The sequence below is a fragment of the Nonlabens sp. MB-3u-79 genome (assembly GCF_002831625.1).
In the GTDB taxonomy this organism is placed as follows: Bacteria; Bacteroidota; Bacteroidia; order Flavobacteriales; family Flavobacteriaceae; genus Nonlabens.
On sequence record NZ_CP025116.1, the window covers coordinates 461,371 to 576,713 of the forward strand.

The following is a 115,343-nucleotide window of genomic DNA, read 5'->3' on the forward strand; positions in this document are numbered from 1 at the left end:
GGTAAAAGCCCATCTACTTCGCTCGCTATACTTGGACTTCCATTTATATCTAGTGTAGATTGTGGGTCTGTTGTTCCAATACCAACTTGTGCAAATAGATTTGCAGAGGCTAAAATCACAAAAATTAGGACACTTAATCTTTTTATTTTTTTATTTTTATTAAAAAACATCTGTAAGGCTGTTACAGATAGCTAGTAGCGTGCAAAATAGCGATTACTATTCGGCTGAACACGACCTAAATTTTTTAATTTTCTTATTGCTTTTTTATCAATAAACCAAATTTGAAAATTTGCCAGTCTTGTAAACACACCTTAAGCTCTGTAATACAAATGATTAGCTGTGGGCTCTATACGGTGAAGTTGTGACTTCGACAACATGGATAATCCGCTCTCTTTTACTACTCTTTTTTCGTTCCATTCTATGAGACCTTAAGATCTCGTTTTTAAGTTGTTGAGACGCCTGTAGCTAGTTCTTTTTTAAATCAATGTTTATGAATAAGTATAAAAAACTTTAGGAGTGAGCATCAATAAAAATGTCTTTGATGTTCCTGGTAGTGCAACAGGTCAACATCAGTACAAAAATGATGCGTTTGGTTTTCTCGCTTTCGCAAAAGCGATATCAAAAAAAATCTTTTTTCGCTTCTTTTGTAAATTGCCAGATGCCCATCTTTTTTGCTTTTGCGGCAATGAAAAATACATCATAGGAATTTATGAGTATAGTGCAGTTGTTGACTAAAATAAAACAAGAATGACAATAACAAAACTTCCTTTAAGGCCAAAAAATGACATTTACAGGAGATATTATTATATATAAAACGATAATAAATGAAATGCACCACCGTCAACGTGCAGAATGTTTTATTGTAAACGCAGTTTTAACAGAGATAATTATTGAACGAGTATTTTGATGACATACATTGAGGTCAATATATAAATACGTATTTTAGAATCAATAAACAGGGCGTATAAAGGAGGTGTTTAAAGGACATAATCTGCTAGAGTTTGCTGATCAGTTTAAAATAGATAAAAACAGTAAAGAGTCTCTAGCACAAATTATGAGGCAAGAGGATTATAGAACCGTAAATGTTCCAACAAGACTCATCAAATTCATAAATATTTTTCCAAAACTTATAACTCTAATTTTTTGACCCCTCTTAAATTTTATTTTTATGCAGATGTTTTGTATTGATAATCAGAGTCTTGATCCTTATTTTAACCAAGCGGTAGAGGAGTACTTCCTCAAAAATTTTGATGATAACATTTTCATGCTGTGGCGCAATGACAACGCTATTATTGTAGGTAAACATCAAAATACGATTGCCGAGATAAACGTAAACCATGTAAAACAGCGTGGGATAAAGGTCGTAAGACGCCTTACAGGTGGTGGAGCTGTTTTTCACGACTTGGGAAACATTAACTATACCTTTATAATGGGTTATGGCGAAGAAGGTGCAAAAGTTGATTTTAAAAAATACAATCAGCCTATTATTGATGTTTTAGCTGGATTGGGAGTAAAGGCTCATTTTTCTGGAAGAAATGATATCCTGATTGATGACCAGAAGTTTTCTGGTAATGCTGAACACATCTATCATAAAAAACAAAGAGTATTGCACCATGGTACGTTGCTTTATGCTTCTGAAATTCAGGACATATCGGATGCCTTGAATGTAAATCCTTTAAAGTTTGAAGGGAAAGCTCGAAAGTCGGTAAGTAGTAGAGTGACAAATATTTCTCGCCATCTAAAAGACGATATTGGCGTAGACCAGTTTCGCCAAAAGGTGATGCGCCACATTACTGAAATGTACCCTGATGCTATTCCTTACCAATTAACTGTAAAGGATAAAGCAGCTATTCAAAAACTAGCGGATGAAAAGTACAGCACCTGGGCATGGAACTATGGCTACTCTCCCAAGTATGGTTTAAAGAAAGGAATAAAAACCAATGGAGGGCATGTGGAGGTGCACCTTAATGTGTATAAAGGGGTGATTATTGAACTCGATATTTTTGGTGATTTCTTCGTGAACCGAGACATAGATGAAGTAAAACAGGCCTTGATAGGAGTGGAGCACCGAGAGGAGGCCGTATTAGAGAAATTAAAGGAAATTAAGAGCAGCGAGTACTTTGATAATATATCAGAAGAGGAGTTGGTCGTATTGTTTTTTTAACTGGGAGTGTTTCTTAAAAATGTAAGGTTGCTGAGCGACCTTTTTTGTATTTATAAAATGCATCACGAGTCAAGTCATATCCCTTGCAAATAGTGAAGATGCTAAAAGGTATTTCTTTTGGGTTATTGTCTATAGATTCCGTTAGTGCTAGATGTTTAGTTTTTTTTTAAGTTCTAAAACATCTTTATAGCCTAATTTATTAGCTGCTACTTTGAGATAACAAGCATCAATAAGCTTATCTAGGTCTTTCCTTATGAGAAGTTCCTTTAGCTGTTTGAACTCCTTTTGCAGGGCTTTATTCGGGTAAGTTCATCGTCTGTTTGCACGAGTACGCGGGTGTTCATTAAATCTTTGCGATTGTACTTTTTTATCCATTCGTTAATGGTACTGGGTTGGATGCCGTAGAGCAGTCCTACCTGTCTTTTAGAGTGGTTTGCATTGGAAAGCTCGTCAAGGACTTGGAGTTTAAAGCTTTCACTATAGCGTCTTACATATCCATCCTTTTTATACACATACATTTGGTTTAGTGTATACATATTTCAGGACGGGTCACAATGCACCACAACGGTTTGAATAAGCGCTTGTTTTAATAGCGTTTATTTTTGTTAGCGGTTTTCATTATTATTTTTAAACTATTATAAATAAGTTTCAATCTAACTTTAAAAAAGATTTTAATTAGAGACCAATCCTTTAATATTTGTTTTATAACAGAAAGTAAAATATCCTTTTTAATGTAAAAATCATCTGCACCTATTATTAACAACAAATAGTAACCTTTCGTTGACATCATATTTCGAATTTTCGAACTTTGATAATTATTTTCAACTGTCAAAATCGAAATATTATATTTTCCAAAGTTAATAGATTGCAATACCTCAAATTCTCCACCCTCAATATCTAAACTCAGGTAATCAATCTTTTTTATATTGAACTTTTGGAAAACCTCATCGAAGGAGTAAGTCCTAATTTCTATTTCTTCCATTTGTCCACCATATTGTGAAATTTCTGATAAGGTTCTTTCCTGATGTCTTGAATCCCTGAACTTACTAATTCCACTTAACATTTCTGAATAACCACTAACCTTTATGAAGGTTGTGTTTTCTGATGTTTCACTAATAGCTCCATTTATTAGATTGCAATTTCTGTTTTTTTTCAACTTTTCAAAAACATCTGGTATAGGTTCAACACAAATCCCATTCCAACCTCTTTCCTTTTCGAAGAAATATGAATTTGAGAATGTAATTCCGTCATGAGCACCTATATCAAAAAAGAAGCCCTTTTTCTTTCGTTTAAGTAATTTATCTATAATAAAGTCTTGACTTGTTTGAGAATAGTATGTCATTATTATTATTATTATTATTTATAAGATTACCGCCAACGGTTATGTATATGGCTCGTAGCGTGCAAAATAGCGATTACTTTTCGGGTAAGCACGAGCCAATTTTTTAATTTTATTATTATCTTTTTTCTCAATAAGCCAAATTAAAAAATTTGGCGAACTTGCAAATATACCTGGACTTCGATTCATCAATTAATTAGCTATGAGCTATATACGTTGTTGTGCCTAGTTATTTATTGGATAATTTACTTTTATTTCTTTACTCATAAGTTTTCCTTTCGAATTGAATGTCTTTTGAATCCAATACTTTTTTCTGTAAATATTTTTTAAGTATTTAGTTAGATTTCCATTTTGGTCATAGTATTCCCATTTGTACCACCTGTCTAATTTATCATAATGGTATTTGATATATGAACCGTCTCTTTGATATTCCGAATTCCAAATTGGTTTTCCGTTTTTAAATTCGCCTTCGAATCTAGTCTTTCCATTTTTGAAATAATCTAATTCGTAATTCTCACAGATGTTTTGGCAATTGTAATATTTTGGTTCAATTTCATTGTCGTACTCAAAGTTATCATTTAACTTTTCAGTTACGTATAGAATTCTCGGTATAGCGATAGTATCGTTTACTCTTAAAACGTTTTTGAATTCAATAATTTCTTCAAAACTTCTTTCAATGTTTTTATCATTAATGGTTACAAATAATTCATACTTACCAGGACTTGGTATTTTTACTTTTAGATTATCGGAAAAATAGGATTCATTTGTTTTTAAATTCTGTAATTCGAATGAAATGCTGTCTTTACTTGTGAGTGATCCACATTGATTTTCAAAATAGTATTCAACTTCTATTTCATTCTGTGAAATCAGAAAATTAGAACAAAGTAATATGATTAATAGGTGTTTCATTTAATTAGGCACAACTAGTTATATCAACTCAAATATAATCCATATACATTTAACATATGAGATAAAAGCATACTTCTAATCATGAAGGTATTGTGGATGTCCTCTTCTTTTTTGTTCTATAGTTCTGTCCATACGTCCGTACAACTCCATACTACTAGTATTCTCAAAGCAGGTGCGCATCATTGTACTTTACCTCTGTTGTTCGTTGGTATAGGGTACAAATCTATTTCAAAATATGGTAGGAATCTTACGGTTTACCGTAATCTGTGTAAAGATGGTTAAGTAGCGAAACCTACTGAAGAGGATCCAGAAAAAACCACGACTTTTAACCAACTGTTCCAATCTGGTAAAGTACTTAATGCCTATAATGCATTGCTTATGGCAGAGCATATTTCTAAAGGGAAGAGGAAATAAAAATACGTGCAATGTCTTTCCTTTCAGGAGATTGCTGCGTTGCACTGGCAATAGTTATACCAACAGTGGCTACTAAAGCCCTTTTTTATTGGCGTGTCGTTTTTATTTTTTCTCCAGTTTAGGTCTGTCCCATTCAGAAATATTAGTTGCAGCTTCGTAGGTTGTACGCAAAAAATCGTGTAATGTTTTTTCTGGATTTTCTGAATTTTGTACATCTTCATATTTTAAGAAAAACTCTCCCATTTCCGGACTATAGAAAGCCTCTTTTGGTAAGACTTTTTGCTCTCCAAAACTTGCGCCACTAGGGTATGCATAAGCATAAAAAACCGGCATGGGAGCATCTTTAGATCCAGGCCAAAAACCGGCACTGCTTACTTCTTGTGAATAGGCTTCCTGCATCACTTCCAATGACATATTGGGCATTCCTCCTTGATGAAGCGGGGCAGCATTTCCTGAGAATCGGGTAACAGCCAAATCAAATGCGCCCCAGAACAGATGGACCGGACTTGCTTTACCAATAAAATCACTTCTGAATTCATTAAAAACTCCATTGGCTTTTAACATAGCCTGCCATAGCGCATTCGCTGCAATTGGATCGTATGATTTGTTAACAGTGTTCTCAGAGAATGGAATTGCAGGATCTATTTCATTTGGCTTGGAGTGAATTTTTATCTCAATCCCAAGACCGGACAACTTTTCAAAAAGCTCCTTATAAAAGTTAGCTACAGTTTTTGGTTTTAAGTCTATCGTTATTGTTTCTGCATTGGAACATTGTATAAGCAGCTTGTGTTTTTTGAAGTCAAAATCTATTTGGAAGATTTGTCCTTGGTATGGAATTCCATGGGTTGAATAGCCGCTCGGTGTTACGTAGAGTGCGGTGTGCCAAGAATGATTTTGCCATGGCATTGTCCTTAGGCGTATTTTACCAACGATTTGAATCCACTGGTGAAGTGTTTCAATGGTGTCTTGCATTTCTGCAAAATTTAAAACCGGCCAATTTTGTTTGTTTTTCATTTCTTTTTTTTAATTAATGCACGCCAACGTGTTGGTATATGTCTCGTAACCTGTCAATTATAAATAGGCTTTCGGTTGAGAACGAGCCGAATCTTTACATCTTACTATTTCAATTTTTTTTATCAATAAACCAAATTTAAAAATTTTCTGGACTTGTAAACACACCTTAACCTCTGTAATACAAATAATTAGCTATGGGCTGTATACGGTGAAGTTGTGACTTGGACAACATTGATAATCCGCTCTCTTTTACTACTCTTTTTTCGTTCCACTCTGTGAGACCTTAAGATCTCGTTTTTAAGTTGTTGAAATGCCAATAGTTAGTTCTTTTTTAAATCAATATTTATGAATAAATATAAAGAAACTTTAGGAGTTGACATCAATAAAGATGTCTTTGACGTTCCTAGTAATGTAACAGGTCAGCATCAGTACAAAAATGATGCGTTTGGTGTTCTCGCTTTCGCGAAAGCGAGATCAATAAAAGGCTTTGCTTCTTACTTGTGATAACCGATGTTTTTCAAAATTTGAGAATATTTCCCTGTACAGCAGTTGTGTCGCTCATGTTCCAACTATAGGAGCGTCAGGCAGCAGCGCTAGAGGACGTTCCAGAATAAGCATTGATAGTTGTAACAAACAAGCTGCTGAAACAATGTGTTGCTTTCGCAAAAACAGGTAGGCCGTATGATAAAACGCCGGTTTCTGTATTGCCTAAATAATATGCTTCAAGTGAATTAAAAAAGGCTCACAGCATCAAATGAATGAATCAGTGAGCCTTGAATAATAAGACCTTAAATTAATAAAGAAAAGAGTTGTTTTTTCACCTCAGCTCTTTGTGAGGCATGGGCTTTTCTAACACCAATAGTATGGAACTCTCCTTTAATTAATTTATTAAAACTCTAAATCAGCAATTAAATCAAATTCGTCATAAATTGCTTTGTCTTTCAATCCATCAAAGAAACTTGTAGAGCCATATCTTACATCAAATTTTGTTCTATCTAATTTTAATGATACATTAGCTTTGTTTCCATAAACTGAAAGATTAAAAGAGACAGTTTCTGTTGTTCCTTTTATCGTGATATCTCCAGTGACTTTATATGAGTTTTTACCTGTTGATTTTACATTGGTAAAGCTTAGTGATGCTGAAGGGAATTTTGCGACTCCAAAAAAATCATCAGATTTTAGATGACCTTCTAATTTTCCTTTGCTCTCCCCTTCTAAATCGGTAACCGTAATAGTAGGCATATCTATTTCAAAACTTCCTCCAGTCAATTTATCTTTGTCAAAATTTAAGTGTCCAGATTTAATTGAGATGGTACCTTCATGAGAACCAGTTACTTTATAACCTTTCCATACAACTTTACTATTACCTTCATTAATTTCTTTTCTATTCTCTTGTGCTGTCGTAAAGGAGAATGTCATAATTGATAGGATTACTAGCGTAGCTAGTTTTTTCATTGAGTTTTTCATTTTATTATTTTTAAATTGTTAATATTATTAATTATGCGCCGTAGTAAAATTTCTCTTTTATTATTTTTCCGTCTTTCCAGTCTTGTACGGCAACCTGGGTGTAATTTTTAATCCCCCAATCTTTATGAGTATAATCAAAATGCCACTCTACCATAGTTGTATTTTCTCCGACGGTTACTTTTAAAGGCTGAGCACCTCTAAATTCTGTAATAGCAGCAAAGAAGTCTTCTTCTCTTTGTCTATTGGCAACTTTTCCTTCAACAATTGGATTGTCGTTTTCTTGCATTACAATATCATCATGGTAAAACTGATCAAAAGCCTCTAGAGCTTTTCCTTCTAGTATCATGTCATTAACTGTGCTGATTTTCTCTAATAATGTATTCATCTTTTTTGTTTTAAATAATATAATACAAATGTCTAAAACAATGAGCCGTTAGAAAATGATGTAGATTATGAAATGATGTTAATCTAGATTAACATCTATTGGTTTTGTATGATTTGGCTCTTTATTTTACTTAAAAACTCTTTAGTAACACCTAGATATGAAGCAATCATATATTGAGGAACACGTTGATCAATTTTAGGATTGGTCTTTTTAAAAATTTGGTAACGCTCTTTAACACTAAGACTGAAATTTCTAATAATGCGTTTTTGCGAAGCCACAAAAGCACGTTCTACGATCTTTCTAAAAAGACGTTCAAGTTTAGGGATCTCTTTATAGAGCTCCTCAAGATTCTTATAAGTAAATTGAATAAGCTCTGTATGCTCTATACATTGCACGTTAAAGTCAGCAGGAGTTTGTGTTATAAAACTTCCTAAGTCAGAGGTCCACCAATCTTCAATAGCAAACAACACAATATGTTCTTGCCCTTCTCCATCCATGTAAAATGTTTTTGTGCATCCAGAGATAATGAAATTTACAGTTTTACAGACATCTCCTTGTTGAGTTATGTATTGATCTTTGAGATAATTTCTATGAACTATTTTGGAAAGTAAAATGGTTTCCTCTTCAACAGTTAAGTTGACAATCTTATTTATGTATTCTAAAAATGGTTTATTATTCATAGGCTTTTTCAGTTTATGCACAACTGCTTGTACCGACTCAAATATAATCTATAGACCTTTCCTATTTTGGATAAAGGCAGTCTTTACTAAAGGCGTTAAAAGTGTGGAGGTATGTAACAGCCGCTCCAAAGGTGGAAGGAACTTAAAAATTGATTTTTTTCTCCGTTGGCTGTTGTGTCTTCCTTTTTTGTGATATAAGATTTAATTAACACAGAGCTTTTAAAAAGTTTTAAAGGACAAATACAGTTAAGTGTTTATTGTGTCGCAAACTGCAAGTTTACAAGATCGGTTTTTTAGCTAGCGAGCGAGCCTAAAAATCACCAAGTATAGCAACAAGTTTTGTTTTAAGCGTTACATCATTAAAAGGCATAACAAGAGATTGATAAAGGTCAACTTTTTCAGATGTAATTACATCATTTGTATTCGTTTGACCTAAAAGCATAAGAAAAGGAGTGTCTTTTAATTTGTTGTCTGCTCGAATTGATTGTAATAATTCAGCGCCTGACACTGGTTCTATGCTCCAGTTAGAAATAACCAAGCTATAAGGTTCATTGTAGCCTTCTCGGAGTTTAGACAATGCACCCGTGGCATCAGTTTCTACAGTAACATTAGTAAATCCCAATCGCTGCAAAAGGTCTCTTACAATTTTACGCGTTGAGCTGTATCTTTCAACTAATAGAATTTTCATTCTTAGATCTACTGCCATAATGCTCTGTTTTATTAAATTTAAAGATGTTTGATCACTTCAAAGTTAAGGCTTTATTTGTAGTGACAGCCGAGCAGGGTTTGTAATATTGTAGGAGTATACCATAGCTGCACATTCTGTTTTATTGTGAGAGATCATGGCAGTTTTGCAGGTGGTACACTCTTAGATATCCCGATCTTTATACCCACTTCCCTTAATCATTTGCAGTTTTATAATCAATAGGGAATGCTTTCAATATTTCCCTTGTCAGATCCCATTCATTGAACCCTTGCTTGCCATAATCAAGACCTCTTCTAACGATTACCAGATCATGTGAAGGAACTACAATAACATATTGTCCCCGATTTCCAGCGGTAGTATAGGCATCTTTGGGTACGTCATTACGATCATCTGGAACTAGCCACCATTGTCCTCCATAAAAATTGCCGCGTTCTGCGGTGGAAGGTGCAGGTGTTCTTACAAAGTCTATCCATTTTTGAGTGAGGAGCCTTTCTCCATTCCAAAGCCCATTTTGCTCATAAAGCAAACCAAATCGGGCGAGATCCCTAGCGTTAGTATATGCCTGACTGCTAAAAATAAAATCGCCAAACCTGTCGGTGCTAACGAAAGTATTTCTCATTCCAATTTTGTCAAACAAAGCTTTCCTAGGGAATTCAATATAGGTTTTATCATCACCGAGGGCATTCTTCATCGCCAACACAGCTAGAATTGTATCATAGTTCTCATAGTCCCAGTAAGTGCCTGGTTGTCTGATGAGCCCTCTATTTCTTGCTCCGTTAACGGAGCTTGCTCCTGCCCAATAGGAAAGCCCAGACCCAGTGGCATATTCCATACCGCGACTATCTACCGTATAGAGACCACTAGACATGTTTAATAGATTCCTTAATGTGATATTTGCACGTGGATCATTTTCAGAAGTTGCTTCCTTAGGGAGCCATTCAATTCCCAGTGGTGCATCTAGTTCCATTTTTCCTTGATCTACCAACATACCTATCAAGGTCGCCGCAATACTCTTGGCTGTCGACCATGTTCTTGTTTTGGTGTACAGGTCAATACCATCTGCATACCTTTCATGAATGATCTGACCTTTGTGAACAACAATCAAACTGAGCGTGACTTGCTCAGGAGATTCCCTTTCAAATGACCATTTTGAAGCTCCGGTCAATAAATCTGCATTGATATACTTTGGGAGCTTTTGCTTTTTCACGAAATCACCTTCAGGCCAAGGTATAGCAGTAGGATCGCCGGTAAGTGCAGGAAGGCTTTGTATAGGAAGATCGTCAATTATATCAAATGATTGGTCTGGTGCTAGAATGATACTGCCAATTCCTTCTCTGAATACTGCGCGCATCACCGGAGTATCTTCGGTAGAACCGATGGTGACCGTTTTTCTATCCCAATCTATCATATAGTCTCCACCCTGTGCCGTTCCAATAGGTTGTTTTAGATATTTAAGCTCCTGATCGTAGATTTGCTCAAGAGTTCTGTTAGAAGTGAAAAGCCCATTACAAGTGAGAATTGCTTGAACCCCGTATTGAATCATTTCCCTATTAGACTTTGAATAATCATAAGATTCTAACTGCTGCGTATACCCTAGATAGTTAGAACATATTAGGAAAGCGACGAGTAGATGGATTTTTTTCATTGTTTCTAAATTTTTTGGATGAACTATAGATAGCTAAGGGTTTATACAGTCTCAAATATAATCTATAGAACTTTCCTGTTCTAGATAAAAGCGTACTTCTAGTCATGCAGGTGGTGTGGTAATTGTCTTTTGCTACAGCAGCTGGGCGTTGTTGTAAGCCCACATTTTTACTATTCTTTTTGTTCTATAGTTCTGTACCTGTGGCCGCACAACTGAATGCTGCAGCTATTCTAAATTAGGTGCACGCAATTATACTATCCTTTTGTTGCTGGTTGGTATGGGGTATACATCTATTTCAAAATTTTCCTCTTATAGCTTTCCCTTATTCCTAAAATTCAAGCTCTCCTTTTTATCTGCTCTTACTACTGGTATACTATCGTTTCTCTTTTTTTCATTGATCCCCTAAAAACAGCTAAAAACCCTTTGATCCTGCAAGATTTATCTATGATTAATAACCACTAAACATTTTAAAAGTGCAATAATAAAAGATTTCATGTAAGGATGTTATTTATTGATTTTATTATAAACGCATTAAAAAAATTGAGCTTGTCAATCCTCATAGATGAGGCTATTTGTCCGTACTTTGTTTTTGGTATGCACATAAAAAAAGCCCATCTTTTATCAAGATGGGCATCAATATAATATTTAGTTTCTTATTTGGCAATGCGTCCTGCAGACTCCATAACAAGATAAGCAGTTTCTGCCTCAATTTTAAATACATTACCCCATTGACCTCTAACCATTGTGTTGTTAGTTGTGTCTAAAGAAGTCCAGTTACCATAAGCAATTGATATTGAATCTCCAAGATATGTATATCCTAGAATATTAGCGTCCAAAACCATTCCATCTGTTAAATCTAGAGAGGCTTTAATGTTGTCACGCCCTACCACAATACCTTGCTTATAACTTATATTTTGAATTGCATTTTCTGTAAAAAGCATGGATAAACCATCCGCGTCTTTTTTGTTAACGCCCATAATATAACCAGCTATAGAAGCTTGTATTTTGTCAAAATGAAGCTCTTTAGAAACAAAAGATTTATCTAGTGAAACCACTTCGTTGCTAAGTGTGTCTGTTACCTGAAAATCTCTATGTGCAGATTCTAGCAAAAATTTAACCTTACCATCTTTATACTGGTATACATTACCCCACTTACCACTTTCTAAAGTTACATTGTTTGCATCAGAAATTTTAAAAGTTCCAGCTCCTATCAATATATGATCAGATACCAAACGAGTTTCTAAAATAACCACACTAACTTGGCTGTTTTTAAGCTCACTATCTTCTGAAAAGGTTTTTGCAAATGAGTTTTTTATAGCCTCACCGCCCACTATTGGTCCTAAAGAATTAGAGATCACTCGTACGGCATCATTTGTAAACTCTCCAGAAAGAGCAGGTGCATCTCCCGAATTCCAAAGCTCTATAAATGAATCTGTAGACTGAGACATTAGCGCTTTAGCGTCTAAATTTTCAACAACCTTTTGCTCTTTGTTTTTACAACTAACTAGGATAAGTAGCCCTGATAAAAGGCCTATGCTTACTATTTTTTTCATTATAAATAATTTAATTAATACAAAGTAAATTTAATGAAAAAAGCACAATTGTTAATTAATTGATATTGATCTTATTAGACTCTTCCCCATTATAAATTGGTGTTGAAGAAGGTTGGAATTAGCTTTGTGCTTCAATAAAATTTATAAGGTGGCGGGAAATCGTTCTTCTTCTTCTTCAATTCGGGTACCGATTCCTCAAAAGCGGTAAAGAATAGGATGTGATTTTGATTGGAATGTAATGATCGTTTGCAACAACAATTAATTCTTAGCTTCCTTTTTATTTGCTCTAATTATCAAAAGCATGGATGCTATAACTAAGACGCTTGATACTATCGACATCCAAAATCCACGGTCAAAAGCTTCCGAAAACATAAAATCCCCAATTATTAAAATGGCACTTGCGATAATTAATAGTAGAGTTAAGTTTTTTTTCATAATCCAGTTTTTAAATCCACTTCAAGACTTCCTTTATTGTTTTTTTAGCCATACCCTAATTTCTTTTCGTAAAGAAACTTCAGGTTTTGGCAACGGAATTGTTTTTCCAAATTGTTTACTTCTCGTAAATTTTGAAAATGTAATTTTATGTTTTTTCCAGACGTCTGGATACAATTCTAAGAACCTATTAAAAAAACTTTGTTCCGTAATTTTTCCTTCTATTTTAGATAGTACTTCTTTAAATTTTTGCTCTTGCTCTAAAATCATTTGCTTCTTTTTCAGTAATAAATAAAACTGGTGGTAGTTTCTAATTTTATGGACCTCTTTTTAATTGTTGACAAAGGCCTTGTGTATAAAACCTAGCGTGCAAATTATAAATATATTTTCGATTAAGCACGAGGCGAGTTTTAAAATCATTCCACCCTAACAGTTGCGCACTGCCTTGGACAGTCAGCTGTTTGTTTCTATTTTTTAAATTGGTTATGAGTTTGAGTACATTTATTCATCCTAAATTTACTTTTCCAATTCAACTTTTATTTTTTGTTTTCGGCCAATTGTAAAATACATTATGGCTCCAATTAGGTTAAAAAACAGCACTACTACTATCCATACGAGTTTATCATTCTGATTAAATCTACTTTTTAAAATATCAATCAAAGCTATTAGAGTCGGTATAAAAGCTAACAGCATTGATATTAAAATTACTTTCATTAAAAAGGGATTCATCATTACGAAATATATCATGTTTTCTATTTTAATTTATTTGTGATAATCCTATGTCGGTTTTAAATCCAATTTTTTTATTTCAATCGATTGAACCTCATTATAAACGGCGTGATTAATGAGAAAAAAAACAGAAACCAGTATAAATCCACTAATAACATTTAAAATAGTTTTTTGTTCTAAAATCAGATTAATTGTCAATGGAGAACCTAAAATAATTAGTCCTTCTAAAAGTCTGTTAAATATTTTATGTTCAAATATTGTATCACATTGTTGACATTTTATATTCAAATATCCAAACCAAAGTGACTTTAATAGTACGAAGTATTTGAAATCCGTGTTACAATTATCAAATTTCATTTTTTTAATTTTTTATAAAGGTATTGTGTATGATTAGTGGCGTATATAAGTACCTAATTTAGCAAATACAAACCTAATAGAAAGTCCCCGAGGACTTTCATAAATAGGCGAGGGCTAGTCATTAATTATAAACGGTGTTGTAATTAGTGTTTTATCAGCTTAAAACTATTCATTATCCTCAATGATTCGATATGATTATTTTCATAAGTTTCGTAAAGAGTAACAAAAGTCAAAGTGTAAATTTGTTTATCTATTAAATAAGTGTGAATAATAGTTTTAAACTTATAACCGCTTGCTTCTCCTTCTGCGACAAATTGGTGACACTTTAATCCGTTTTTATTTTTAAGTTCACTAAGTGTGATTTTAGGCTCAGTCAGCATTCCGCTAATTTGTTTTTCCACTAAACCTTTGTACTTTTCAATATTTATAGTTAAATCATTCAGATTCTGCACGATTAAATTTATGTTCTCTGTAAAAACGTCTGAACTCTCAGAGTATGTTGGATAAAGAAAAATATTAGTTCCATTTTCGCCTGAGTCGTTTAAAATCCAATTTGAAGGATGTTCTATTGAATAATTATCCTTCTCATATTTAATGATTTCTTTTAGTTCCTGCGCAACGATTATTAAAGGAAATAATATTAAAGTAAGCAGGAAGTTTTTCATTTTTCAAATTAATTACCAGTAGTTATACCAACTCAAATATAACCTATAGCCATTTAACATATATGTTAAAAGCATACTTCTAGCCATGGATGCGGTGTGGTTGTTAAATGTATAGCATTAAAAAAGGCTGTCTAATTAAAGACAGCCTTTTCAATAATTCAGGAGTCTGCTTTTATTAGTTGCCTGCACTTAATGAATAGCTTCCATTTCCATTAAAGGATTCCAAGGTAATAGTAACCGTCCAATTACCAGGTGTACCAGTGTTAGTAACACCACCAATAGTATCTGGCGCAGTCGCTCCGTTAATGCTCCTGTCAAGCACTACAGCCCCATTGGCATCGGCAACTACTATTTGAAATGTCCCTGAAGACGTACTCGTTATATCAGCATTATAATCAGCTGTGGTTAAGCTGTTCATCCAATTAATAGTTCTTGAGCCACTACCTCCATCTCCAGTAAAATCTCCCCCTATATCGCCATCAGGCCCTTCATTGACCGTTATATTCACGGTTGGATCATTGTCATCAGAACAAGATGTAAATGCACCAATGAATAGTGTGATTGCTGTTACAATTGTAAGTAGTTTAAAATTTGAGATTTTCATTTGTTTTAAAATTTTAATTATTAAATCAATTATATAACAACTAAGTCCCTCAAATTCCCGGGCTATTATAAGATATTTTTATTGAATTAATTTTAAAGCTCAGAAAATCAGTTGATTATGTTTTTTTTATTTTAAAATACAACAGTGTTGTATTTGGCTCGTGTTGTTCTCACCACAGCTCTTTGTCCCCCTTAGTTTTTTGTTTGATTTTACTTGACGGTAGTTAAAGGTTTAGCTATTATATCAATTACAAGATTGAGAATAATTTATTAAAGTTGAAGTTTGCAATTGATCATTAAAAAGGTTCAGGGAGTTTTGATTGTCGTATAAAGTATAGTCTAACCACAGTTTTAAAAAATCAGTAGTTATTTGTTGTTGTTGCTCTCTAGCAATAGAAGGATTTGAACTACAAAAGGACTCCCCTAAATCGCAACTCAAATTTGAATTTGCAAAATTGCAATGATTTCCATCGATGATTTTTATTTGTGTTTTACATGGAGAAGCTAAGTTGTTATACATAACATCTTGATTTACATCAGCAGGAGCTACACAATCATTCTCCCCAGAGAAAATAAGGGATGGAATGGCAACATTAAAAGCCGAAGATATTGCAGATGGCATTGTTTCAGCTGCGGCAAAATTAACCATTGTATTAATTGTGGAATTATTTTCTGAAGCTAGAAAAGAAGCACCCCCACCCATTGAATGGCCCATTATAGCAGTTTTCGGCAATATGGAATTATGAAATATGGAATTCTCATCTTCACTTTGATCTTGCATTTGAACAGCTAAAGTTTTTAAATCTTTACCAAAATCTTCATGACTAGGAGAAAGGCTCATTTCAGTTGTAGGAAAACAGATGATATAACCTTCAGGGACTAATTCCTCCCAATAATTTTGATAAGATTCCCAGTCCATTAAAAAACCATGACCAAATATGATTACCGGATAGTTTCCTGGTGAAATATTTGTATCATCACCTGGAGTAGCAGAAGGGTAATATATTTGTGTTTCAATATTTCTATCTCTAACATCATCATAAAATACAATCGTTGTATGGCCAATAGTTAAATTCTCCTCTACCATATTTGTATTGGTGTCATCATTACTGCTGCAAGATTGAATTACTATAATTAAAATTATAATTTTGATAATATTAAATATTCTCATAAATAGGGATTTGAATTAATGCTAACTGGTTTTACCCGCTCAATATAACCGAATGCCCATCAACATACAAGATAAAAGCAGGTGGGTATCGCACTTCCAGCACTGTCGCCGGCTGTTGATGCTATTGATAAGGATTTCAAGTATCCGTGGCGCCTTTATATCGCTATAAAATGGAGATTATGGAAGCTCATAGGTTGAATCAAAAACAATTTGACACTCAGGCTGCATTTATAGGCTTCGATACCAATAGGAGCTTTACTAATTTGGATATTCTTAGGTGACCTACAAAATCTCACCATAAAAAGCAGCAAGGCTAATGAGTTCGACAACTCCCCTTCTCTGGAATCCACCAAAGACTTAATTATAAACCGTGTGGCTTATGTCGTTGTTGCTCTTTTCCCCTTTCTCATTCGTTTAGGTCCATACCAAAGCCAAAATCCTGTAATGGTAAACATCAATAAAGAAATACCCATTATAGAAGTATAGAGCAATTTAATCTGATCGCCTGTGGTTCCCAAGTAATAGTCGAGTATGGAACCGTCATGTACTTTTTCAATAAAGTCAGAACGCCTTTCTTCTATATGCAACAGTTTTCCTGTGGTGCCGTCGAGCTGAATGCCCCAAAAATCTTCTGCGAAGATAAACTTGATCATTCCCTTATTCTTTTTGATATCAATTCTATCGAGCTCCTGGGATAAGTCTGTTGACACCGAGTCTCTGAGGACATTACAAGCAATAGTATGTAAACTATCTACCGGAAGCCAATGTTTAAAATCTGTAGAAATACCCGCATATGATTTGGCCTGAATGATACCACCGGTATTTTTTTTCCATCCCAATAATATGCCTGTTACAGAAATAAAGAAGAAGAAAATAAATAAAACCGCTCCTAAAGTCCTGTGAATTTTCCGAATGAATCGTAAGAATTTAGCTTGCTTCTTTACTTTAGTATTCTTCTTCATATAATTTTTTATCGTGTTTTATTTAAATTTTCTTAGACCAAATGTATAAGGATCATTCTGCTTGAATCATCCATTTATCTGAGGTAGTGTGCTGCGACTGGCTTCTCAGTACACTTCTTTTTCCAACAGCATTTTTCATCAAACGCATCAGAAGAATGTAATGTACGAGCTACTAGTTGCGCATTAATTTCAAACTTGCGGTGAAATTAATCAGGTAAGACGGGAAACCCCATGACTTCTGAGTTTTTAGCCTTATCACACCTATGAAACACCTTATAATGATGAAGATCTTCCATAACTGTATGTATAACTAAACAGGTACAAAACTTTATTTTATCTGACAAATCGCACATCACTAATTCCTATTAAAAGAGACCTGTCTTTGACAAGTTTCTGTAAGTTGATCTAATTTAATTTAAGAGCTCCAATACCATGATCCCAAAGTAATTTATTATAGGCAGGAATACTGGTGTTTATCAACTCTTCTGATCTGCTCTTCAGTAATTCCCATTGCTTGTCAAGCTCGTTGAGTCTGTCTTTTGAAGCTTGGCTCACTTTGGGTAAGTCGCTACTGTTTTGATCGATTAGAAAGATGTATTCAGCAGTGAATTTATTTGGGAAATTCTCTACATCATCGTAAGCCTTGGATTTGCGTTGTACCATATCTTCATCCCAAATTTTCAAGTTTTCAAATACAGCTTCACCTTCAGATTTCACATGGCTGTATTTCTTTTCTTCAGGCAATTCCTTTAAAATTTGTGCGATTTGATCTTGCACTTCTTTTAATTTACGAACCCTCCTATGCATATCTGTGAGCCTTGCCTCCGTTGTTGTTTTGAAGTCATGAGTTTCTTGATAATCCTCCTCAGTCACCTCATATAATGGGTTAGGCAATATGTGGAAGATCACCTTAGCTATTTGATCTTCTTGCTTGATGCTAGCAGTATACTCATTAGGCATCGCTTTATGACCTTTATAAGACCCTTCTATATATGCAGTAGGTATTCCTGGCAAACTGGTGTAGTGCATATCCCATACAAAACGGTTCAGCCCAATATTAGTTGTCAGTAAAGGTTCTGGTGAAGGGCCTCCAGGATATTCTAAATAATTAGGATCCTCTTTAGAACTGATCCTCCGTACCAAATTTCCTTCTTTATCTTTAATCTCTAGAGTCAATGCTGTATCCCCGGTGGCAGTAGGTAAATAATAGTAAAAGACAACACCATTAGCAGGGTTAACACCTTGGGAATCGTCTGTGCCTGAGAAGCTGTCTGAATTAGTATTTAATGGACTACTCCAATTTCCTATAATTGCATCTTCTGGTTGAAGTAATGCAAAAGAGGTATCCTCCCCTTTAAACTGTCTTATCAAAGCCAAATCATCTAATATCCAAAAAGATCTTCCCATGGTGGCAATAACTAAGTCGTCATGGCTCACTTTTAAATCGGTGATAGGTGTTATAGGTAAATTCAATTGAAATGCTTGCCATTTTTTCCCTCCATTCCAGGAGATATACATCCCTAGCTCTGTTCCTGCAAAAAGCAAATCTTTTTGCTTGGTATCTTCTCTTACGACCCTAGTGTATGCGCCTGTTGGAATACCCGAGCTGATATTGATCCATGATTTACCGTAATTGGTAGTTTTATAAATAGCAGGGGTATAATCATTGAATTTGAATCTAGTAGTAGCGATATAAGCTGTTGCTTTATCATGTGGAGAGACTTCAATAGAATTGATCAAAGTCTCCGGAAGATTTTTAGGAGTGACATTAACCCAAGTAGCACCACCGTCCTTAGTCAATTGTACCACTCCGTCGTCGGTAGCGGTCCAGATCACTCCTTTTTCATAAGGTGACTCCACCACATAAGCTAGTGTGCCATAATTCTCTGCTCCTACCGCCTCATTTGTGTAAGGCCCTCCGCCTTTACCTTGTTTGTCTTTTTCATTCTTGGATAAATCAGGAGAAACTTCTTCCCAATTGACCCCCTTGTCTCTAGTACGCAATAACATTTGTGCCCCGTGGTAATAGGTATCTTCTTCATGTTGTGACCAAATTATGGGAGCATTCCAGTTGTACCTGTATTTCATGTCTTTGGAATCTCTTCCTAAATACTGGATAGGAGCAGCCATAACCTGTGTACTGGCGTTTGCTTCGGTATCTAATATTTCAATAGTACCTAAATAACTACCTCCCATAACATATCTCGGATCATCAGGATCGAAAGCTAAAAAAGCGCTTTCTCCACCCGCTGAAGCCGACCAATTCTGTTGATCTATACCTCCACTACCAAGTGCAAGACTGCTAATTTTAACAGAAGAATTATCTTGTTGTCCACCGTAAATATGATAAGGAAACTGATTATCTGTATTCACTCTATAAAACTGCGCCGTAGGCATTCTGTTTTGAGAAGACCAGGATCCTCCAGAATTATAAGACACCGCTGCACCACCGTCGTTTGCGATGATCATGTTTTTACTGTTGTCTGGGTTGATCCAAAGATCGTGATGATCTCCGTGGGTCCCTGTTATGGTTGCCCAAGTGTTTCCACCATCTATAGAATGTTGTGCACTGGCATTAAGTACATATATTTTTTCTTCATCATTAGGGTCAATAAACAACTCTATATAGTACCAAGCTCTTTGAATAAGACTGTGGTCTGAAGATACTTTAGACCACTTTTCTCCTGCATTATTAGAAACAAATAAACCCCCTAACTCTTTATTAGAATCACTCTCCACTAAAGCATACACTTTGTCGGAGTTGGAACGACTCACTGCTATGGCCATTTTACCTTTCTCTTCAGGTAAGCCATCGTGAATTTTATTCCAAGACACTCCTCCATCGGTAGTTTTGTAAAGCCCACTTCCAGCACCTCCACTGATCACTTTCCAAGGCATACGCTGGTGCTCCCACATCGCCACATACAGGACCAAAGGATTGTTATAATCCATTGACAACTCAGCAGCTCCGGTTAAATTATTCACATATAACACTTTACTCCAGCTGGCGCCACCATCCACCGATTTAAAAACACCTCGGTCTTTATTAGGACCATATAAAGCTCCTTGAGCCGCTACAAAAAGAATATCTGGATTTTTAGGATGTATGACTATTCTCGATATGTGTTGAGTCGCTTGTAGCCCCACGTAATTCCATGTCTTACCTGCATCAGTAGACTTGTACACACCATCTCCATATGATGTCATTACAGCTCTAGGTGCATGCTCTCCCATTCCTACATAGACGATGTTGGGGTCACTTTCTGAAACTGCTACTGCTCCCACAGAACTGGTTTTAAAAAACCCGTCTGAAATATTTTCCCAGAGTTGACCACCATCTTCTGTTTTCCACAGCCCTCCGCCGGTATTGCCCATATAGTAAGTCATAGGGTCTCCGACTACACCAGATGCAGCAACAGATCTTCCTCCTCTAAAAGGGCCTATATTTCTGTATTTGACAGCTTTAAAAACAGAATCCATAGACTGTGCAAAGGATGCTGAAACTATAAAAAGTGCAAGTAAAAAAAGGTTTGTTTTTTTCATGGTTGGAACTTTAGGTCTCGTGTATTTTGATGTAATCAAAAACAAATTCAAACTTAAGGAAAACTATCTAGCCATTATTCAACACAAATCATAATGTTTACCCGCGATTTTAGAAATAAAAGGTAGTACATAAAAAGGGCACAACGCCTGCTGTCAAGTATACGCCTGGTCGGAAAGAGCCTTTTAAAAACCAGGCTCCCATTACCTACCTTGAAGATTACCTGCAATGGCTAACTTGTTTTTATAAACCCAAACAGACAGGGTGTTTATCTAACAGTTGCGCTTCTGTGGAACCTGGATAAACCTTCATCTTCTTTATAACTTTATAGAAGTATCCTTTTTACCGCTTTAAATTTTGGGCTTGAATAGATATCAGGTTGAAGAATAGAACTAAAATGAGTAAGGGTGTTATACCTCAGTTCTTCTTAGAAGAATAGCTCTTGTAATAGCAGTATCTCTAGTTACCTTTAGACTGGAGGTATTTAACCCCTAAAAAGAAAAAGAAAAGTATAGGAATCGCAAAAACAAAGTACATTCCAAAATTTTTCAACCCAAAATAAGCAAGTAAAAATGCTGATGGAACTCCGATAATGGGCAACAATTTGTTCTTGTTCATATATCTAGTAGGTGGCTCATTCTATTGATCATTTCATTTCAAATTCTCTGGCAATAGGACATAGATCGATGACTTAGAATTGTTCTTCCCTTGCAGATACACCGTATGAATGCCTTACTAAGTCAATGACCTTCCACCAAAATAAACGAATAAAAATCTACAATCGGTACTCCTTATGGAGTGCTCGCACTCACCTGAAGCGTTTTTCCATTATAGAATTTATGGCCAGTCAATGCAAAATCCATAATATAACTCGCCATTTCTGTTGCCGTTAAGGGTGCTTTATAACCTGGAAAGGCTTCTTCCAACATTTCGGTTTGTACCGCTCCTAAAGCAAGTGTATTGAAGTACGGTCCGTTTTCTTTGTACTCTTCAGCTAGGAGTTCAAACAAGGTGATGACCGCTGCTTTGGCACTGGAATAAGCAGCAAGCCCTGGGAATTTTGCACTTCCTTGAATACCTCCCATAGAACTGATAGCAACTACATGAGTTTGTTTATTCATAGCCGGCATTAAAGCTTGTGTCAAAGCTGCTACTCCAAAAACATTTACCGCATAGCATTGCTGAAAATCTGCTGGGGTGAGTTGTTCAAAGGGCTTGTTCACTAACATTCCTGCGTTGTGAATCAAAATATCAATGCGGTCCCATTTATCCAGTAGGTTCTTAGCCGCAGCGTCTATACTGGACTGCGCACTCAAGTCGGTGGAAATCGCGTGTATCGAATTGTTCTCTAAGGCTTGGATAGTATCTATCTTTCGCGAAAGCGCTACCACCTCATGTCCAGCATTTGCTAATAACTGAGCCAGTTCAAATCCGATCCCGCGACTGGTTCCTGTAATAACTATTCTTTTACTCATTGGTAGTAGGGGTTAATTTCAATTGTTCTGCGTTCACTACTTTAAAGATTCCTGGCATCACCGCATCAACTAATTGTGCCATATGAATCGTATTAACTTGAGAAATATCATCTCCTACTTGATGGTAGTGGTCAAAATTGGTAAAGTCAAAAGTGCTAAAGGTTTGTGATGGCACATTAAATTCTTGAAAGAACGCATAGTTATCTGATCTCTTAAACAAATTTAATTGTGCTGCCTGGTCTAACTTTCCAGTCACTACACGGTCTTTATTTGCTTCATTAAAAACAGTCGCCATATCAGAACTATCATGTCCTGACAGATATGCGATATACGGGCGGTTTACCATAGGCGTACCCGTCATTTCAAAATTGAGCATCGCAACGACATTCACTCCTTCTTTTTTCATGCGCTGCGCTAAGTGCTTAGAGCCTAATAAGCCTTTTTCTTCAGCAGAGAAAAGTGCAAAAACAACCGTTCTTCTATTAAAGTCTAACTTTCTAAAATTTGCTGCTATAGCAAGTACAGTTGCTGTCCCTGTGGCATTATCATTAGCACCGTTTGCAATACTGTCTCCAGCAACGGCTTGTATCATTCCTATATGATCATAATGAGCTCCTATAACTACTACCTCATCCATTAAACTCTTATCGGACCCAGGAATCATAGCGATAACGTTAAAGGCTTCTTGTTCGTTAACTTCAAAATGATCCATATAAGATCCTTTATAAGGCAAAATACCTATCTGAGAAAAACGCTCCGAAAGGTAAACCGCTGCTTGTTCTATTCCTTCAGATCCCGTATCGCGACCTTTTAATTCATCACTTGCTAAATATTCTACATCCAGCGCGATTTGAACGGCACTGGCTTTAGGCATTTTGATTTCTGTGAGTTGGCTCATATTATCAAGAGCCTGCCCCATCTTGTCAATTCCCTTGGAAGAACTACAAGCACATGTAATCGCTGCGATGAATAGAAGTAATAGTGTTTTTTTCATGATGATTTTTTAAGTGGAGTAAAGATAGTATATAGACTTTATTTTAGGAAAGTAATTAGATATGGTTTTGAACAGCCCGATTCTTTTACCCCAACGGTAAAAAGCAGGCCTTAGCTCTTTCCAAGAATAGGATTTTTACCAACTAAATCTAGAACTCCCTAATTTTCCTGAACTCTGTATAGTTTGAGTTGAATTCCTATTATGGTTGAAAAACGGAAACAAAAAAAGCCAAATCTCTCGATTCGGCTTTTTTTAAAACTATAAATTATGATGCTATACGTACATCACAATAGGGTTTTCAATATAAGACTTGAAGGTTTGTAAAAATGCAGCTCCTGTTGCTCCATCTACGGTTCTATGATCACAAGCAAGTGTGATTCTCATCACGTTACCTACAACAATCTGTCCTTCTTTTACTACTGGTTTTTGTACAATCGCTCCTACAGACATAATTGCGCTATTAGGCTGATTGATAATAGAAGTAAACTCCGTTATACCGAACATTCCTAAATTAGAAATGGTGAACGTGCTTCCTTCCATTTCTTTAGGTTGCAATTTCTTGTTACGTGCTTTACCAGCAAGCTCTTTAACCTTAGCACCTATTTGTTGCATACTCATCTGGTCTGCAAATGGCAATACAGGTACTAAAAGTCCATCTTCTACCGCAACAGCAACTCCTATATGAATATGCTTTGCAATAATCGTGTTCTTTTCTGTCCATTGCGTATTCACTCTAGGGTGCAATCTCAAAGCCATTGCTGATGCTTTGATCACCATATCGTTAAAACTGATCTTTGTATCTGGCAATTCATTAATTGCTTTTCTACTTGCGATGGCATTATCCATATCCAGATCAAGACCTAGATAATAATGAGGTGCTGTAAATTTAGATTCCCCAAGGCGTTTTGCAATCGTCTTGCGCATTTGCGAATTAGGAACTTCTTCAAAAGTTTCTGTTCCTACAGACACAAATGAACTTGCAGCAGCAGGAGCTGTAGCAGTGCTAGGAGTAAAACTTTCTATATCGCTTTTTACAATACGACCATTCTCCCCAGAACCAGTTACTTGACCTAAGTCAATTCCCTTTTCTTCTGCCATTTTTTTAGCTAATGGGGATACAAATATTCTTCCTCCAGCTGCATTTGAAGCAGGTTGTGACACAGCTGGCGCCGTCTCTTTAACAACTTCTTCTTTCTTTTCAGCTTTGGGAGTTTCTTTTTTAACTTCTGGCGTTGTTTCTTTATTTGGAGCAGCTATTTTTTCCATGCTTATTCCAGAAATATCAGTTCCTTTAGGACCTATAATTGCAAGAAGTGCATCCACCTTAGCAGTTTCTCCTTCTTGAATTCCTATCTTTAATAAAGTACCTGAATTGAAAGATTCAAATTCCATAGTAGCTTTATCGGTCTCGATCTCTGCAAGGATATCGCCTTCTTCTACTTGATCTCCTTCTTTCTTCAACCAGGAAGCGACTGTTCCTTCTTCCATAGTATCACTTAAGCGCGGCATATTTACAACAACCACACCTTCAGGAAGTTCTGAATCAGAACTTTGTTCTTTCTTAGCTTCAGAAGATGCTTCCTCCTCTTGGTCTGTATGCGTACCTTCTGACTGGGTATCTTCTTTAGTGTCTGAGGATGCAGCTCCTTCTAGTAAACTAGAAATATCCTCTCCTTCTTCCCCTATGATACACAATAGTTGATCTACAGGAGCAGTTTCTCCTTCTTGAATACCTATGTATAAAAGCGTACCGTTTTGAAAAGATTCAAATTCCATGGTAGCTTTATCGGTCTCGATTTCAGCTAGGATATCTCCCTCTTCAACTTTATCTCCTACTTGTTTCAACCACGCTGCAACAACACCTTCTTCCATGGTGTCGCTCAATCGTGGCATGTTAATTACCTCTGCCATGGATTATAGTTTTGCTGGTAAAAATGGATAATCTTCTTGCTCATATACGGCGTCGTACATCACATTCTTTTCTGGGTATGGAGAGTCTTCTGCAAACTTCTCACATTCTGCTACTCGTGCTTTAACGCGCTTAGCTGTTGCCTTAAAATCTTCTTCAGTCACGTTGTGGTCGTTCATCAAACGGTCTTTGATCTGAGCAATCGGATCAATTTTTTGATATTCGGCTACCTCGTCTTTAGTTCTGTATTTTTGAGCATCACTCATAGAGTGACCTCTATATCTATAGGTCTTTAATTCAAGAAATGTAGGCCCTCCACCAGAACGAGCTCTTTCAATGGCTTCATGCATTGCTTCAGCTACTTTTTCTGGATCCATTGCGTCCACAGGCCCACAAGGCATTTCATAACCTAATCCTAGCTTCCATATGTCGGTATGGTTTGCCGAACGAGCTACACTAGTACCCATGGCATACCCATTGTTCTCCACACAAAATACTACTGGAAGATTCCAGAGCATGGCCAGGTTAAATGCTTCGTGCAACGAACCTTGACGTGCCGCTCCATCTCCAAAAAACGTAAGCGTTACTGCATCTACACCGTGGTATTTATCACCAAAAGCTATTCCAGCTCCTAAAGGAATCTGTCCCCCTACAATACCGTGACCACCATAAAAACGATGTTCTTTAGAAAAGATGTGCATGGATCCACCTAGGCCTTGAGAAGTACCGGTGGCTTTTCCATAAAGCTCGGCCATAACTCGTTTAGGGTCCACACCCATTCCTATAGGTTGTACGTGATTACGGTAAGCCGTGATCATTTTGTCTTTAGTCAGGTCCATAGCATGCAGTGCACCTGCAAGTATGGCTTCTTGACCGTTGTACAGGTGCAAAAATCCGCGTACTTTTTGTTGAATATAAACTTGCGCTAATTTATCCTCAAATTTTCTCCAGAAAAGCATTTCCTCGTACCAGTTGAGTAAGACGTCTTTAGTGACTTTTTTCATGTAATTGCTTGTTAAGTAGTCTGCTTTCGCGAAAGCGGAATATAAAGATCAAATATAAAGATCATATCCCAACTTTAGTCGAAGCGAAGGACAAAAATAGACGAAAAAACGCTAAGGAAAAACCTATTTTATGGTTAAAATATAACGCAAACGTTATAGATATTTCTTATCAAAAACAAGTGGTAGTAAATCGCGTAGAGAATGAGACTTCAAAACATTACCTGCAGCACCCATAAAATAGAGCTCGATATCCTTATCTTGATTGTTTTCATACTCGGCAATAGATTGCCTGCAGGCGCCACAAGGCGGTACTGGTTTGTGAAAAGAATCATCTTTAGGGCTTGCTGTAATAGCCAGTTTTAAAACAGCAACACCAGGATATTGTGCTCCAGCTGCAAAAATTGCTACACGCTCTGCACAAAGTCCCGAAGGATAAGCAGCGTTTTCTTGATTGTTACCGGTAACGATCTCGCCATTCTCTAAAAGCAAGGCACAACCTACAGTAAAATTAGAATAAGGCGCATAAGCACGGTGACGGGCTTTTACAGCCAACTCCATTAAAGAGAGGTCATTTGCGGCCAGCTCTTCTTTGTTGTCGTAGACCTCTAAGGTCGTATGTATTTCTAGCTTTTTAATGATCTAGTATTCTGTGAATTCATCACCAAAATTAAAGGTAAGACCAAATCTTAAAGTTCCTTCTAGCGGACTGTTGACGCGACTTGTAGAAAATAAATAAGAAAGATCAATATTGATTTGTGAGAATTCAAATCCCGTACCTAAGGCTAAGAATTTTCTTGCTCCTTTATCGTCTGCCTCATTAAAGTAACCCAAGCGCATTGCAAAAGCATCGTTATAGGTATACTCAAATCCTAATGCCCAAGTAAACTCTCTTATTTCTTCACTAAGACCTCCAGGGGCATCCCCGAATGATTGAAACATTCCAGAGATAAAAGTTACATCATCGTCCTGACCTTCTAAAATTTCACGTGGCGTCCCGTTCCCGTTTGCATCTCCGTCTTCTCTAATCGGTGGTGTAGGAACTAATAATTTATTGACCTCAGCAGTCACTCCTATTTTACTAAAACCATCGTTGAGGATAAAATCAAAACCTCCACCTAAAGCCATATTTGTAGGAATAAAGTTTTCTTGTCCTCCAGCGTCGTAGGATACTTTAGGACCTATATTACTAATATTAAAACCACCTCTCCAGCGACCATTGAAGTTGTCGTAAGCTTCTTCTTCAGACTGGTAATAACCAGAAACATCCACTCCAAAACTATTTGCCGCAGTAGCATCACTATCCACTCCTTGAATACGTAAATCAGATCTTAAAAAACGACCTGTTACCGCCATAGCAAACTGCTCGCTTAATTTGAGTGAGTAGGTACCGTCTAAGACAAATTCATTTGGATTTTCTTCTCTACCTGGATCTGCTGCGTCTTGACGCAATGTGATAGAACCCAAAGAGAAATACCTTAAACTACCTGCAAAAGCACTTTGATCGTTAATTCTATTAGAATAAACCAATTGTGCAATAGCAATATCGTCCACAAGATTTCCTAAATATGGCGTGTAAGCAACTCCAAATTTGTGTTCTCTTGTGCTAAAGGCATACTTAGCAGGATTCCACTGTTGTGACCAGGCATCTGGACTAGTTGCAACACCCATATCCCCCATACCAGCAGCCCTAGGATCTCCTGCAATTCTTAAAAAGGGTAATGCTGTGGTTATGACTCTGGTATCGTTATCCTGGGCCTTACTCAAGCTAGGAAATGCAAATGTTACTACTACAAAAAGTAAGAATATTTTCTTCATTAATAAATTTTATGGGATCGCAAATATATACTAATCCATATTGTTATAAAATAACGAGCTTTTCGATCTTGCTCGCTGACTTGTTAGTTAACGTAGATTTTACGGTAATCTTATACACATAAACACCTTTTCCCAATCGCTGACCAAAATCATCTCTTCCATCCCATGTAATTTCTCGAGAGGTAAAACCAGTCGTTGTAAGATTTTGATTCTTACTCCAGACTACTTTACCGCTTATGGTCATTACTTGTACTTGTACGTCAAGCGGCTCAAAAGGTCGGTTGTGATTGAACCAAAACTCTGTGTAGGTGGTAAACGGATTGGGGTAATTCAAAACTCTAGTCAGCTCGACCCCATCAGATTCTGACACGACAAATTGAATCTCATTCATCGCACTATTGTTATAAGTGTCCCAAGCTGTTACTTTTAATGTATGAAGTCCCGGCGCTATATCTCTTAACGGGAAAAATACTTTCCCTTTAGTAAAATCGTCTTCCTCAGCTTCGTAATAATCGTTTAATATAAACGGATTGGTTTCATCGCCATCTAAAATCCCAGTAATGTCATGACCTATACCACTTGAGGTATTGATACCGTTATCATCATTTAAAAAAGCTAATAAAAAAGGATCCCTATCGGTAATACCGCCAGAAACAAAGTTGGTGTCGTTCATAAACAAGCCTACTTCCGGCCCTATATCATCTGCAGGAGCATTGCGGTTGATACCTCCTATTTGTATGTCTTGAGAAAAGCCATTTTGATCTTCTGGAAGGTTGGTTCTTTTTGCATAAAAAGAAACCCGCCCAGTACCTATAGGAATTTGTGTATCCCTAGGCATGATAAAATCAAATTCAAATTGGCCATTAGTAATCGTTGCCTGACCTCTGAACAATGCTTCTCCCAACTGGCTGAACTGCAATTTTATAACTTCCCCAGGCGGAGAACCTGATCCAGTTTGCTCTCTGGTATTATCATTTGCCAGAGTTTCTCGATTGATATCTTTATCAAAAACAGTTGCAAACAAAGTACCCTCATAATCATCGATACGCGTACCAGATAAGGTTTGCACCTCGCCACCTAAAGTCACCCGATCCAGCGCTTTAAGCACATCGGTATTGGTCGCAATCGGATTTCCGTTTACGGTGTTCAATACGACACGAGGTTTAGGGAAAGCTAGTTTTAAAGCAGGATCGCCTACAAACGCAATTACGCGACGAGTAGAATTAGATTGAAAACGAGGATCTGTTTTAGAAAGCCTTAGGGCTTCGGCCATAGAAACCGGCTCTACATTATTATAACTGAACAAATATTCATCTATAATATTATTAAATCCTGCACCTACATTTACAAAAATCAATCGGTTGGTTGCTACCGATGCTATCGCTCCACCTCGTGGATTTAAGTAAGTCAACTCACCGCCACTTACTCGTAATGGATTATCATAGCGTGTGAATTCACAAGTGACGGTTATAAATAAAGGCAGTGTGTTTGGATTGCGCAGATTTTCTACCAAGGATTGCGTTATGACAAACTCTCGTGCCAGACCATCTTCATTTCCATGACCAAAATAATTGATCACCAAAGAACCTTGTTCAAAAGCATCTTTAATATCATTTACCGCATCGGGATATTTAGGCCCCCCTGCGGTACTGAATTGCTGGTAACTATCCAATAGGATTTTATTGATATTGTAGTCTGGTCGGTTGGCAAAAATTTCATCCCCGAGATCATTTACGTTTTCTTGTAAAATACCATCAGAAGCTATATCTACATCGTCTCCTATCAACGTAATATTATTCCTCCATTTATTAAAAGCAGGCTCTGCGGTATAACTAATCACCTTGTCTACCATTTCCCTAGCTTCTTGTAGATCACTCACAATCATTCGACCTACCGCAATATCCATGAGATTACTTGCCGTAACAGCACCTTCTCCATCATCCATAAAAACATAAAAATCATCTGTACAATAGGAAGTGGTTAAAGAAGTACTCTCTACCGAAAAATAGGACGGCACAATATTATCTCGTACTCTAATTCTGTCTTTATAATCATAACTCGCATCACCGAATAGATTCAAATATTGAATCCTATTTGCTGGCGAGGAAGCATTGTCATATATGTAACGTACAAAATTTCTAATCGCACTGATATCTTGTCTTCCTTCTGAGAACTCATCGTAGATTTCTTGCAACGTAACCACTTTAGTATTGAGGTTGTTTTCAGTGATGTGATAGTTAGCCAGTCGTTGTGCCTCAGATCGCAAAAATTGTGGGGTTACAATGAGGTAATCGATATCGCTAAAGTTTCCAGAACGATCATCAAATATAGTTCCCTTCAGATTTTGATTTGCGACACGGCTGTTACTTATAGAAACTACATTGTAGTAATCAGTGTTATCTACCGCTACATAGTCTTTGGTCTCGCCACCAGTATCTACAAAAGAAAAAGCAGCACTTTGAGCCGTATTAGAAACCTTACGCACGTTATAAGGATCTGACACATCCCAAACCTCATTGATCTCTGAAGCATTAGAGAATTGGTAGGCTACCACCCCGGCTTGAGATGAAGCATTGGGAACCGTAAACCTAAACTGTTCCCCTACCCCAGTAAGACTTTGAGGCACTTCAAGACTTATATAATCCAGATAACCTGAAGCACCTGGATTTCCATTATTATTATAAGAAACAGTAACTGTAACAGCACTTGAACTGAGGTTCGTATTGTTATTTAAAAAGTTGGCACGACTTGCAGCACGTATATTTTGGCCAGCTATCCCAGAGAGATTGGAGCTTCCTATAGCCTGCCCGTTCACGTTAAATGACATAGAAGTAGCATTATCTGCTACAGCGCCCGTAGTGATTCTAATTCTTGCTGGTAACGTACTAACTACATTTTCAAACTCAAACTCAAAAGACTGCTCTGGCTCAAAGTCAAAACGCTCTCCATACCAGATGCGACCTATAGAGGCAATATTTCTTTCATCTACTTCATAGTGGTGCTTTGCATAATAATAGTCATAAGTAACCGCAGCGACGCCAGTAGGTTGAATAAGCGGTAAAATACGTTTCCCTACCGCACCATCTACCGTGATGTAGTAATAAGAATCATCTGTATAGGGATTGATAAAACTATCGTTTTCTGCTACATAATCAGAATCGGTAGCGGTACCATAAAACAGTACTTGATCATTATTATCAAAACGACCGTCAGTAGATCCAGTTACCGTAATAGCAATCTCTGGCGCATCATAAAACTGCTCATCACTATTGATCAGAGGCAAAGATGTACCACCATGACCATATATTTTAATTCGTGCAGGGTCAATCCGACTCACATCTATTCCTAAGTTAGAAAGAAAAGAACTGTTGATGCGATTCACTCCCGTTTTAGCTACTTTAAATCGGTACCAGTCTCCAGAGGCTAAAATGGAGTTGCCAAAACTCGCATTCTTGGTCGGAGTAGAAAAAGGGGCATATTCATAAGAATAATTAAACGAGAGTACCTTTTGGTACTGATTTCCTTCTTTATAGATCGGGGAGATGTTCAGTTGAGCATAATTACGCTTTCGCGAAAGCGCATTTCTCAAAGAATATTGTAATCCGTCAGGAATTTGTGAACGATCCAACTGCCCTAATTCCGAAATTCTGAGGTTTTGGGTCTTTAAATTGGTGATCTTGATAGAAAACTCGTCCACCCGTTGATTGACCTGATAACTTTTTGACCAAAGTAAATCTTCACCATTAAAAACGTGATTTTGGTTAAAAAAGGGAACCTCTAGCTGCTGGTCTCCTATGTCAAAAGATGTAAATCCTTGCCATTGAACGGACTCACTACCGCTCTGAGCTAGCGCCACACCACTTAAAAAGAAGATTATAAAGTATAATAAATGCCTCATCGATAGTCTAACGGTCCTTACGAGTAATTAGTATGTAAATAAAATTCACAAAGTTTTACAAAGTCGAATAATAAATGCCTTTCATCGACGTTTAATATGCTTGAACGACAAATGTAATGCGAATAATGTTAATTAATGCTTTCGTATTTGAGGGAAATAATTATATTGCGAATCATTTTTCAAAACAAATTTCCAAAATGAAGAAGTACTTTGCAGTAAAAGCAGTCTTTGCTCTCTTATCCGGTATGGCTATAGTGAGTTGTGGTGGTGGTGGAAGCGACTACACCAGCACATCTCGTGGAACCGGTTGGGACGTAACCGGTAAAAACGGATTTGAATTAAGCACTAAATATAAAGAACAGGATACGGGACCCGGTCTTGTATTCATAGAAGGTGGTACATTTACCATGGGCCGTGTTAAAGATGACCCTATGCACGATTGGAACAATACTCCTAATCAACAGCACGTGCAATCTTTTTATATGGATGAAACAGAAGTGACTAACGGGATGTATCTAGAGATGCTAGAATACATCAAAGCCGTTTTCCCTGCTGATGACGAAGCATACAGTAAAATCTATAATGGAGCTGTACCAGATACTCTCGTTTGGAGAAACCGTTTAGGTTTTAATGAAGAAATGACAAAAAACTATTTGCGTCACCCTGCATACCAAAACTATCCTGTTGTTGGAGTAACTTGGATTCAAGCTGTTGAATTTGCTAACTGGAGGACTGATCGTGTGAATGAACTAATTCTTAACGAGCAAGGCTACACTTCTAAAAATGCTCTTACTGCAAATCAAGGCTCGCAAGAAGTCTTCAATACAGAAACATACTTAGCTGCTCCTACTTTAGTTTATAAAGGAGATTCAACAATTACAATGGGAGGTAAAAGATCTGCTGCAGTTGTAAAAAAGAAAGAAGCAAGAGCCGCAAAAGATAGTACGCTACAAGTGAAAGGACTTTACGTGACAAGAAAAGATGGTATTCTTTTACCAGCTTATAGATTACCTACTGAAGCCGAGTGGGAATATGCTGCCTTAGGATTAGGAAGTTTACGTGAGTACAATTCTTACCGAGGTAGAAAAAAATACCCATGGGATGGACAGTACACCAGAAGTGGAAATCGCAAAACACGTGGTGATCATTTAGCTAACTTTAAGCAAGGTGATGGAGATTACGGAGGTATCGCTGGATGGAGTGATGACGGTGCAGACATTACTGCTCCTGTAAAATTCTACGAACCTAACGACTTTGGAGTTTATGAAATGGCCGGAAACGTTTCTGAGTGGGTTGCTGATGTATATCGACCTATGATAGATGACGAGTTTAACGACTTCAACTACTACCGTGGTAATGTGTATACAAGAAATAAAATTGACAATACAGGTAAAGTCGCTATAGTTGATAAAGTAGATATAGATGAGATTCCTTATCAAACCTTAAGCAACGGTAAAGTGATTGCTCGTGCCTTACCAGGTGAAATAGAACAAGAAGCGATCGATGAAGACGAGACTTACTTGAGAACTAATTTTGATAGAAGTGATAACCGTGACTTCCGTGATGGTGATGCACAGTCCACAAAATATTTTGCTTCAGACAAAACAACGCAAAACAATCCTGAGAACAGAATGTACAACTCCCCCGTACACAGTGCGAGTGTTGATTCTACAGGTACTCTAGACCGTCAGTATGATACAGATTCCAACAGAACTTCCCTTATCAACAACGAGGTAAGAGTTATCAAAGGTGGATCTTGGAGAGACAGAGCCTACTGGTTAGACCCTGCTTCCAGAAGATCTTACCCTCAAGATATGGCAAAGGATGACTTGGGTTTCCGATGTGCGATGTCAAGAGTTGGTTCTAAAGCTAAAAAGACAAAAACTCCTCGATAATTAAATCGAGTACTTTTATAATTGTAAAGAAGCCCTTATTTTAAGGGCTTTTTTAGTACCCAAAAAATGAACTTTTATGACCGACCAGATTCATCAAATATTCCTTAAATCTACCGGAGTAAATACAGACACCCGTACCATAGAAAAAGGACAAGTATTCTTTGCCCTTTCTGGTGAAAATTTTGATGGCAATCTTTATGTAGAGGAAGCTCTTCAACAAGGAGCCGTTCATGCAGTAAGTACCGATTCCAAATGGAATGAAGATGATAGAGTAACCGTTGTAAAGGAGGTGCTGGAATGTTTACAGCAACTCGCGACGTTGCACAGACACCATATCAATATACCCATCATAGCACTAACGGGTAGCAATGGTAAAACAACAACGAAAGAACTCATCATAGCCGTTTTATCCACTCAATTCAAGGTAAAAGGAACCGAAGGAAACCTTAACAATCACATAGGGGTGCCTCTTACCCTACTTTCATTGAACTCCAGTCATCAGATAGGCGTTGTAGAAATGGGAGCCAACCATCCCAAAGAAATAGCCGCTTTGTGTGAGATTGCGCAACCTGATTTTGGTCTAATTACTAATTATGGCAAAGCCCACTTAGAGGGTTTTGGCGGTGTAGAAGGTGTTAAAACGAGTAAAAGTGAGCTGTATGATTACTTAAGAAAGTCAAAGGGTACAGCTATTATTGGAAGATGGGATCCAGAACAGATCGTAAGATCAGCTGGGATTCACCAAGTATTCACCCCTGAAAACACCAGTTTGTATTCAGAAACACCCTTTGTTACATTTATCACAGAAAACAACTTGATTAAAACACATCTTACAGGGGCATATAACTATCACAACGCACTCTTTGCGTTTGCCATAGGGCTTCTAATGGATATGAAGCCAAAAAACATTGTTGAAGGAATAGAAAGTTACATTCCTAAAAATAATCGCTCTCAGATTATTGAAGTGGGAAAGACAAAAATCATTCTCGATGCCTATAATGCAAACCCAAGCAGCATGAAGGTGGCTATAGAAAATCTAGCAGCTCAAGAATACAAGCATAAAGTAGCTATTTTGGGAGACATGTTTGAACTAGGAGCATATGCCTTAGAAGAGCATCAAAACATGGTCAACCTTACAGAAGATTTAAAAATAAATGATGTTTTCTTATTAGGAAAGCACTTTAGTAAATCCACAACGGGTTATGCGGTACCATTTAAAAGTTTAGATGATTTCTGTGAATCTTATAAAATAAACACTGACAAAGAGCAAGTTATATTAATAAAAGGATCCCGAGGAATGGGCTTAGAGCGCCTATTAAAAGACCAAGAATGGTATTCTTAAAATCTTTTAAAAAAAAATAGAAAAAAGCTTTTATCAAATCAATAATTACGTAAATTTGCCATCGCTTACGAGCAAAAGGTACCTTAGCTCAGTTGGTAGAGCAAAGGACTGAAAATCCTTGTGTCCCTGGTTCGATTCCTGGAGGTACCACAAAAGCCCGATCTAAAGATCGGGCTTTTTGCTTTTTAAATCGATTTCATTTAATAACGTAAATTGATATTCTTATGATTATAGCTATAGACATAGGTAACACCTCCATCAAGATTGCTGTAATGGATCATTTCAATATATATATAACCAAACGATCCAACCTCAGCAGTTTTACTACCGACTTACAAGGCCTGCTAGACATCTATCCAGACGTTAATGAATTGGCACTATGTAATGTAGGAAAACTACCAAAAGAATTGGTACAATACCTCAAAGTGAAATTCCAAACCGTTTTTGAAGTGAACAGCGGTATTCAATTACCATTTAACAATCATTATCAAAGCTTAACGTTGGGTAACGACCGCATGGCCTTAGTCGCTGGAGCGCTTTGTTTATCAGAGAAGAATAAGCCTTTACTAGTCATAGACGCTGGTACCTGCGTGACTTACGACTTTGTAGACCAAGACAAAAATTACTATGGTGGTGCCATTTCTCCAGGATTAAAATTGCGTTATGAATCCCTCCATAATTTTACAGCAAACCTACCGTTATTAGAACCACAGCATGTAAAAGAAATAGTTGGAAACACAACTGAAACATCGATTCACAGTGGCGTGATGAACGGATTGAGTTTAGAAATAAAAGGAGTTATCAAGAGCTATAAAAAGTCTCATAAAGATTTAGAAGTATTTATCACCGGTGGTGATAGCGAGCTCTTGATAAAACAACTAAAAAACCGTTTCTTTGCCACGCCTTTTTTGATGCTACAAGGCATCTATAATTTGTATCTATTTAATAAAAACCTATGATCAGAAGTTTAGTAATCGCGGTAGTGATTTTAACCAGCATAAACGGCTTTGCTCAATCGCGCACTTCATCACCCTATTCCTTCTTTGGTTTAGGACAGCAAACCTTTAAAGGCACGATAGAAAATCGCAGTATGGGGAGCATGCGTACCTACGTAGATAGTGTCCATATCAATTTAAGAAATCCAGCAGCCTATGGCAACCTTAGGCTTACTACCTATTCTCTAGGAGCGGTTCATTCTAAAACATGGGCCTCTACAGAAACACAAAGTGATTCCTACGATGCAACAACCATTGAATATGTTAGTATAGGTATTCCTGTAGGTAAAAACGCTGGATTTGGTTTCGGTCTTGTACCCTTCAATTCTGTAGGTTACGAAATAGGAAGTGTTACTGACGCGTTGTATTCCCGATTTACAGGAGAAGGAAGTATCACAAGGGCTTATTTGGGCTTTGGATATAAATTAACTCCCGAATTAAGTTTGGGTGGAGAATTCAGGTACAACTTCGGGGAAGAAACCAATTCTTCCAGTGTTGCAATTAATACCGCTCAATTCGGTACTAATGAAGTTAATGAAACAGACTTCAGTGGCGCATCCTTTAATTTTGGATTGCATTATCAAAAAATGATAAGTGAAAAGCTAGAACTTCAAGCAAGTGCCGTATACAGTCCAGAAAGTGATTTGAATGCAAAAAACGAGCGTACCTTATCTACTTTCGCACTTACACCTAGCCTTGATGAGAATATTGTAAGTACTAGAGCTACCGAGTTTGGTGAACAAAACCTTAAACTACCTTCAGAATTAACTTTTGGAGTAACTATAGGTCAACCGCTTAAATGGAATATAGGTGCCGAGTACTCTATTCAAGGTAGTAGCGCCATCAGCTCAAGATCTTTTGCACCAGCAGGAACCACATTTAAGGATGCTGATTCTTATAGAGTTGGAGGGTTTTATGTTCCTAATTATAATAGTATTACTAATTATTGGGACCGCGTGGTCTATAGAGGTGGAATACGATATGAGGAACTTGGTTTAATAGTAAGTGGAGATGGAATAAATTCTTCAAGCATAAATGAGTTTGGCATATCTTTTGGTTTAGGATTACCTATCGGACGTAGATCTGGTTTTTCAAACGCAAACATCGGGTTTGAACTAGGACAAAGAGGTACTCAAGACGCTGGACTGATTAGAGAAAGATTTTTCAATTTCTCTCTTGGACTATCCCTAAACGACACTTGGTTTATAAAAAGAAAATATAATTAAAAACAATACAAAATATAATTATGAAACTTAAAAATCCCCTATTAATAGCCTTAACTGTTTTTAGTTTCGCTTTCGCGAAAGCACAAGAAGCAGGGGACTGCAACATCATGTTAAGCATCTTTGCAGACAATGCAAAATCAAAAAATTATAATGAAGCTTTCAAGCAATTAGGACCACTTGTTGAAAATTGTCCAAACGCCAGCCCAGCCATATACCAATATGGTGAGCAAATCTATGAACATAGATTGAGGAAAAATATAGGTGCCGAAAAAGATAATGTAGATGGCCTAATAAAAATGCTGAAGACTCAAGTTTCAAATTACCCAGATAAAGTAGATGTTACAAGAAAAAAGATTGAAATCGCAAGAACCATGCAAAAGTACAAAGTAGGTACTTCTGAAGAACAGTTTCAAATGCTTCACGATCTATTTACTAATGACAAAGGAAACTTTACTGATCCTAGTGGAATGATCGTTTATTTTAAGCTTGCCGAAATGCAGTTTGAAGAATCCAAACTAAGCCTTCAAACGCTCTTTAAAATCTATGACGAGTTAACTACCCAGATAGAATCTCTTCAGGATGAACGATCTAAAGTAGTAGCAGATTTGTTATCCAAACAAGAAACTAGTGCTCTTACTGAAAAAGAACAGAAAACTATAGGATACCAAGAGGCCAACCTCAAAAATTACGGCATTGTAATGGGTAGTGTAAATGGTACTCTAGGAGAACTCGCAGACTGTGATAAATTGATTCCTTTGTACGATGCAGATTTTGAAGCTAATAAGACTAGTAAAGAATGGTTGAGCAACGTATTAGTTAGGTTACAAAAGAAAGACTGTACAGACGCCCCTCTTTACATCAAATCTGTTAAAGCTTTACACGCGATTAATCCTAGTGCAAGAACTGCATACGGTTTAGGTAATATTGCTGTAAGTACTAAGGAGAAGTTTCAATATTGGGATCAAGCCGTAGAACTAGGTGTTGATAACGACGCTAAAGTAACTATCTACTATAAAAAAGGTAATATATATAGAAGTCAAGGTCAATATGCCAGCGCTAGAAGAGAATACCTTAATGCAGTAGCTTTAAGACCGTCTTTTGGTCAGCCTTACTTGAAAATCGCAGATATGATCGCAAATAGCACTGGAAGTTGTGGAGCAAATCCACTTGAAAAAAGAGCTGTTTATTGGGTCGCTGCTCGTTATGCTGAGAAAGCGGCAAGAGTAGATCCATCATTGAAAAATACGGCAAACAAATATGTTGCTAGCTACAATGGCGCAGCTCCAAGTAAAAAGGATATATTCTCTAGTGAATACAAGTCTGGTGATACCATCACGTTTAACTGCTGGGTCGGAGAGTCTGTAAGAATACCTAACTTTTAATGAGGTCACATTTTCACATATTAAAAATCACGATCACGGCATTAGCCGTGATCTGTTTTTTAGCATCATGTGATAATAATCTTAAGGAGATCCAAAAAATGGAAATAGCTTCTAATGAACCTGTAGGTGAAGTAGAAAACATGCTATTAAAACATACCGATAGCGGGAAATTAAAATTAACGCTTCAAGGAGAAAAAATGTTAGATTTTTCTAATGACGAGTTTCCCTACACGCAGTTTCCTGATGGAATAAAAGTAGAGGTCTACGAGTACCGGAATAATAAAACAGAAGTGACCACCATTACAGCAAACGCTGGTACTTTGTATGACAAAACCAATTTGGTCGATTTAAAAGGAAATGTAAAAATCATCACTAGTGATGGAAATACCTTTAGTGGAGAACAGCTGTACTGGGACCAGACCGCTAAGTGGATTTTTACTAACCAACCGCCCTTTGAGATTGTTTTAAAAGACCCAAAAACAAAAGAAGAAGTAGGTCGTATTACAGCAACGGTTCTGGACGCAAGTGAAGACCTTAAAATTTACCAAGCGAGAAATCCAGACGATACCTTTATATCAAAATCAAACCAATGAGCAAATTTTTCAAATATTTCGAGTATGCTTATTTAATTTTTGCAGCCATGTTTATCATTACAGGCTTTATAGAATTAAGTAAAAACGCCAATCAAGCCTATATGCTTTTTGGAATGGCAGCAGTAGCTGTATTTATGTTCTTCTTCAAACGCCGTTTTCGTCGTAGATTTGAGGAACGCAACAAATAATAATGCTCCTACATATTCTTATCATCGTTTTAATGCTGGTCTTGAGTGCTTTTTTCTCAGGAATGGAAATCGCTTATGTTTCTTCTAATAAGATTCATATAGAATTAGAAAAACGACAAAATGACCTTATAGGACGTGTGCTGCGCAACCTCACCGTACAGCCTTCTAAGTTTATTATTACCATGCTTATAGGTAATAGCATCTCGCTAGTAGTCTATGGATTTGCTATGGAGCGATTAATGAGTGGTTATCTAGTAGAATCATTTCCACAATATGCCGATGCGCTAAACAACCTGCTTACTCAAACGGTGTTCACCACCTTAATAATACTGCTTACCGCAGAGTTTTTACCAAAGGTGTTTTTCCAAATCTATGCCAATGAGTTATTGAAGTTTTTTGCTATTCCTGCCTATATCTTTTTCCTATTATTCTGGCCAGTTTCTTGGTTTTGTATACAGATATCAGATTTTATACTCAAAGCCTTTTTTAAATCAAATGGAGATGCCTTGCAATTAACCTTTTCTAAACTTGAACTGGGTAATTACATCACCGAGCAAATGGAAAGTGTCCAACTGCAAGAAGACCTGGATACAGAAATCCAGATCTTCCAGAACGCTCTCGATTTTGGAGGTCTGAAAGCCCGTGAAATCATGGTGCCTAGAACAGAAATGATATCGGTACATCAAAATACCGAAGTAAAAGAGCTGAATAAAAAGTTTGTTGCCACAGGTTTATCAAAAATTCTAATCCACGAAGACACTATAGATGATATTACTGGGTATGTGCACAGTTTTGACCTGTTCAAATCACCAGAAAATGTCCAGCAGGTAAAACGCAACGTGATCAATGTTCCAGAAACAATGCTCGCAAAAGATGTGTTAAGCCTACTTACCAAACGACATAAAAGCATTGCCATCGTATTAGATGAATATGGAGGTACGAGCGGTTTAATCACCGTAGAAGATATTATAGAAGAACTGTTTGGAGAAATTGAAGATGAACACGATTCTGACTTATTGATCGATCAACAAATCAGTGAAACTGAGTTTAAATTAAGTGCTCGTCTGGAAGTAGATCAAATTAACGAAAACTATAAACTAGACCTGCCAGAAAGCGATCAGTACGAGACTTTAGGAGGTCTTATAGTTAATGAAACAGCTGGGATTCCAGAAGAAGGAGATATTGTAGTCATCAACGGAAATACTTATAAAATACTAGAAAAATCAGATAATAAGATAGATTTAGTACATCTCACCTTAGGAGAGGCCGAGTAATCTCACTAGCATTTTAAACAGGCCATAAGCATGCTACCTTCCTATAAGTGAAATAAGTATCCCGCTTTCGCGAAAGCGGAAAAAACAGCGTTCTCCTAGCCTATTTTATTTAATCTTTAAAAACAAAGTTTTAAAGCAGGCTGAGACTTTAATTATTAGGCGGAAAACACTATTTTCGCCCTCATCAAAAATATTAAATAAACGACCATGGCGATATTAGGTAAAATTAGAAATCAAGGAGTTATTCTGATTTTAGTAATTGCACTAGCATTATTTGCATTTATTATTCAAGGTGTCCTTACCTCAGGTGGACAAAAACAATCTGACGCAGTAGGTTACGTAGGTGATGCAGAAATTGATCGAGAGAATTTTGCTAGAAAAGTAGAAAACGCTTCTCAACGTGGAGGTGCTAACGTATCTCAATTGCAAGCAGTAAATTCTGTATGGGATCAAGAAGTAAGAAACGCGGTACTAGATCAACAAATTACGGCTGCTGGAATCCAAGTTACGGATGAAAAAGTAGCCGAACTAGTAAAGGCAAATTACAAGAGCAATCCACAATTTCAAAATGCTGATGGCTCCTTCTCTGAAGCAGCTTTTAAAGCTGAAGTAGACCGAATCGATCCTTCTGTATGGAACGATTACGTTCTAGATATCGCTGCAAATGCAAGACAAGAACAATTTTTTAATTTATTAAAATCAGGTCTTATCGCTACAAATGCAGACGGCGAGATGGAATACAGAATGGAAAACGACAAGCGTTCTTTTACTTATGTTAATATTCCGTACAACACTATTGCCGACGACCTAGTAGAAATTACTAAGTCAGAAATTGATGCTTATGTAGACCAACACAAAGACCAGTTTAAAGTAGCAGCACAACGTGATATCGAGTTTGCCCTTTTTGAGGACAATGCATCTCCATCTGACAAGGAGGCTCTTAAATCTGACTTAAATAAGTTGCTTACTACACAAACACTACGTAATCTAAGCACTAATAAAGACTATACTATTCCTGCTATTACCGACGCGACTAATCTCGATGCTTACGTAGCTCAGAACAGTGACTTGCCTTATAACAATCGCTATACAATGACCGCTAACTTAACTGCGGCAGCAATGGCAATAGCCTCCCTAGAAAAAGGACAAACATTTGGCCCGTATGAAGATGGAGAATACATGAAATTATCACTTGTTGAAAACAAAAAGGTGATCAACGACAGTGTTCAAAACAGACGTATAATTATTGATTATGCTGGTGCTCAAAGAACCGCTTCTTCAGTAACTAGAAATAAAGAAGCTGCTAAGAAAACAGCAGACAGTATCTTTAACATCATAGGACAAAACAAAGAAAGCTTTGACTCTAAATTTGAATACTTTAAAGAGAATAAAGAAGTAGCAAACGGTCAAGACATCGGCTGGGTTATGTATTCTGGCAATGCAAGAAATTATTCCCCTGAATTTAACGAGTTCATATATGAAAATAGTAAAGGAACTGTCGGTCTTGTAGAAACGGTATTCGGTTATCAAATTGTAAGAATAGATGATGTTGCCGCTGCAAAAGACGCTATTAAACTAGCTACTGTTTCTAAAAAAATACTCGCTTCTAAACAAACTGGAAAAGATTTATATACCAAAACAGTGAAATTTCAGCAAGCGGCAAAATCAGGAGATTTTACTGCTCTTGCAAAAGAAAACGGAGTTACGGCAACACCAGTTAAAAACCTTAAGTCACTTGATGAAACTTTACCGACAATAGGTAAAAACAGAAGTATCGTTAAATGGGCATTTAATGAAGAGAGTTCTTTAGGCGATGTAGATCGTTTTGAAACTTCAAAAGGATATGTCATCGTAAAAATTACCAAAAAGACGAAAGCAGGAAACATGTCTAGTGAAGAAGCCAGTTTTAAAGTAACACCTATCTTAAGAAAAAAGAAGAAAGCGCAACTGATCCTAGATAAAATCAAGTCGACAAATCTTGCCGAGATTGCAAAAAACCAAGGACAAACCACTAAAACAGCTTCTACCGTAGACCGCAAGAATCCAACGATTCCTGGTATAGGTGAAGAGCCACTAGTAGTAGGAACAGCATTCGGCCTTGAACGAGGCGGCACCTCTAAGCCTATAACTGGTGTAGCTGGTGTTTTTGTTATTAAAGTAATCGCTATTGAATCTGCTCCAGATTTACAGAGTTATGCAGCAAATGCAAATACTATTGCAACCCAAGCTGCAAATCAATCCATTTCTCAACTTGTAGAAGCTTTGAAAAAGTCTGTAGAGATTGAAGATAATAGAGCTGTATTTTATTAAAAAAACATTCTATAACATTAAAAACGCCACTCTAAGAGTGGCGTTTTTAGTTTAGTAAAGTTTCTTAAGGTTATACGGCTACCTCATCCCATTCAAGAATCTCATCATATCCTTTATTCTTAAAATAATCACGAGCAGCAAGATCACCAGTTGCCATGATAAAATCACCACCCCAACCACCTAAAGATTTGATTGCACCTTTATAATCTATAAAGAGTTGGTTCTTTATAGGCTCTAAACCTATTAAACTAGAGATGATCTCTTCGTGCCTTTCTATGATGTAATTAAACTTAGAAAGGTCTTTAGAAGCGCTTATAAAACCTTGTGGCATGAGGCTTAATTCTTCTCGCAACTCATCGGTTAACAATTCTTGTTGGAACATAGCAATCGAATCTCTACTGTCTTGCTTGCGATTGAGGTACACAAAGAAAATTTGATCTTTAATAGTTGGATCAAAGTGGGCTTCTTCGACAATAGGTTTAGAATCGTTGTAATTATAAATCAGCGCACGATCTGCTGTCGCGCACGCCACATCGTAACCACTACCTCCAAAACACTTGAATTGCAATTGATATGGATCACATCCCAACCATTGCGATACTAAGGAAATCAGAGTAGAACTGGTTCCCATTCCTGAATGACGATCAAAATCCAAGGTCATCACTGCATCAAAACCTCGTAAAGAACCCTTAGAAGTAAGCTCCAAAGCAGTAGTTAAAACCTCCCTTAACTTAGATGTAATGGGATGAGAACAATGTATTGTATCTGAATACAAGTCGTTCACATAGGTGGCTAGCTCATACCATAAATCACCATCACTATTATAACTTTTCCAAGTGATCTCTTGATCATTTCTGTAAGAGATTTCTAAATACTGATTTAATTTTAAAGGCATAGCGAGTGCAGGAACGTTGTTCAAAACAGCGTATTCACCTGTTATTAAAAACTTACCGTGCGCTTTAAATTTCATTTTTTCTATCAAGATGACCTGCTTTAAATCTTTAACCGTTTATAAACTTCACCGTACTCTGTCGTTCTCTGTTCACCTGCAACTGAGTTACATCTGGACGCGAATAATGACCTACGGGATCAAAATTTTGGCGCTCCTCCAGCACCTTATTAAAGTCTAAAGTGGCGTAAATAAGTTCTTCTTTACCGACTTGAGGCGCAACGATCCATTCTCCATCAGGCCCAGCAATAGCGCTACCACCATTGGTAAGTACCGCTGGTGCATTTTTCAACAACTCCTCTAAATAAGGTGTTCCTTCTGGAAAATCTTCTTTAAACATCGTGCTAGAAACTGAAAGCACATAACAACGTCCTTCTCGCGCAATAAATCTAGTAATATCCTTGGTATTGTGATCACTACCCGGCCAGCAGGCTACGTGCAAATTAGTTCCTTGCGCATACATAGCTGCACGAGCTAAAGGCATCCAGTTTTCCCAACAATTGAGACCACTCACCGTAAAATCTTTGAGTTGATGTGTCACCAGACCGTTCCCATCACCAGGTGACCAAGTGAGTCGTTCGTCGTAAGTGGGTTGCAGTTTTCTATGCACACTCTGAATAACTCCTTTTTGGTCTATATAAACCATACTCGCATAAAGGCTGTGTCCACCGCGGTCTTCAGGTCTTTCTATGACACCGAGATAGATGGATATATGTTTCGCTTTCGCGAAAGCGCAAACAGCATCTAAATCTCCTTTTTCTATACAAACTGCATTCAGCGCATAATGCCTGTGCAATTCTTTTACTTCCTTTTTATTCCAAGACGCTCCATCCATAAGAGCGAGCCAAAACGGATACCCTGGCAACAATCCTTCTCCAAAGACAACCAACTCGGCTTGTTCTCTTACCGCCTCTTCCAGCGTAGACAATATCTTTTCCAGGGTAGCTTTTTTATCCAACCATACGGGAGAGATTTGGGCTAAGGCTACTTTAATAATTGAATTCATTAGTTAAAAATGGTTTGTAATCTTGATATGATAACAGGTAAATCGATTAATAAAATAGAAAACACTCCAGCGCCTATTATTATTTTAAGAATAAAATGTATCAATAAATACTCGCGCTTGCGTCTAGAAGACCAGATCAATGGCAAACATACTAGCAATGATCCTACGATTAATGTAAAGTAATACTGCATATACCCTATTTCAAAATAAGTAATTAAAGCAGCGATAGGAACAATCGTAAGGAAGGTAAGCAAAGTGTAAAACTGCTTGCTTTGTTTTTCTCCTAAGACAACGGGTATCGTTCTATAATTTTGGACCAGATCACCCCTTAAATTTTCTAAATCTTTGACCAATTCTCGCATCCCTAGAATCAAGAATAGAAATCCGCCGTGAACAAATATAACTGGATAGAAATTTTTATAGTACATAAAAAGCACAAAAAACGGAAGTACAGCAAGCAGTGCCGACATCAAATTACCTAAGAATAATACCCGCTTTAATTTATGAGAATAGAACCACATCGCAAAAATATAGGCTGCAAAAAATAGTCCTGCACGCCAGGATACCACACTTCCCAAAATAAAAGCGAGACCGTTCACTACAAAGTACACTGACCATAATGTAGAGCGTCGCACCCGGTTCTCCAACAAAGTTTTTTGTGGCCTGTTGATCAGGTCCTTTTCTCGATCGTAAAAATTATTAATAATATAGCCCCCGGCAATCGCGGCACTACTCGCAATGATGATCAACCATAGTTTATAATCTGATAAAATAGAAGAGACAGAAAGCTCTGGCGCCATGATAAAAATAGCTGCCAGAAACTGAGCAATAGCAACAATAATTACGTTGTACAAACGCACACTGGAAAAGAGACTTAATGACTTTATCAAAAGTGTCTTTAAACCTAGTCGCTTATTCAGTGGATGTGGTTGCTCTGCTTTCACGAAGCTAATTTAAGACATGAATCTTAAAAACGTCAACTATTAAGAAATGCTTGTGTTCTCGGTTCCCAACTATTCAAAATAGACCATGACATTATCAGCATAAATACAAGGCGTAAAAGCCGCTATGGTATAAGAAAAAACTTAAAAATTTGAAAAGCGATCTCCAATAAGGATTATTGGTTTAGTTTTTGATATTTTTGTCAGATGAAGAAGATTTTATTCGCACTATTGTTTTTAACGGGCACAGTTGTTTATGGTCAGTCCGCTTTCGCGAAAGCGGAACAATTATACAGAGCAGAAAAATACGACAAAGCACTGTTCTCGTTTTCTAAATTGTACGAGCAGGACAGTACAGACTTAAATGTTGTAGAACGTTTAGGAGACATAGCCGGTCATAAAAAAGACTTTGAAACGGCAATGAACTATTACAAGCTACTCTTAGAAATCAAACCAAAAGACGCCCACTACAACTTTAAATATGGTGGTGCCATGGGACTTTATGCTAAAGGTTGCTCCAAGTTAAAAGCACTAGGCATGCTGGACGATATCAAGATGTATCTTAAAAGAGCTGCCGGATTAGATCTCAATCATATAGAATCAAGACATGCGTTATCTCAATTATACTGCGAGTTACCAGGTATAGTAGGTGGCTCTATTAAGAAAAGCCGCTCTTATGCCGATGAACTTTTAAAATTATCTCCTGTAGATGGACATCTTGCTCATGGGTTTATCGATGAATATGAAGAAGATTATGGCAAAGCAATAGCTTCCTATAGTAAAGCGGTAGAAACCGGTGGCTCTTTAGTTACCTATAGAAAACTAGCCGCCGTTTATGAGGATAAATTAAAGAACTATGAAAAAGCCATAAAGGTCCTCAAACGCGCCCAACAACAACACCAAGACAAACAGCTTGTTCTAGATATCGCTACCTTAAAAACACGGCTGCAAATAAGCGAGTAACATCAATTTAGTTTTATAACTTACCAAAAACTCATTTTATGCGCGTACACTTTATCGCGATAGGCGGCAGCGCCATGCACAATCTTGCTCTTGCTTTACATCACAAAGGTGATCATGTAACAGGTAGCGACGATACTATCTTTGAACCAAGTAAATCCAGACTGGAAAAATACGGTTTGCTTCCAGAAGAATTTGGCTGGTTTACAGAGAAGATCTCTACAGATCTGGATGCCGTAATTTTAGGAATGCATGCAAAAGAGGATAATCCAGAATTAATAAAAGCTCAAGAATTAGGGCTTAAAATTTATTCTTATCCAGAATATCTCTACGAACAGTCTAAAAACAAAACACGTGTTGTTATAGGTGGTTCTCATGGTAAAACAACCATCACCTCCATGATTCTTCATGTCATGCATTATCATGAAAAAGAAGTAGATTACATGGTAGGCGCACAACTAGACGGTTTTGACACCATGGTACATCTTACTGATGAAAATGGATTTATAGTTTTAGAAGGTGATGAATACCTGTCCAGCCCAATAGATAGAAGACCTAAATTTCATTTGTACCAGCCTAATATCGCATTGATCTCTGGTATTGCTTGGGATCATATCAATGTTTTCCCTACTTGGGAAAATTACCTGAGCCAGTTTGAGCAGTTTGTTGAATTGATGAAAAACGGCAGTATTCTCGTTTATAATGAAGACGATGCAGCCGTTGCGGCACTAGCTGAAGCAGCAACAAAACCTACTAGAAAACATTCTTATACGGTTCCAGATCATCAAATCATCAATGGTACTACTTATCTGGATACTCCTGAAGGAGCTATGCCTATTGAAATTTTTGGTAAACACAACTTGAGCAATCTCGCTGGTGCTAAATGGATGTGTCAGCACATGGGCATTGATGAAGATGATTTTTATGAAGCTATTGCGACCTTTAAAGGAGCGTCCAAACGCCTTGAGAAAATAGCCGAAAATTCAGATGCGGTGATCTTTAAAGATTTTGCTCATTCTCCTAGTAAGGTTGCTGCTACAACAGCAGCAGTTGCCACACAATACGAAGGACGTAAAATTATCGCTTGCTTGGAATTGCACACCTACTCCAGCCTGAATCCAGAGTTTTTAGAACAGTATAAAAACGCCCTTGATCCAGCAACAGTTGCTGTGGTTTTTTACAGCCCAAACGCTGTAGCCATTAAAAAACTAGCTCCAATTTCTAAGGAGCAAATTCTCAAAGCTTTTGATCGTGATGACCTTATCGTTATGACAGATCCAACAGCCTTTAAAGAATGGCTTTTTCAACAACAACTAGAGCGCAGTGCTTTATTGCTGATGAGCAGTGGTAACTATGGCGGTCTTGATTTTGAAGAAGTAAAGAAATTAGTGAACTAATTCTAACCTAATATAGACAACAAAAAAAATGCGATCCATATGGATCGCATTTTTTATGATATCTATTATAGGATACTTACTTATTGATAAGCACCTTTTTAACTGTTCTTGAAGATCCTTGTTGTACTTGTAATAAGTACAATCCATTAGTCAAGTTTTGTACGTCTATAGTTTCATTTAATCTGGAGGCGTCTTGCACTTCTTTAGTAAATACCATACGACCATTAAGATCAAGAAGGTAAATAACAGCATTACCCGTATTCACGTTATTTGATCCAGCAGCGACAGTAAACAATCCATTTGATGGATTTGGATAAACAGCAAACTCTAAGTCCTCTATGATTTCATTACTTAGGACAGCCGGGGTTTCACAAAAAGTTATTTTCCAGTTATCCAAAGTTCCTAAATCTGCAGGACCACGATCACTTACAGTAAGTATCCAGTCACCGTTAATAGTTTCTCCTTCAAATAAAGACATATCACCTACTGGTGCAACAACACCCGTATACCCCGGTGCTCCTGCCGTTGTATTACAGGTAAAAGCTGTAGCGTCATTATCAAAAACCACATCTAGATTAGGAGTGGCACAACCATTAGGACTGGTTAAAGAAACTACAGTTCCTGCAGGTGAAGTCAATGTGATGTTCAGGTCACCAGAATACTCGTGAGTGCTCACCACTTGAACCGTTAACTTACCTATGGCAATATTGTTAGCTTCATTAACCGTTATTGTGCTTTGTATTCCAGTATTGTTGTTATCTGGTAAACTAATAGGAGCTCCTAAAGCAGCGTCAATTTCATTACATTGAAAGGTAGTAAAAGAGTATGCCGTATAAGTCCCAGTTCCACATTCATTGATAGGTTGTACTCTCCAGTAAAATAAAGATCCTGGATCCAATAATGATGGAGCTACTGTATAAAAAGAAGTGTTTACTACTTCATCTAGGAAAGGCCTGCCGAATGAATTGCTCCTTGCTAATTGAATTCTGTATTGCTGAGCATTTAATTCGTCATCCCAATCTAAACGAGGCGTATTGATAATTCGTACGGCTTGATCTGCAGGGAATGTAAGATTCACAGCATTGAAATTGGCGCTCATTATTCTTAAGGTAAGAACAATAGCACGCTGTTCAGAAGGTGAAACAGCATTTACCGTTATTTCATAAGTACCATCTGCAGCAGCAGATAAATTACTTAGATCGAGAGTTGTACTACCAGAACCTGTAAAGCTCGTATTAGATATCACTGCAGTTAAACCACTTGGCACATTTGCCAATGAAAGAGTCACCGCATCACTAAATCCAGAGTTAGCCAAGTATTCTAGAGGAAAAGAAACAGCTTGACTGTTACAAGCTTCTATTCTATTTTGTGTTGAGGTAATGGCAAAGTCATTATCCTCACCTGTTACAATTAAAGTGAATGCTTGTGATCCAGTTACTAAAGTCCCTTTATGGGTTACTGTGATTGTGTATACCCCTGAAGCATTAACAACATCGACTCTTTCAAAGTTATCTACCGTATTATCTCCTGTTCCGTTAGAAGTTACACTAGTCAGTTTCCAAGGATCGAATGACGTACCATTTTGAGTGATTCTAACATCTAAGTCATTTACTAAAGCCGGCGTGCCGTCATTAGCTCCGTTTGTATTTATTGCGCCTGGAAGATCTGTCCATGAAATAGAAGCCAGTAATGTAGAAACGTTATCAGACTCTACTGTAATGGAATAGGATTGGCCGTTGATCAACTCCTTTTCTACTATTCTTGAAGTTATTCTGTTTTCAGTAATTGTATTTGCAGCTGCCATAGTATTCATTAACCCCCATCCAAAAGCAGGATCTGGACCAACAACTCCTGCATCATCCGCCGTGTGAAGTGTAAGACCTTTTAGTGTTGCAGCTCTCATAAAAACACCATTTTTATCATTGTAATGTTGTTGTAATAAGAGCATGGATCCCGCTATATTTGGTGAAGCCATAGAAGTACCGCTTATAGTACCGTAACTAGTTATTGTAGCATCAAACGTACTTGTTAATTGTGTTCCATTTCCGGTAATATCTGGTTTTATTCTAAAATCATCTGATGGGCCTTGACTACTTCCTCCATTGATACTAACTGAGTTTAGTGATCCATCAGGATTGATTACTGCGTCCTGTGCATTTGCAACTGTCATGATATTCTTAGCTACTTTATCTCCAGTTAATTTATCATAGCCCGCTAGAGAGCCTAATGGAGAACTATTTGCTGTATTATTAGATCCATCGTTACCAGCAGAATATACAGGCAAATAATAAGGAGCGTTGTAAGCTATTTGGTCAACGGTTCTGGCATCCTGTAGATATTTACCTATAAGTTCTGGAACACTAGAATAGGAACTAGCAGGAATTCCATAAGAGTGATTAGATATAAGGGCACCGGTAGCGGCAAAGCCTGCCATTTCAGAAGAATCTGAATTCCAGTCATTGGTAACCACCTCTGCTTGTGGTGCCATACCCTTTGCATTTGCATTGATACCAGAGGCGGCTATAGTTCCACTAACATGAGTAGAATGAAAACTATTTCCATTTAGAGTAGTCTGTCCATCACCATGAGAAGCTCTTGTACCACCAGCAAATTCCTGATGATCAATTCTAGTCGGTCCTCCGTCCCAAACATATGCTGTCATACCCTGTCCTTCAACATTCAACCCCAAAATACCTATATTATGCAGGGTATTTGCTCTAGTACTTGTAGCAGCATCTGTGTTATCTAAAGTAAAGTAAAGTGGCATTCCTTCTTCTGTTACTCTCATCAATTGGTCAAATGAGCCATTCTGATTTTGAATAAACATAGGAATGTTATTTTGACGGGCAAAGTCCACCGCATATACTTGGTCTTTTAGTTCCTTGGCTTTCAAATCGACTATCAAGTTTTGTAATTCTTCTTGATTGTTTGCTTTTACGATTTGTGCTCTTTGTTCAGCCGTTTGAGCAGTCATAAATAGCATGCTGAAAAGCATTGCAACTAAAGTAATTTTCATCTTCATGTTAAAATTTTTAATAGGGTTGCTAAAATATGGAAACATTCTCTTTAATTCTCTGTAAAACCAAACTTTATTATTGTTCCCATGGAGATAATTTGATAAATCACAATTCTTTTTATGCTTATTTCACCTACTATAACAAGGCTATAAAAAATTCAAGACCTATCATTAATGATTACCTCTTAATAATTAGTTCATAAAAGACTCAATTAATTACAATTTCTAAAAAACTTTAACCAATTCAATTAATTACTTTTGCACTTTCCCACACAAAAGAACATACAACATGAGTAACATCACCGCAAAAAGTGCCTTAATTTCTGTATTCAGCAAAGAAGGTCTCGCTCCTATCGTTAAAAAAATGAACGCCCTAGGCATTACCATCTATTCTACAGGAGGAACTGAAAAGTTCATAAAAGACTTGGGGATTGACGTCGTTCCTGTTGAAGATGTCACTTCCTATCCATCGATTTTAGGAGGTCGTGTAAAAACATTACATCCTAAAGTTTTTGGAGGTATTTTAAACAGACGTGATCATAAAGGAGATGAAGCACAATTAGCAGAGTTTGACATTCCTCAAATAGATATCGTCATTGTAGATCTGTATCCTTTTGAAAAGACGGTTGCTAGTGATGCTGCAGAGCAGGATATCATAGAAAAAATAGACATAGGCGGAATTTCATTAATACGCGCTGGTGCAAAAAACTATAAGGATACTCTTTGTGTAGGGACCGTAAAAGATTATTCTAAATTATTAGAAGTCCTAGAGTCTGGTAACGGCACGACTTCTCTCGATCAACGCAAGGAATTTGCTGCTACTTGTTTTAATGTTTCTTCTCATTATGACAGCGCGATTTACAATTACTTTGCTGGTAATTCTGAAGGAAAAGCCCTTAAAATAAGTGAGCAACATGTGATGCCATTACGTTATGGTGAAAACCCTCATCAACGAGGATGGTTCTATGGAGACTTTGATGAAATGTTTATCAAACATCACGGGAAAGCACTATCGTACAACAATTTGCTCGATGTAGATGCTGCCGTTAATTTAATGAGTGAGTTTGTAAATGACGCTCCTACATTCGGTGTCTTCAAACACAACAATGCTTGCGGTGTGGCACAAAGAGCAACCATTCATCAAGCTTATGTGGATGCCCTTGCTGGTGATCCAGTTTCTGCTTTTGGCGGCGTTTTGATCTCTAATGTGGAAATTGATGCTGCGACGGCTCAAGAGATTCATAAATTATTCTGTGAAGTGGTGATTGCCCCGTCTTTTGCCAGCGATGCACTAGAAATTCTAAAAGGGAAAAAGAATAGAATTATGCTAGAGCTTGTTGAAGGTGCGCTTTCGCGAAAGCGAGATACCAACAAACTCGAAGTGCGTGCTTCTTTAAATGGATACTTAGTTCAAGACCCTAATCTAAAAACCGATCAGAAAGAAGACTTAAACACCGCGACTAAATTAGCTCCAACTGCAGGACAAATCGAAGATTTATTATTTGCTTCTAAGTTGTGTAAGCACACCAAATCTAACACGATTGTTCTCGCAAAAAACAAACAACTCTGTGCTAGTGGAACTGGTCAAACTTCACGTGTGGATGCTTTAAATCAGGCCATTCATAAAGCCCAATCTTTTAAGTTTGACTTAAAAGGAGCTGTTATGGCAAGTGATGCATTTTTCCCTTTCCCAGATTGTGTAGAAATCGCTGATAATGCAGGAGTTACAGCTATCATACAACCCGGCGGATCTATTAAAGATGAGCTTTCTATCGATTACTGTAATAAAAATAATATTGCGATGGTTTTCACGGGTACAAGGCATTTTAAACACTAGAATTGTGGTAACTTTACCATAGTCTAATTTTTAACGTTTTTCTACTGTTCATTTATGGGATTTTTCGACTTTCTTACAGAAGATATTGCTATCGACCTCGGTACGGCAAATACGCTCATTGTTCATAACGGCAAAGTCGTTGTAGACAGTCCATCTATCGTTGCGCGCGATAGAACAACTGGTAAAATTATTGCCGTAGGTAAAGAGGCAGCAATGATGCAAGGCAAAACCCATGAAAATATCAAAACCATCCGACCGTTGAAAGACGGTGTGATTGCAGATTTTGATGCGAGTGAAAAAATGATCTCTATGTTTATTAAAGAGATTCCAGCTTTGAAGAAAAAATGGTTTACTCCTTCTCTACGCATGGTTATTTGTATTCCCTCTGGAATTACTGAAGTGGAAATGCGAGCGGTAAAAGACAGTGCTGAAAGAGTAAACGGCAAAGAAGTTTATCTCATTCATGAACCGATGGCGGCTGCTATAGGAATAGGTGTGGACATCATGCAGCCTAAAGGAAATATGATTGTTGACATAGGTGGAGGAACAACTGAAATTGCAGTTATTGCTTTAGGAGGAATCGTTTGTGATAAATCAGTTAAAATTGCAGGTGATGTATTTACGAATGATATCGTTTACTACATGCGTACACAACACAACCTTTATGTAGGAGAACGCACTGCTGAGAAAATTAAAATCCAAATAGGTTCTGCAACAGAAGACCTAGAAGTACCACCAGAAGAAATGAGTGTACAGGGTCGTGACCTTTTAACTGGAAAACCTAAAGAAGTAAAAATAGGATACAGAGAAATAGCAAAAGCATTGGACAAATCTATTCTACGTGTAGAAGATGCGGTCATGGAAACCTTATCTCAAACACCACCAGAACTCGCTGCAGATATATATAATACAGGAATTTATCTTGCCGGTGGTGGTTCTATGCTACGCGGCCTTGATAAACGTCTGTCACAAAAAACAGACTTACCCGTTTATATTGCTGAAGATCCTTTAAGAGCTGTAGTGCGCGGTACAGGCCTCACTCTTAAAAATCTAGACAAATATAAAAGTGTACTGGCTAACAAGTACTAAGACCTTACTTTAAAACCTATTGACGTAACCCCATGCAACAAATAATCAATTTTCTGATCAAGTACAGAAACTTGTTGTTGTATCTGTTTTTAATGGTCGCTGCACTTAGTTTTACTATTCAAACGCATGACTACCATCTCAATTCGACCATACATTCCACAGGATATGTAACTGGAAACTTATTGAACACCAGAAACGGAATCTTTGATTACTTTGATCTCAAAAATCAAAATAATAAATTAAGTGAAGAAAATGCACTTTTAAGAATGCAACTTCTAGATATAAGCGATACGCTTCTAGGAAAAGAATCTACATTTATATTTTCAGATAGCATTCCTTACCGCATTTTCCCAGCGAGAGTTATTAAAAATGATTACTATAAATCAGATAATTACATTACCATAGACATAGGCACTGATCAAGGGATACGCTCGGATATGGGCGTGATATCTCCTAAAGGAATAGTAGGTGTTGTAGACAAAAGCAGTACCCAGTTTTCCAGAGTGATTTCCATCTTAAATTCTCAAGTTTCTTTGAATGCTCAAATAAAGGGAACTGCTACCATAGGCTCTTTAAAGTGGAACGGTAATGATCCTTACATGATGAGCCTAGAAGATGTGCCTAGACTTGCAAAAGTTTCTAAAGGCGACACCATCATAACTGGAAGACAATCCACCCTGTTCCCTGCTGATATTTTAATAGGAAGCATCAAAAACGCAGAGCTCATTGAAAACGGTTCTCGATATAAAATTGATGTAGAGTTATTTAATGACATGACTGATTTGGATTATATAAACGTCATTAAAAATAGAGATAGAGCCGCATTACAAGTCATAGATACCTTAGGAAACAATGAATAGAACTCTTTTAAATAATGTTCTCCGATTTATAGGCTTGCTTGGGCTACAAATATTCTTGTTTGATCGGATTAATTTTCTGGGCTATATAAATCCGATGATTTATATTCTTTTCATCATACTGTTTCCTGTCGAGAACAAAAGGTGGAGTTTTATGATACTCGCTTTTGCTCTAGGCATTGTTCTAGATACCTTTCAAGACACCGGTGGCGCACACGCTGCCGCTTCCTTAACTCTAGCCTTTACAAGGCCCATATGGCTACGACTGGTTTATGGAGAAAGTTATAAAATGAAAAACTTGAAGGTAATTAGAACACCAATGGACAGACTTGTATTATTAATGGTTCTATGCATTACTGTTCACCATTTAGTTTTCTTTAGCTTGGTCATTTTTAACACTTCGCAAATACTTTATACCTTAAAACTAACGTTGAGCATAGGACTGGCATCACTAATACTAAACAGTCTATTATTACTCCTTTTTAAACCTCGATTTAAAGCATGAAAAAATTACTGCTTTTATCCATTGTCACTTTAGTTGGTCTCACCTTCCTAGGAAGGATGGTGTACTTACAGGTAGTTCTATCTGACGAATTGCAACTGGAAGCAGAAAATAATGCCCTAAAAACAGTCTACGATTATCCAGAACGCGGTTTTATTTACGACCGTAACGGCAAGTTAATGGTCGCTAATCAAGTTGCTTATGACGTCATGGTCATTCCTAGAGAAACTGGAGATGTAGACATTAGCAAGCTCGCTAAATTGCTTAAAATTGACGAATCAAGACTAGAAAAAAAACTTGAGACAGCCAGAATATGGTCTACCAAGCAAGCTAGTGTGGTTGTTCCTCAACTCACTCAAGTAGAATATGCACCGCTTCAGGAACAGCTTAGAAAATTTCCAGGGTTTTATATTCAAAGACGATCCTTACGTAAATACATGGTTGATCACAGCGCCAGTGTTTTAGGATACATCAGAGAAGTAAATCAAACCAGCATTGAAAATGACGATTACTATGTTCAAGGTGACCTCGCTGGAAAAAGCGGTATTGAACTTCAATATGAAGAAGAGTTAAGAGGTGTAAAAGGCTATAAAAAATACACAAGAGATCATTTCGGTCGCGCTATAGAATCCTATAAAGGTGGCTCCAGTGACATGGCTCCTATCGCGGGCACAGACCTTACCGTAACTCTAGATAAAGAGTTGCAAGAATATGCTGAAAAGTTAATGATGAATAAGCGTGGTGGCATCGTTGCAATCCAACCTCAAACGGGTGAGATTTTAACTTTAGTAACTGCCCCTAATTATGACCCCAGTCTATTGATGGGACGCGATCGCTCCAAAAATATCAATGCTATTTTGAGGGATACCGTAAGGCTTCCAGATGTCAACAGAGTTCTACAAGGTCAGTATGCTCCTGGATCTCCTTTTAAAGTAATCAATGCACTAGTAGCACTTCAAGAAGGTGTTGTGACACCCCAAGAAAGCTTTAGATGCAATAATGGTTATAATTACGGCGGTAAAAAACCTCTAGGTTGCCACTCCCATGCAAGTCCGCTGGCAATGAATAGAGGTATTGCAGAAAGCTGCAACGCTTACTTTGCTCAAGTGTATAGGAGAATCATTGAAAATGAAAAGGACCCTGCAAAAGGAATGGATATCTGGCACGATCATGTAACTAGTTTTGGATTAGGTGATTTCTTAGGATATGATCTACCGGTTGGACAACCTGGAAGAATACCTGATGGAGATTATTACACTTCCCGTTATAAATACAAATGGTATGCTACTGCGACTATTTCTAATGCCATAGGTCAAGGAGAAATTGCCGTAACACCTATACAGTTAGCTAACATGACCGCTGCCATAGCTAACAGGGGTTATTTTTACCGACCACACATTATCAAAGAAATGAATGGTGTTCCCATTGTTAATCCCAAGTATACTGAAAAAAATTACACCACCATAGATGCTAAACATTTTCAACCTATTGTAGAAGGTATGAATGAGGTATATCATTCTGGAACGGCAAAATACGTTCAAATTCCAGGGATTGAAATCTGTGGTAAAACAGGAACTGTAGAGAATTTTGCCAAAGTAAATGGAGAACGTAAGCAACTCACCGACCATTCGGTATTTATTGCATTTGCTCCTAAAGACAATCCTAAAATAGCGGTAGCAGTATTTATTGAAAACGGTTACTGGGGTTCTAGATATGCCGCAAAAATGGCCAGTTTATTAATTGAAAAACACCTTAAAGGTGTTATTACAAGAACCGATCTTGAAGATTACTTGCTTACTCATAGCCTTGAATATGAATACGCAAAGAAATTAGGCAACAAACCATTTAAAGTGAATGAAGCCATAGATCAAGGTTTAATAACCTCAGAAAAGGAAAAAAAACTGAGACAACTTATGGACAGCCTGCAACCTAATATCCTAGACTAATATGGGAATAGGAGATAAACCCAAGTATGACATTGCCTCGATACTTATCTATGCTGCACTAGTTTTTATTGGATTGCTCAGTATTTATAGCGCTGCACCAGTTGTAGAGTATACTTCCATAACTGATATCAATGAAGTCTACGGTAAACAATTCCTATTCATAGGAGTTTGTGCCTTACTCATCATTGTCATACTTGCTATAGAGGTTAAGTTTTACGAACGATTTGCTGGACTTATTTATGTGGTTTCACTGGTTTCCCTTGCTGGACTCTACGTTTTTGGTAAAGAAGTAAATGGCGCCACATCGTGGTATCCCATGGGACCCTTTACCTTCCAACCTAGTGAATTTGCAAAATTTGCTACCGCTCTTGCCGTGGCCAAATTTTTAAGTCAACTCAATGTCTCCTTAAAAAATGTTAGGGATTTTATGATCGTTGCGGGAATCATTGCCTTACCTGCACTTCTTATCATACCTCAGCCAGACCCTGGAAGTGCATTGATTTACACCGCTTTTTTCTTTGCACTACAAAGAGAAGGATTATCACTTTGGTATTTGAGTTTAGGGCTTATCGCTTTGGTATTATTCTTAGGCGCCTTAGTCCTTGACATATGGTGGATCATAATAGCTATTGTGCTTATTATTACGGTTATCTATTTGCTTTCGCGAAAGCGGAAACACAAAAAACGCCTTGACAAGCCTCGGGTATATCTGTTTGTAATAGCTGTGGTAATTTGTATCGCTTATACCTTTTCTGCCAGCTATATCTTTAATAATCTTCTAGAAGAAAGACATAGAAACCGAATCAATATTGTCTTGGGTAGAGTGCAGGACGACGCAGGAATAGGCTACAACATCAACCAAAGCATGATTGCTATAGGTAATGGCGGTTGGGCAGGAAAACCTCTGGAAGAAGCCACACAAACTAGAGGTGGCTACGTGCCAGAACAACATACAGATTTCATTTTTAGCGCTATAGGTGAAGTCTCTGGACTTTTAGGAACCAGTATTACCATCATACTTTTCATGCTCTTAATCTATCGAGTCATCATCATGGCCGAGAGACAGCGCAATTTATTTGCGAGAGTTTATGGATATGGAGTCGGCGGAATATTTTTTCTTCACTTTTTTGTGAATATAGGAATGGTCATAGGACTCTTGCCTACGGTAGGAATACCCTTGCCCTTTATGAGTTACGGTGGTAGCGGACTCATGGGCTTTACCATTTTATTATTTATCTTTATTAAACTCGATGCGCATAGAATGAGTTATGATCATTGATCATCTATAATTCGATCCTATTGAAATACTTTGAAACACTTCTTCATTGTCATCCTATTGACCTTAATCACCCAAATGGGTGGACTGGTATGGATAGTAGTTTTTGGGTGTTTTAAGTATACGAAGTCTATGTCACCTATTTTAGTCATCACCCTGCTCGAACCTCTTTTGCCGCATCTGGGCTTGCAAAAGGTACTCAGATCGAAATAGAAGTAGTTGCTGTCAAACAAAATTAATACAGAGTTCGTACTATTGTAATTCTAATATTTGCCTATGTTTTTCCTTCCTAAAAACCTTGATAATTACATCGTCGCTCATTCTGAAGACGAACCACAAATCCTACAAGATCTTGCCAGAGAGACGCATCAGAAGGTGTTACAACCTATCATGTTGTCCGGACCATACCAAGGAAGGGTGCTGAGCATGATCTCCCATTTGAAGGCTCCTCTACGTGTTCTAGAAATAGGAACTTTTACAGGCTATTCAGCACTATGCATTGCAGAAGGGATGCCCGCAAATAGCGAACTGATAACTATTGATATCAATGAAGAGTTGGAAGATTTTGCGGCTGGATATTTTGCACGCTTTCGCGAAAGCGGAAACAATAACATTAGCATTACTCAAAAAATAGGTGATGCGACTCAACTACTTCCAGAGCTCGAAGGAACTTTTGACCTTGTTTTTATAGATGCTGATAAGCCCAATTACGTGAACTATTTTCATCTTATAATGGACAAAGTACAGGCGGGGAGTCTGATCATTTCTGACAATGTATTATGGCATGGTAAAGTGGTGGAAGATCTGAATGAAAAGGACAAATCAACACCTGTACTACTGGAATACAATAAGCTATTAAAAGAAGATCCCCGGTTACAAACTGTACTCTTATCCGTTCGTGATGGACTTACTTTAAGCCGAGTGTTGTAGCCTTTTTTCTATTTTAAAAAACAGCATAAAACCTACCAGCAATCCCACAAGAACATCTCCCGGATAATGGTTTGTTCTTAGGCCGCACTATTTACAACAAGATTGGTTAGGGATAAAGTGACAAAACAAGCAGCGACAACGTCAACAAAGCAATGTAATTCACTTGTTTTTAAAATTTTATAAAGAGAAAAGAAGAATAGCTATAGCAGCAACTAATTCTCTATAGGGGTTACAAAAGCCAAAAGAATTGAAACTTCCCAATCCACAAACCAATGACCCATCTTAAAATATCTTGATCAATATCTATAAAAGATTCTAAAGTTTAGAACTTGCGCTTAATAGACCCAGACTCTTCTATCTGATCTTTCACTTCTTCTATTTTTTTGGTAATTTCTTTGACGTCTGTATTAAATCCGTGCTCGTCTGCGCTTTTAGAAATTTCATTTTTGATATCATCAGTTGCGTTTCGCACTGTTTTCATCGCTTTACCTAAACCACGAGCAATTTCCGGCAACTTATCTGAGCCAAAGACTAATATCACTACTAAGCCTACTATCATAAGCTCTGGTGTACTGATAAATAAAGGTATCATTTTCATAGTGCAAATATACGATAGGACAATTTTTAATTAGAGTTTGGACCTATAGATAATTAAAAAATTCAAATATAGTGGCACTAGTACCAGATTCCGTTTTTGTTATTTCTCGTGAACTGGGAAATTGATCTTCTTGCAATGTATAGCTACAGGAAGATGAACGATCTAATACAAAAACACCAGAGATAGCTGTGTAATCCATCCTACTGCTGGGTAAATATCTTGTGTAAGGAACAAATTCAGGAAAGATAATAAGACGCAATACATCATTCATATCCCTAAATGGGTTGTTATTAAACTCATAGGTAAACTCACTGTACCCGATAATAGTAAATCCATTTGTATCTATACGATTGATACGGTCCACATTAAAGTTTGCGGTATATTGAAAACGCAAATCTTCTGTTTGCGAAGTAATACCTGATCCATTTGTCATCCTAGTGACTACCCTATTAATCCTGTTTTGAGTATCGGTATAAAGCTGTTTCTGTACCAGTTCACCATTTGAACCTGTGTAATCTAGGAACACGGAATCGTCGGTATAGGTGAAATTATATAGGATGGTACTTCCAGCTACTTTAGTGGCTGTTACCAATCTATTATTAGCTGTATAATCAAAATCATAAACTACATTTGTTGCGCCAGTAAAGGACACTTGACTGACCAATTGTTCTTCATTATAGACAATACTTATATTTTCTGTAATGTTAGTCATTACATCTTGGGCTATTTGAATGCTACTCAATCTGGTTAGATCAGGCATAGGTATGACTTCTTCATCAGTTTCATTGTTTTGTTGATCCAGAGAAGGGTCATCACAAGAAATGAAAAAAATAGAAAGAAAACATAAAAAAGGGATGTACTTCATGCCGTAAAGATATTTATTTATGATGCTATTTAAATCTCAAAATAGCCAATTCTGCCTAAGTGTTATAACACAAAAAAACCAGATTCATTGTGAATCTGGTTTTAAAGTTATTTGAGAAGTGTATTTCTTACTTCTTCATTTGGTCAAACTTGCTTACCTCAGCAGCAGTTGGCCATGTGTTGTTAGAAGTATCTACATCTGCAGTTTCTAGTTTAGGGTCAATTACTATTTTAGTAATCTCCTTATCACTTGCTTTGCTTAAGCCTACTTCTTTATCGTTTAATCTCCAGATTTCTGCTGGATGAGTAACGGTTTCTGTCGTACCATCTGCAAAAGTATACTCAATTATGATAGGCATTACGAGTCCACCTGGCTTCTCTACTTTTATTTCATAGAAGAATTTAGGAGATTTCATAGCTGCTCTTTCTGTTGCTGTAAAGTTATCCATCATAAAGGTTTTTAACTCTCCTACTACTTCAGCAGGTTCTTTCCCTTTAAGATCTTCATTATAGTCAGCACTTCCTTCTTTAACCATATAAACTAAAGCAGGTACTCTACTATCATCTATATTTCTAGCCTTCATCATGTCTTTCATAGCTTGATTTTTCTCGCCAGAAACAAAATATTTATCTACAGATTTGATACCCATATCATTAAATTGAGTGGTGTAAAACCATCCTCTCCAGAACCAGTCTAAATCTACAGCACTAGCGTCTTCCATAGTACGGAAGAAATCTTCTGGTGTTGGGTGTTTGAACATCCATCTTTGAGAATACGTGCGGAATGCATAATCAAATAAATCACGACCCATTACAGTTTCTCTTAAGATATTAAGAGCAGTACCTGGCTTACCATAAGCGTTAGAACCGAACTGGTAAGTATTGATACCTTTACTCATAATAGGAGCAATATATCTTTGGTCTCCAGCCATATAAGGAACAATATTAGCTGCTGGCCCACGTCTTGATGGGTATGCATCTAATCCTTCTATAGCAGCTGGGTAATTTTCTCCCATATCTTGCTCTGCAACATACTGCACAAAAGTGTTTAACCCTTCGTCCATCCATGTCCACTGGCGCTCATCAGAATTTACAATCATCGGAAAGTAGTTGTGACCTACTTCATGAATAATTACAGAAATCATCCCAAACTTTACACGATCAGAATAATCTCCATTCTCATCAGGACGTCCATAGTTCCAGCATATCATAGGATATTCCATTCCTTGATTCTTTGCGTGAACAGATATTGCCTTATGATAAGGGTAATCAAATGTCATTCTAGAATAAGACTTCAAGGTCTGTGCTACAGCCTTTGTAGACCATTGTTCCCATAAAGGATTCCCTTCTGGCGGATATATAGACACTGCCATGATATCCTTTCCTCCTACTTTTACTGCCATAGCATCTGCTACGTAACGACGAGATGATGTCCATCCAAAGTCACGAACGTAATCTGCTTTTAACTTCCAAGTCTTCATCGCTTTAGAACCTGGCATCATTGCAAGCTTTTCAGCCTCTTGTTGAGTTCTAATCACTACTGGATTCTCAAAAGATTTTTGTGCTTGCTCATAACGAGCTAATTCTGCTTTAGAATATACATCCTTACGATTGGTCAATTTCCCAGTACCGTCTAACCAGTGATCTTCTGGCACCGTAATATTCACTTCAAAAGTACCGAATGGCAATGCAAATTCATCACGTCCAAAGAATTGGCTGTTTTGCCATCCTTCTACATCATTATATACTGCCATTCTAGGGTAAAACTGTGCGATTACATAAGCTCTATGTCCATCAGGAAACTGCTCGTAACCACTACGCCCGCGACCTTCTACATGGTTATTAATATTGTAATCCCACTCAATGTCAAATTCAAAATCCTTTCCAGACTTTAGTTTTTCAGGCATCTCTACACGCATCATCGTTTGATTGATCATGTATTTTAAAGAATTCCCATTTTTATCAAGCACTTTTTTGATATTAAAACCACCGTCAAATGGCTCTTGTAAATAAGCGCCTGCAAAACCAGCTGGTTGCATATAAGGCTGTACACCACCACCTTCAATAAGAGGAGTTTTAGAATCCTTAGCACGCATATTTTGATCTAGCTGTACCCATAAATAATCCAAGACATCTGGAGAGTTATTAGTGTAAGTGATCGTTTCATAACCATAAATATGGTGATTTGCGTCATCCAATCTTATGTCCATCTCATAATCAGCTCGTTGCTGGTAGTACTTAGGACCCGGTGCACCACTGGCACTACGGTATTGATTAGGTGTAGAAAATTCCTGATACAACTGACGGAATTTGTTGATGTTAGTATGTTCTTCAGCCTTAGGCTCTTCTTTCTGAACTTCTTCTTGTGCAAAAGAACCAAAAGAAACCAGCATCATACTGATAAACAATAGTTTAATAGCTTTCATGTATTTATTTTAAATTAATCTTTGCTAAATTAACAATAATGCATAAGTTATAAAGCTTTTAACTAAAACTTTACAGTATCTGTCAATTTGTTTTTATCCATAAGTAGACTCCGGCGTACGCCATTAATCTTCATATGAACCAAGTTTTTCTGCTCTTCAAACAGCTCTGTAAATGCATTGAATCGCATCGTTATTACTTTTGGCACCTTTGGAGAAGGCAGTTCTATATAGAGCACTATTTGATCTGACTCATACTCTGCACCTATAAAGCTAGGAATAGAAGTCACGCCATTGATTTGCACTTCTAATTTTTTGCTTATGTAACTTTTTAATAGTGGGTACACCTCTTCAATGGTAGACTTATCTCCTAACACGATAGGGTTCTCCATTCGAGAATTGAGCACATCCTCCATATCATCTATAAAAAACCGGGTCACCATCTGTACGCTTTTATCACTTTTACTATAGGTAGCGTTAGAGACAGATATGTAGTATTTATGTAGTTCACCGTTCTCACTTTTGTTAAAACAGCAAGTGTCTACTTCTTCATTTGAGCACCTGTATTTGATTTCATTTTTAGGATCCGAAAAAGACATTAGGCCGACACCTATCAACAAAAAAAAAGTAATTATTTTAAAAATATTCATATTCAAATTTAGTTATCTCTTCAAGAGCACGGGCGATTTAATGCCAAAATGAAGTAGGTATAGTACTATCTAAAATAGGCTTAATTTAGTTCAGAAACTTCCCCTAAATAAATACCGTGAAAACGATCTCCATTAGCATCTATTCCATCAATTTCTATTGCATAACCGCTGCTGTAAGGAGTAACCATCACGTTACCGGATTCAATAATGATGCCCGTATTATTCATTAAACTGGAATCGTAATCTATAAAATAACTTACTACTACATCACCTACTAGTTCCGTATCCCCTATAATATAATTGCCTGACTGAAAATTCTGATTGCGATTTCCAAAAAGATCTACAGAAACCAAAATCCCTACTCCGGTTAATTCCCCATTGACTTCTGTGATACCATTATCCACGATAATTGCTTTAGTGTTATAAATATTCACTCCAGACTCAACAACTCGATTGTTATAAGCCTCAACGGAGAAAAAAGAACTTGCAGCATCTGGTCCATAACAAAATGAATTGACCACTATTGAAGGTCCAGAAGGCAGGTCATCATCACCATCACAAGATGCTACACTAAATAAAAATAAAGCGAGTAAACTGTAAACTGTATTTTTAAGTAACTTATTTTTCATTGCTTTTTTCTTTAGTAGAAGGAGATAAACCTTCTGTTTCTTTGGAGTAATTTTTCTTTTCTTTAAACAAAGTTACTTGATTTGAGAGGAATTGAAGTAGATCAAGCTCTCTTTCTTGCTCAAACATTGCAGTATGAAGTCCGTTATCTTGGGCAAAATACATAAACTCAAAAAGGTGTTTTTCAGGTATTTCCAGATACTCTAGCAAGTATTCTGTACTGTACTTGTTCTTTAAAATATAGACGTCAAACTTTTCCTTACCTACCTTAGGCGGAGACCCCGTGTTCACATCGAGTGCTTCAAGGGTACCCAAAAGCGCCAGAGAAGCAAGTGCTCCAAATATATTACTCATATTAAATCGTGGCTGGCTTTGATTAAAAGCTTCATTCCTTACAGCATATTCTTCTGGTTGTTTGATGCGGTCAGACATGGTGTTTTCCATGCGGTCTACAGCTCTTGTTTTCACGTTAAACTCACTTACTTCATCGATCTTAGGGTCTACGTAAGGTGTTTTTTTTACCTTAATGCGCATAAGGCCGTCGACTACAATCACTTCATCGAGCTGATTCACACCTTCACTGAGAGAAATAAGAACTTTTCTATCCTCTATTACGTTCTTAGTAATCGTTAAAGAAAAGGATTCTAATTGTACCGCTTTAAAAGAAAGTTTATCAGTCTCTCGAGCATGAATAAAAAAACCGCCCTCTCCATTAGTAACGGTACCTTCTAAAGAACCTAAATTAAAAACAGTAACACCTTCCAATGGTTTATTGGTTGTACTATTTATAACACCTTGTATTTGTACGCGTTCCTTTTGAGCACTGACTAATCCGCCGACTAACAATAGAAACAGTAAAATCTTTTTCATAAGATGTAGGTATCAGTATACTTTAAATAATATCAAAACAAATTTGACCTACACAAATAACGCACAAATAATCCTATCATTGTTAGAGTTTAACGATGTTTAACCTAGTAAAACCAAACCATGAGAAACATGATCATTGCCAGCACATCTACTATTCATGGCACCGAATACCTTTCCTATTTACTGCCTACCCTACTTGAAGCCTTTCATAGAAATAATATACAACAACTTCTATTCATACCTTACGCACGTCCAGGTGGCATTTCTCATAAGGAATATACCGAAAGAGTTAGAACTGCTTTTCAAATGACCCCTATCACAGTAAAAGGAATACACGAATTTGAAAATCCGCAGGAAGCCTTAAAAAGTGCGGAAGCTATTTTCACTGGAGGCGGTAACACATTTGTATTGGTAAAAATGCTTCACGACTTAGACCTAATGACCTTGCTGCGTAAAAAGATATATGCAGGAACCTGCTATATAGGAACTAGCGCTGGAAGTAATATTTGCGGTCTTAACATGAGAAACACAAATGACATGCCCATCGTCATGCCGTCAAGCTTCAAAACCACAGGAGCCATAGGTTATAACATCAATGCACACTACCTTGACTCAGACCCTAACTCCACCCATATGGGGGAAACTAGAGAGCAACGCATCAAAGAATTTCACTGTTATAATGATCTGACTGTAGTTGGATTGCGTGAAGGAAGTTATATCAGAGTACAAGGTAAAGAAGAGATTTTATGCGGCACACCGACCGCTAGAATTTTGACAAAAAACAACCCCGCCATAGAGGTAAACCCAGGATATGATTTTGCTCAACTTTAAACAACACACTAAATAATTTTTAGACTAATTTAAAATTAACTAATTATCTTTAGGCTTAATTGATACCGCTTTATTTTTAAGAAAACCGAACATTATGCCATCCATTCAACATAACGAGAACGACTCTAGAGGTATTTTCTTTCTAAAAGAAAACAACAAAACAATAGCAGAGTTGACTTATTCTTTAAAAGACAATGTCATGACTATAGGCCATACCGAAGTAGACCCTACTCAGGAAGGAAAGGGCTTAGGAACTCAACTAGTAACAAAAAGCTACCATTTTGAAAAAGAAAAAGGACGTAAAATCCACCCGTTATGTCCATTTGCTGAAGTTCTTTTTGACAAAAATGACAGTTGGAATACGCTGAGAGTATGATATTAGAAACCGAACGGCTGTATCTCAGGCCTTTTCAAGAAAAAGACGCCCCTTTTCTTTTTGACCTCAATAGTGACGAAGAAGTGATGCGATACACTGGAGACCATGCTTTTGAAAACCTAGAAGCTGCAAGAACATTTGCAGTTGATTATGTTACAAATACGCAGGGACAGTGTGTATTATATGACATGGGGAGAAAGGCCGTTATTAGAAAAGAGGATGATGTATTTTTAGGTTGGTCGGGATTAAAGAAACATCAAGAAGAAGGTTTTGTAGACATAGGTTACCGCTTCCTAAAAAAATACTGGGGAAAAGGTTATGCAACAGAGTCTGGGCTCGAAGTGTTAAGACACGCCTTTCAGGATCACGGATTGAATAAAATAGCAGCTCACGTTCATGAACTGAATTACGGCTCGCAAGTAGTAGCAAAAAAATTAGGAATGCAACTGGAATATCGATTTTTATGGGACCGTAGGGAGGCTGCCAGACACTATGAAATCACTAGAAAAACCTATCTGAATAATTCAAATTAAGAAAAATGATTGACATACAAACAGTCACCGCGAGAGAAACCTTTCCTGTAAGGCGTCCAGTTCTTAGAAAAGGAAGACCTATGGAGGACTGCCATTTCTCTGGAGATGAATTAGGGACCACATTTCATCTAGGCGCTTTTGAGAAGGATAAAATAATAGGTGTCACCACTTGTTTAATGAATAAAGATGTGCACCTAAAAAAAATTGAAGAGTATAAACTGCACCAATGCTATCAGCTTAGAGGCATGGCCGTTCTAGAAAGCATGCAAGGAAAAGGAATAGGAAAGAAATTGCTCAAAAAAGCAGAACAATTACTTAAAGAAAAAAACATTAAAGTGATCTGGTTCAATGCTCGTATTGCCGCAGTGCCGTTTTATGAAAAAATGGGTTATGAAATTGTAAGCGACTTATTTGTCATTCCTAACGTAGGAGATCACTTTAAAATGATAAAAATATTATGATGCGATTCATTGGACTAATGTTCCTTTTTACATTAACCACTACCACACAAACTGGTCAAAAAGAACTCACTGGGCAAAGTGCCAATCCTAATAATCTATTAGAAAAAGAAACTCAAGCTGCGTTTGATCTTATGAAAACTGCAGCCGCAAAAGAAGGTATTCAACTGAGGGTAGTTTCTGGTTACAGGAGTTTTACCCGACAGACACAAATATGGAATCGCAAGTATAAAAAATACGAGTCACAAGGTCTTGAGCCTGATGCCATTTTTGATAAAATTGTAGAATACAGTACGGTACCTGGAACCTCTAGACACCATTGGGGAACGGATATCGACCTTATTGATGCAAATGCAACCTACTCTGGAGACGTTTTAGTACCGTCTAAATTTCATGGCACTGGCCCTTTTTGCAAACTCAAGGATTGGATGGAAAAGCACAGTTCAGCGTATGATTTTGAAATCGTTTACACCATGAATGAAAACCGCACTGGTTTTAAATATGAGCCGTGGCATTATAGCTATGTTCCGCTTTCGCGAAAGCGGTATAACGACTATTTAAAAAACATCGATCTGGTTTCTTTCTTAAGGTCAGAAGCTATTATGGGAATGGATAAAATCAGTGAAGAACGCATCCATCGTTACCTGGAAGAGCATATCAAAGGGATCCATCCTAAATTAAAAGGCTGATTCCATCACAGAGTTAAAAGCTATTAAAATAAACCTACAAGGAAACCCCCAACAACAAAAAACGCCCAACTTTTCAGTTGGGCGTTTTTGTATAAATTTTAATTTTCTAAAAAGAATACACCACTTCAAGTTTGTAATCTTCTAGTGTTTTTTCTGCTTTTTCAAGATCTTCTGTAAAGCCTAAGATATAACCACCTCCACCAGAACCACAAAGCTTCAAGTAATAATCACCTGTATCCAACCCTGTTTTCCACAGCTCGTGAAATTGTGCTGGAATCATAGGTTTAAAATTGTCTAATACGATGTGAGAAAGTTGTTTTACATTGCCAAAAAGTCCTTTCACATCTCCAGATAAAAAGTCTTCCACACACATATCTGTATATTTCACAAATTTATCTTTCAGCATCGCACGGAATCCTTCTTGCTTCATATTCTCCATGAAAATATTCACCATTGGTGCGGTCTCTCCTACTATACCTGAATCCAATAGAAAAACAGCTCCTTTTCCTGTCGCTAGCTGCGAAGGAATTCCCGCTGGCTCTATATCTTGTTGCGAATTAATTAAAATAGGCAAGCTTAAATAAGAGTTTAATGGATCTAACCCAGAGCTTTTTCCATGAAAGAAACTCTCTATTTTTCCAAAAACATCTTTTAAGATCAGTAATTTTTCTCTAGTTAGGTTTTCTAAAACTGTAATTTTATCAATAGCATATTTATCATAAATAGCAGCAACTAAAGCACCACTACTACCTACTCCATAACCTTGCGGTATACTGGAATCAAAGTACATTCCTGCATTCACATCGCTTCTAAGACTTGAAATATCAAACTGAGGAAAATCTTTGTCCGACTCTTGAAGTGACTGTATATGAATCGCAAGACGTTCTAAATTCTTATTAGACTGTGCTGAAGCATCCGTTAATTCTTCACTGATCTTAAGCGCTCCTTTATAAAAATTATAAGGAATGGAAAGACCTTTAGAATCTTTAATAATACCGTACTCACCAAAGAGTAGAATCTTAGAATAAAATAATGGTCCTTTCATATAACTAAGTTAGCACTTTTTTGCACCTGCACCAATTTCATCACAAATATAGTGAGAGTTTTGACAATAGCGCGTCAATTTGTTGTTAATCAGCACATCGACCGCAGTTTTGTGATTGCTAGGATATAGCATATGTACATTTGCTCCTGCATCCAGTGTAAAGCATACGGGTATTTGTGTTTCTTTCCTAAAAGCCCAAATTTCCTCAATAATCGACAACGTATGAGGCTTCATCAATATAAAATAAGGCTGTGAGGTCATCATCATGGCATGCAAGGTCAGCGCCTCACTTTCAGTGATCTTGATAAAGGTTTCTAAATCACCTTCTTGTAATGCTTTCTTTAAAGTGGTTAAATTCTCTTGAGCTTGTTCAAATCTCGCTTGCGCGAAAGCGTGGCCATTCATCAAATCGTGACCTACAGAAGAACTGACTACCTTTTCACCTTTATCAACCAGTAATATGCTGTCCTGAAAATCCTGAAAAACCGGATGCAACAAATCACTTTTATCCACTCCGTAAAAGTTAGAACTATCTGCTGTGTCTTTATGTTCACCCCATAAAACAGCGGCTCCTTGAAGACTTCGACAAGCGCTTCCTGAACCTAAACGAGATAAAAATGACATTTTATGATAATCCAGCGGGGTTGCAGTAAGCTCACTTTCAAAATCCATCATACAAGCGCTTAAAGCAGCCATACTACTCGCACTACTCGCTATACCAGAACTATGCGGAAATGTGTTGTGCGTATCTATCTCAAAAAAATAATGGGCTGTCCATGGACAATAGTCCACAATACGCTCCAAATAAGCCTGGATCTTAGGTGCAAATTCAGGTTTTGCAATCCCGTCATAACTGATGCTAAAACCAGGTTGCCCCTTGGTTGCTTTTACATTAGTTATGGTACGACATGCATTAAGCGTAAAGCTTATAGATGGATTTGCAGGTAATTGCATACCGTATTTTCCCCAATATTTTACCAAAGCAATATTAGAAGGTGCTTGCCATTTTGTAGCTAGCGATTCCTTTAATTCTACCTGATTTCTAAGCTTAAAATTCTCTTCCAATTGTCGACCTTATTTAAGCTGCAAAGATAAGTTAGGAAATCTTTTTAGAAGATGTTTGAAGTTGCGCTTTCTTTTTCTGGAGAAAAAAAGTCCTTTCTAAACTTGATTCCCTACTAAAATTGGAATAAAAACAATCGTATTTGTAACAAATAAGCTTATATCGTGTCCAATGATAAAGCGTATTTTTAACCAGCCGCACATCTAAAATCAGTCCATGCTCATTTATCTTAGAGTTTTAAAGGAAAGTTTCTTTTTTGCCATTAATGCGTTACGCACCAATTTGCTGCGTACCTTTTTGTCACTTCTAGGGGTTACCATTGGCATATTCTCCATTATCGGTGTTCTTGCAGCAATTGATTCTTTGGAAAACGAGGTGACCGATGGACTCAGTTCCTTAGATATTTCTACTATTTACTTAACGAGTCAGTCCTTTGGCCCAACAGAATTAGAACCTTATCAATACGAGAGTTTTCCTAAAGTTACTTATGACGAATTCCAGATGCTACAGCGCAGTATGGAAGACATAGACGTCATGACCTACACTGTTTTTTCAGGTCCAGAAAACATAAAATTTGAGGGTAAAACTGCCACAGGAGTCAGTATTGTACCAGGCACAGACAGTTATTATGACATTGATAATTTAAAATTAAAACAAGGTCGCTTTTTTAACGGCGCCGAATCTAACAACGGCAGCCCGGTAACTGTAATTGGTAGTGAGGTGGCAACAAGCCTTTTTGGAGAGACAGACCCTATAGGCAAAAGAGTGAGACTTTACGGAAATAAATTTACCGTTATTGGGGTTTTAGAAAAAGTGGGGCAAGGCTTTAATGTAGGCCCCCCTAAAGACGGTAGTGCTTATGTGCCCGTCAGCTTTGTTAGGAAAATTTATGGAGACAACAACAAGTTCCGTTTGCCAGCAATTATCTTAAAACCTAAAAAAGGAGTTGACCCATTAGAGTTTAACGCCGTATTAGAACAAAAATTAAGAGCTTACAGAGGTTTAAGACAAGGTGAAATATCAAACTTTTTTATAAACTCCATCAAGGGACTTGCTGATTTGATTGATCAAGTAACTTCTGTATTAACCCTTATAGGAGTGATCATTTCTGGTTTCTCTATGTTAGTAGGTGGTTTTGGAATAGCAAACATCATGTTTGTAAGTGTCAAGGAACGTACTAATTTAATAGGCATTCAAAAATCTTTAGGTGCAAAAAGAAGATTTATTCTTTCTCAATTTTTATTTGAATCCATCATACTTGCTTTGTTTGGGGGCCTATTTGGACTGCTCTTTGTCTGGATAGCCACTGTAATTGCAAACACCTTTGTAGAAGATTTCACCTTTATATTATCCTCTTCAAACGTGATTCTTGGAACTAGCGTGAGTGCCATAATCGGCCTTCTTGCCGGGATCATTCCTGCTATTATCGCTGCTAGACTCGATCCAGTAGAGGCTATAAGAACTGGGATGTAGAATTTAGACAGCTTCAAAATACGCAGCATATTCCTTTTACCTTTTACTAATATGCATAGCTCTTGTTCCTTTCCTTGGCAATAAGAAGAAAATGATTATATTTCAAATTGAGTCATCTGACAACAGAAAACAACACATCAAATTACTGCTATTTTAGTTGAATTCTGATTCATAATTCTAAAATTAAAGACAGCTTTTAGAGTACAGTTTTAGAGAATAAATAAGTCCATTTTAAATTAAAAAACAACTTGATATTCAAATAACTAAAAGGCTATCTTTGCAAAAAATTACATACGATGAGTAAAGGTAACGAAGGATCAAAAGGTAAAGGTAGCGGCCGCCGTGATGGCAAAAGCGCTGGTGCTTCAAAAAACAATGACAGACGCAATGAAAAATCATTTGACAACAAAGGAAAATCTCCTTCTCGCAACAACGATTCTAATGAACGTCCTAATACTCGTGGTGGTAAAAATCAGGTAGTTGGAACTTCTCGTTCTGGTAAAGCTGTTACCAAAAAAGAATACATAGACCGTAAAAAGTCAGAAAGCTTCACCAAAAGAAAAACAGACAAAGCAGGGACTAGGCTTAACAAGTACATCGCAAACTCTGGCCTTTGTAGCCGTCGCGATGCAGACATCTATATACAGGCGGGTAGTGTAAGTGTTAATGGCAAACCTGTTATAGAAATGGGCTACCAAGTAATGCCTGGTGACGAAGTACGTTTTGACGACAGGCCTATACAACCTACTAAAAAAGAATATTTTATTCTTAATAAGCCTAAAGGATTTAATTCCCCACGTAAAGGGGAAGGTTCTACAAGAACGGTCCTGGACCTTATGGAAAACGCTAGTCCAAATCGCCTGCATTTTGTGGGGCGCTTAGGAAGGGCGTCCTTAGGAATTATGTTGTTCACTAGTGATCTTGAATTAGCAAACAAACTGAATAACCCTAAACAAAAATTACGCAAAATCTATCAAGTTGCTTTAGACCGCAGCTTTAAACACGAAGATTTAATGAAATTGCGTAATGGAATTTTACTGGATCGTGAAGAAGTAGAGATTAAAGAAATCAACTACGTTGAGAACGGTAAAAATAACGAGGTAGGAATTGAAATCCACAGTGGTAAAGATAACATCGTGCAACGTGTCTTTGAATCTGTAGGATATGAAATAAAAGTACTTGACAGAGTGGTGTTGGGTGGGCTTACTAAAAAAGATCTGCCACGTGGTCATTACCGCAAGCTAACTGATCAAGAGGTGATTAATCTGAAAATGATTCAGTAAAAAATTAACACCTCATTAACAAATACTGATTTACATTAGAGCAATTTTGTTAGTAAGGCAACGGTGCCTTACTATATAAATTAATCCGTAATTTGAATACAAAATACATAGATCTCATTGATCAGACTTATTACTTCCCGACCGAAGAGTTTGAACTGCAAGATGAGCAACTACGGTTCCACGGTATAGACCTTATGGCTCTCGTTGAACAATATGGTGCGCCATTAAAATTCACTTATCTACCTAAAATTTCAGATAATATAAATCGAGCAAAGGGCTGGTTTGATTCCGCTTTCGCGAAAGCAGACTACAAAGCAAAATACCATTACTGTTATTGCACCAAAAGCTCGCATTTTAAACATGTACTGGATGAAGCCTTATCTAATGATATCCACATTGAGACTTCTAGTGCCTTTGATATCAACATCGTTAACAAGTTAAGGGAAGAAGGCAAAATCCAAAAAGACACTTTTGTTATTTGTAATGGTTTTAAACGAGACCTATACATTCAAAACATTGCAGAGTTAATTGATTCAGGACAGAACTGTATTCCTATCATTGATAACTTTGAAGAATTAACGCTATTGACAGATGCCACAAAGAAGAAGTTCCATTGTGGGATACGTATCGCGAGTGAAGAAGAGCCTAAATTTGAATTTTATACCAGTAGGCTGGGAATAGGTTATAAGAATATTCTTAATTTCTATAAAACTCAAATTGAATCTAACGATCAAGTACAACTCAAAATGTTGCACTTTTTTATCAATACTGGCATCAGGGATAATGCGTATTACTGGAACGAGTTACACAAATGCCTTAAAGTTTATATCAGCCTTAAAAAGATATGTCCTTCTCTGGACAGTTTAAATATAGGTGGTGGCTTCCCTATCAAAAATTCCTTAGTTTTTGATTTTGACTACGAGTATATCATCGATGAAATCGTAGCTCAAATCAAACAAGTTTGCGATGAAGCCGGTGTTGATGTGCCCCATATTTTTACAGAATTTGGCTCCTTCACCGTTGGAGAAAGCGGTGGGGCTATTTACAAAGTCTTGTACCAAAAACAACAAAATGATCGTGAGAAATGGAACATGATCAACAGCTCCTTTATCACTACTTTACCAGACTCATGGGCGATTAACAAGCGTTTTATTATGCTTGCACTTAACCGCTGGAGTGAGGAATACGAGCGCGTTTTACTAGGCGGACTAACCTGTGACAGTGATGATTACTATAACAGCGAGCAAAATGTGAACGCTATTTACTTGCCTAAATACCATAAAGATAAACCTTTATATATAGGGTTTTTTAATACAGGAGCTTATCAAGAAAGTATAGGTGGTTTTGGAGGTATACAGCACTGCCTGATCCCCGCACCAAAACATATTTTGATCGATCGCGACGAAGACGGAAAAATTCAAACCCGAGTTTTTAAAGAAGAACAGACCTCAGAGCAAATGCTGGGTATTTTAGGATATTAGGAACTCGAACTTGAACTTGAACTCGAACTCGAAATTGAAATTGAAATTGAAACAATTGAAAAACTCTTTCCCTTGAAGGAAGGTTGGGATGGGTATTTCAAGCAGGAACTTAAAATGCATGTCAAAAACAATATATAAATCTCTGGTCGTGCGCAGTCGAGACCTAATTAACCAAAAAATCACTTAAATTTAAAATCAACTTTTAACTTCACCACATGAGCAATTCAAACTATGCAGGAATCCCAGATGAATATGCTGGATTAGATAATGCATCTATTGTTTTAATTCCAGTTCCTTACGATGGAACCAGTACCTGGCAAAAAGGAGCCGACAAAGGCCCTCAGGCTTTTTTAGACGCCAGTGCTAATATGGAATTATATGATATTGAAACCGATACAGAAGTGTACCATCACGGCATTTTTCTAGCAGATGCTGTTACAGAAAACAGCTCTCCAGAAGCTATGGTAGCTGCCGTTCACGCTACTACCAAAAAGTACATCAAAAAAAATAAATTTGTTACTCTTTTCGGTGGAGAACACTCCGTTTCCATAGGAAGTATACGCGCATTTAATGAAATGTATGAGAATTTAAGCATCCTTCAAATCGATGCTCATGCAGACTTGAGAAAAGAATATGAGGGCAGTAATTGCAATCACGCTTGTGCTGTATACGAGGCAAGTCAGACAGCAAACCTAGTTCAAGTAGGAATCAGATCTATGGACAGTATAGAAGTAGGTGTTAATGATGATGAAAAGGTTTTCTACCGTCACGAAATGATCCAAGACGACTACTGGTCAGAAAAAGCTGCAGAAGCACTAACCGAAAATGTTTTTATCACCATAGATCTGGATGCTTTTGACCCGTCTATATGTCCATCTACTGGAACACCAGAGCCTGGAGGAATGTTCTGGTACGAGACCCTAGATTTCTTGAAAATGGTCTTTGCAGAGAAGAACGTGGTAGGATTTGATATCGTAGAATTATGCCCTAATCCATCCGAGAAATCGTCTGACTTTCTTGCAGCAAAATTATATTATAAAATGCTGAGTTATAAATTTAAAGACATCGCTCTAGCAGGAGAAAATGGCCATGACTCCAACAATACTTTTGCAAAAGCAGGATTAAAAAAAATGAAAAACATCGAAGATTAATCTTCAAAAAATAACATGGGAAAACCAATAACAGATTTCATAGAAAAATACTTCTTACACTTTAACAGTGCAGCGCTTGTGGATGCTGCCAAAGGTTATGAAGCACAACTCAACCAAGGTTCAAAAATGCTCGTTTCCCTCGCCGGAGCAATGAGTACTGCCGAAATTGGTAAAATTTTTGGCGAGATGATACGTCAAGATAAAGTACATATCATTTCCTGTACCGGAGCCAACCTCGAAGAAGATTTGATGAATCTTGTGGCGCACAGTCACTATAAAAGAGTTCCTAACTACCGCGATTTAACCCCGCAAGATGAGTGGGATTTACTGGAAAAAGGCCTCAATCGTGTAACCGATACCTGTATACCAGAGCAAGAAGCTTTTAGAAGATTACAAGAGCACATCGTTAAGATATGGAAAGATGCAGAGGCTAATGGCGAGCGTTATTTCCCTCATGAATACATGTATAAACTGTTGCTTAGTGGTGTTCTAGAACAGTACTATGAAATCCCTATTGAGAACTCATGGATGTATGCAGCTGCCAAAGCTAATCTACCTATAGTTGTTCCAGGATGGGAAGACAGTACTATGGGGAATATTTTTGCCAGCTACGTGCTCAAGGGAGAACTAAAAGCCAGTACCGTAAAAAGTGGTATTGAATACATGACCTTCTTAGCAGACTGGTATACCGACAACTCCCAAAAAGGAATAGGTTTCTTCCAGATAGGTGGAGGAATTGCAGGAGATTTCCCGATTTGTGTAGTGCCTATGTTGTATCAAGATATGGAGCGCACCGACACACCATTTTGGAGTTACTTCTGTCAGATATCAGATTCCACAACCAGTTATGGAAGTTATTCTGGAGCAGTACCCAATGAAAAAATTACCTGGGGAAAACTCGACCAAGACACCCCTAAATTTATCGTAGAAAGCGATGCTACTATTGTGGCTCCGTTGATTTTTGCTTATTTGTTAGAAATGTAATTGTATGAGAAGTATTCTGTTTATTGTCGGTTTTTTATTTTCAAGTGTTGTTTACAGCCAGTATTCTTGGACACCAGCAGTAGTGACCTTAAAAAACGGTAGTGTTCTTAGTGGTGAAGCAAAAATACCTCAGGTAGGTGCTGCTTTTAATTTTGGCGGTACTGAAAAAGTAAGGTTCCGCACCGAGCGAAAGTCCAAAAAGCAGAAATACAAAATTCAAGAAGTTGACAACATCTTATTTACAGTGACTTTTAAGGAACGAGTAAATGGTGAGCGAATTGAAAAAACAAAAGTTGAAACTTACGCACCCGTACTTATCAGGAAAAGAAAAAGGAACGATTATTTAGGCTTTATGCAAGAAGTAGTTGTAGGCGGCGTGAGTCTCTATGGTAGAACGGTGACTCAAAACAATGGAGGCTGGATGGCAGGTGCTGGCGGCTCTGTTGCTGTTCCTATTTTTATAGGAAACTGGTCACAGCACAATCAACTATGGGTATGCCGTGAAGGTGAAGAGGCTGAACTTATCAATCACGTCAGTCTATTTAAAGGGTTTAAAAAACGAGCCGCTGAATATTTTGAAGATTGCCCTAGCCTGATTACCAAGCTAGAAGGAAGAGATTTAAAAAAGTCTGATCTTAAAGAAATCGTAGAATTCTATAATGCTAATTGTGGTTAGGACTCCATAACTTTAGAGTGGTCCTGGTTTTGTGAATTTTAATAGTTCCGCTTTCGCGAAAGCGAGATAAAAACCTATAAGTTATTTAACAATAGATGCGGTGTTGATTTTTTTTAGGAATCAAATCGCAGCGCTGCCTTAGTATAATTAGATCCAACAGTATTATGAGTGATTCCCATATGAATAAGATTGACAATTTGAATCTGGAGTTTTTACAGCTCAAGGATTATGAAGAGCTGAAACATGCAATGATAGATTCTTATAGGAATCTGCCAGATTCCTACTGGAGAGAAGAGCAAATAAAAACGCTGGTAGAAAAATTTCCAGAAGGTCAAGTCGTGCTTAAGGTCAATGAAGAAATCGTTGCTTGCGCACTGAGTATAGTGGTAAAGTATGAAGACTTCAGCGGGCAGTATACGTACGAGCAAGTTACTGGGAATTATAAATTTACCACACATGACGACGATGGTGACGTACTTTACGGAATCGAAGTTTTTATAAAACCCCAATACCGCGGGATGCGATTAGGACGTCGTTTATATGACTATCGTAAAGAATTGTGTGAAAATTTAAATTTAAGAGGAATTGCTTTTGGCGGAAGGATACCTAATTATCACAACCACGCTAGCAAGATGACTCCTAAAGAGTACATTGAGAAAGTGCGCAATAAGGAGATTTTAGACTCGGTTTTAAATTTCCAATTGTCCAATGACTTCCATGTATCTCGTGTGCTCAAAAACTACTTGGATGGAGATGCCGCTTCCATGGAGTATGCCGTACTTCTGGAATGGGATAATATTTATTACACCAAGCCTATTACTAAAACCAGCGCTTTAAAAAGCACCGTGCGATTAGGGCTAATTCAATGGCAAATGCGTCCATACTCCGGCTTTGACGAACTCATGCAACAAGTAGAATACTTTGTTGATGCTGTTGCTGCATACCGATCAGATTTTGCTATGTTTCCGGAGTATTTTAACGCGCCTCTTATGGCAGCTTATAATAAATTGAGTGTTAGTGATTCTATTAGAGAACTAGCTAAGTACACTGAAATGATCAGAAATCGCTTTTCTGAATTATCCATCAAATACAACATCAATATTATTACTGGTTCTATGCCTGAGGTTATTGATGGACAGTTGTATAACGTTGGTAATTTATGTCGCCGTGACGGAACCATTGAACGCTATGAAAAAATCCACGTAACTCCTGATGAGCAAAAAGTATGGGGACTTCAAGGGGGTAATAAAATTCAGACTTTTGACACCGATTGTGGTAAAATAGGCATCTTGATTTGTTATGATAGTGAATTTCCAGAACTAAGCCGTATTATGGCCCAAGAAGGCATGCAAATACTTTTTGTCCCCTTTCTTACCGACACACAAAATGCGTACGCTAGAGTGCGTTTGTGCTCCCAAGCTCGTGCCGTAGAGAACGAATGTTACGTAGCTATTGCAGGTTGCGTAGGAAATCTTCCTGCTGTAGAGAATATGGATATCTCTTATGCTCAAAGTGCCGTATTTACCCCTTGTGATTTTGCTTTTCCTTCCAATGGAGTCAAGGCAGAAGCTACTGCAAACACCGAAATGATTCTAGTAGCCGACGTGGATCTTGATTTATTGAAAGAACTGCACAACTATGGAGCCGTAAAAAACATCAAAGACCGCAGGACTGATCTTTATGAAGTAATTAAAAAGTAAACAGGCTTACTTAAAAAACAAGAGGCTTTCTAAATGGGGAACATTTAGAAAGCCTTTTTTATTGAATCATAGGAATGATACTTGGGTAAGTGATTTGTTTGCCATTTCGATTTGCAATAGCTAGAATAACTGCTGCAATATAATTGATGGACCCAAAAAACAAGTTGATATAAAAAGCAAATTTCAGATTGAGAATGCTACTTACCTGTTCCCCCATAAAGTCGAACAAACCTTGGGATCCCGCGATTAAATAAAGAACCGGCAACAAAAAGGATAGACAAGTCCATAGGATCTGAAAATTCAACAGCTTGGCTCCCATCTTTTGTAAGCCTTGAATTTTATCCTTTTTAGTCAACCACAAAACTAGGGGTAGAATAATATTCCCAGTAGGAATTGCTATACCGCACAACACCGATAAATGAAAAAACATCAAGAACTGTAAATCTTCTTTTTTATCGTAGTCTAACAGCTCTTCAATATTAGCTCCTAAGGACTCACAAATCAATTGCATGGTTTTACCTCGAGGTTCATTCTCGTTATTTTCTATGCGCTGTATGGTACGAAGACTCATCTGAGACTTCTCTGCTAACTCCTCTTGAGACAATCCTTTTTTAAGACGTATCTCTTTAATTTTTGTTCCAATAGAATTCATGGTTTTGGTTTTTGATTTGTTAGGAACAAAACTAGTCTGAGATAGAACTTGATGCGTTATTTTATCTTGGACTTGTTTACGTCATTCTTATGACAAATCTGTCAAAATACTGTTTTAAAGACTGTTAAGCTTTGTTTTTTGGAGGTTATTTTTATCAAAAAATATAACTTCCCATAAAAACACAGCGGCAACTACCGTATATTCTAATCCCACTAGCACTAAATTCTCTGTAAATTGACTATTTGAATAGGTGTAATAACTTAGAAAAACTACAAAACTCCACACGAGCATAAATCGGTACCTGGTAAAAACAGAAAACAGCAATGGGATGGTGAGGTACCAAGGATGCACCGTCGTAGACAGGAATAGATAAACGAAAAATGAAAATACAATACTACTCAATAACACCTCTGGAATTTCATTTTTTCGCTTCAATGCAATAAGCAACACCGATAAGAAAGTAATCATAGGCAGTACGATACCTGCTGTCTCAATAACATTATACCCAGTAAACTCATAACCTATAGCTCTTATCAAATAATAAACACTGGCATTGAATTCAAAATCCCCAAACCACAAAGCTACAGAGCCAGAATACTTTTCTATTAAGTCACTGCTGTAAAAAGGAAGGAAGCCTATAAGGACTATAGCACCTACCGCTAGGCAAAGTAAGCTGGCCCTCTTCCATTGTAGTTTTTTAAATAACAATGGCAATACGATAAGCGGCAACAGTTTTAAAAGCACCCCATATGCCAGAAACAAAGCCGTTTTAATTTGTTGTGATTTCAACAAATGATACACCGACAAAAGCAGTAGAAAAGACACCATTCCGTCAAAATGCAAGTTCCCTGTCAGTTCAATAATCACAAACGGATTCAGAAAATATAAGAGTATCAAATAAGGTGATTTACCTAAAAGTTTCAATAGTTTTAATCCATAGAAAAAAATACCAACATCTGCTATGATAATAAAAATCCGCATCCATAGCATGGTGGCAAATATACTTTTACCCCCTAGAAAAGCAGCTGCAGCAAAAACCAACTGATTCAACGGCGGGTAATTGGTATAGTGACCACTGGACAACTCCCCCATATTTGCATGTAAGAAAGCTGCATTAGGAATAGGAGATGCTCCTGATCGCATCACCTCATCAGGCAAGTACAAATAAGGATTATAACCTGCTAACAATTGATTCCCGTCCCATATAAATCTAAAGAAGTCTTGTGAAAGATTGGGCGTATAAGTAAGCAACAGTAACCTGCAAATAACTCCAACTGCAAGAACCAATACCAACACATCAGAGTTGAAAAACCTACCACTCCATTTCTTGGATAAAAATCGATAATTGACATGAAAGGCATGCTTGCTCAATTTGTAAAATGCATATAAGCATAGAAAAAGCAAACTATAAACTAAAAATGTTTCTGTGAACTGCTTTCGCGAAAGCGAGAAAAAAACAGCGTAAAGAACCGCACTAATGATGCTGATAATACCAAAAATATTACCCAGCTTTTGTTTCATTACTGCTTATCTGTAATACTGCGTATAAAGACGAATCCGAAACCAATAAAAAGCATTAGATGGAACGGAAACAGTCCGAAATCACCACCTTGATCACCTACTACAAAGGCAGAGTACATACCAAAGGCAAAATAAAGCATGAGTATACCTTCAACAATAACATGCGGGCTTATCTTCTTAAGCAAATACTTATTTGTTTTCCAGTTGCCACCCATCGCTTTTAGGTTGAATTTAGGTGTTCTTACAAACTCACTTCGTTTACCTGCATGACCTTCTAAAACAGCAATAGAATTATGGAAGGAAAAGCCCATAGCAATAGAAAAGAAGGTGAAAAACATACCTATATAAGATACAAAGTTTTTAAAGCCGCCACCGTAGGTTTTCTTATACATGTACCAGTAGCATACAAAAAAGATGATGGTACTGATCACAAAGAAACTCATCACTATAAAATACTCACGTAGATGACCGTATTCATTTTTTATGTAGAGCATAGGAACACTTAATAATCCTACAATCAAAACATTGAGAAACATCGTACTGTTTAACAAATGAAGTATCCCGTGCATTTTTGATCTGAAAGATATGTCTGAAAAGATCACTCTTTTAAACATCTTTCTAAAATTCTCTGCACCACCTTTGTTCCAACGGAATTGCTGTGAGCGAGCCGCACTGATGATTATAGGCAACTCTGCTGGAGTAGTTACATGTTCTAAATACTTGAACTTCCATTTTTTTAATTGCGCCCTATAACTTAAGTCCAGATCTTCTGTTAAGGTATCTCCCTCCCAGTTTCCAGCATCATAGATCGTCTCTTTGCGCCACGCCCCTGCGGTTCCATTAAAATTGATAAAGTGTCCTTTAGAGTTACGCCCTACCTGTTCTAATGTAAAGTGGGCATCTAATGCAAATGCCTGTACTTGTGTAAGTATAGAATAATCTCTATTAAGGTGCGCCCATCTGGTTTGCACTACTCCTATTTCTGGATCTTTAAAGTAGGGAATGGTCTTATACAACCAATCTGTATCTGGAAGGAAATCTGCGTCAAAAATAGCAATCAGCTCTCCCTTTGCGACTTCAAGACCCTCTTTGAGTGCGCCTGCTTTATAACCGCTGCGATCAGTTCTTGTAATATGGACAATATCCAGACCGGTTGCAGCAAGTGTTTTGACATGCGCCGCTGTGGTCTCGACAGTTTCATCGGTGGAATCGTCAAGAACCTGAATTTCTAACTTTTCTCTAGGGTAATCTATAAGGGCAATATTATCTAATAGTCGTTCCATTACATATGCCTCATTAAAAACAGGCAATTGTATGGTGACATAGGGAACTTCTTCTGGATTACTTAAATCCAATTGAGGAGCGTTATCTACTAATTTTTGAGCCTTGATGTAATTGATCAAAAGATTGAGCTGCGCAAAAGCGTAGAACAAAATCAAAATAAGTGATATAGAATAAACGACAATGCAAATCCAAACTAATATCATTTCTTAAAACCGTATTTGAAAATCCATACTAATATCTTAACGCCTGCAAATATAGCACCTTTAACCGTACCTGAAACTTTTGAAACACCTATTCTATTGCGGTATTTCATAGGCACTTCTTTATAGCTCCAGCCCCTTTTTAATACCTTCAGCTGCATCTCTACTGTCCACCCATACGTGCGGTCTTCCATTTCCAACTCAAGAAGCTTGTCATATTTAATGGCTCTAAAAGGGCCTAAATCAGTAAATTTTGACTTAAAAAAAAGACTCATAAGAGAGGTGGCTAACCAATTACCGAAAATCTGAGGGATAGTCATAGCACCTCTTTCCCTCCATTTCTTAACTCTTGATCCTACTACAAAGTCTATGTTGTTTTCTGAAATCGGCGCTATTAACTCTATAAGTTGCTCTGGATAATCGCTGTAATCTCCATCTAAAAAAACAATGATATCGGTAGGACTAGATAAAGCTGCCACATATTCCATTCCCTTTAGACAGGCATTTCCATATCCTGGAACAGGCTCTTCTACAACCGTTGCCCCTGCACGACGTGCATTTATTACCGTATGGTCGTCAGAATTATTACTGCATACAATGACCTCTGTCACTATAGACGGAATATCTTTAATGACCAGCGGTATGGAATCTGCTTCATTATAGGCAGGAATCAAGACTCTTATGATAGGTGTTGTGCTCAGGACAAAGTATTTTAAAAATGAAGCAATTTAAGGAATATGAATGGGTTAGTCCACAAATAAATGCAGATTTGCTTTTTTAACTTTTCTAAGTTGAATTTCAAATAAACACGTCACTTTTCAGCCGGGTAATCAGCTTTATATGCTGCTGCTTTTTAAAATAAAAAAGGAAGAAGAATAGTTGCATCACTCCACCTCATTAAAAGCCCTTTGCCGTATAAGGTCCATACGTCCAAATTTTGAAAGCTTATACGTAAAACTAGGTATGAAGTCCTGCTGTAAAATCAAGCTTCCGGTATCTGTAAAAAATAATGAGTGATGCTATACCGTTTATCGATTATTTGATTGAGTATAACTTAAGCTTAGAGCTTTACAGTGCCTTCTCCTTAGCAAATTTCAAACCTATCAAGTCTCTTATAGTTCGTTTCTTGTTAGCTCCTTTAAAAAAAAAAGACATAAAAAAAGCATCCTGTTATAGGATGCTTTTTTTATGTCAATCTCAAAACTGATTATTTCTTTCTCATATAAACGCTGATGGGCACACCGTTGAAATCAAAATGCTTTCTCAGCTGATTTTCCAGATATCTTTTATAGCTATCTCTTACATATTGAGGTAAGTTACAAAAGAAAGCAAACTGTGGCTGCGGTGTAGGCAATTGTGTAACAAACTTAATTTTTACAAATTTCCCTTTCAATGATGGCGGTGGGTACTTCTCTATTAATGGAAGCAATAGCTCATTAAGCTGACTAGTTTTTATTTTTTTAGTACGATTATTATAAACCGTAACTGCCGTTTCTATAGCTTTGTGTATACGTTGTTTATTCAGCACCGATATAAAGACAATAGGCACATCAGTAAACGGCTCCATTTCCTGTCTGATCTTCGCTTCGTACTCCTTAGCTGTGTTGGTCTCCTTATCTACTAGGTCCCATTTATTAACCAGTACCACAATACCTTTTCTGTTGCGCTGTGCCAGCCAAAATATATTTTGTACCTGTCCATCAAAACCTCTTGTTGCATCTAGCATAACGATACAAACATCACAATGCTCAATAGCTCTAACGCTACGCATCACACTATAAAACTCTAAATCTTCACGTACTTTCTTTTTTCTTCTAATTCCAGCAGTATCTACCAGGTTAAAATCAAAACCAAAACGATTGTACTTTGTATCTATAGAATCGCGAGTTGTTCCTGCGATATCAGTAACAATATACCGCTCTTCTCCTATCAATGCATTGATAAAAGAACTCTTACCAGCATTAGGCCTTCCTACTACAGCAAATCGTGGTAGATCATCTCTTACTTCCTCTTCGGTTTCTGGCAGTATTTTTACTAGGTCATCAAGTAAATCTCCAGTCCCACTTCCATTCATGCTAGAAATCGAGTAATACTCTCCTAGACCTAGGTTGTAAAACTCATAGGCATCTTGTTCGCGCTGGTTGTTATCTACTTTATTAACAACGAGAAAAACAGGCTTTGTCACTTTACGCAATAGCTTAGAAACATCTTCATCCATAGGGGTGATTCCATCTTCTGCGTTGACCATAAAAAGAATAGCATCTGCTTCGTCTATGGCGAGCTCTACTTGATGGTCGATTTCTGTTTCAAAAACATCCTCACTTCCTATCACGTAACCACCGGTATCGATAAGAGAAAACTCTTTACCATTCCAGTCACTTCTTCCATAGTGCCTGTCTCTTGTGACACCACTTACGGAATCAGTAATCGCCTCTCTTCTTTGAATCATACGATTAAAAAGAGTTGACTTCCCTACATTAGGTCTTCCTACAATTGCTACTATACTCATGATGCGTTTTTTGCGTTTGCAAAGGTAGTTTTTTATTGAGTATCAGAGCAGTTGCTTTAATAAGATGTTTCATAAATGTTCCGCTTTCGCGAAAGCGGAATAAATACAAACTACTCAACCAGATATAAAATTTGCTGTTTTAGTTACAAACCTGTTTTAGTTACAAAAAAAAGGAGTGACCCGCAGCGGGGATGACTCTATTAATTACAGAGAAGAATTCCTTACTTTTTACGATCGATCACATAATCCACCATCTTCAAAAGCGACTCTTTATATACCGAATGCGGATAAGTGTTTAATATCTCCAATGCTTCTTGCTTGTACTGGTACATGGCGGTAATGGCGTAATCCAGCCCTCCGTTATCCTTCACATAATCAATGACCTCGCGTACTCTTGCTTTATCTCGATTGTGTTTTTTAACAGAGTTGATCAACCATTTTTTATTTTTGGGAGTAGCTGTTTGCAGGCAGTGAATAAGTGGTAAGGTCATTTTTTGTTCCTTGATATCGATGCCCGTAGGTTTTCCTATACGCTGATTGCCATAGTCAAAAAGGTCATCCTTAATCTGAAATGCAACACCTATAAGCTCCCCAAATTTGCGCATTTTCTCTACATCCTCACTATTTGGAGCAACAGAGCAAGCGCCCAGACTACAACAGGCGGCAATTAAAGTAGCGGTCTTTTTACCTATGATGTCGTAATACACCTCTTCGGTAATATCTAATCTTCTCGCCTTTTCTATTTGCAGCAATTCTCCTTCACTCATCTCACGCACTGCGACACTTATAATTTGTAACAGATCGAAATCTTTGTTATCAATACTGAGCAATAGCCCTTTAGATAGTAAATAATCGCCTACCAATACAGCAATTTTATTTTTCCATAAAGCGTTAACCGAGAAGAACCCCCTGCGCTTTAAGCTATCATCGACCACATCATCGTGAACTAAAGTAGCGGTATGAATTAATTCAATTACGGATGCACCGCGATAGGTACGTTCATTAACTTGTCCATTCCCCACCATCTTTGCTACTAGAAAGACAAACATGGGACGCATTTGTTTTCCTTTGCGATTTACTATAAAGTGAGTAATACGGTTGAGCAATGCGATACGAGAGGCCATAGATAGGTGAAACTTCTTTTCAAAAAGTTCCATTTCATGAGCTATAGGCTCCTTAATTTGCTCCACAATTTTCATAAGTTACAAATATAATGATAGTAACATTTTAAATGACAAACCCTAACTTAACATTTAGACTTAAGTTAACGATAACCTAAGGATACAATCGGGCAAATAAAAAAGGTAACCTCTTTTGAAGGCTACCTTTTAAAATTGTAAGCTTAGTATAAGTACTAACTTATTCTTTTATAAACTTTCTAGAAACAGTTCCTTCCTTATTGGAAATGTTCAAAATATAAAGTCCTGGTTTCAATTCCTGAACATTAGCAGTTACGTTATTTGTATCTACCTCAAGTGATTTGATCAACCTTCCATTAAGGTCTACGATATCTACAGTCGTGAATTGCTGAGTATCACTAGTAATGTTAAGGATGTCAGTCGTTGGGTTAGGATATACTTTTAAACTGATTTCATTGAACTGGTCTTCTTCAGTGCTCAACAAGTTACTGGTTGCAGTTGCCTTTACTTGGTAAGTATCAAAACTTACAGTTGAAGCGCTTGCATTAGCTACGGTTGCTGGCATTGCATTAGGATCAGCTTGACTAGCAAAAGATACAAAATCAAGTTCGTCTGGTACCTGACTTGTTATCCATAATGTATTCGGCAATCCTGCTGAAGCTGTACTAGCATCTGTCTTCCACAATACTTCTCCTGTTACGGTATTGTAAGAACATCCAATCGTGTAAGAGGTATTTTGATTTAAAACCAAACCACCAGCAGCAAAATTAATATTAAATGTTCCTGGGGTACCCCCATTATTTAAATAGGCGATTCCATTAAGTACTCGAGTGTCTGCATTATAACCATATCCAACCGTTGCATTACCAGCTGCGCTATAGATACGTACACCAAAGTTACCACGACTTGTAGTAGCAGCTCCAGTATTAAAAGTGTATTCTAGTTCAATCACGTCGTTCCCAACTGTTCTCCCTGCCCATTGGGTGCCCATTCCACCATCTTTCCACATAAATCTAACTCCTCCAACCGCATTTGGCGATGTCAGATCAAATGAATTGGTCGTAGCGCCAGTGCTTGCTATTTGAAAATTAGAATTTCCAGCGTTGTTAGAGGTACTTGTGGCTGGAGCTCCGTTATCAGAAAAAGTTAAAAAATTGCCTTGGCCTGCTGTAGTCGCATCAAATACAGTACCTACATTACCAACCATTAAGGCATTAAAGTTCTCTGTTTCTAATATTTGAGCAGAAACAGTAAATGTTAGTACCATGGCACTAATTAAGAGTAGTGTTTTTTTCATTGTTTTGGATTTTAATGTAAAAATAATAAAATAAAGAACTCGATCATGAAATTTATGTTAAAAAGGATAGAATAACTGTTTGAATTTCAATCGCTAAGATATTCAGGCAATCTGTGAATGAAGAGGTACTCGCCTAAATACCTGATAAATATATTTATGAGTCATTCAAAATAGAGGCGACTTTGACTGAAGAATAGAAATTAGCAATAAAATTGTAACAACAAATCCTTATTATTGTACTCCTATTTTACTTTAAATACCAAGATTAAAAATGATCAAACTCTTAACTTTTAAAATTCCCCGCATGTACTCAAAAGTAATTTTCATACTTATTAGTTGCGTTTTACTTTATTCTTGTAAAGATAATGACGACACTACTGCTATTCCGGAAGTTATCCCCCAGAGTAATATAACCGTCTATAATCAAGATCAACTGACAGATGATTATGTTTTAATTTCTCCCTTTAGAGGTAATTCATCATTTTTAATGGATAGATTAGGGACTGTTTTACACCGTTGGTCTAGTGCTGAGTCTACCTTAATGGGGTATTTAAGGGAAGATGGCTCTGTAGTGCGTTCTATAGTCACTGGTGCAGATAACGGCATTACTATAGGAGGGAAAACCGGAGCCATTGAAATCATTGATAAAGACAATAATCGAATATGGAAATGGACCTTAGACAGCAGTACAGAAGCCTTACATCACGATATCGCTCTAATGCCTAACGGGCATATTTTAGCTTCCGTATGGGTGGTTAAAGATAGAGCGACCTGTATTGCAAATGGTAGAGACCCCAATTCTATAGTTGCAGACCGACTGGTCATCGATAAAGTAATAGAAATAGAACCTGTAGGCACTGATCAAGCAAATATTGTTTGGGAATGGTCTTTATGGGATCATTTGGTACAAGATTTTGATGCTTCCCAACTCAATTTTGGAGATGCAAGTAATGGAAGTCTATTTGACATCAATCAATCTACAGAAGGTGATAATTTCACTCATGTCAATGGTTTGGATTATATCCCGTCCTTAGATCAAATTATTTTAAACAGCAGAGTACTTGATGAATTTATCATCATAGATCACAATACAACTACCGCAGAGGCCGCTTCTAATTCTGGCGGGAGGTATAATAAAGGTGGAGAAATTCTTTATAGATGGGGAAATCCTGAATCTTACAATTCTGGAACAAGCCCTGACCGACAGTTACATGACCAGCATGATGCAACCTTTGTAGGTAATAATAGTTTATCTAGAGGTACTTTTTTAGTTTTTGACAATCAAGACGGTCCTAATTTCTCTACGGTTAAAGAAATCAATATTAATGTTACCGTAGATGGGGTTTATGATGCCATACCTTCTGCGGGGAATAGTCCTTCTTCTCCTATATGGAGTTACTCTAGCGATGAGATCTACTCCCCTAGAACCTCGGGAGCACAAAGACTAGCCTCTGGTAATACGCTAATAACAAGTAACTCTGGAGATATTATCAGGGAAGTAAATTATGAAAATGAAGTGCTTTGGGAATTTGATGCCAGGATAGCAGTTGATGGTGTATTAGAAATAAATTCTTCCGGATTTAAGTCTAGAAGTTACGAGAAAAATTACTCAGGAGTGACAGCCTTAGGACTTTAAGGTCCTCGTATAAAAAATAAGCTGGAATTGTTCTTTAGACAAGAATAGTTCCAGCTTTTATATTTTAATAACCTCTTGTTTATTTGCTAATTGGCCACAAGCAGCGTCTATATCTTTACCCCTACTGCGCCTTACATTAACCACGATGCGGTTGCGTTCTAATAGTGTTTTATACATGTCAATAGCATTGCTACTGGCTTGTTCAAACCTATCATCATCTATGGAGTTGTACTCAATGATATTTACTTTACAAGGAATCACTTTACAGAATTTGACGAGCTCGTGCACATCTTCTTCTGTGTCGTTGATACCTTTCCAAACCACATATTCATAAGTAACCCTTGTTCCTGTTTTTTCATACCAGTACTTTAAAGCTTCCTTTATATCAGCAAGTGGAAACTGCTCATTAAAAGGCATGATTTTAGTTCTTTTTTCATCGATAGCGCTGTGTAAGGATAGCGCCAGATTGAACTTAGGACCGTCGTCAGCGAGTTTCATCATCATTTTAGGAACACCACTAGTAGAAAGTGTGATGCGTCTAGGAGACATTCCCAATCCATCTTCACTAGTTATTTTCTCAATAGACTTCAGGACATTATTGTAATTCATCAAGGGCTCTCCCATCCCCATGAATACTATATTTGATAGAGGAATGTTGTGATACAACCTACTTTGTTGATCTATAGCAATGACTTGATCGTAAATCTCATCAGGCTGCAAGTTGCGCATGCGCTTTAGCCTAGCAGTAGCGCAAAAGGCACAATTTAAACTACAACCTACTTGGGAAGAAACACAAGCAGTAGTTCGAGTATCTGTTGGGATCAATACCGACTCCACGGTTAATCCATCGTGTAGCTTAACAGCATTCTTTATAGTACCGTCTTTGCTTCTTTGCATGTCATCCACCTTGATATGATTGATGGTAAAATGCTCTTCTAAGAAGGCTCTGGTTTCTTTAGAAAGATTAGTCATTGCATCAAATGAATGCGCGCCTTTTTTCCATAACCATTCATATATCTGGTTACCTCTAAAAGCCTTATCGCCATTATCTACAAAAAAGTCTCTTAACTGTTCTTTAGTTAAGGCTCTGATATCTTTCTTCTTCTCTTTCAACATAGGGTATAAAAAAAACGCGTTACAAAACTACATGATTTGCAACGCGTTTGGTATGAATTCTTAAGTTTATTAGTTCTTAATCAACTTCTTTGTGATTTGAACCTCATTTATAGACAAATTTATAAGGTAAAGGCCATTTGCAACAGCATTTAAATTAATTTCAGATCTACCATTTGTTAAATTCCCAGAGGTGATCAATTTACCGCTTAGGTCGTAAATATCATATTTGACAGCATCAAGACCAGATTCCACATTAAAAACACCTGATGATGGATTAGGAAAAATACTTATTGAATTTTGCAATTCATCTTCTAATCCTGCGGTACTATCTATTTTAAAAGACGTCACTTCAGAAGCTCCAAAAGTTCCACCTGAAAAAATTTGCAGCCCTGTGTCTGTAGTTAATGTGTAACTCCCTTGTCCAAAACCACAGCAAATACCATCCCCATAAGAGTCAGCAATGGTAAACTCATAACATTCTCCAGCCATAATATTAAAAGGCAGGTTGTACGTTGTTGCACTAGAAAGTGATCCTGAAGCACCAGATCCAATTATAGCTCCTGAACTGTCTGTTACTTGCCAAGAGGTTTCATCAGCAAAATTATCGGTCGTGATGTTAAATACTACCGTATTATTGGCTGCAAATGAAGGGGCACTATTCAAATCAAAGTCAGCAGTAATGGTATCATTGGTATTGTTTTGATCTGGAACACCATTTGGATTTTCTAATCTTACATTTAATGAAGTAGTCCCTGTAACAGTATAAGAAGGTAAATTAACAGTATCACTAGCTCCTTGAGCTAAGCTACCTGTATAAGAAATGGTGGTATTCGTAACCCCTCTATCATAAGAATAAATAATATCTACGCTTGTTAAATTTGATGTGCCTCTATTGGTTATTTGAACCACTGGATTTATCGCACCAGAACAAACTTCAGCAGGAACATCATTTATAGCAACACTAGCATCTATGGCAAAAACTTGCAATGGAGGATATTGCCCTAAGGTTATCTGACCTGTATTATTTGGATCCAACCAGTCACTTAGCCTAGTTGCTGCAGTAGTCCCTTCTGAAAATCCGATATCAAATCTACCATAGATATCAAAGGCATTGTTGTCATTTGTACCATTACAGGCAGCTGCACCACCTGAAAGAACACCTATCAACTGTCCTTCTTGATTGAAAAGAGGTGAACCTGACGAACCTGGCTCAGTAACTCCTAAATCCCAATCAGAAATCCTCCAAACTTCTGTAGTTGGATCTCCGTTAAATGAAGTTGTTTGTTTAGCGGCTGGTTGATCATCTCTACATGTTTTCTGTATATCTCCTGATGGATGGTGGATACCAAATTGCATGGAAGGGATTGTAGTACCCGACTTATTCCACCCATTCCAGACTACATCTGGATTAGAGTTGAAAAAACCTGTATCAGTAATTCTTACTAACTGTATATCACTACCACTATTATTCATTAATAAAGTGGCCCCAGAAGCTGTTTGATCAAAGGTTCCATTAGGACTAGCTGTTGTTGTTGCACAAGAAGGTGTAGGGCTTCTCCAGTTGAAACGAAATGCCCAACCTGCCACTGAATTTCCACAGTGATTTGCAGTAATAAATAAAGGCGCTCCATCGTTTGCTGTGTTATTGATTAAAGATCCTGTACAAAAACCTGTATTCCCACTTACTAGCATGGCAACACTTTTCTTTACATCTTCTTTAACTTGATCGATACTAAAAGGGTCTGCACCAGATGGCGTGATATCGCAATCTACATCTTGATTGCAATCTCCTGAATCGTTTAAAGCTTTTGCTTCATTAAAATCTGTAGCCGTACGGTAACCGTGTACCACATTCCCTATTTCTAATCTACTCTGACCTATACTGTTTTGAGGCTGGTAAAACTCTACCCATACATCATCAGATTCTACTGGCCATATTCCTATAGCTTTATTGACATTATTCTGTTCATAGGTAAATAACTTAGAAAGGTCGCTCTTATCGTGAGAGGCAACTCGCATCCATGCTCCTGGTCTCAAATCAAACCAATCAAAAAAGATATTGATAGTTTTAGCTCCAGGGGACTGTATTCTAACTCTCCAAAGTTGGTCACCATTATCTAGAATTATTTTTTGACCATGTGTATCAGGATCAATATTTGCTGAAAAATCATATCCAAATCTCCATGGAATACTTTTATCTAAATCATTTTTAGCATCTTCTTTGGCTAATTCATCAAAAGGAACATTTTTGAATTTTTCAATTGGTGCATCATAGGCCGTCGTTAATTTCCAAGACAATGGCTGTGGCCCCGAAGAATCGATCTGAGCTAGTATGGTTTGCCCAACAAGCAAAACTAGCAGGAAGGTAATTTTTTTCATGTTTTAGATTTTATGGGGACAAGATAAGAAACAATCATAAAAAAACCCTAATGAATTAATATTCAATAGGGTTTTAAATAAAAATGTAAGAATTCACCTTCTAAATCAATGGACTATGGAGTGAGGACCTTAAAATTAATGCGTTGAGCAACTGATTAATCTATAATTAACATCGCGTCTCCGTAGGTACTGAATTTATAACCCTCTTTTAAAGCTACTTGATAAGCTTCATTTAGAAAATCATAACCTGCAAAAGCTGCGGCTTGCATCATTAAAGTAGACTTAGGATGATGAAAGTTAGTGATCATGCTATTTGCTATAGTAAAAACATAAGGAGGAAAAATAAATTTGTTCGTCCATTCATTAAAAGTATTCAAATGGCCATCACTACTCACAGCACTTTCTAAGGTACGCATCGTAGTTGTTCCTACGGCACAAACATTTTTTCTAGTATCTATAGCATGGTTTACTATATCACAAGTTTCTTGAGTGATAAAGGCTTGCTCGCTATCCATTTTGTGTTTAGAGAGGTCTTCTACTTCAACCGGAGCAAAGGTCCCAAGACCTATGTGCATGGTTACAGCAGTTCTTTTGATTCCTTTAATTTCAAGTCTTTTTAATAGATGTTTTGAAAAGTGAAGCCCAGCAACTGGCGCTGCTACGGCACCTTCTTTTTCTGCAAAAATAGTCTGGTAACGCTCCTCATCTTCAGGTTCTACATCTCTATTTAATTCTTTAGGCAACGGAGTTTCTCCTAATTCTTTAAGTGCTTGTCTGAATTCTTCATAGCTACCGTCATAAAGGAAACGTAAAGTACGTCCTCTGGAGGTGGTGTTATCGATCACCTCAGCCACGAGATTTTCATCCTCGCCAAAGTATAATTTATTTCCTATTCTTATTTTTCTCGCAGGATCTACAAGAACATCCCACAATTTTGTCTCTGGGTTCAATTCTCTGAGAAGAAAAACTTCTATTCTCGCTCCTGTTTTTTCTTTATTACCATATAATCTGGCTGGAAAAACCTTGGTATCGTTCATCACAAAGATGTCATCTTCATTAAAGTAATCGATAACGTCCTTGAACATCTTATGTTCAATTTCACCGGTTTTCCTGTGCAAAACCATCAACTTAGACTCGTCTCTGTTTTCTGCTGGATGTTGTGCGATGCGATCTTCTGGAAGCTCGAATCCAAATTGTGATAACTTCATTAATTCATTTTTATGATAAGCTGCAAATATACAATTTGAGCATAGGCCTTGTCAAGTAAAAAGTGAGTTAAATTTCTGTAATACTTACATTTACCTTTTTAAGATCTTTATAGAAGCTTTTATAACTCTTAGTAACCACCATAGCATCCTTAATAATCACATCTGTTTTCATAGAAAGTGGCGCAAAAGCCATTGCCATTCTATGATCTTGGTAGGTATCTACCACAACCTCTTTATGAAAGCTTGTTGGAGATGTAAAATGTAGTTGTATGGAATGATCTGTTGTTTTAATGACGCTTTCGCGAAAGCGGGATCCGACTGCCTTCATAGCCTCTATACGATCTGTTTCTTTAATTTTAAGCGTATGCAAGCCTGTTAAATGAGCATTTACCCCTAACCCTATACAAGTTGCAAATATAGTTTGCGCTTGATCTGGCTCGTTAGTCAGGTCCAACATAACGGTATCTGGCAACTGCTGGTTCACTTTAATGAGCTGGACTCCTTTCTTATTAAAAGCAGTTGTGACACCAAGTGGTTTGTAAATAGAGACCAGTTCGCTATCTCCCTGTAAGGAGTCTTTCTTGTAAAAAGACAGGTGCATCTTATATCCAGGCTCTTGCATGGCTACCCAACTGTACCAATACCCAGCGCTACTCCAATCGCTTTCTACCCTAGCCTCCTCTAAAGCAGTTTGTAAAAGCGGCTGTACTTGAACCACTTCGTTGGTGATTTCTATTTCTTTATTATTGGCAGACCTCTTCAGCAGCGTGGTGATCGATTCAAAGCTGATGTTTACACCCAATTGTTTTAGAATATCTATGGTCATTTCTAAATAAGGTCTAGAAGTGAGTTGATCATAGATATTAAGTTCTAACCCATTTTCAAAGCTAGGTGCCACCAGTAATAAAGCGGTTAAAAATTGACTAGAAACACTCCCATCTATAGAAAGCTTGCCTCCTTTTATTTTTTTACCTTTTATTTTTAAAGGAGGAAAACCTTCCTTTTCTAGATAAGAAATATCGGCCCCTAACTTATTGAGTGCCTCTACTAGTATGCCTATAGGGCGCTGTTTCATGCGATCGCTTCCCGTAAGTGTGATCTCTCTTCCTTCTTGAATGGCAAAAAAAGCGGTGCCAAAACGCATTGCCGTACCCGCATGACCTATGTCTAGAACAGCTTCCTGACTCTGAAGCACCTGACTTAAGTGGTCGCTATCATCACTGTCTGATAAGTTTTGAATCTTTAAATTTTCATAAAGCGCTTGAAGGATCAGCCAGCGATTGCTTTCACTTTTAGAACCAGAAATAAGGAACTCCATGTTACTTTTAGTCGAGGATACTTTAGACAATCTCACATCCATCAGTTAAGGTTTTAATTTGGGATTATTGTGATGCCTGTCGTGATCGCGCTCGGTTTTTATTTGGAGTTTTTTATTGAACGCGGCTTCCAGATCTGTGCCTGTTTGATTGGCTAGACAAAGTACGACAAACATAACATCCGCCAGTTCTTCTCCTAAGTCTTTATTTTTGTCGCTCTCTTTTTCACTTTGTTCTCCATAACGACGGGCAATAATACGGGCTACTTCTCCCACCTCTTCGGTAAGCTGTGCCATGTTAGTGAGTTCATTAAAATAACGCACTCCGTGGTTCTTAATCCACTCGTCAACTTGTTCTTGTGATTTTTTTATACTCATGTTAGATTTTCTTTAGGACTATTTTTTGAGCGTCTTTACTCACTATGGAACTATAGAATTCCCTCCAATATTTATACTCTTCTGGTAAGACAATAGAGGACTTCATATCGAAGGTAGCTCTTGTCGACACCTTATTATCAAGATACTTTACTAAATAGGTATAGGTACCTATTTCATCGCCGTAAACAAATTTTTGGCTTTCAGGTAAGGTGATTACTTCATAACCATCAGGAATTGTAATAGTAACCATAGTATTTTTTTGATATGGGTACAATAAATCTACAGGAAGCTTCCTCGATTCCTTCTTAAACGGATTATTATCAGTCGATTCAAATAATAGTGGGTTGATAAAAATTTTATCTCCTATTTTTTCTGCGGCACCCTGGTAGTCAATTTCGTACTTGAACGTAAGTGGTTTATAAGGGTTTTTAAGACCTCCTATTTGTTCATTACTTACTGTTAAACCATTGTTCTCATCTGTCAAGTAGGTAATCAAACCCTTATCTGAAGACAGTGCATATTTGGATCTTGTTGTATATGCTATATTTTCTGTTTGACGTCTTTGTATGGTACCTGTACAAGACATATCTTCACTTAAGTTTACGTTTATTGCTGTTATTTCCCTAGAAGTTTTTTCATTTTTGAGACTGATCCATCGAGAGGTTCCATTCTCTCCTATCAGTCTTCCTTGCCAGTTGATAACTCTTAAAGGTAAAATATTAGGCGCAGTAAATGGCTCTGTAGCATCCAGTAGGTAAAATAAACCGTCTATATTTACATGAGCAATAACATAATTAAACCCATCATTAGTAGGAAATAAAGGGATCCCATTGTTTTTAGAACTTATCAAAACTGGGTTAACTTGAATACCTGCCTTACGCAACATGGATACGAGTAACAAATTGATATCGGCAACGTTTCCAGAACCTTTGTTATAAGCTTCTTTTATTCCCTCCATGGCATACTTGCCATAATAATCGTTCCATTTCACTTTCGATTTAACCAATTGAAAAATGGCCGAAGTTTTTTCAACATCACTTTGCAGACCATTCAATGCCTCCTTTAAATCATTTTTATAAAAACCAGTTCGATTCAATTGGCCACCAAAATTTACGTCGTCCGAAATGGTTTTGGCAACGGCTTCCCAAGTGGTACTATAATTTTCAATAGGAGAATTAGGAAATCTAGTACCTGATAATTCCACAATCATTTTGGACCTATAATTATCAAGATTGCCAGACATAGGTTCTGCTTCAATAGCCGGAACATTTTTTTCAAAAAGAGTATATATCTGGTTAACCATAGTTACCTTTTCATTTGAAAAATTGGTTGTTGCTACATTGCTGTTATATGTTCTTGTTTTTGAATTAAGATTAACAGTTCTATTCATTGATATTGTTTCAAATTTTGGAGTAAAAGAGGCACGAGGATTAAATAAGACATTATAGAGGTAGTACTCTACCATTTCAACCTTTACATTTAAATTTAAGATAGGAATCTCATATTGCAGGTTGATGTCATCAATCTGTGGAAATGGAGAGGTTATAACATATGTATATTCTATCACTGAACCTGCACGAACATTAGGCATTGTAAATGTTTCTGTTTTCCATCGATCGTCTAACTCATTATCAAATACTCCAGAGCTTTTCAATTTAGTTCTAAGTACTTCTCCATTAACAAGGTTAAAAGTAGCTCCTTTTAACCCCTTAAGTTTTTCCCTAGTTTTACTGTTTCTATTCCACAATCGAATCTTTTTTGTGGCAAAATCAATTCCCTTTTCATTATTAATTTTTATCCGTTCACGAACTTCACGTTTTTGAATAAAACCTTTTCCCTGGACGTAATCAAAATTAATATGTACATTCCTATAAATTAAAATTGCGTCATGTTCTAAAGAATCAATAGCGTTTAATTCAAAGTCCGTACTTGAAATTTCTCCAAATTTCATATCTTGGGAATAGCCTAAAATACTGAAAATCAATGCTAAAAATGATAATTTTATCCTCATTAATTAAATTTTAATATAGCTTTAGGTGAGCTCCGTTTCTAAGTGTTTTTTATGATGGCCTTCAAAAAAGATAAATTTATGTACAATACTAGTTACCACTACCTATTCAAAAGCAATCAAATAGTAGCTCGTCCATTAAAACACCGTACTTCTTGGACTTTATCTCGACAAAAGCAACTGCGATACCTCAATTCTTCTTTCCGATCTTTCTTAAGACTATTTTTTCTGCGTCTTTTTCTACCATAGAAATAAAAAATTCTCTGAAAGACTCATAGTTTTCCGGCTCGATCAGATAAATATTTAAATCAAAGTCTGCCACAGTACTTATGAAGCCATTAGCTTCATCAACCGTATACGTGTAAGTTCCTAGCCCATCATTATAAACAAATTTGACACTTTCAGGCATGGTCTCTACAACGAAGCCATCCGGGATTTTTAAATTCACAATAGTTTTAGTCGAAACTGGATAACTTAAATCTAAAGGATGCAAACGCTTTTCTAATTTGAAAGGATTCTCTTCATTAGCTTCATGCAGCAATGGTGTAACAAACAGCTTACCTCCTATATTCTCTGCGGCACTAGTAACAGTTCCATCAAATGAAACCAAGAGAGGAGCATCATCTATATCCATATTTTGAGTTTCTATATTTGAAATCTCCATACTATCATCTCCACTATTCAAACTGCTTTGCATTGCAGTCAATTTTGAATCTGAGTATTTCTTACGCAGATTCAAAGCTAAATATTTAGTCAACCTTTTTTGAACGGTAACATCAACTTCATTATCGGCATTAAACACCCCACTAATCAATGTTATTTCTTTGGATTCCTTGCTTGGAAATAATGGTATCCATTTAGATTTTCCCTCTTCTGCTATTAACCTTCCTTGCCAGTTCATAACCCTTAAAGGTAAGACGTTTAAGGCAGTGTGCTCTTCAGTAGCGTCTAGCAAATAGGTGTTGTCTCCATCTTGCACATGTGCTATAACATAATTAAAACCGTCTTGAGTCGGGAAAAACGGAATTCCGTTATCTTTAGTGCTCACCAAAACTGGAGATGCGTCTATTCCCGCATTATTAAGCATGGCAACTAGTAATAGGTTAATATCTCCCACATTCCCAGATCCTTCTTCGAAAGCATCTTTCACTCCATTTTTTGCATATTTACCGTAATAACCATCCCATTTCACCTTTCTTTTGACAAAGTTTAAAATGGCCTCTGTCTTTTCTTTATTGGTCTTCAAATCTTTAATTAGTGCTTCTAAATCATCCTCAAAAAAACCCGAAGAATTTAACTGCTCCCCAAAGTTTTTACTCCCCAAAATATTGGAAGAAACTACCTCCCAAGTACTAGAGTATTCATTAAAACCACCACGAGACTGTGTGCTGGATATTAATTCAATAATAATTTCTGATCTGTAATTATTCATATTTCCAGCCATAGGCTCTGGCTTAAGGGCAGGAATATTGAAGTCCTTAAATTCTATGATACGAGTGCTTAATTCATAAGTACTACTGCTAAAGCTAGTGTTACTTATATAATCATTAGATCGTTCAGATGAGCTTTTAGTATACTCAGTTTTACCAACATTAAAATCAATTTTAGGGATATACTTTGCTCTAGGATTATAATGCATTTGATATTTGAAACGGTCCAACCATACCATTCTTACATCTATATTTAAGATAGGTACCGCATATTGAAGAATTATATCATCAATTACAGCATACGGCGATTCGATCTCGTAGGTATATTCTATTACTGACCCTGTTTTTGCATCGGGCATTGTAAATGATATAACTCTAAGTTGATCGCTCGTATCTTCCTCAAACACTCCAGATTTTCTGAGTTTTTTCCTTTTTACTTCACCATCAATTAAATTATAGGTTGCCGCTTCCAAGTTTTTAAACTTTTCAGCTTTACTACCATCATTCACATATAATGGAACCTGCTTTGTAGCGTATGCCAAACCAGCTTCATTATTGATTTTTATCCTCTCGTGTATTGTTCTAGTTTGAGTAAGACCACTTTGTTGACTAATGCTAAAATCGATGTGCTCTTTTTTTAATATCACCACCGCGTCTGGCTGTTCTTTAACATACTTTGCTTCTAAAGTAAAATCTATAGCTTCTACTTCTCCATACTCTAAATCTTGAGCGTTTATTTGAATCGATAAAAGTGTGATGATAAGAATCCCTAAGTATTTTTTCATTTCCTTATTTTAATTTAATTATTCCTTTTGATTGATCTGCTTTAGCTATTTTTTTTCTGAAAGATCTGTAGCTAGAGTAATCTCCACTAGTAAATTTTCCATTCTTCATCATTAATTCTCTTTTTACCTCTATAACTCCATCTTCCTTTGCAATAATCTTGAGTGAATAGTGACCAAATTTAGTATCTATTTCTACCGATTCTGGCATGACGTCTATTTTGTATTCTAATGGGGTTTTAATGAAATAATGATCTTTATCTATATAACCTCGATCAATTTCAAAATCTAATTTCCTATCTACCATCTTTTTAGGAATGGCCGTTGTACGATTAAATACCACTGGTTGAAATAAGAGTAAATCTCCAGCTTTAGAACTGTATTTATCTACCTCAACTTCCAATTCTTCCGTGTACAATACTTTATCCTTATCGTTATTTAAAAGATGACTTATAACAGATACTCCATTCAAATGATCCCAATATTGCTGGTAATAAGATTTTAATTCCTTATTTGAATATCCATCCAGTTGATCTTTAAAAGAGTACTGATACCCACTTACCTGTTGCTTGATGGCTCCAGTTAGGCTGCCATCTGCTTTTAATTCTATCTGAGCTTCAGCATATTGCAAATTTCCCTCTGTGGGATACACCGTGGTATGTACGATCTCACCGCCATCATCTGTTATCACCAAAGCATCTCTATCGTCGGTAAATCCAGCTATAAATCCAAAAGGATTTGTTTTGCTGGTACACTCTAGCCAAACATCTTTTTCTCCGTTTAACTTTGGAAGTACTAGGACGACATGGTTCCCCTGTGTGGAGGAAAACGACTTATCTATATTTCTAATGTTTGAACCTCCATAAATAACAGCATAATTTGCCTTCACACCTACTTCATGCATCAACGCTTTTGCATAATTGGACAATCCCTTACAATCGCCATATGCTAGTGTATGAACCTCTGTTGCACTTATAGGTTTCCACCCACCTATTCCTACTTGGACGCTTATATAACGGGATCGATCTTGCATATATTGATATACTATTTTTGCTTTTTCAATATCCGTTGTTGCTCCTGAGGTAAGTGTTTTAATCTCTTCTCTGACGTCATCACTTAGGTCCCCTACATCGTGGAGCAAATTATCATTCATCCATTTACCAAAATCAGTCCACTCCTCGTTGCTCCCTTCCACACCTTCCATGCTGAATCTTTGTAAAGCGACTTTCACTAAAGGACCATAAGTATGAAAGTCTGGACTATATACCTCTGATTTTATCGCTGGTATATCTGTTGCTTTATAGTTTAAAAACCCTAATTTTTCGATGGAAAAATCTTCTAGATGAGACTCCTTAAATTTAACCTCTACATCAGAGTTATTAATAACTTTGTAAGTAGAAGACTCTGTGCTGGTATGAAAGTATTCCACAGGTGACCAACTAGGTATAAAAGCGGTTGATTTCAATTGTAGAGTAGATGTATAATGAATGGTAAAAGGGTAGTCTATGGGTAGGTAATTTAAATACTTAACCCTGTTATCACTATATAATGTCCCGCTTGAAACAGCACTTTGATCATTAAAATCATTTTTTCTAATTTCTTTAGTTTCAGCTCCAAAACTATTGTAAATAACCGCATTCATTTTCTTAATACGCCTGTTAGCGTCATAGGACTCTATGGCTTGAATATCACGCATTCCAGACTCGTTGAATACGGTCACTATTCTATCAGTCTCAATGTCAACGTCGTCATAATCATTGATAATTATGGTGACGTCATTTTTTCTTATGACTGCATTTGCATTTACTTTTAATGGATCTGGAATAGTGAAAGATGTAAACAGCTCTTCTTGCGATAAAGCTAGTTGAAACACTAAAAGACAAACAGCTAGAATAGTAATATTTTTCATACAAGACCAAAGAAAGTGATTTTTGAGGTACTTCCCATCAAAATTACCTTTTGATAACCCAAAAAATAGATTATCTGCCTTTACTATCCAATATAATAGTCACCGGACCGTCATTGATCAATTGTACTTTCATATCAGCTCCAAATATTCCAGCAGCTATTTCTTTGTTCAGATTTCGCGAAAGCGTGCTTATAAAAGCATCGTATAAAGGCACGGCTACCTCTGGTCTTGCAGCCTCTGTATAACTAGGACGGTTGCCCTTTTTTGTGCTGGCAAATAAGGTGAATTGGGAAATGACTAAGACCTCTGCATCCATATCTTGAATGCTTAAATTCATCTTGTCGTTTGCATCAGAGAAAATCCTCATGCCTACTGTTTTACCGACCAGCCAGTCGATGTCTTCTTGCCCGTCTTCATGGGTAATACCTAATAAAATAAGCAAGCCTTTTTTAATGGCTCCATGAACAGTTCCATCTATAGTTACACTTGCTTCACTAACTCTTTGAACGACTATTCTCACGGTTGTATTTGATGTTTATCCTGACGGTAATTATCTTCATCACCTTTGATGATTTGTACATAACTCTCGTAACGGCTCACGACCATATTGCCATTTTCCACAGCCTCTTTTACCGCACATTTAGGTTCTTCTATATGCATGCAATTGTGAAATTTACATTGCTGCTTCAACTCGTAGATTTCAGGGAAATAATCACCTATTTCCTCTTTTTCCATATCTACTACCCCAAAGCCTTTGACACCTGGGGTGTCAATTAAACGTGCGCCAAAGTCCAAATCAAACATCTCTGCAAACGTAGTGGTATGTTGTCCCTGCTTGTGTTGTTCTGAGATTTGTTTGGTTTTTAACTGCAATCCAGGCTGCACCGCATTAGCTAGGGTGCTTTTTCCAGCACCACTATGACCGGCAAACATGCTGGTCTTGCCTTTCATCTTTTCTTTAATTAAATCGATGTTCTTACCCGTCTCAGCACTTATGGCTATACATTCATAACCTATAGATTTATAAAGGCTCATCAAGTACCTTACCTCATCCAGCTCTGTCATGGTAAGTAATTCTTCTCCAGTTTCTGGGTCGATAATGACATCGCCTTGATCGTCGTTATAGGTGTCTACTTTGTTAAAAGCAAGTACTACAGGAATATGATAGGCTTCAGCAGTGACTAGAACTCGGTCAATAAAAGAAGTAAACGTAGGCGGATTGTTTAAGGTCACCAGTAAGAATACCTGATCTATATTTGCCGCAATAATATGTGTTTGCTTTGATAAATTCACCGACTTCCTGACGATGTAATTGTCACGTTCATGAATCACATTAATGATCCCTATTTCTTCATCTCCTTTTTTCTCAATTTCAAAATCTACTTGATCCCCTACAGCAACAGGATTGGTGCTTTTAATTCCTTGCAAACGGAATTTACCCTTTATCCTACAGGAGTAAAATGCACCGTCAGTGCCTTTTACTTCATACCAACTTCCAGTAGATCTATATACGGTTCCAGTCATTAATCGAGTTGTGTGTTCTTCATCAAACAAAATTAAGGTTTTTAGAGGTAGTAGAGGGTTTGAAAATAAAAAGGGGTAGAATTAATTCTGCCCCTTTTTTTAATCCTTATAATTAATTATTAATCACCTTTTCTTGGTGTATAATAGATTCTTGATGCACGGCTTTAAAAACCCGGAGAATAAACTCTTCACTTAATCCGTGTTCCTGTCCATCCAATATCATTTTACCAAGAATCTCATTCCATCTTTTGGATTGCAAAATAGCTACGTTACGTTCTTTTTTCAAAGCACCAATCGCGTCTGCAGTTTTCATTCTCTTACCTAATGTTTTAATAATAGAATTGTCGATCACATCTATTTGAGCCCTTAAAACACCTAATTTAGATTGGTATCCAGCTTCATCATCTTGCTCTTTTCTAATACGCAAATCTTTAAAAATTTGCATCAAGGCGGTTGGTGTTACTTGTTGAGCAGCATCGCTCCAAGCATTATCTGGGTCATAATGTGTTTCAATCATCAATCCGTCAAAGTTTAAGTCGAGAGCGGTTTGAGAAACTTCAAGAATCATATCTCTTTTTCCGGTAATATGTGAAGGATCACAAATCAATGGAATATCTGGATACTTCGTCTGGAAATCTACCGCTATTTGCCATTCTGGATTGTTGCGGTATTTTGATTTATCATAAGTAGAGAAGCCTCTATGGATCACTCCTAATTTCTTGATGTTTGCCGTATGCAAACGTTCCACAGCCCCTATCCACAAAGCCAGATCAGGATTTACTGGATTTTTTACCAGCACTACCTTATCCGTTCCTTGTAACGCATCAGCAATTTCTTGAACAATAAATGGACTAACAGTAGATCGAGCACCTATCCATAAAAGGTCTATGTCATGTTCTAAAGCCAACTCTACGTGAGCTCGGTTTGCTACTTCTGTGGCGGTTAAAAGACCTGTTTCAGCTTTTGCCTTTTGCAGCCATTTAAGACCCATAGCTCCTACTCCTTCAAAGTTTCCTGGGCGTGTTCTAGGCTTCCATATTCCTGCACGTAAGTAAGTAACGTCCGTATCTTTTAACTCATGTGCAATTTTAAGCACTTGGCCTTCTGTTTCTGCGCTGCATGGTCCAGCAATAACTATGGGATGCTCCAGTTGGTGAGCGTCTAACCAGTTTCTGAATTCCTTCTTATTTTCCATTTTCAATTCCTTTCAGTATCGTTTTAATTCTATTTGTTTGTTCCATATCATTAAATATGGCACTGTGATCGTCGTTTTTTACGCTTTCGCGAAAGCGAGACAAATTCTCAATATAGCCATCCAAACTAGCCAAAACATGCTCTTTATTCTGTGCAAATATAGGCGTCCACATGGCCGGCGAACTCTTTGCCAGTCGTACGGTACTTTCAAATCCGCTGCCGGCGAGATCAAAGATATCCCGCTCATTTTCTTCCTCCTGTATCACCGTCTTTCCCAACATAAAACTAGATATGTGAGATAAATGAGACACGTAAGCAATATGCCGGTCGTGAGCCGCAGGTGTCATGTACCGCACTCTCATTCCCAGATGATCAAAGATCAGTTTTGCAATTTCTTGCAATTTAGAAGAGGTTTTCTCTACCTCACATACAATTATGGTTTTCTTGACAAATAAATTAGCTATTGCCGCATCTGGTCCAGAAAATTCGGTTCCCGCAATAGGGTGTGCTGCTAGAAACTGGCTTCTATTTTTATGAGTTGCTACGCCATCACAAATCGCTCCTTTAGTAGAGCCTACATCAATAACCAAGGCGTTTTCAAGAATTACATCCAGCACCTGAGGCAATACTTTTAAAGTTGCATCTACAGGAATAGAAACGATCACCAGATCTGCAATTTTTAAGTCTTCCAGTTTTGCGATTTGGTCGATAATTCCATTTTCTTTTGCTTTTTGGGCATGTAGTTGATCTTTATCAATGCCGTACAAAACAGCCTCTGGATAATGCCTGCGCAAATCCATAAGCATCGAGCCCCCTATCAACCCAGTTCCTATTAGAAAGATGTTTTTCATGCTTCTACTTTTTTGGAAAGCCTTTCTATCATTTCTTTTATTAGTTCTTCTTTTACACAAAGCGAAAAACGAACATAGCCTGTTCCATTACTTCCAAAAACACTCCCCGGAGCAATAAAAATATGGTGCTCATAAAGCAAGTGATCTACAAATGCCTTGTCGTCTTTTCCCCCATCTGGCAACTTACACCAAACGAACAAGCCGCCAGATTGCACCTGAGGTTGCAAGTGTAAAGACATGGCCAGTTCCATAGTTAAAAGCCGACGCTTTTTGTAAATGTTATTTTGGTTTTCTAGCCAGCTGTTATCTGTTTCTAAAGCAGCAATAGCCCCTTTCTGTACCCCGTAAAACATACCGCTATCCATATTGGTTTTTACTTTAAGAACCTCCTTTATCACCTCTGCTTTTCCAGCGAGCATTCCTAACCGCCAGCCTGCCATATTGTATGTTTTACTGATGGAATTGAGTTCTAAAGCTACCTCTTTTGCTCCTGTAACCTGGTGGATACTTATCTTATTTTCATAACCTACACAACTGTAGGGGTTATCATTCACAAGTAATATATGGTGCTTCTTTGCAAACGCAATTAGACGTTCAAAAACCTGTATGGAACCCGCCGCACCTGTAGGCATATGTGGATAATTAGTCCACATAATTTTTACCTTGCTTAAATCTAATTGTTCTAAGGCCTCAAAATCAGGCATCCAATGATGCTCAGCTACAAGATCATAAGATATAGGAGTTGCTTCACATAATTTAGTCGCACTCGCATAAGTAGGATATCCAGGATTTGGAATCAACACCTCGTCTCCAGGATTTAAAAAAGCCATGGAAATATGAAGAATACCTTCTTTACTTCCCATTAAGGGTATGATTTCTGAATCTGGATCTAAACCCACTTGGTATTGCTTTTTATAAAAGCTAGCCATGGCAATTCTCAATTCTGGCAATCCTAAATAACTTTGGTAACCGTGAGCGCTAGGGTCTTGCAAGGCAGCTGCAAGTGCTGGCACTACATGTTTAGGAGGCAATAAGTCTGGGTTGCCTATTCCAGCATTGATAATAGGTTTACCTGATAAGAGTAAATTTCTCACCTCACGCAACTTTGTTGCAAAGTAATATTCTTGAACGCTATCTAGTCGGTTAGCCGCTGGTATCATGGCTTATGTGATTTATAAACTCCTAAAACCTCCAAGGATTCCACAAGAATCCCTATTTCTAATTGTGCCGCCTCCAATTGAAGTAGGTCCTCAAACTCAAGATCTGCAACAAAGGAGAATAAAAAAGGCTTTTCGATTAGAGGTAACGATTGTATTTTAGAAAGGTTGATGTTCAAGCCACCCAATGCGGTGAGGACCTTTCCCAAACTGCCAGCTTGATGCCCAGTTGTAAAATGAATGGTCGCTTTATTGGCATTTTCTATCTGCCGATCTGTTTTTTCTACCACCACAAATCTGGTAGTATTCTTCTTTACTTGCTGTATATGATTTCCTATTATTTTTAACCCGTAAAGCTTTGCCGCGTAGGCAGATGCAATGGCAGCAACCCCGCGTTTTTTATCTTTTGCTATTCTACAAGCCGCTGCAGCAGTATCATCTGTTTCTACCAGCTTGATGTGTTGGTGTTTTCTAAAAAAAGGTTGGCACTGCAATAATGCCATAGGATGTGACTGTACCTCATCAATAGCTGCGATTTTCTGACCGTGCAGCGCCATCAATTGGTGGTTGATATTCAGGTAAAACTCCCCAGTTATGGTTAGTTTTTGTTCCTTAATCAAACTGTAATTAGGTAGAATACTTCCAGCAATAGAATTTCCTATAGCCATAACCCCTTTATCTGCATCGCCGTTTGCCACAGCCATAGCCAGCTGATCGAAGGAACTACACTCCTGCAAAGAAACCTCTCCATATAAATGACTTGCCACTTGATGATGGTAAGAACCTTGAACTCCTTGAATAGCTATTTTCATTTTTGAGTAAAAAAAAAGTCCTGATCAGATCAGGACTTTATTGTTGAATATATTTTTCAATTATTACAATACCGTCCTTGCTTCCATAAAATAGAAGTAATATCCGTACCAGAAATAGGTTGTTGTCGTCATAATGATAAGCGAATGTAAAATAGATTTTTATAAAACTCTTCTTTTTTAAAGACTTTTATGTGTAAAATATAACTCTATCGTTATAGTAGGGTATTTGAACTGTTCTCGCTTTCGCGAAAGCGGATCAAAAAACAGACTTTTGAATCGTTACATTTCATATCTTTACAATACATCATGTTGAAATTAAAATTACAGTGGCAATTTGTTTCAAATTCCAACACCATATTTTTAAATTATAAATGGTATTATGTCTATAGAAGTAAGTACAATTTCCAAATATTACGGGCAGCAAAAAGCGCTGGACAAAGTTAGTTTTTCCATTAAAAGTGGAGAAATAGTAGGTTTTTTAGGCCCTAATGGTGCCGGTAAATCTACTATGATGCGCATTCTCACCACCTATTTGAATGCTAATGAAGGAACGGCAAGCGTCAACGGTTATGATGTGGTTGAGGAGCAACGTGAGGTGCAAAAGTCAATCGGTTACCTTCCAGAGAACAATCCGCTGTATCCAGATATGTATGTGAAGGAGTATCTTTCTTTTAGTGCAGAAGTTTATAAATTAACCGATTCTAAAAAGCGAATAGACGAAGTGATTGAAGAAACTGGACTGACTTCTCATGTAGGTAAAAAGATTCAAGAACTTTCTAAAGGTTATAAGCAACGTGTAGGACTGGCAAATGCGCTGCTGCACCGCCCAAAAGTATTAATTCTGGACGAGCCCACCACAGGCCTTGACCCCAACCAACTGGTAGAAATACGCCAGCTGATTAGAAAAGTAGGCAAAAACACGACCATTTTACTCTCTACCCACATCATGCAAGAAGTAGAAGCTATGTGCGATCGAGTGATCATTATCAATAAAGGAAAAATAGTCGCAGACGATTACCTAAAAAATTTAAAAAGCGATGCGGCGCAAATGATTGAAGTAGAATTTGACTATAAAGTAGAGCCTGAATTGTTACAACAAATCGACCGAGTTAGAGAAGTTACCGACCTCATCAATATACCTGGTTTTCATTACAGCTTGCGATTTGAAACAAAAGAAGACATGCGCAGTGCCGTGTTTGACTTTGCTCATGATCATGAGTTGAAGATCTTATCACTTAATAAGAGAAATAAGAATCTGGAGACGATGTTTACGGAGTTGACGAAAGAGTAGCTGTGAGTCTATGAGTTAAAATTAAAAAAGCCCTTCTTCTGGAGCAAATACAGGAATGGTGGAGTGTTTAAAATCTTTTAAATCTCTTGTAATAATCCCGTTAATATCACTGATTCCCAAGGAACATTGAAACTGAATACCATCTTCATAATCATTAATTTTTGATGAAATGACAGTTTTTAGAACTAGTCTATCTGCTGAAATGATTTCTATAAAATATCAACTACATTTAATTAAATAATACTGATAAATTTCATCAATGGATGCCCCGCGATACTTTTTCCAGTAAATCTGAATATAAAACCACTGCAAGCTAAAAACGCCTTTATCATGGTAACGCCTAGCGCTAGTTGTCAACCATTTTGGGATCACATAATACTGGTCGCGTTCGTAAAGCCTTGTGATCAAATCATAATCCTCGTAAATAGGAATCTCAGTATTATAGCCTCCTATTTGATCATAAAGTTCACGAGTAATATATTGAGATTGATCGCCTCCTCGACCAGCTTTCCATGAAAACCTAGTGAACCAACCTATGATTATTAACCATGGATGCCTGCTTTTAAACTTCATTCTAAAACAACCCGCCGGGTTCCCGTCTTTAACTGCCTTTGTAATATGTGCGTCATAATTGCTAGGCGGGCAGGAATCTGCGTGAAGAAAATACAGGAATTCGCCGGTTGCGATTGTTGAGCCATAATGCATTTGCTTGCCACGTCCCTTTTCTGAAGACACAACTTTAACGACACACTTATTTTGTAGCAAAGCGTAGTCGGCAACTAGTTGAACAGTGGCATCAGTACTACCTCCATCTACTACAATTACCTCTAAAGAATTTGCCTCTTGTGCATACTCTTGAAGGTGATGTAGTAACTTTAAAATAGATGATTCTTCATTGAGAACCGGAATGATAATGCTTATCATACCATCAAATATACGTAAGACCTCAACGTTGAGTTTTATTTTTACTTGTTTAAAGACCAATCGTAGGCGATGTAGGAGTATTCTTCTTTTTCTGCAATCTCAGTATTCGCATATTGATTGATATATGCCGGTAGAGTCAATCCGTTCCTTGTAAAGTCTTTAGGGTAAAAACTGAAGATAGAACTCAAATTAGGATGATTGGGATCGGTAAGATCATTTTTATCTGAATTGATCAACTCTTTTGCGCTTTTATCCATAAGCGCATTCACATTAGCTGCTGTAAAGGCAGTGTTTTGTAACTTAGGACAAGAATAACTGGCGCAATTAATAGCAAAATGTATCCTTGCATCACCCATTTTTTGAAGCACATTTTTTTCTACTGCTGCAAGAGAATACTCTTTGTCGTCTACTTTAATAAATTTCTTTAACCATACTTGCCCCAATGGCCCATCGATATCCTTGATGCTATCAGGCAGGTCATTGATCAAAATAATATATACGGTATTTGAATTGTAAAGATTTATATAATAAGCAAATTGCTCGTTGATGCCCCACGACTTCTGCGGCGGATTCTCATTGAGGTAATCCAAATATTCTTTCAACTCCTCTTCCTGTCCTTTAAAGCCTTGATAATCTACAAAACCATCAGAGTCTACATACTTCTTAAGCAACAGGTCCCATTTATGGTGGTCCAGTCGCCCTTTATCAGAAGGTATCACTTGATTTTCTGCCAAGGTTTGGTGGTAAAGATCTCCCCCACCTATACATGATGCTGTTAACGCGATAAGTACTAACACCTATTTATCTTTCAAATGCCGCATAAAATTAGTTTGTTTTTCACCCATTTGTCGTCTTAAAATAGAACCGTAGCTAATGCTATGCTTAGATTTTATTCCTAAACTGGATAAAAAATAATTCAATTTTTTAATACGTCATTTAAAAAACAAATTGGTATAATATGACAATGTATTTCATGTGGTAGTGTTTAGCTTTTGGTTCCAACAATGGAGATCTCAACTTCTGTTTTAAGTGCAAAAACATAAAGAAAAGCAATCTTCCATAGAGGCATTTCTTTAAAAGTACTAAGAAGCCATCGCACAATGGTAACAATTAACGAGGCTGTAACAGGTATACATAAAACTAGAATTAAAGCAGCTCGATCAGGCCTTTGAATAAAGCTACCATTTTAGGCTCTGCTTTTCCTGCTATTTCAATGATGTCATTGATATTAACTGGCTCTAAGTTTTCTGGATCACATTCATCTGTCAGCACAGAAATGGCACTTACAGGAAGATTCAAATGATTTGCGACTATAATTTCTGGCACCGTACTCATTCCTACCGCATCAGCTCCTAAGATTTTAAGCATTCTGTATTCTGCTCTGGTTTCCAATTGCGGTCCTACCACACTAGCATAGACACCTTCTTTAAGAGCAATACCTTGATTTGCTGCAAGAACTTTTAACTTCTCGTTCATTCCTTTATCATAAGGTGCGCTCATATCTGTAAATCGCTCGCCAAATTCACTTACCCCTTTAAATGCTAAAGGGCTACCACCTTGTAGATTGATATGATCTTCAATAAGCATCAAGTCGCCTTTTTTCATACCCAGATTGATCGCTCCTGCTGCATTGGACACTAAGAGGTTTTTAATTCCTAATCCGTGCATAACTCTAATTGGATAAGTGATATCCACAAGATCATAACCTTCATACAAATGGAAACGACCTTGCATCACCACTACTTTTTTACCACCTAGATCTCCATAAATCAACTTCCCAGAGTGAAATTCTACCGTTGCTAATGGGAATGATGGTATTTGATTGTAGTGCGCTACTTTTTGGTTTTCAATACTATCCCCTAGTTGACCTAGTCCTGTGCCAAGAACGATGCCCACTTCTGGCGCCTCAAACCCTTGAGATTTTAAATATTCTATAGATTGATCAAGTTGTTTCTTACTAAGCATTATATGTGTTTTAAAAAAGGTTGAAATACTGGAATATCTTTTATATCCTCATAGTAATCTACATCATTACGAGCATCCAGCGTGGCATAATTTACGTTTTTAAGATCCTGAAGTGTCTTCTCTAGGACAGTTTCTGTTCCCCATTCCTTATTTACAAAAACTCCTGCGACCAGTTTTTTAGTGAATCCTAACAAATAATAACCACCATCTATTGCTGGCCCTATTACTGCGTCATGAGTTTCTAATTGTTGGAACGCCTTTTCAAGGTCGGCTTGATTCATATCGTACATATCAGATCCTATAATAATGACGTGATCGTGATTTTCAAAAGCTGTTTTAAAGGCATTTTCCATTCTCAGCCCCAGATCTTCTCCTTTTTGTACGTCTTTATCATATATAATAGCGTCCCAAGCATCGTTTTGATGTACTTGCTCGCTGTACCACACCTGTTTTGTGAGTGGAAGGTCTTTAGTAATCTTACGAGTATGCTCTAATAAAAAGCTGTATATCTCCAGGGCCGCTTGATCTCCTACGGTTGCAGCGAGACGTCTTTTCCCTTTACCTAATTCAGGGTTACGAGTGAAAATGATTAGGCAATCGGAGTTTTTAGTGGACAAAATAAAAAGTTTATACTACAATAGTAAGGCAAACTAATCACGATTTTGTGACAGCCATGCTAATTTAACGTGACCTTAATGAACCTTATTTTAGATTTCTTGAAAATAAGCGCATTACATACTAGGTTTTATTAATTAATCGTATTTTTGCAGGCGCTAAGAGAATGAATCTCAAGGCACCGTCAGAGAGTCTGACATACATAATATTCATTATATAATAATTTTGGCATGTATTTAGCACCAGAAAAAAAAGCGGAAATTTTCGCAAAACACGGTAAAACCGTAAACGATACAGGTAACACTGATTCACAAATCGCATTGTTTACTTACCGTATTAACTATTTAACAGGGCACCTTAAAAACAACCGTCACGACTACAACACAGAACGTAGCTTGGTGAAATTGGTAGGAAAGCGTCGTTCACTTCTTGATTACAAGATGAAGAAAGACGTAGTTGCTTATCGTGAGTTGATTAAGGAATTAGGTATTAGAAAGTAATAAATTGGGGACCTCGTGTCCCCTTTTTTATTTAGTGTATTCGTTACGCTATATCTAGTCAGAGAGCTTATCTCTATTCCGCTTTCGCGAAAGCAGAATTAAAACAAATCATCGCGACATAACAAAAGCTGGTTTCTCATAAAGTAACAGTTCTTATTCATTGAATCGCCCATCGATAGCCTTAGGGCTCGAATAGAAATTGAATTTTCAAAGTTTGATTTCAGGTTCAAGTTCAAGTTCTAAACACCTTCTCTACCACACACAACTTGAGATTAATGTTTAACTATATTTATGAAACCACAAGTTTTTAAACAAGTGATCAAAATGGCCAATGGGCCTGATATCACTATCGAAACTGGAGCGCTTGCAAAACAAGCACATGGATCTGTTGTGATCACATGTGGAAAAGCAATGCTTCTAGGAACTGTAGTATCCGGCTACAAATCAACTGGACTAGATTTCCTTCCACTTACTGTAGATTACCGTGAGAAATTTGCCGCTGCCGGTAAATATCCAGGTGGATTCTTCAAACGTGAAGCACGTCCTAACGATGGAGAAGTACTTACTATGCGTCTTGTAGACCGTGTATTGCGTCCCCTATTCCCTAAAGATTACCATGCAGAAGTACAGGTAATGATTCAATTGATGTCTCATGACCCAGAAGTAATGCCAGATGCTATGGCGGGTCTTGCTGCAAGTGCTGCTATTCAGCTTTCTGACATTCCATTTGAATGTGCGATCTCTGAAGTACGTGTAGCGCGTGTAGATGGTGAGTTTCTAGTCAACCCAAGTTATGCTCAGCTTGCTGAAGCTGACCTTGAGATGATGATAGGTGCTAGTGCTGACTCTGTAATGATGGTAGAAGGTGAGATGAGTGAAGTATCTGAAGAAGATATGATCGCTGCAATCAAAGCCGCTCACGAAGCTATTAAAGATCAGTGTGCAGCTCAAATTGCTCTTGCTGAAGAAGTAGGTAAAAAAGTAGTACGTGAGTACGACGGCGAAAAAGAAGATGCAGATATCGAAGCTAAGGTAGCAGAACTTGCTTACCAAAAAGTTTATGATGTTGCTAAAAAAGGAAGCGCTAAAGCAGAGCGCACCGCTGCTTTCTCTGAAATCAAAGAAGAGATCAAAGCTACCTTCTCTGAGGAAGATCAAAAGGAAAACGGAGACATGATCTCCAAGTATTTCAATAAGACCCATAAAAAAGCAGTACGTGATGTACTACTTAATGAGGGTATACGTCTAGATGGTCGTAAGTCTACAGATATACGTGATATCTGGTGTGAGGTAGATTACCTTCCATCAACACATGGTAGCGCTATTTTCACTCGTGGAGAAACTCAAGCACTAGCAACAGTAACTTTAGGTACTTCTAGAGATGCTAATGTGATCGACATGGCTTCTCAAGAAGGAGAAGAGCGTTTCTACTTACATTACAACTTCCCTCCTTTCTGTACAGGAGAAGCTCGTCCACTACGTGGTACTTCTCGTCGTGAAGTAGGTCATGGAAATCTTGCTCAACGTGCGTTGAAAAGAATGCTTCCAGATGACCTTCCTTATACCGTGAGAATTGTTTCTGAAGTATTAGAATCTAACGGTTCTTCTTCTATGGCAACAGTTTGTGCTGGTACAATGGCTATGATGGATGCAGGTCTACCTATGAAAAAACCAGTTTCTGGTATTGCAATGGGATTGATCACAGATGGTGAGAAATATGCCGTATTATCTGATATATTAGGTGATGAAGATCACTTAGGAGATATGGACTTTAAAGTAACTGGTACAGAAGATGGTATCACTGCTTGTCAAATGGATATTAAAGTAAAAGGTCTTTCTTATGAAATCCTTACTAATGCTTTAATGCAGGCTAGAGATGGTCGTATGCACATTCTAGGGAAACTGACTGACACGATCGCTGCTCCGGCCGCAGACGTGAAGTCACATGCTCCTAAGATGGAATCTATGGAAATTGAAGGCAAATTCATTGGAGCTATTATAGGACCTGGTGGAAAAGTAATTCAAGAAATGCAAAAAGAAACAGAGACTGTTATCAACATCAAAGAAGATGGCGATATGGGAATCATTGAAATTGCAGGTACAGATCGTGCTAAAATTGAAGCTGCTTTAGAACGTATCAGAAATCTCATTTTTGAACCAGAAGTAGGCTCTGTCTATGAAGTAAAGGTTGTTAAAATGCTAGACTTTGGTGCTGTAGTAGAATTAAAGC

100 protein-coding genes and 1 tRNA gene (2 of these 101 only partly in view) are annotated in these 115,343 nt (G+C 37.3%); 38 read left to right on the forward strand and 63 right to left on the reverse strand.

The window, feature by feature from the left end; genetic code table 11:
• A protein-coding gene (locus tag CW736_RS02085; RefSeq protein ID WP_101012335.1) for a hypothetical protein crosses the window boundary here: on the reverse strand, positions 1-170 show its 5' portion. It extends 667 nt beyond the left edge of the window; the window shows 170 of its 837 coding nt (coding positions 1-170); its start codon is at positions 168-170; its stop codon lies beyond the left edge, outside the window.
• A 346-nt stretch (positions 171-516) separates the two neighbouring features.
• Between CW736_RS02085 and CW736_RS02090 the strand changes: the two genes are divergently transcribed.
• Together CW736_RS02090 and CW736_RS02095 are read left to right on the forward strand one after the other, a co-directional pair.
• On the forward strand, positions 517-735 hold the full coding sequence (locus tag CW736_RS02090) for a hypothetical protein (protein WP_101012336.1): 219 nt from the start codon (positions 517-519) through the stop codon (positions 733-735).
• Between the two features lie 433 nt (positions 736-1,168).
• A complete protein-coding gene (locus CW736_RS02095; RefSeq protein WP_232735394.1) occupies positions 1,169-2,164 on the forward strand; it encodes a lipoate--protein ligase in 996 nt (331 codons plus the stop codon).
• Between the two features lie 266 nt (positions 2,165-2,430).
• Here CW736_RS02095 and CW736_RS02100 read toward each other — a convergent pair whose 3' ends face one another.
• The 4 genes from CW736_RS02100 to CW736_RS02115 form a co-directional block, all read right to left on the reverse strand.
• A complete protein-coding gene (locus CW736_RS02100; protein ID WP_232735395.1) occupies positions 2,431-2,700 on the reverse strand; it encodes a transposase in 270 nt (89 codons plus the stop codon).
• Between the two features lie 50 nt (positions 2,701-2,750).
• Complete coding sequence (locus CW736_RS02105) at positions 2,751-3,506, reverse strand: FkbM family methyltransferase (RefSeq protein WP_101012337.1); 756 nt, start codon at positions 3,504-3,506, stop codon at positions 2,751-2,753.
• 222 nt (positions 3,507-3,728) lie between these two features.
• Entirely contained in the window at positions 3,729-4,412 is a 684-nt protein-coding gene (locus CW736_RS02110; RefSeq protein WP_101012338.1) for a hypothetical protein, read from the reverse strand.
• 516 nt (positions 4,413-4,928) lie between these two features.
• On the reverse strand, positions 4,929-5,840 hold the full coding sequence (locus CW736_RS02115; protein ID WP_101012339.1) for a DUF5996 family protein: 912 nt from the start codon (positions 5,838-5,840) through the stop codon (positions 4,929-4,931).
• Between the two features lie 345 nt (positions 5,841-6,185).
• Between CW736_RS02115 and CW736_RS13995 the strand changes: the two genes are divergently transcribed.
• Positions 6,186-6,344, forward strand: a complete 159-nt coding sequence (locus CW736_RS13995) for a hypothetical protein (protein ID WP_157810864.1) — start codon at positions 6,186-6,188, stop codon at positions 6,342-6,344.
• 384 nt (positions 6,345-6,728) lie between these two features.
• On the opposite strand, the gene CW736_RS02120 is transcribed toward CW736_RS13995, so the two are convergent.
• From CW736_RS02120 to porU, 21 genes are all read right to left on the reverse strand, one after another.
• Positions 6,729-7,307 carry a YceI family protein gene (locus CW736_RS02120; RefSeq protein ID WP_101012340.1) on the reverse strand — a complete coding sequence of 193 codons (579 nt, stop codon included), beginning with the start codon at positions 7,305-7,307 and terminating at the stop codon, positions 6,729-6,731.
• 31 nt (positions 7,308-7,338) lie between these two features.
• The gene (locus CW736_RS02125) at positions 7,339-7,692 is read right to left on the reverse strand and encodes a nuclear transport factor 2 family protein (protein ID WP_101012341.1); all 354 of its coding nucleotides are present in this window, start codon (positions 7,690-7,692) and stop codon (positions 7,339-7,341) included.
• 95 nt (positions 7,693-7,787) lie between these two features.
• Complete coding sequence (locus CW736_RS02130; RefSeq protein WP_101014994.1) at positions 7,788-8,372, reverse strand: Crp/Fnr family transcriptional regulator; 585 nt, start codon at positions 8,370-8,372, stop codon at positions 7,788-7,790.
• 310 nt (positions 8,373-8,682) lie between these two features.
• Positions 8,683-9,078, reverse strand: a complete 396-nt coding sequence (locus CW736_RS02135; RefSeq protein ID WP_101012342.1) for a response regulator — start codon at positions 9,076-9,078, stop codon at positions 8,683-8,685.
• 193 nt (positions 9,079-9,271) lie between these two features.
• Positions 9,272-10,723, reverse strand: a complete 1,452-nt coding sequence (locus tag CW736_RS02140; RefSeq protein ID WP_101012343.1) for a serine hydrolase domain-containing protein — start codon at positions 10,721-10,723, stop codon at positions 9,272-9,274.
• 653 nt (positions 10,724-11,376) lie between these two features.
• Positions 11,377-12,276: a hypothetical protein gene (locus CW736_RS02145; RefSeq protein WP_101012344.1), complete on the reverse strand. Its 900-nt coding sequence runs from the start codon at positions 12,274-12,276 to the stop codon at positions 11,377-11,379.
• Positions 12,277-12,534: 258 nt separating this feature from the next.
• The gene (locus CW736_RS14000; protein ID WP_157810865.1) at positions 12,535-12,711 is read right to left on the reverse strand and encodes a hypothetical protein; all 177 of its coding nucleotides are present in this window, start codon (positions 12,709-12,711) and stop codon (positions 12,535-12,537) included.
• A gap of 33 nt (positions 12,712-12,744) precedes the next feature.
• Positions 12,745-12,978: a hypothetical protein gene (locus CW736_RS02150; protein WP_101012345.1), complete on the reverse strand. Its 234-nt coding sequence runs from the start codon at positions 12,976-12,978 to the stop codon at positions 12,745-12,747.
• Positions 12,979-13,224: 246 nt separating this feature from the next.
• Entirely contained in the window at positions 13,225-13,455 is a 231-nt protein-coding gene (locus tag CW736_RS02155) for a PLD nuclease N-terminal domain-containing protein (protein WP_198519329.1), read from the reverse strand.
• Positions 13,456-13,937: 482 nt separating this feature from the next.
• Positions 13,938-14,459, reverse strand: a complete 522-nt coding sequence (locus CW736_RS02165; protein WP_101012347.1) for a hypothetical protein — start codon at positions 14,457-14,459, stop codon at positions 13,938-13,940.
• A gap of 175 nt (positions 14,460-14,634) precedes the next feature.
• Positions 14,635-15,063: a hypothetical protein gene (locus CW736_RS02170; RefSeq protein ID WP_101012348.1), complete on the reverse strand. Its 429-nt coding sequence runs from the start codon at positions 15,061-15,063 to the stop codon at positions 14,635-14,637.
• Between the two features lie 243 nt (positions 15,064-15,306).
• Positions 15,307-16,233, reverse strand: a complete 927-nt coding sequence (locus CW736_RS02175; protein ID WP_101012349.1) for an alpha/beta hydrolase family protein — start codon at positions 16,231-16,233, stop codon at positions 15,307-15,309.
• 377 nt (positions 16,234-16,610) lie between these two features.
• A complete protein-coding gene (locus CW736_RS02180) occupies positions 16,611-17,195 on the reverse strand; it encodes a PepSY-associated TM helix domain-containing protein (protein ID WP_101012350.1) in 585 nt (194 codons plus the stop codon).
• Positions 17,196-17,600: 405 nt separating this feature from the next.
• Positions 17,601-20,738, reverse strand: coding sequence for a VPS10 domain-containing protein (locus tag CW736_RS02185; RefSeq protein ID WP_101014996.1), 3,138 nt, complete (start codon positions 20,736-20,738; stop codon positions 17,601-17,603).
• Positions 20,739-21,527: 789 nt separating this feature from the next.
• Positions 21,528-22,211, reverse strand: coding sequence for an SDR family NAD(P)-dependent oxidoreductase (locus CW736_RS02190; RefSeq protein WP_101012351.1), 684 nt, complete (start codon positions 22,209-22,211; stop codon positions 21,528-21,530).
• Complete coding sequence (locus tag CW736_RS02195; protein ID WP_101012352.1) at positions 22,204-23,205, reverse strand: M20/M25/M40 family metallo-hydrolase; 1,002 nt, start codon at positions 23,203-23,205, stop codon at positions 22,204-22,206. The genes CW736_RS02190 and CW736_RS02195 overlap by 8 nt, the downstream gene beginning before the upstream one ends.
• A gap of 273 nt (positions 23,206-23,478) precedes the next feature.
• Positions 23,479-25,116 (reverse strand): pyruvate dehydrogenase complex dihydrolipoamide acetyltransferase, encoded by a 1,638-nt coding sequence (locus CW736_RS02200; protein ID WP_101012353.1) that lies wholly within the window; start codon positions 25,114-25,116, stop codon positions 23,479-23,481.
• Between the two features lie 3 nt (positions 25,117-25,119).
• Complete coding sequence (pdhA, locus tag CW736_RS02205) at positions 25,120-26,118, reverse strand: pyruvate dehydrogenase (acetyl-transferring) E1 component subunit alpha (RefSeq protein ID WP_101012354.1); 999 nt, start codon at positions 26,116-26,118, stop codon at positions 25,120-25,122.
• Between the two features lie 153 nt (positions 26,119-26,271).
• The gene (cdd, locus tag CW736_RS02210) at positions 26,272-26,754 is read right to left on the reverse strand and encodes a cytidine deaminase (protein WP_101012355.1); all 483 of its coding nucleotides are present in this window, start codon (positions 26,752-26,754) and stop codon (positions 26,272-26,274) included.
• A gap of 3 nt (positions 26,755-26,757) precedes the next feature.
• A complete protein-coding gene (gene porV, locus CW736_RS02215; protein WP_101012356.1) occupies positions 26,758-27,933 on the reverse strand; it encodes a type IX secretion system outer membrane channel protein PorV in 1,176 nt (391 codons plus the stop codon).
• Between the two features lie 43 nt (positions 27,934-27,976).
• Positions 27,977-31,831: a type IX secretion system sortase PorU gene (porU, locus tag CW736_RS02220; protein WP_101012357.1), complete on the reverse strand. Its 3,855-nt coding sequence runs from the start codon at positions 31,829-31,831 to the stop codon at positions 27,977-27,979.
• A gap of 197 nt (positions 31,832-32,028) precedes the next feature.
• Between porU and gldJ the strand changes: the two genes are divergently transcribed.
• The 10 genes from gldJ to CW736_RS02270 all read left to right on the forward strand — a co-directional run bounded on the left by gldJ (position 32,029) and on the right by CW736_RS02270 (position 43,036).
• Positions 32,029-33,726 carry a gliding motility lipoprotein GldJ gene (gldJ, locus tag CW736_RS02225; RefSeq protein WP_101012358.1) on the forward strand — a complete coding sequence of 566 codons (1,698 nt, stop codon included), beginning with the start codon at positions 32,029-32,031 and terminating at the stop codon, positions 33,724-33,726.
• Positions 33,727-33,802: 76 nt separating this feature from the next.
• The gene (locus CW736_RS02230) at positions 33,803-35,068 is read left to right on the forward strand and encodes a UDP-N-acetylmuramoyl-tripeptide--D-alanyl-D-alanine ligase (RefSeq protein ID WP_101012359.1); all 1,266 of its coding nucleotides are present in this window, start codon (positions 33,803-33,805) and stop codon (positions 35,066-35,068) included.
• A 77-nt stretch (positions 35,069-35,145) separates the two neighbouring features.
• Positions 35,146-35,218, forward strand: a tRNA-Phe gene (locus CW736_RS02235).
• Between the two features lie 74 nt (positions 35,219-35,292).
• Positions 35,293-36,027, forward strand: coding sequence for a type III pantothenate kinase (locus CW736_RS02240; protein ID WP_101012360.1), 735 nt, complete (start codon positions 35,293-35,295; stop codon positions 36,025-36,027).
• Positions 36,024-37,289 carry a hypothetical protein gene (locus tag CW736_RS02245; protein WP_232735396.1) on the forward strand — a complete coding sequence of 422 codons (1,266 nt, stop codon included), beginning with the start codon at positions 36,024-36,026 and terminating at the stop codon, positions 37,287-37,289. The genes CW736_RS02240 and CW736_RS02245 overlap by 4 nt, the downstream gene beginning before the upstream one ends.
• Positions 37,290-37,309: 20 nt before the next feature.
• Entirely contained in the window at positions 37,310-38,671 is a 1,362-nt protein-coding gene (locus CW736_RS02250; RefSeq protein WP_101012361.1) for a tetratricopeptide repeat protein, read from the forward strand.
• Entirely contained in the window at positions 38,671-39,264 is a 594-nt protein-coding gene (gene lptC / locus CW736_RS02255; RefSeq protein ID WP_101012362.1) for an LPS export ABC transporter periplasmic protein LptC, read from the forward strand. The genes CW736_RS02250 and lptC overlap by 1 nt, the downstream gene beginning before the upstream one ends.
• Entirely contained in the window at positions 39,261-39,452 is a 192-nt protein-coding gene (locus CW736_RS02260) for a hypothetical protein (protein ID WP_101012363.1), read from the forward strand. The genes lptC and CW736_RS02260 overlap by 4 nt, the downstream gene beginning before the upstream one ends.
• A 2-nt stretch (positions 39,453-39,454) precedes the next feature.
• Positions 39,455-40,726 (forward strand): hemolysin family protein, encoded by a 1,272-nt coding sequence (locus CW736_RS02265; protein ID WP_101012364.1) that lies wholly within the window; start codon positions 39,455-39,457, stop codon positions 40,724-40,726.
• 207 nt (positions 40,727-40,933) lie between these two features.
• A complete protein-coding gene (locus tag CW736_RS02270; RefSeq protein ID WP_101012365.1) occupies positions 40,934-43,036 on the forward strand; it encodes a peptidylprolyl isomerase in 2,103 nt (700 codons plus the stop codon).
• Positions 43,037-43,106: 70 nt separating this feature from the next.
• On the opposite strand, the gene CW736_RS02275 is transcribed toward CW736_RS02270, so the two are convergent.
• Genes CW736_RS02275 through CW736_RS02285 form a run of 3 tightly spaced genes read right to left on the reverse strand, consistent with a single transcriptional unit; the run spans position 43,107 to position 45,935 of the window.
• On the reverse strand, positions 43,107-44,006 hold the full coding sequence (locus CW736_RS02275) for a GYDIA family GHMP kinase (RefSeq protein ID WP_101012366.1): 900 nt from the start codon (positions 44,004-44,006) through the stop codon (positions 43,107-43,109).
• 31 nt (positions 44,007-44,037) lie between these two features.
• A complete protein-coding gene (locus CW736_RS02280) occupies positions 44,038-44,991 on the reverse strand; it encodes a carbon-nitrogen hydrolase family protein (protein WP_101012367.1) in 954 nt (317 codons plus the stop codon).
• Positions 44,991-45,935 (reverse strand): geranylgeranylglycerol-phosphate geranylgeranyltransferase, encoded by a 945-nt coding sequence (locus CW736_RS02285; protein ID WP_232735397.1) that lies wholly within the window; start codon positions 45,933-45,935, stop codon positions 44,991-44,993. Before CW736_RS02285 ends, CW736_RS02280 begins: the two co-directional genes overlap by 1 nt.
• 204 nt (positions 45,936-46,139) lie before the next feature.
• Between CW736_RS02285 and CW736_RS02290 the strand changes: the two genes are divergently transcribed.
• Complete coding sequence (locus CW736_RS02290) at positions 46,140-46,895, forward strand: tetratricopeptide repeat protein (RefSeq protein WP_101012368.1); 756 nt, start codon at positions 46,140-46,142, stop codon at positions 46,893-46,895.
• A gap of 38 nt (positions 46,896-46,933) precedes the next feature.
• Entirely contained in the window at positions 46,934-48,289 is a 1,356-nt protein-coding gene (locus tag CW736_RS02295; protein ID WP_101012369.1) for a UDP-N-acetylmuramate--L-alanine ligase, read from the forward strand.
• 76 nt (positions 48,290-48,365) lie between these two features.
• Here the strand turns inward: CW736_RS02295 and CW736_RS02300 are convergent, their stop codons facing one another.
• On the reverse strand, positions 48,366-51,311 hold the full coding sequence (locus CW736_RS02300; protein WP_157810866.1) for a S8 family serine peptidase: 2,946 nt from the start codon (positions 51,309-51,311) through the stop codon (positions 48,366-48,368).
• 283 nt (positions 51,312-51,594) lie between these two features.
• Here CW736_RS02300 and purH point away from each other — a divergent pair, with 283 nt between their 5' ends.
• The 7 genes from purH (at position 51,595) to CW736_RS02340 (ending at position 59,742) form a co-directional block, all read left to right on the forward strand.
• The gene (purH, locus tag CW736_RS02305; RefSeq protein WP_101012371.1) at positions 51,595-53,142 is read left to right on the forward strand and encodes a bifunctional phosphoribosylaminoimidazolecarboxamide formyltransferase/IMP cyclohydrolase; all 1,548 of its coding nucleotides are present in this window, start codon (positions 51,595-51,597) and stop codon (positions 53,140-53,142) included.
• Positions 53,143-53,196: 54 nt separating this feature from the next.
• The gene (locus tag CW736_RS02310) at positions 53,197-54,231 is read left to right on the forward strand and encodes a rod shape-determining protein (protein WP_101012372.1); all 1,035 of its coding nucleotides are present in this window, start codon (positions 53,197-53,199) and stop codon (positions 54,229-54,231) included.
• A gap of 32 nt (positions 54,232-54,263) precedes the next feature.
• The gene (mreC, locus tag CW736_RS02315; protein WP_101012373.1) at positions 54,264-55,091 is read left to right on the forward strand and encodes a rod shape-determining protein MreC; all 828 of its coding nucleotides are present in this window, start codon (positions 54,264-54,266) and stop codon (positions 55,089-55,091) included.
• A gap of 94 nt (positions 55,092-55,185) precedes the next feature.
• Positions 55,186-55,593: a hypothetical protein gene (locus CW736_RS02320; RefSeq protein ID WP_232735398.1), complete on the forward strand. Its 408-nt coding sequence runs from the start codon at positions 55,186-55,188 to the stop codon at positions 55,591-55,593.
• Positions 55,590-57,536: a penicillin-binding protein 2 gene (mrdA, locus tag CW736_RS02325; protein WP_101012374.1), complete on the forward strand. Its 1,947-nt coding sequence runs from the start codon at positions 55,590-55,592 to the stop codon at positions 57,534-57,536. Before CW736_RS02320 ends, mrdA begins: the two co-directional genes overlap by 4 nt.
• Before the next feature lies 1 nt (position 57,537).
• Entirely contained in the window at positions 57,538-58,815 is a 1,278-nt protein-coding gene (rodA, locus tag CW736_RS02330) for a rod shape-determining protein RodA (RefSeq protein WP_101012375.1), read from the forward strand.
• 273 nt (positions 58,816-59,088) lie between these two features.
• The gene (locus CW736_RS02340) at positions 59,089-59,742 is read left to right on the forward strand and encodes an O-methyltransferase (RefSeq protein WP_101012377.1); all 654 of its coding nucleotides are present in this window, start codon (positions 59,089-59,091) and stop codon (positions 59,740-59,742) included.
• A gap of 322 nt (positions 59,743-60,064) precedes the next feature.
• Here CW736_RS02340 and CW736_RS02345 read toward each other — a convergent pair whose 3' ends face one another.
• From CW736_RS02345 to CW736_RS02370, 6 genes are all read right to left on the reverse strand, one after another.
• On the reverse strand, positions 60,065-60,334 hold the full coding sequence (locus tag CW736_RS02345) for a twin-arginine translocase TatA/TatE family subunit (RefSeq protein ID WP_101015000.1): 270 nt from the start codon (positions 60,332-60,334) through the stop codon (positions 60,065-60,067).
• A 49-nt stretch (positions 60,335-60,383) separates the two neighbouring features.
• Entirely contained in the window at positions 60,384-61,205 is an 822-nt protein-coding gene (locus CW736_RS02350) for a hypothetical protein (RefSeq protein WP_101012378.1), read from the reverse strand.
• 127 nt (positions 61,206-61,332) lie between these two features.
• Positions 61,333-63,630, reverse strand: coding sequence for a M1 family metallopeptidase (locus tag CW736_RS02355; RefSeq protein WP_101012379.1), 2,298 nt, complete (start codon positions 63,628-63,630; stop codon positions 61,333-61,335).
• Positions 63,631-63,692: 62 nt separating this feature from the next.
• A complete protein-coding gene (locus tag CW736_RS02360; protein ID WP_101012380.1) occupies positions 63,693-64,277 on the reverse strand; it encodes a DUF6702 family protein in 585 nt (194 codons plus the stop codon).
• Positions 64,278-64,357: 80 nt separating this feature from the next.
• Positions 64,358-64,906: a hypothetical protein gene (locus tag CW736_RS02365; RefSeq protein WP_101012381.1), complete on the reverse strand. Its 549-nt coding sequence runs from the start codon at positions 64,904-64,906 to the stop codon at positions 64,358-64,360.
• Positions 64,896-65,774, reverse strand: coding sequence for a carboxypeptidase-like regulatory domain-containing protein (locus CW736_RS02370; protein WP_101012382.1), 879 nt, complete (start codon positions 65,772-65,774; stop codon positions 64,896-64,898). The genes CW736_RS02365 and CW736_RS02370 overlap by 11 nt, the downstream gene beginning before the upstream one ends.
• A 120-nt stretch (positions 65,775-65,894) precedes the next feature.
• Between CW736_RS02370 and pepE the strand changes: the two genes are divergently transcribed.
• The 5 genes from pepE (at position 65,895) to CW736_RS02395 (ending at position 68,661) form a co-directional block, all read left to right on the forward strand.
• Positions 65,895-66,605: a dipeptidase PepE gene (pepE, locus tag CW736_RS02375; RefSeq protein WP_101012383.1), complete on the forward strand. Its 711-nt coding sequence runs from the start codon at positions 65,895-65,897 to the stop codon at positions 66,603-66,605.
• A 94-nt stretch (positions 66,606-66,699) separates the two neighbouring features.
• A complete protein-coding gene (locus CW736_RS02380) occupies positions 66,700-66,981 on the forward strand; it encodes a GNAT family N-acetyltransferase (RefSeq protein ID WP_101012384.1) in 282 nt (93 codons plus the stop codon).
• On the forward strand, positions 66,978-67,514 hold the full coding sequence (locus CW736_RS02385) for a GNAT family N-acetyltransferase (protein ID WP_101012385.1): 537 nt from the start codon (positions 66,978-66,980) through the stop codon (positions 67,512-67,514). Before CW736_RS02380 ends, CW736_RS02385 begins: the two co-directional genes overlap by 4 nt.
• A gap of 5 nt (positions 67,515-67,519) precedes the next feature.
• Positions 67,520-67,975: a GNAT family N-acetyltransferase gene (locus CW736_RS02390; RefSeq protein ID WP_101012386.1), complete on the forward strand. Its 456-nt coding sequence runs from the start codon at positions 67,520-67,522 to the stop codon at positions 67,973-67,975.
• Positions 67,972-68,661, forward strand: a complete 690-nt coding sequence (locus tag CW736_RS02395; protein ID WP_232735399.1) for a M15 family metallopeptidase — start codon at positions 67,972-67,974, stop codon at positions 68,659-68,661. The genes CW736_RS02390 and CW736_RS02395 overlap by 4 nt, the downstream gene beginning before the upstream one ends.
• A 106-nt stretch (positions 68,662-68,767) precedes the next feature.
• Here the strand turns inward: CW736_RS02395 and CW736_RS02400 are convergent, their stop codons facing one another.
• Both CW736_RS02400 and CW736_RS02405 read right to left on the reverse strand, forming a co-directional pair.
• Positions 68,768-69,706: a mevalonate kinase gene (locus CW736_RS02400; protein WP_101012387.1), complete on the reverse strand. Its 939-nt coding sequence runs from the start codon at positions 69,704-69,706 to the stop codon at positions 68,768-68,770.
• 9 nt (positions 69,707-69,715) lie between these two features.
• Positions 69,716-70,771, reverse strand: a complete 1,056-nt coding sequence (locus CW736_RS02405) for a diphosphomevalonate/mevalonate 3,5-bisphosphate decarboxylase family protein (RefSeq protein WP_101012388.1) — start codon at positions 70,769-70,771, stop codon at positions 69,716-69,718.
• 214 nt (positions 70,772-70,985) lie between these two features.
• Between CW736_RS02405 and CW736_RS02410 the strand changes: the two genes are divergently transcribed.
• From CW736_RS02410 to CW736_RS02440, 7 genes are all read left to right on the forward strand, one after another.
• Positions 70,986-72,242, forward strand: coding sequence for an ABC transporter permease (locus tag CW736_RS02410; RefSeq protein WP_101012389.1), 1,257 nt, complete (start codon positions 70,986-70,988; stop codon positions 72,240-72,242).
• A gap of 296 nt (positions 72,243-72,538) precedes the next feature.
• A complete protein-coding gene (locus CW736_RS02415; RefSeq protein WP_101012390.1) occupies positions 72,539-73,525 on the forward strand; it encodes a pseudouridine synthase in 987 nt (328 codons plus the stop codon).
• A 92-nt stretch (positions 73,526-73,617) separates the two neighbouring features.
• Positions 73,618-75,006, forward strand: a complete 1,389-nt coding sequence (locus CW736_RS02420; RefSeq protein ID WP_101012391.1) for an arginine decarboxylase — start codon at positions 73,618-73,620, stop codon at positions 75,004-75,006.
• 215 nt (positions 75,007-75,221) lie between these two features.
• The gene (gene speB / locus CW736_RS02425; RefSeq protein ID WP_101012392.1) at positions 75,222-76,157 is read left to right on the forward strand and encodes an agmatinase; all 936 of its coding nucleotides are present in this window, start codon (positions 75,222-75,224) and stop codon (positions 76,155-76,157) included.
• A 15-nt stretch (positions 76,158-76,172) separates the two neighbouring features.
• Positions 76,173-77,141: a deoxyhypusine synthase family protein gene (locus CW736_RS02430; protein ID WP_101012393.1), complete on the forward strand. Its 969-nt coding sequence runs from the start codon at positions 76,173-76,175 to the stop codon at positions 77,139-77,141.
• Between the two features lie 4 nt (positions 77,142-77,145).
• Positions 77,146-77,817, forward strand: coding sequence for a hypothetical protein (locus CW736_RS02435; protein ID WP_101012394.1), 672 nt, complete (start codon positions 77,146-77,148; stop codon positions 77,815-77,817).
• A gap of 164 nt (positions 77,818-77,981) precedes the next feature.
• Entirely contained in the window at positions 77,982-79,517 is a 1,536-nt protein-coding gene (locus CW736_RS02440) for a bifunctional GNAT family N-acetyltransferase/carbon-nitrogen hydrolase family protein (RefSeq protein WP_101012395.1), read from the forward strand.
• A 58-nt stretch (positions 79,518-79,575) separates the two neighbouring features.
• Here CW736_RS02440 and CW736_RS02445 read toward each other — a convergent pair whose 3' ends face one another.
• The 7 genes from CW736_RS02445 to CW736_RS02480 all read right to left on the reverse strand — a co-directional run bounded on the left by CW736_RS02445 (position 79,576) and on the right by CW736_RS02480 (position 88,119).
• A complete protein-coding gene (locus CW736_RS02445) occupies positions 79,576-80,169 on the reverse strand; it encodes a helix-turn-helix domain-containing protein (RefSeq protein WP_101012396.1) in 594 nt (197 codons plus the stop codon).
• Positions 80,170-80,283: 114 nt separating this feature from the next.
• Positions 80,284-81,690: a hypothetical protein gene (locus tag CW736_RS02450; RefSeq protein ID WP_101012397.1), complete on the reverse strand. Its 1,407-nt coding sequence runs from the start codon at positions 81,688-81,690 to the stop codon at positions 80,284-80,286.
• Positions 81,690-83,177, reverse strand: coding sequence for a cellulose synthase family protein (locus CW736_RS02455; protein WP_101012398.1), 1,488 nt, complete (start codon positions 83,175-83,177; stop codon positions 81,690-81,692). The genes CW736_RS02450 and CW736_RS02455 overlap by 1 nt, the downstream gene beginning before the upstream one ends.
• Positions 83,174-83,857, reverse strand: coding sequence for a glycosyltransferase family 2 protein (locus CW736_RS02460; RefSeq protein WP_410503953.1), 684 nt, complete (start codon positions 83,855-83,857; stop codon positions 83,174-83,176). The genes CW736_RS02455 and CW736_RS02460 overlap by 4 nt, the downstream gene beginning before the upstream one ends.
• Before the next feature lie 524 nt (positions 83,858-84,381).
• Positions 84,382-85,686 (reverse strand): ribosome biogenesis GTPase Der, encoded by a 1,305-nt coding sequence (gene der / locus CW736_RS02470; protein WP_101012401.1) that lies wholly within the window; start codon positions 85,684-85,686, stop codon positions 84,382-84,384.
• A 218-nt stretch (positions 85,687-85,904) separates the two neighbouring features.
• A complete protein-coding gene (locus CW736_RS02475) occupies positions 85,905-86,882 on the reverse strand; it encodes a polyprenyl synthetase family protein (RefSeq protein ID WP_101012402.1) in 978 nt (325 codons plus the stop codon).
• A gap of 160 nt (positions 86,883-87,042) precedes the next feature.
• Complete coding sequence (locus tag CW736_RS02480) at positions 87,043-88,119, reverse strand: T9SS type A sorting domain-containing protein (protein ID WP_101012403.1); 1,077 nt, start codon at positions 88,117-88,119, stop codon at positions 87,043-87,045.
• 304 nt (positions 88,120-88,423) lie between these two features.
• Here CW736_RS02480 and CW736_RS02485 point away from each other — a divergent pair, with 304 nt between their 5' ends.
• The gene (locus CW736_RS02485; RefSeq protein WP_157810867.1) at positions 88,424-89,755 is read left to right on the forward strand and encodes an aryl-sulfate sulfotransferase; all 1,332 of its coding nucleotides are present in this window, start codon (positions 88,424-88,426) and stop codon (positions 89,753-89,755) included.
• A gap of 57 nt (positions 89,756-89,812) precedes the next feature.
• On the opposite strand, the gene rlmN is transcribed toward CW736_RS02485, so the two are convergent.
• The 14 genes from rlmN to CW736_RS02555 form a co-directional block, all read right to left on the reverse strand.
• Positions 89,813-90,868, reverse strand: coding sequence for a 23S rRNA (adenine(2503)-C(2))-methyltransferase RlmN (gene rlmN, locus CW736_RS02490; RefSeq protein ID WP_101015002.1), 1,056 nt, complete (start codon positions 90,866-90,868; stop codon positions 89,813-89,815).
• 72 nt (positions 90,869-90,940) lie between these two features.
• A complete protein-coding gene (locus CW736_RS02495) occupies positions 90,941-93,250 on the reverse strand; it encodes a T9SS type A sorting domain-containing protein (protein WP_101012405.1) in 2,310 nt (769 codons plus the stop codon).
• Between the two features lie 155 nt (positions 93,251-93,405).
• Complete coding sequence (queA, locus tag CW736_RS02500; RefSeq protein ID WP_101012406.1) at positions 93,406-94,458, reverse strand: tRNA preQ1(34) S-adenosylmethionine ribosyltransferase-isomerase QueA; 1,053 nt, start codon at positions 94,456-94,458, stop codon at positions 93,406-93,408.
• Between the two features lie 67 nt (positions 94,459-94,525).
• The gene (locus CW736_RS02505; RefSeq protein WP_101012407.1) at positions 94,526-95,818 is read right to left on the reverse strand and encodes a 3-phosphoshikimate 1-carboxyvinyltransferase; all 1,293 of its coding nucleotides are present in this window, start codon (positions 95,816-95,818) and stop codon (positions 94,526-94,528) included.
• A gap of 3 nt (positions 95,819-95,821) precedes the next feature.
• Positions 95,822-96,151 carry a nucleotide pyrophosphohydrolase gene (locus CW736_RS02510; protein WP_101012408.1) on the reverse strand — a complete coding sequence of 110 codons (330 nt, stop codon included), beginning with the start codon at positions 96,149-96,151 and terminating at the stop codon, positions 95,822-95,824.
• Position 96,152: 1 nt separating this feature from the next.
• A complete protein-coding gene (locus CW736_RS02515) occupies positions 96,153-98,162 on the reverse strand; it encodes a DUF3857 domain-containing protein (protein ID WP_101012409.1) in 2,010 nt (669 codons plus the stop codon).
• A 187-nt stretch (positions 98,163-98,349) separates the two neighbouring features.
• Positions 98,350-100,374 carry a DUF3857 domain-containing protein gene (locus tag CW736_RS02520; RefSeq protein WP_101012410.1) on the reverse strand — a complete coding sequence of 675 codons (2,025 nt, stop codon included), beginning with the start codon at positions 100,372-100,374 and terminating at the stop codon, positions 98,350-98,352.
• Positions 100,375-100,378: 4 nt separating this feature from the next.
• A complete protein-coding gene (locus tag CW736_RS02525; protein WP_101012411.1) occupies positions 100,379-102,280 on the reverse strand; it encodes a DUF3857 domain-containing protein in 1,902 nt (633 codons plus the stop codon).
• Positions 102,281-102,350: 70 nt separating this feature from the next.
• Positions 102,351-102,800, reverse strand: coding sequence for a D-aminoacyl-tRNA deacylase (gene dtd / locus CW736_RS02530; RefSeq protein WP_101012412.1), 450 nt, complete (start codon positions 102,798-102,800; stop codon positions 102,351-102,353).
• On the reverse strand, positions 102,797-103,804 hold the full coding sequence (gene rsgA, locus CW736_RS02535) for a ribosome small subunit-dependent GTPase A (protein ID WP_101012413.1): 1,008 nt from the start codon (positions 103,802-103,804) through the stop codon (positions 102,797-102,799). The genes dtd and rsgA overlap by 4 nt, the downstream gene beginning before the upstream one ends.
• Before the next feature lie 112 nt (positions 103,805-103,916).
• Entirely contained in the window at positions 103,917-104,999 is a 1,083-nt protein-coding gene (locus CW736_RS02540; RefSeq protein ID WP_101012414.1) for a bifunctional 3-deoxy-7-phosphoheptulonate synthase/chorismate mutase type II, read from the reverse strand.
• Positions 104,989-105,849, reverse strand: a complete 861-nt coding sequence (locus tag CW736_RS02545) for a prephenate dehydrogenase (RefSeq protein WP_101012415.1) — start codon at positions 105,847-105,849, stop codon at positions 104,989-104,991. Before CW736_RS02545 ends, CW736_RS02540 begins: the two co-directional genes overlap by 11 nt.
• Complete coding sequence (locus tag CW736_RS02550; RefSeq protein ID WP_101012416.1) at positions 105,846-107,009, reverse strand: pyridoxal phosphate-dependent aminotransferase; 1,164 nt, start codon at positions 107,007-107,009, stop codon at positions 105,846-105,848. Before CW736_RS02550 ends, CW736_RS02545 begins: the two co-directional genes overlap by 4 nt.
• Positions 107,006-107,818 carry a prephenate dehydratase gene (locus CW736_RS02555; protein WP_101012417.1) on the reverse strand — a complete coding sequence of 271 codons (813 nt, stop codon included), beginning with the start codon at positions 107,816-107,818 and terminating at the stop codon, positions 107,006-107,008. The genes CW736_RS02550 and CW736_RS02555 overlap by 4 nt, the downstream gene beginning before the upstream one ends.
• A gap of 379 nt (positions 107,819-108,197) precedes the next feature.
• Between CW736_RS02555 and gldA the strand changes: the two genes are divergently transcribed.
• Positions 108,198-109,109 (forward strand): gliding motility-associated ABC transporter ATP-binding subunit GldA, encoded by a 912-nt coding sequence (gene gldA, locus CW736_RS02560; protein ID WP_101012418.1) that lies wholly within the window; start codon positions 108,198-108,200, stop codon positions 109,107-109,109.
• 219 nt (positions 109,110-109,328) lie between these two features.
• Here gldA and CW736_RS02565 read toward each other — a convergent pair whose 3' ends face one another.
• The 4 genes from CW736_RS02565 to CW736_RS02580 all read right to left on the reverse strand — a co-directional run bounded on the left by CW736_RS02565 (position 109,329) and on the right by CW736_RS02580 (position 112,615).
• Positions 109,329-110,033: a TIGR04283 family arsenosugar biosynthesis glycosyltransferase gene (locus CW736_RS02565; RefSeq protein ID WP_101012419.1), complete on the reverse strand. Its 705-nt coding sequence runs from the start codon at positions 110,031-110,033 to the stop codon at positions 109,329-109,331.
• Between the two features lie 41 nt (positions 110,034-110,074).
• A complete protein-coding gene (locus tag CW736_RS02570; protein ID WP_101012420.1) occupies positions 110,075-110,830 on the reverse strand; it encodes a DUF547 domain-containing protein in 756 nt (251 codons plus the stop codon).
• 349 nt (positions 110,831-111,179) lie between these two features.
• Positions 111,180-111,998 carry a purine-nucleoside phosphorylase gene (locus CW736_RS02575; RefSeq protein ID WP_101012421.1) on the reverse strand — a complete coding sequence of 273 codons (819 nt, stop codon included), beginning with the start codon at positions 111,996-111,998 and terminating at the stop codon, positions 111,180-111,182.
• On the reverse strand, positions 111,998-112,615 hold the full coding sequence (locus CW736_RS02580) for a TIGR04282 family arsenosugar biosynthesis glycosyltransferase (protein ID WP_101012422.1): 618 nt from the start codon (positions 112,613-112,615) through the stop codon (positions 111,998-112,000). Before CW736_RS02580 ends, CW736_RS02575 begins: the two co-directional genes overlap by 1 nt.
• Positions 112,616-112,843: 228 nt before the next feature.
• Here CW736_RS02580 and rpsO point away from each other — a divergent pair, with 228 nt between their 5' ends.
• Positions 112,844-113,113, forward strand: coding sequence for a 30S ribosomal protein S15 (gene rpsO / locus CW736_RS02585; protein WP_101012423.1), 270 nt, complete (start codon positions 112,844-112,846; stop codon positions 113,111-113,113).
• Positions 113,114-113,404: 291 nt separating this feature from the next.
• Positions 113,405-115,343, forward strand: partial view of a polyribonucleotide nucleotidyltransferase gene (locus CW736_RS02590; protein ID WP_101012424.1) — the 5' portion only. Its footprint extends 299 nt past the window's final position; 1,939 of the gene's 2,238 nt are visible here — the first part of the coding sequence; its start codon is at positions 113,405-113,407; the stop codon falls past the right edge of the window.

What these genes read in the sequence shown, in the direction of transcription:
- CW736_RS02360 (WP_101012380.1), bottom strand. Translation starts at nt 64,277, where the DNA reads ATGAATATTTTTAAAATAATTACTTTTTTTTTGTTGATAGGTGTCGGC.
- CW736_RS14000 (WP_157810865.1), bottom strand. Translation starts at nt 12,711, where the DNA reads ATGAAAAAAAACTTAACTCTACTATTAATTATCGCAAGTGCCATTTTA.
- gldA (WP_101012418.1), top strand. Translation starts at nt 108,198, where the DNA reads ATGTCTATAGAAGTAAGTACAATTTCCAAATATTACGGGCAGCAAAAA.
- CW736_RS02510 (WP_101012408.1), bottom strand. Translation starts at nt 96,151, where the DNA reads ATGAGTATAAAAAAATCACAAGAACAAGTTGACGAGTGGATTAAGAAC.
- CW736_RS02270 (WP_101012365.1), top strand. Translation starts at nt 40,934, where the DNA reads ATGGCGATATTAGGTAAAATTAGAAATCAAGGAGTTATTCTGATTTTA.
- CW736_RS02125 (WP_101012341.1), bottom strand. Translation starts at nt 7,692, where the DNA reads ATGAATACATTATTAGAGAAAATCAGCACAGTTAATGACATGATACTA.
- CW736_RS02545 (WP_101012415.1), bottom strand. Translation starts at nt 105,849, where the DNA reads ATGAAAAACATCTTTCTAATAGGAACTGGGTTGATAGGGGGCTCGATG.
- CW736_RS02310 (WP_101012372.1), top strand. Translation starts at nt 53,197, where the DNA reads ATGGGATTTTTCGACTTTCTTACAGAAGATATTGCTATCGACCTCGGT.
- CW736_RS02300 (WP_157810866.1), bottom strand. Translation starts at nt 51,311, where the DNA reads ATGAAGATGAAAATTACTTTAGTTGCAATGCTTTTCAGCATGCTATTT.
- CW736_RS02105 (WP_101012337.1), bottom strand. Translation starts at nt 3,506, where the DNA reads ATGACATACTATTCTCAAACAAGTCAAGACTTTATTATAGATAAATTA.
- CW736_RS02445 (WP_101012396.1), bottom strand. Translation starts at nt 80,169, where the DNA reads ATGAATTCTATTGGAACAAAAATTAAAGAGATACGTCTTAAAAAAGGA.
- CW736_RS02385 (WP_101012385.1), top strand. Translation starts at nt 66,978, where the DNA reads ATGATATTAGAAACCGAACGGCTGTATCTCAGGCCTTTTCAAGAAAAA.
- CW736_RS02525 (WP_101012411.1), bottom strand. Translation starts at nt 102,280, where the DNA reads ATGAAAAATATTACTATTCTAGCTGTTTGTCTTTTAGTGTTTCAACTA.
- rsgA (WP_101012413.1), bottom strand. Translation starts at nt 103,804, where the DNA reads ATGACTGGAACCGTATATAGATCTACTGGAAGTTGGTATGAAGTAAAA.
- CW736_RS02280 (WP_101012367.1), bottom strand. Translation starts at nt 44,991, where the DNA reads ATGAATTCAATTATTAAAGTAGCCTTAGCCCAAATCTCTCCCGTATGG.
- CW736_RS02355 (WP_101012379.1), bottom strand. Translation starts at nt 63,630, where the DNA reads ATGAAAGCTATTAAACTATTGTTTATCAGTATGATGCTGGTTTCTTTT.
- CW736_RS02410 (WP_101012389.1), top strand. Translation starts at nt 70,986, where the DNA reads ATGCTCATTTATCTTAGAGTTTTAAAGGAAAGTTTCTTTTTTGCCATT.
- CW736_RS02290 (WP_101012368.1), top strand. Translation starts at nt 46,140, where the DNA reads ATGAAGAAGATTTTATTCGCACTATTGTTTTTAACGGGCACAGTTGTT.
- CW736_RS02260 (WP_101012363.1), top strand. Translation starts at nt 39,261, where the DNA reads ATGAGCAAATTTTTCAAATATTTCGAGTATGCTTATTTAATTTTTGCA.
- queA (WP_101012406.1), bottom strand. Translation starts at nt 94,458, where the DNA reads ATGAAGTTATCACAATTTGGATTCGAGCTTCCAGAAGATCGCATCGCA.
- CW736_RS02550 (WP_101012416.1), bottom strand. Translation starts at nt 107,009, where the DNA reads ATGATACCAGCGGCTAACCGACTAGATAGCGTTCAAGAATATTACTTT.
- CW736_RS02400 (WP_101012387.1), bottom strand. Translation starts at nt 69,706, where the DNA reads ATGAAAGGACCATTATTTTATTCTAAGATTCTACTCTTTGGTGAGTAC.
- CW736_RS02200 (WP_101012353.1), bottom strand. Translation starts at nt 25,116, where the DNA reads ATGGCAGAGGTAATTAACATGCCACGATTGAGCGACACCATGGAAGAA.
- CW736_RS02170 (WP_101012348.1), bottom strand. Translation starts at nt 15,063, where the DNA reads ATGAAAATCTCAAATTTTAAACTACTTACAATTGTAACAGCAATCACA.
- CW736_RS02380 (WP_101012384.1), top strand. Translation starts at nt 66,700, where the DNA reads ATGCCATCCATTCAACATAACGAGAACGACTCTAGAGGTATTTTCTTT.
- CW736_RS02265 (WP_101012364.1), top strand. Translation starts at nt 39,455, where the DNA reads ATGCTCCTACATATTCTTATCATCGTTTTAATGCTGGTCTTGAGTGCT.
- purH (WP_101012371.1), top strand. Translation starts at nt 51,595, where the DNA reads ATGAGTAACATCACCGCAAAAAGTGCCTTAATTTCTGTATTCAGCAAA.
- porV (WP_101012356.1), bottom strand. Translation starts at nt 27,933, where the DNA reads ATGAAGAAAATATTCTTACTTTTTGTAGTAGTAACATTTGCATTTCCT.
- CW736_RS02565 (WP_101012419.1), bottom strand. Translation starts at nt 110,033, where the DNA reads ATGATAAGCATTATCATTCCGGTTCTCAATGAAGAATCATCTATTTTA.
- CW736_RS02555 (WP_101012417.1), bottom strand. Translation starts at nt 107,818, where the DNA reads ATGAAAATAGCTATTCAAGGAGTTCAAGGTTCTTACCATCATCAAGTG.
- CW736_RS02430 (WP_101012393.1), top strand. Translation starts at nt 76,173, where the DNA reads ATGGGAAAACCAATAACAGATTTCATAGAAAAATACTTCTTACACTTT.
- CW736_RS02095 (WP_232735394.1), top strand. Translation starts at nt 1,169, where the DNA reads ATGCAGATGTTTTGTATTGATAATCAGAGTCTTGATCCTTATTTTAAC.
- CW736_RS02115 (WP_101012339.1), bottom strand. Translation starts at nt 5,840, where the DNA reads ATGAAAAACAAACAAAATTGGCCGGTTTTAAATTTTGCAGAAATGCAA.
- mrdA (WP_101012374.1), top strand. Translation starts at nt 55,590, where the DNA reads ATGAAAAAATTACTGCTTTTATCCATTGTCACTTTAGTTGGTCTCACC.
- CW736_RS02175 (WP_101012349.1), bottom strand. Translation starts at nt 16,233, where the DNA reads ATGAGAATATTTAATATTATCAAAATTATAATTTTAATTATAGTAATT.
- CW736_RS02100 (WP_232735395.1), bottom strand. Translation starts at nt 2,700, where the DNA reads ATGTATACACTAAACCAAATGTATGTGTATAAAAAGGATGGATATGTA.
- CW736_RS02515 (WP_101012409.1), bottom strand. Translation starts at nt 98,162, where the DNA reads ATGAGGATAAAATTATCATTTTTAGCATTGATTTTCAGTATTTTAGGC.
- CW736_RS02480 (WP_101012403.1), bottom strand. Translation starts at nt 88,119, where the DNA reads ATGAAAAAAACACTACTCTTAATTAGTGCCATGGTACTAACATTTACT.
- CW736_RS02240 (WP_101012360.1), top strand. Translation starts at nt 35,293, where the DNA reads ATGATTATAGCTATAGACATAGGTAACACCTCCATCAAGATTGCTGTA.
- CW736_RS02520 (WP_101012410.1), bottom strand. Translation starts at nt 100,374, where the DNA reads ATGAAAAAATACTTAGGGATTCTTATCATCACACTTTTATCGATTCAA.
- CW736_RS02165 (WP_101012347.1), bottom strand. Translation starts at nt 14,459, where the DNA reads ATGAAAAACTTCCTGCTTACTTTAATATTATTTCCTTTAATAATCGTT.
- CW736_RS02230 (WP_101012359.1), top strand. Translation starts at nt 33,803, where the DNA reads ATGACCGACCAGATTCATCAAATATTCCTTAAATCTACCGGAGTAAAT.
- CW736_RS02135 (WP_101012342.1), bottom strand. Translation starts at nt 9,078, where the DNA reads ATGGCAGTAGATCTAAGAATGAAAATTCTATTAGTTGAAAGATACAGC.
- CW736_RS02275 (WP_101012366.1), bottom strand. Translation starts at nt 44,006, where the DNA reads ATGAAATTTAAAGCGCACGGTAAGTTTTTAATAACAGGTGAATACGCT.
- CW736_RS02180 (WP_101012350.1), bottom strand. Translation starts at nt 17,195, where the DNA reads ATGAAGAAGAATACTAAAGTAAAGAAGCAAGCTAAATTCTTACGATTC.
- CW736_RS02155 (WP_198519329.1), bottom strand. Translation starts at nt 13,455, where the DNA reads ATGATATATTTCGTAATGATGAATCCCTTTTTAATGAAAGTAATTTTA.
- mreC (WP_101012373.1), top strand. Translation starts at nt 54,264, where the DNA reads ATGCAACAAATAATCAATTTTCTGATCAAGTACAGAAACTTGTTGTTG.
- gldJ (WP_101012358.1), top strand. Translation starts at nt 32,029, where the DNA reads ATGAAGAAGTACTTTGCAGTAAAAGCAGTCTTTGCTCTCTTATCCGGT.
- CW736_RS02370 (WP_101012382.1), bottom strand. Translation starts at nt 65,774, where the DNA reads ATGAAAAAGATTTTACTGTTTCTATTGTTAGTCGGCGGATTAGTCAGT.
- speB (WP_101012392.1), top strand. Translation starts at nt 75,222, where the DNA reads ATGAGCAATTCAAACTATGCAGGAATCCCAGATGAATATGCTGGATTA.
- CW736_RS02130 (WP_101014994.1), bottom strand. Translation starts at nt 8,372, where the DNA reads ATGAATAATAAACCATTTTTAGAATACATAAATAAGATTGTCAACTTA.
- CW736_RS02440 (WP_101012395.1), top strand. Translation starts at nt 77,982, where the DNA reads ATGAGTGATTCCCATATGAATAAGATTGACAATTTGAATCTGGAGTTT.
- CW736_RS02505 (WP_101012407.1), bottom strand. Translation starts at nt 95,818, where the DNA reads ATGGATGTGAGATTGTCTAAAGTATCCTCGACTAAAAGTAACATGGAG.
- CW736_RS02320 (WP_232735398.1), top strand. Translation starts at nt 55,186, where the DNA reads ATGATTTATATTCTTTTCATCATACTGTTTCCTGTCGAGAACAAAAGG.
- CW736_RS02485 (WP_157810867.1), top strand. Translation starts at nt 88,424, where the DNA reads ATGTACTCAAAAGTAATTTTCATACTTATTAGTTGCGTTTTACTTTAT.
- CW736_RS02345 (WP_101015000.1), bottom strand. Translation starts at nt 60,334, where the DNA reads ATGATACCTTTATTTATCAGTACACCAGAGCTTATGATAGTAGGCTTA.
- CW736_RS13995 (WP_157810864.1), top strand. Translation starts at nt 6,186, where the DNA reads ATGAATAAATATAAAGAAACTTTAGGAGTTGACATCAATAAAGATGTC.
- CW736_RS02145 (WP_101012344.1), bottom strand. Translation starts at nt 12,276, where the DNA reads ATGAAAAAAATAGTAAGCATAGGCCTTTTATCAGGGCTACTTATCCTA.
- CW736_RS02415 (WP_101012390.1), top strand. Translation starts at nt 72,539, where the DNA reads ATGAGTAAAGGTAACGAAGGATCAAAAGGTAAAGGTAGCGGCCGCCGT.
- porU (WP_101012357.1), bottom strand. Translation starts at nt 31,831, where the DNA reads ATGAGGCATTTATTATACTTTATAATCTTCTTTTTAAGTGGTGTGGCG.
- CW736_RS02245 (WP_232735396.1), top strand. Translation starts at nt 36,024, where the DNA reads ATGATCAGAAGTTTAGTAATCGCGGTAGTGATTTTAACCAGCATAAAC.
- CW736_RS02190 (WP_101012351.1), bottom strand. Translation starts at nt 22,211, where the DNA reads ATGAGTAAAAGAATAGTTATTACAGGAACCAGTCGCGGGATCGGATTT.
- CW736_RS02140 (WP_101012343.1), bottom strand. Translation starts at nt 10,723, where the DNA reads ATGAAAAAAATCCATCTACTCGTCGCTTTCCTAATATGTTCTAACTAT.
- CW736_RS02195 (WP_101012352.1), bottom strand. Translation starts at nt 23,205, where the DNA reads ATGAAAAAAACACTATTACTTCTATTCATCGCAGCGATTACATGTGCT.
- CW736_RS02250 (WP_101012361.1), top strand. Translation starts at nt 37,310, where the DNA reads ATGAAACTTAAAAATCCCCTATTAATAGCCTTAACTGTTTTTAGTTTC.
- CW736_RS02365 (WP_101012381.1), bottom strand. Translation starts at nt 64,906, where the DNA reads ATGAAAAATAAGTTACTTAAAAATACAGTTTACAGTTTACTCGCTTTA.
- pdhA (WP_101012354.1), bottom strand. Translation starts at nt 26,118, where the DNA reads ATGAAAAAAGTCACTAAAGACGTCTTACTCAACTGGTACGAGGAAATG.
- CW736_RS02495 (WP_101012405.1), bottom strand. Translation starts at nt 93,250, where the DNA reads ATGAAAAAAATTACCTTCCTGCTAGTTTTGCTTGTTGGGCAAACCATA.
- lptC (WP_101012362.1), top strand. Translation starts at nt 38,671, where the DNA reads ATGAGGTCACATTTTCACATATTAAAAATCACGATCACGGCATTAGCC.
- CW736_RS02575 (WP_101012421.1), bottom strand. Translation starts at nt 111,998, where the DNA reads ATGCTTAGTAAGAAACAACTTGATCAATCTATAGAATATTTAAAATCT.
- rpsO (WP_101012423.1), top strand. Translation starts at nt 112,844, where the DNA reads ATGTATTTAGCACCAGAAAAAAAAGCGGAAATTTTCGCAAAACACGGT.
- CW736_RS02540 (WP_101012414.1), bottom strand. Translation starts at nt 104,999, where the DNA reads ATGGAAAATAAGAAGGAATTCAGAAACTGGTTAGACGCTCACCAACTG.
- pepE (WP_101012383.1), top strand. Translation starts at nt 65,895, where the DNA reads ATGAGAAACATGATCATTGCCAGCACATCTACTATTCATGGCACCGAA.
- CW736_RS02150 (WP_101012345.1), bottom strand. Translation starts at nt 12,978, where the DNA reads ATGATTTTAGAGCAAGAGCAAAAATTTAAAGAAGTACTATCTAAAATA.
- CW736_RS02110 (WP_101012338.1), bottom strand. Translation starts at nt 4,412, where the DNA reads ATGAAACACCTATTAATCATATTACTTTGTTCTAATTTTCTGATTTCA.
- CW736_RS02450 (WP_101012397.1), bottom strand. Translation starts at nt 81,690, where the DNA reads ATGAAACAAAAGCTGGGTAATATTTTTGGTATTATCAGCATCATTAGT.
- CW736_RS02435 (WP_101012394.1), top strand. Translation starts at nt 77,146, where the DNA reads ATGAGAAGTATTCTGTTTATTGTCGGTTTTTTATTTTCAAGTGTTGTT.
- CW736_RS02395 (WP_232735399.1), top strand. Translation starts at nt 67,972, where the DNA reads ATGATGCGATTCATTGGACTAATGTTCCTTTTTACATTAACCACTACC.
- CW736_RS02185 (WP_101014996.1), bottom strand. Translation starts at nt 20,738, where the DNA reads ATGAAAAAAACAAACCTTTTTTTACTTGCACTTTTTATAGTTTCAGCA.
- CW736_RS02455 (WP_101012398.1), bottom strand. Translation starts at nt 83,177, where the DNA reads ATGATATTAGTTTGGATTTGCATTGTCGTTTATTCTATATCACTTATT.
- CW736_RS02295 (WP_101012369.1), top strand. Translation starts at nt 46,934, where the DNA reads ATGCGCGTACACTTTATCGCGATAGGCGGCAGCGCCATGCACAATCTT.
- rodA (WP_101012375.1), top strand. Translation starts at nt 57,538, where the DNA reads ATGGGAATAGGAGATAAACCCAAGTATGACATTGCCTCGATACTTATC.
- CW736_RS02390 (WP_101012386.1), top strand. Translation starts at nt 67,520, where the DNA reads ATGATTGACATACAAACAGTCACCGCGAGAGAAACCTTTCCTGTAAGG.
- CW736_RS02120 (WP_101012340.1), bottom strand. Translation starts at nt 7,307, where the DNA reads ATGAAAAACTCAATGAAAAAACTAGCTACGCTAGTAATCCTATCAATT.
- CW736_RS02475 (WP_101012402.1), bottom strand. Translation starts at nt 86,882, where the DNA reads ATGAAAATTGTGGAGCAAATTAAGGAGCCTATAGCTCATGAAATGGAA.
- CW736_RS02350 (WP_101012378.1), bottom strand. Translation starts at nt 61,205, where the DNA reads ATGAAGTACATCCCTTTTTTATGTTTTCTTTCTATTTTTTTCATTTCT.
- CW736_RS02340 (WP_101012377.1), top strand. Translation starts at nt 59,089, where the DNA reads ATGTTTTTCCTTCCTAAAAACCTTGATAATTACATCGTCGCTCATTCT.